108 protein-coding genes (2 of these 108 running past the window's edge) are annotated in these 109,759 nt (G+C 73.7%); 60 read left to right on the top strand and 48 right to left on the bottom strand.

The genetic code is table 11. The features are described 5' to 3' along the window. The 4 genes from ACFWJB_RS07245 to ACFWJB_RS07230 form a co-directional block, all read left to right on the top strand. Positions 1–1,724 carry the 3' portion of a BTAD domain-containing putative transcriptional regulator gene (locus ACFWJB_RS07245; RefSeq protein WP_386920778.1) on the top strand. It extends 289 nt beyond the left edge of the window, so the window shows 1,724 of its 2,013 coding nt (coding positions 290–2,013); its start codon lies beyond the left edge, outside the window; its stop codon occupies positions 1,722–1,724. Beyond that, positions 1,721–2,155, top strand: coding sequence for a PPC domain-containing DNA-binding protein (locus tag ACFWJB_RS07240; protein WP_385467829.1), 435 nt, complete (start codon positions 1,721–1,723; stop codon positions 2,153–2,155). The genes ACFWJB_RS07245 and ACFWJB_RS07240 overlap by 4 nt, the downstream gene beginning before the upstream one ends. An 87-nt stretch (positions 2,156–2,242) precedes the next feature. After that, a complete protein-coding gene (locus tag ACFWJB_RS07235; protein WP_386920776.1) occupies positions 2,243–2,668 on the top strand; it encodes a CBS domain-containing protein in 426 nt (141 codons plus the stop codon). Positions 2,669–2,774: 106 nt separating this feature from the next. Then, on the top strand, positions 2,775–3,794 hold the full coding sequence (locus ACFWJB_RS07230; protein ID WP_386920774.1) for an RNA polymerase sigma factor RpoD/SigA: 1,020 nt from the start codon (positions 2,775–2,777) through the stop codon (positions 3,792–3,794). A gap of 59 nt (positions 3,795–3,853) precedes the next feature. Here ACFWJB_RS07230 and ACFWJB_RS07225 read toward each other — a convergent pair whose 3' ends face one another. Both ACFWJB_RS07225 and ACFWJB_RS07220 read right to left on the bottom strand, forming a co-directional pair. Then, positions 3,854–5,044 carry a CaiB/BaiF CoA transferase family protein gene (locus ACFWJB_RS07225; protein WP_386920772.1) on the bottom strand — a complete coding sequence of 397 codons (1,191 nt, stop codon included), beginning with the start codon at positions 5,042–5,044 and terminating at the stop codon, positions 3,854–3,856. A gap of 154 nt (positions 5,045–5,198) precedes the next feature. Continuing rightward, positions 5,199–5,417, bottom strand: a complete 219-nt coding sequence (locus ACFWJB_RS07220; RefSeq protein WP_386920770.1) for a hypothetical protein — start codon at positions 5,415–5,417, stop codon at positions 5,199–5,201. A gap of 141 nt (positions 5,418–5,558) precedes the next feature. Here ACFWJB_RS07220 and ACFWJB_RS07215 point away from each other — a divergent pair, with 141 nt between their 5' ends. Next, positions 5,559–6,464, top strand: a complete 906-nt coding sequence (locus ACFWJB_RS07215) for a LysR family transcriptional regulator (protein WP_385467815.1) — start codon at positions 5,559–5,561, stop codon at positions 6,462–6,464. A gap of 70 nt (positions 6,465–6,534) precedes the next feature. On the opposite strand, the gene ACFWJB_RS07210 is transcribed toward ACFWJB_RS07215, so the two are convergent. Beyond that, a complete protein-coding gene (locus ACFWJB_RS07210; RefSeq protein ID WP_385467812.1) occupies positions 6,535–7,095 on the bottom strand; it encodes an NAD(P)H-dependent oxidoreductase in 561 nt (186 codons plus the stop codon). 141 nt (positions 7,096–7,236) lie between these two features. Between ACFWJB_RS07210 and ACFWJB_RS07205 the strand changes: the two genes are divergently transcribed. Then, complete coding sequence (locus tag ACFWJB_RS07205; protein ID WP_386920768.1) at positions 7,237–7,905, top strand: TetR/AcrR family transcriptional regulator; 669 nt, start codon at positions 7,237–7,239, stop codon at positions 7,903–7,905. 139 nt (positions 7,906–8,044) lie between these two features. Continuing rightward, positions 8,045–9,079: a LacI family DNA-binding transcriptional regulator gene (locus ACFWJB_RS07200; protein WP_385467807.1), complete on the top strand. Its 1,035-nt coding sequence runs from the start codon at positions 8,045–8,047 to the stop codon at positions 9,077–9,079. A 12-nt stretch (positions 9,080–9,091) separates the two neighbouring features. Here the strand turns inward: ACFWJB_RS07200 and trxA are convergent, their stop codons facing one another. Next, complete coding sequence (gene trxA / locus ACFWJB_RS07195) at positions 9,092–9,493, bottom strand: thioredoxin (RefSeq protein ID WP_385467804.1); 402 nt, start codon at positions 9,491–9,493, stop codon at positions 9,092–9,094. Between the two features lie 119 nt (positions 9,494–9,612). Here trxA and ACFWJB_RS07190 point away from each other — a divergent pair, with 119 nt between their 5' ends. Further along, positions 9,613–11,046: a dihydrolipoyl dehydrogenase family protein gene (locus ACFWJB_RS07190; protein WP_386920765.1), complete on the top strand. Its 1,434-nt coding sequence runs from the start codon at positions 9,613–9,615 to the stop codon at positions 11,044–11,046. 85 nt (positions 11,047–11,131) lie between these two features. Here ACFWJB_RS07190 and ACFWJB_RS07185 read toward each other — a convergent pair whose 3' ends face one another. After that, complete coding sequence (locus ACFWJB_RS07185) at positions 11,132–11,776, bottom strand: peptide deformylase (RefSeq protein WP_385467798.1); 645 nt, start codon at positions 11,774–11,776, stop codon at positions 11,132–11,134. 107 nt (positions 11,777–11,883) lie between these two features. Then, a complete protein-coding gene (locus ACFWJB_RS07180) occupies positions 11,884–12,234 on the bottom strand; it encodes a tetratricopeptide repeat protein (RefSeq protein WP_385467795.1) in 351 nt (116 codons plus the stop codon). A gap of 167 nt (positions 12,235–12,401) precedes the next feature. Between ACFWJB_RS07180 and ACFWJB_RS07175 the strand changes: the two genes are divergently transcribed. Together ACFWJB_RS07175 and ACFWJB_RS07170 are read left to right on the top strand one after the other, a co-directional pair. Next, a complete protein-coding gene (locus ACFWJB_RS07175; protein ID WP_385467793.1) occupies positions 12,402–13,367 on the top strand; it encodes a pirin family protein in 966 nt (321 codons plus the stop codon). A gap of 124 nt (positions 13,368–13,491) precedes the next feature. Beyond that, positions 13,492–14,376 (top strand): virginiamycin B lyase, encoded by an 885-nt coding sequence (locus ACFWJB_RS07170; protein WP_386920763.1) that lies wholly within the window; start codon positions 13,492–13,494, stop codon positions 14,374–14,376. Positions 14,377–14,421: 45 nt separating this feature from the next. On the opposite strand, the gene ACFWJB_RS07165 is transcribed toward ACFWJB_RS07170, so the two are convergent. Both ACFWJB_RS07165 and ACFWJB_RS07160 read right to left on the bottom strand, forming a co-directional pair. Continuing rightward, positions 14,422–16,737 carry an FdhF/YdeP family oxidoreductase gene (locus tag ACFWJB_RS07165; RefSeq protein ID WP_386920761.1) on the bottom strand — a complete coding sequence of 772 codons (2,316 nt, stop codon included), beginning with the start codon at positions 16,735–16,737 and terminating at the stop codon, positions 14,422–14,424. A 35-nt stretch (positions 16,738–16,772) separates the two neighbouring features. Further along, positions 16,773–17,291 (bottom strand): SRPBCC family protein, encoded by a 519-nt coding sequence (locus ACFWJB_RS07160; RefSeq protein WP_385467783.1) that lies wholly within the window; start codon positions 17,289–17,291, stop codon positions 16,773–16,775. A gap of 284 nt (positions 17,292–17,575) precedes the next feature. Here ACFWJB_RS07160 and ACFWJB_RS07155 point away from each other — a divergent pair, with 284 nt between their 5' ends. Further along, entirely contained in the window at positions 17,576–17,956 is a 381-nt protein-coding gene (locus tag ACFWJB_RS07155) for a DUF488 domain-containing protein (RefSeq protein ID WP_385467780.1), read from the top strand. On the opposite strand, the gene ACFWJB_RS07150 is transcribed toward ACFWJB_RS07155, so the two are convergent. The 3 genes from ACFWJB_RS07150 to ACFWJB_RS07140 form a co-directional block, all read right to left on the bottom strand. Next, positions 17,951–18,487 carry a DUF488 family protein gene (locus ACFWJB_RS07150; RefSeq protein ID WP_385467777.1) on the bottom strand — a complete coding sequence of 179 codons (537 nt, stop codon included), beginning with the start codon at positions 18,485–18,487 and terminating at the stop codon, positions 17,951–17,953. The genes ACFWJB_RS07155 and ACFWJB_RS07150 overlap by 6 nt on opposite strands. A gap of 154 nt (positions 18,488–18,641) precedes the next feature. Then, positions 18,642–19,949 (bottom strand): phosphatase PAP2 family protein, encoded by a 1,308-nt coding sequence (locus ACFWJB_RS07145; RefSeq protein ID WP_386920758.1) that lies wholly within the window; start codon positions 19,947–19,949, stop codon positions 18,642–18,644. Positions 19,950–20,159: 210 nt separating this feature from the next. Beyond that, positions 20,160–22,232, bottom strand: coding sequence for a SpoIIE family protein phosphatase (locus tag ACFWJB_RS07140; RefSeq protein WP_385467774.1), 2,073 nt, complete (start codon positions 22,230–22,232; stop codon positions 20,160–20,162). Between the two features lie 345 nt (positions 22,233–22,577). Between ACFWJB_RS07140 and ACFWJB_RS07135 the strand changes: the two genes are divergently transcribed. Further along, positions 22,578–23,570, top strand: coding sequence for a zinc-binding dehydrogenase (locus tag ACFWJB_RS07135; protein ID WP_386920910.1), 993 nt, complete (start codon positions 22,578–22,580; stop codon positions 23,568–23,570). 58 nt (positions 23,571–23,628) lie between these two features. On the opposite strand, the gene ACFWJB_RS07130 is transcribed toward ACFWJB_RS07135, so the two are convergent. The 3 genes from ACFWJB_RS07130 to ACFWJB_RS07120 form a co-directional block, all read right to left on the bottom strand. After that, positions 23,629–23,859, bottom strand: a complete 231-nt coding sequence (locus ACFWJB_RS07130; protein WP_385463723.1) for a DUF5133 domain-containing protein — start codon at positions 23,857–23,859, stop codon at positions 23,629–23,631. Positions 23,860–24,146: 287 nt separating this feature from the next. Then, positions 24,147–24,563: a VOC family protein gene (locus ACFWJB_RS07125; protein ID WP_385463726.1), complete on the bottom strand. Its 417-nt coding sequence runs from the start codon at positions 24,561–24,563 to the stop codon at positions 24,147–24,149. A 10-nt stretch (positions 24,564–24,573) separates the two neighbouring features. Next, entirely contained in the window at positions 24,574–25,002 is a 429-nt protein-coding gene (locus tag ACFWJB_RS07120) for a helix-turn-helix transcriptional regulator (protein WP_385463729.1), read from the bottom strand. A 124-nt stretch (positions 25,003–25,126) separates the two neighbouring features. On the opposite strand from ACFWJB_RS07120, the gene ACFWJB_RS07115 reads away from it, so the two are divergent. From ACFWJB_RS07115 to ACFWJB_RS07080, 8 genes are all read left to right on the top strand, one after another. Further along, a complete protein-coding gene (locus ACFWJB_RS07115; RefSeq protein ID WP_385463731.1) occupies positions 25,127–25,537 on the top strand; it encodes a VOC family protein in 411 nt (136 codons plus the stop codon). A 110-nt stretch (positions 25,538–25,647) separates the two neighbouring features. Next, complete coding sequence (locus ACFWJB_RS07110) at positions 25,648–28,038, top strand: ATP-binding cassette domain-containing protein (RefSeq protein ID WP_386920755.1); 2,391 nt, start codon at positions 25,648–25,650, stop codon at positions 28,036–28,038. Positions 28,039–28,133: 95 nt separating this feature from the next. Next, positions 28,134–29,411 (top strand): NAD(P)/FAD-dependent oxidoreductase, encoded by a 1,278-nt coding sequence (locus ACFWJB_RS07105; RefSeq protein ID WP_386920753.1) that lies wholly within the window; start codon positions 28,134–28,136, stop codon positions 29,409–29,411. Between the two features lie 52 nt (positions 29,412–29,463). Beyond that, complete coding sequence (locus ACFWJB_RS07100; RefSeq protein ID WP_385463739.1) at positions 29,464–29,691, top strand: DUF2945 domain-containing protein; 228 nt, start codon at positions 29,464–29,466, stop codon at positions 29,689–29,691. 6 nt (positions 29,692–29,697) lie between these two features. After that, complete coding sequence (locus ACFWJB_RS07095; protein WP_385463742.1) at positions 29,698–30,030, top strand: DUF3140 domain-containing protein; 333 nt, start codon at positions 29,698–29,700, stop codon at positions 30,028–30,030. Between the two features lie 30 nt (positions 30,031–30,060). Further along, the gene (locus ACFWJB_RS07090; protein ID WP_385463745.1) at positions 30,061–30,516 is read left to right on the top strand and encodes a hypothetical protein; all 456 of its coding nucleotides are present in this window, start codon (positions 30,061–30,063) and stop codon (positions 30,514–30,516) included. Between the two features lie 99 nt (positions 30,517–30,615). After that, the gene (locus ACFWJB_RS07085) at positions 30,616–31,119 is read left to right on the top strand and encodes a MarR family winged helix-turn-helix transcriptional regulator (protein WP_385463748.1); all 504 of its coding nucleotides are present in this window, start codon (positions 30,616–30,618) and stop codon (positions 31,117–31,119) included. A gap of 172 nt (positions 31,120–31,291) precedes the next feature. Then, entirely contained in the window at positions 31,292–33,388 is a 2,097-nt protein-coding gene (locus ACFWJB_RS07080) for an MMPL family transporter (protein WP_386920750.1), read from the top strand. A gap of 69 nt (positions 33,389–33,457) precedes the next feature. On the opposite strand, the gene ACFWJB_RS07075 is transcribed toward ACFWJB_RS07080, so the two are convergent. Then, positions 33,458–33,895, bottom strand: a complete 438-nt coding sequence (locus ACFWJB_RS07075) for a PPOX class F420-dependent oxidoreductase (protein ID WP_385463754.1) — start codon at positions 33,893–33,895, stop codon at positions 33,458–33,460. 211 nt (positions 33,896–34,106) lie between these two features. On the opposite strand from ACFWJB_RS07075, the gene ACFWJB_RS07070 reads away from it, so the two are divergent. Beyond that, positions 34,107–34,673, top strand: coding sequence for a DUF2243 domain-containing protein (locus tag ACFWJB_RS07070; RefSeq protein WP_385463757.1), 567 nt, complete (start codon positions 34,107–34,109; stop codon positions 34,671–34,673). Then, positions 34,673–35,539: a cytochrome c oxidase assembly protein gene (locus ACFWJB_RS07065; protein ID WP_386920747.1), complete on the top strand. Its 867-nt coding sequence runs from the start codon at positions 34,673–34,675 to the stop codon at positions 35,537–35,539. Before ACFWJB_RS07070 ends, ACFWJB_RS07065 begins: the two co-directional genes overlap by 1 nt. On the opposite strand, the gene ACFWJB_RS07060 is transcribed toward ACFWJB_RS07065, so the two are convergent. After that, the gene (locus tag ACFWJB_RS07060) at positions 35,516–35,728 is read right to left on the bottom strand and encodes a hypothetical protein (RefSeq protein ID WP_385463763.1); all 213 of its coding nucleotides are present in this window, start codon (positions 35,726–35,728) and stop codon (positions 35,516–35,518) included. The genes ACFWJB_RS07065 and ACFWJB_RS07060 overlap by 24 nt on opposite strands. A 228-nt stretch (positions 35,729–35,956) precedes the next feature. Here ACFWJB_RS07060 and ACFWJB_RS07055 point away from each other — a divergent pair, with 228 nt between their 5' ends. The 3 genes from ACFWJB_RS07055 (at position 35,957) to ACFWJB_RS07045 (ending at position 39,551) form a co-directional block, all read left to right on the top strand. Then, a complete protein-coding gene (locus tag ACFWJB_RS07055) occupies positions 35,957–36,955 on the top strand; it encodes a mechanosensitive ion channel family protein (protein WP_386920745.1) in 999 nt (332 codons plus the stop codon). Between the two features lie 150 nt (positions 36,956–37,105). Beyond that, positions 37,106–37,741, top strand: a complete 636-nt coding sequence (locus ACFWJB_RS07050; RefSeq protein ID WP_386920743.1) for a class I SAM-dependent methyltransferase — start codon at positions 37,106–37,108, stop codon at positions 37,739–37,741. A gap of 106 nt (positions 37,742–37,847) precedes the next feature. Continuing rightward, a complete protein-coding gene (locus ACFWJB_RS07045; RefSeq protein WP_386920741.1) occupies positions 37,848–39,551 on the top strand; it encodes a RecQ family ATP-dependent DNA helicase in 1,704 nt (567 codons plus the stop codon). Positions 39,552–39,597: 46 nt separating this feature from the next. Here the strand turns inward: ACFWJB_RS07045 and ACFWJB_RS07040 are convergent, their stop codons facing one another. Further along, positions 39,598–40,788, bottom strand: a complete 1,191-nt coding sequence (locus ACFWJB_RS07040) for an amidohydrolase (protein ID WP_386920739.1) — start codon at positions 40,786–40,788, stop codon at positions 39,598–39,600. Positions 40,789–40,959: 171 nt separating this feature from the next. Here ACFWJB_RS07040 and ACFWJB_RS07035 point away from each other — a divergent pair, with 171 nt between their 5' ends. From ACFWJB_RS07035 to ACFWJB_RS07010, 6 genes are all read left to right on the top strand, one after another. Beyond that, positions 40,960–42,426 (top strand): aminotransferase class I/II-fold pyridoxal phosphate-dependent enzyme, encoded by a 1,467-nt coding sequence (locus ACFWJB_RS07035; RefSeq protein ID WP_386920737.1) that lies wholly within the window; start codon positions 40,960–40,962, stop codon positions 42,424–42,426. A 115-nt stretch (positions 42,427–42,541) separates the two neighbouring features. Then, entirely contained in the window at positions 42,542–42,724 is a 183-nt protein-coding gene (locus ACFWJB_RS07030) for a hypothetical protein (protein WP_385463779.1), read from the top strand. A 21-nt stretch (positions 42,725–42,745) separates the two neighbouring features. After that, the gene (locus ACFWJB_RS07025; RefSeq protein ID WP_386920735.1) at positions 42,746–43,438 is read left to right on the top strand and encodes a hypothetical protein; all 693 of its coding nucleotides are present in this window, start codon (positions 42,746–42,748) and stop codon (positions 43,436–43,438) included. Between the two features lie 83 nt (positions 43,439–43,521). Beyond that, complete coding sequence (locus tag ACFWJB_RS07020; RefSeq protein WP_386920909.1) at positions 43,522–44,463, top strand: DUF6895 family protein; 942 nt, start codon at positions 43,522–43,524, stop codon at positions 44,461–44,463. After that, complete coding sequence (locus ACFWJB_RS07015) at positions 44,460–45,377, top strand: DUF6895 family protein (RefSeq protein WP_385463781.1); 918 nt, start codon at positions 44,460–44,462, stop codon at positions 45,375–45,377. Before ACFWJB_RS07020 ends, ACFWJB_RS07015 begins: the two co-directional genes overlap by 4 nt. Then, positions 45,374–46,450: a serine hydrolase domain-containing protein gene (locus tag ACFWJB_RS07010; RefSeq protein WP_386920733.1), complete on the top strand. Its 1,077-nt coding sequence runs from the start codon at positions 45,374–45,376 to the stop codon at positions 46,448–46,450. The genes ACFWJB_RS07015 and ACFWJB_RS07010 overlap by 4 nt, the downstream gene beginning before the upstream one ends. Before the next feature lie 69 nt (positions 46,451–46,519). On the opposite strand, the gene ACFWJB_RS07005 is transcribed toward ACFWJB_RS07010, so the two are convergent. Then, the gene (locus ACFWJB_RS07005; protein ID WP_386920731.1) at positions 46,520–47,896 is read right to left on the bottom strand and encodes a carbohydrate-binding protein; all 1,377 of its coding nucleotides are present in this window, start codon (positions 47,894–47,896) and stop codon (positions 46,520–46,522) included. Between the two features lie 192 nt (positions 47,897–48,088). After that, positions 48,089–49,750 (bottom strand): alkaline phosphatase D family protein, encoded by a 1,662-nt coding sequence (locus tag ACFWJB_RS07000; protein WP_386920729.1) that lies wholly within the window; start codon positions 49,748–49,750, stop codon positions 48,089–48,091. 257 nt (positions 49,751–50,007) lie between these two features. Here ACFWJB_RS07000 and ACFWJB_RS06995 point away from each other — a divergent pair, with 257 nt between their 5' ends. Together ACFWJB_RS06995 and ACFWJB_RS06990 are read left to right on the top strand one after the other, a co-directional pair. After that, positions 50,008–50,313, top strand: coding sequence for a hypothetical protein (locus tag ACFWJB_RS06995; protein ID WP_385463792.1), 306 nt, complete (start codon positions 50,008–50,010; stop codon positions 50,311–50,313). Between the two features lie 115 nt (positions 50,314–50,428). Next, the gene (locus tag ACFWJB_RS06990; protein ID WP_385463795.1) at positions 50,429–50,791 is read left to right on the top strand and encodes a cupin domain-containing protein; all 363 of its coding nucleotides are present in this window, start codon (positions 50,429–50,431) and stop codon (positions 50,789–50,791) included. On the opposite strand, the gene ACFWJB_RS06985 is transcribed toward ACFWJB_RS06990, so the two are convergent. The 7 genes from ACFWJB_RS06985 to ACFWJB_RS06955 all read right to left on the bottom strand — a co-directional run bounded on the left by ACFWJB_RS06985 (position 50,792) and on the right by ACFWJB_RS06955 (position 58,261). Then, the gene (locus ACFWJB_RS06985) at positions 50,792–52,147 is read right to left on the bottom strand and encodes a VWA domain-containing protein (protein ID WP_385463798.1); all 1,356 of its coding nucleotides are present in this window, start codon (positions 52,145–52,147) and stop codon (positions 50,792–50,794) included. After that, on the bottom strand, positions 52,144–53,001 hold the full coding sequence (locus ACFWJB_RS06980; protein WP_386920726.1) for an AAA family ATPase: 858 nt from the start codon (positions 52,999–53,001) through the stop codon (positions 52,144–52,146). The genes ACFWJB_RS06985 and ACFWJB_RS06980 overlap by 4 nt, the downstream gene beginning before the upstream one ends. A 128-nt stretch (positions 53,002–53,129) precedes the next feature. Beyond that, a complete protein-coding gene (locus ACFWJB_RS06975) occupies positions 53,130–54,440 on the bottom strand; it encodes an FtsX-like permease family protein (RefSeq protein WP_386920724.1) in 1,311 nt (436 codons plus the stop codon). 3 nt (positions 54,441–54,443) lie between these two features. Then, on the bottom strand, positions 54,444–55,229 hold the full coding sequence (locus ACFWJB_RS06970; protein WP_385463807.1) for an ABC transporter ATP-binding protein: 786 nt from the start codon (positions 55,227–55,229) through the stop codon (positions 54,444–54,446). Positions 55,230–55,392: 163 nt separating this feature from the next. Beyond that, entirely contained in the window at positions 55,393–56,037 is a 645-nt protein-coding gene (locus tag ACFWJB_RS06965) for a lactate utilization protein C (protein WP_386920722.1), read from the bottom strand. Next, the gene (locus ACFWJB_RS06960) at positions 56,034–57,512 is read right to left on the bottom strand and encodes a lactate utilization protein B (RefSeq protein WP_386920720.1); all 1,479 of its coding nucleotides are present in this window, start codon (positions 57,510–57,512) and stop codon (positions 56,034–56,036) included. The genes ACFWJB_RS06965 and ACFWJB_RS06960 overlap by 4 nt, the downstream gene beginning before the upstream one ends. Further along, positions 57,509–58,261, bottom strand: a complete 753-nt coding sequence (locus ACFWJB_RS06955) for a (Fe-S)-binding protein (RefSeq protein ID WP_385472736.1) — start codon at positions 58,259–58,261, stop codon at positions 57,509–57,511. Before ACFWJB_RS06955 ends, ACFWJB_RS06960 begins: the two co-directional genes overlap by 4 nt. A 212-nt stretch (positions 58,262–58,473) precedes the next feature. Between ACFWJB_RS06955 and ACFWJB_RS06950 the strand changes: the two genes are divergently transcribed. The 4 genes from ACFWJB_RS06950 (at position 58,474) to ACFWJB_RS06935 (ending at position 62,672) form a co-directional block, all read left to right on the top strand. After that, the gene (locus tag ACFWJB_RS06950; protein ID WP_386920718.1) at positions 58,474–59,502 is read left to right on the top strand and encodes a LacI family DNA-binding transcriptional regulator; all 1,029 of its coding nucleotides are present in this window, start codon (positions 58,474–58,476) and stop codon (positions 59,500–59,502) included. A gap of 115 nt (positions 59,503–59,617) precedes the next feature. After that, on the top strand, positions 59,618–60,919 hold the full coding sequence (locus ACFWJB_RS06945) for an alpha/beta fold hydrolase (protein WP_386920716.1): 1,302 nt from the start codon (positions 59,618–59,620) through the stop codon (positions 60,917–60,919). 94 nt (positions 60,920–61,013) lie between these two features. After that, positions 61,014–61,757, top strand: a complete 744-nt coding sequence (locus ACFWJB_RS06940; RefSeq protein WP_385472727.1) for a PIG-L deacetylase family protein — start codon at positions 61,014–61,016, stop codon at positions 61,755–61,757. 84 nt (positions 61,758–61,841) lie between these two features. Then, positions 61,842–62,672 (top strand): pentapeptide repeat-containing protein, encoded by an 831-nt coding sequence (locus ACFWJB_RS06935; RefSeq protein ID WP_385472724.1) that lies wholly within the window; start codon positions 61,842–61,844, stop codon positions 62,670–62,672. Here ACFWJB_RS06935 and ACFWJB_RS06930 read toward each other — a convergent pair. Continuing rightward, the gene (locus ACFWJB_RS06930; RefSeq protein ID WP_386920713.1) at positions 62,634–64,220 is read right to left on the bottom strand and encodes a cytochrome P450; all 1,587 of its coding nucleotides are present in this window, start codon (positions 64,218–64,220) and stop codon (positions 62,634–62,636) included. The genes ACFWJB_RS06935 and ACFWJB_RS06930 overlap by 39 nt on opposite strands. A 109-nt stretch (positions 64,221–64,329) precedes the next feature. On the opposite strand from ACFWJB_RS06930, the gene ACFWJB_RS06925 reads away from it, so the two are divergent. Beyond that, complete coding sequence (locus ACFWJB_RS06925) at positions 64,330–64,938, top strand: TetR/AcrR family transcriptional regulator (RefSeq protein ID WP_386920711.1); 609 nt, start codon at positions 64,330–64,332, stop codon at positions 64,936–64,938. Positions 64,939–65,050: 112 nt separating this feature from the next. Beyond that, the gene (locus ACFWJB_RS06920; protein WP_386920908.1) at positions 65,051–65,776 is read left to right on the top strand and encodes a DUF2470 domain-containing protein; all 726 of its coding nucleotides are present in this window, start codon (positions 65,051–65,053) and stop codon (positions 65,774–65,776) included. On the opposite strand, the gene ACFWJB_RS06915 is transcribed toward ACFWJB_RS06920, so the two are convergent. The 4 genes from ACFWJB_RS06915 to ACFWJB_RS06900 all read right to left on the bottom strand — a co-directional run bounded on the left by ACFWJB_RS06915 (position 65,744) and on the right by ACFWJB_RS06900 (position 69,058). Next, on the bottom strand, positions 65,744–66,025 hold the full coding sequence (locus ACFWJB_RS06915) for a hypothetical protein (protein WP_386920709.1): 282 nt from the start codon (positions 66,023–66,025) through the stop codon (positions 65,744–65,746). The two genes, ACFWJB_RS06920 and ACFWJB_RS06915, sit on opposite strands and share 33 nt — an antisense overlap. 41 nt (positions 66,026–66,066) lie before the next feature. Continuing rightward, positions 66,067–67,122: a hypothetical protein gene (locus ACFWJB_RS06910; RefSeq protein ID WP_385471405.1), complete on the bottom strand. Its 1,056-nt coding sequence runs from the start codon at positions 67,120–67,122 to the stop codon at positions 66,067–66,069. A gap of 48 nt (positions 67,123–67,170) precedes the next feature. Next, positions 67,171–68,442 carry an aromatic acid exporter family protein gene (locus ACFWJB_RS06905; protein ID WP_385471402.1) on the bottom strand — a complete coding sequence of 424 codons (1,272 nt, stop codon included), beginning with the start codon at positions 68,440–68,442 and terminating at the stop codon, positions 67,171–67,173. A 121-nt stretch (positions 68,443–68,563) separates the two neighbouring features. Further along, positions 68,564–69,058 (bottom strand): FBP domain-containing protein, encoded by a 495-nt coding sequence (locus ACFWJB_RS06900; protein ID WP_385471399.1) that lies wholly within the window; start codon positions 69,056–69,058, stop codon positions 68,564–68,566. A 225-nt stretch (positions 69,059–69,283) separates the two neighbouring features. Between ACFWJB_RS06900 and ACFWJB_RS06895 the strand changes: the two genes are divergently transcribed. Then, positions 69,284–70,573, top strand: a complete 1,290-nt coding sequence (locus tag ACFWJB_RS06895) for an ROK family protein (RefSeq protein WP_386920707.1) — start codon at positions 69,284–69,286, stop codon at positions 70,571–70,573. Between the two features lie 74 nt (positions 70,574–70,647). Then, the gene (locus ACFWJB_RS06890; protein WP_386920706.1) at positions 70,648–70,956 is read left to right on the top strand and encodes a hypothetical protein; all 309 of its coding nucleotides are present in this window, start codon (positions 70,648–70,650) and stop codon (positions 70,954–70,956) included. A 71-nt stretch (positions 70,957–71,027) separates the two neighbouring features. Here ACFWJB_RS06890 and ACFWJB_RS06885 read toward each other — a convergent pair whose 3' ends face one another. From ACFWJB_RS06885 to ACFWJB_RS06870, 4 genes are all read right to left on the bottom strand, one after another. Beyond that, positions 71,028–72,059 carry an SDR family oxidoreductase gene (locus ACFWJB_RS06885; RefSeq protein WP_386920704.1) on the bottom strand — a complete coding sequence of 344 codons (1,032 nt, stop codon included), beginning with the start codon at positions 72,057–72,059 and terminating at the stop codon, positions 71,028–71,030. 287 nt (positions 72,060–72,346) lie between these two features. After that, positions 72,347–73,657, bottom strand: coding sequence for an aromatic acid exporter family protein (locus ACFWJB_RS06880; RefSeq protein ID WP_386920702.1), 1,311 nt, complete (start codon positions 73,655–73,657; stop codon positions 72,347–72,349). Positions 73,658–73,697: 40 nt separating this feature from the next. Further along, positions 73,698–74,354, bottom strand: a complete 657-nt coding sequence (locus ACFWJB_RS06875; RefSeq protein WP_386920700.1) for an HAD family hydrolase — start codon at positions 74,352–74,354, stop codon at positions 73,698–73,700. A 45-nt stretch (positions 74,355–74,399) separates the two neighbouring features. Then, positions 74,400–75,437 carry a PHP domain-containing protein gene (locus ACFWJB_RS06870; RefSeq protein WP_386920698.1) on the bottom strand — a complete coding sequence of 346 codons (1,038 nt, stop codon included), beginning with the start codon at positions 75,435–75,437 and terminating at the stop codon, positions 74,400–74,402. Positions 75,438–75,573: 136 nt separating this feature from the next. On the opposite strand from ACFWJB_RS06870, the gene ACFWJB_RS06865 reads away from it, so the two are divergent. The 3 genes from ACFWJB_RS06865 (at position 75,574) to ACFWJB_RS06855 (ending at position 77,892) form a co-directional block, all read left to right on the top strand. Continuing rightward, positions 75,574–76,383, top strand: a complete 810-nt coding sequence (locus ACFWJB_RS06865) for an SDR family oxidoreductase (protein ID WP_386920696.1) — start codon at positions 75,574–75,576, stop codon at positions 76,381–76,383. 97 nt (positions 76,384–76,480) lie between these two features. Then, positions 76,481–76,717 (top strand): hypothetical protein, encoded by a 237-nt coding sequence (locus ACFWJB_RS06860; RefSeq protein ID WP_385459310.1) that lies wholly within the window; start codon positions 76,481–76,483, stop codon positions 76,715–76,717. 62 nt (positions 76,718–76,779) lie between these two features. Further along, entirely contained in the window at positions 76,780–77,892 is a 1,113-nt protein-coding gene (locus ACFWJB_RS06855; RefSeq protein ID WP_386920694.1) for an ABC transporter substrate-binding protein, read from the top strand. Between the two features lie 38 nt (positions 77,893–77,930). Here ACFWJB_RS06855 and ACFWJB_RS06850 read toward each other — a convergent pair whose 3' ends face one another. The 4 genes from ACFWJB_RS06850 to otr(A) all read right to left on the bottom strand — a co-directional run bounded on the left by ACFWJB_RS06850 (position 77,931) and on the right by otr(A) (position 82,641). Then, positions 77,931–79,178 (bottom strand): RICIN domain-containing protein, encoded by a 1,248-nt coding sequence (locus ACFWJB_RS06850; protein WP_385459314.1) that lies wholly within the window; start codon positions 79,176–79,178, stop codon positions 77,931–77,933. 151 nt (positions 79,179–79,329) lie between these two features. Further along, a complete protein-coding gene (locus tag ACFWJB_RS06845) occupies positions 79,330–79,869 on the bottom strand; it encodes a VanZ family protein (protein ID WP_385459316.1) in 540 nt (179 codons plus the stop codon). A 116-nt stretch (positions 79,870–79,985) separates the two neighbouring features. Continuing rightward, entirely contained in the window at positions 79,986–80,648 is a 663-nt protein-coding gene (locus ACFWJB_RS06840; RefSeq protein ID WP_386920692.1) for a DUF4230 domain-containing protein, read from the bottom strand. 109 nt (positions 80,649–80,757) lie between these two features. After that, positions 80,758–82,641 carry a tetracycline resistance ribosomal protection protein Otr(A) gene (gene otr(A) / locus ACFWJB_RS06835; RefSeq protein WP_386920690.1) on the bottom strand — a complete coding sequence of 628 codons (1,884 nt, stop codon included), beginning with the start codon at positions 82,639–82,641 and terminating at the stop codon, positions 80,758–80,760. 191 nt (positions 82,642–82,832) lie between these two features. On the opposite strand from otr(A), the gene ACFWJB_RS06830 reads away from it, so the two are divergent. Next, entirely contained in the window at positions 82,833–83,786 is a 954-nt protein-coding gene (locus ACFWJB_RS06830; protein WP_386920688.1) for a ribose-phosphate diphosphokinase, read from the top strand. Here the strand turns inward: ACFWJB_RS06830 and ACFWJB_RS06825 are convergent. Then, positions 83,752–84,138, bottom strand: coding sequence for an anti-sigma factor antagonist (locus tag ACFWJB_RS06825; protein ID WP_385459324.1), 387 nt, complete (start codon positions 84,136–84,138; stop codon positions 83,752–83,754). The genes ACFWJB_RS06830 and ACFWJB_RS06825 overlap by 35 nt on opposite strands. Positions 84,139–84,263: 125 nt before the next feature. Further along, the gene (locus ACFWJB_RS06820; RefSeq protein WP_386920685.1) at positions 84,264–85,214 is read right to left on the bottom strand and encodes an NADP-dependent oxidoreductase; all 951 of its coding nucleotides are present in this window, start codon (positions 85,212–85,214) and stop codon (positions 84,264–84,266) included. 71 nt (positions 85,215–85,285) lie between these two features. On the opposite strand from ACFWJB_RS06820, the gene ACFWJB_RS06815 reads away from it, so the two are divergent. After that, entirely contained in the window at positions 85,286–86,254 is a 969-nt protein-coding gene (locus ACFWJB_RS06815) for a GlxA family transcriptional regulator (protein WP_386920683.1), read from the top strand. A gap of 176 nt (positions 86,255–86,430) precedes the next feature. After that, the gene (locus ACFWJB_RS06810) at positions 86,431–86,826 is read left to right on the top strand and encodes a VOC family protein (protein ID WP_385459330.1); all 396 of its coding nucleotides are present in this window, start codon (positions 86,431–86,433) and stop codon (positions 86,824–86,826) included. Between the two features lie 63 nt (positions 86,827–86,889). On the opposite strand, the gene ACFWJB_RS06805 is transcribed toward ACFWJB_RS06810, so the two are convergent. Both ACFWJB_RS06805 and ACFWJB_RS06800 read right to left on the bottom strand, forming a co-directional pair. Continuing rightward, positions 86,890–87,192 carry a DUF4235 domain-containing protein gene (locus ACFWJB_RS06805; protein WP_385459332.1) on the bottom strand — a complete coding sequence of 101 codons (303 nt, stop codon included), beginning with the start codon at positions 87,190–87,192 and terminating at the stop codon, positions 86,890–86,892. A gap of 58 nt (positions 87,193–87,250) precedes the next feature. Continuing rightward, positions 87,251–88,276, bottom strand: coding sequence for a glutathione S-transferase family protein (locus ACFWJB_RS06800; RefSeq protein WP_386920681.1), 1,026 nt, complete (start codon positions 88,274–88,276; stop codon positions 87,251–87,253). Positions 88,277–88,503: 227 nt separating this feature from the next. On the opposite strand from ACFWJB_RS06800, the gene ACFWJB_RS06795 reads away from it, so the two are divergent. After that, positions 88,504–89,430, top strand: coding sequence for a cation diffusion facilitator family transporter (locus ACFWJB_RS06795; RefSeq protein ID WP_386920906.1), 927 nt, complete (start codon positions 88,504–88,506; stop codon positions 89,428–89,430). Between the two features lie 66 nt (positions 89,431–89,496). Here the strand turns inward: ACFWJB_RS06795 and ACFWJB_RS06790 are convergent, their stop codons facing one another. After that, entirely contained in the window at positions 89,497–89,946 is a 450-nt protein-coding gene (locus ACFWJB_RS06790) for a nitroreductase family deazaflavin-dependent oxidoreductase (protein WP_386920679.1), read from the bottom strand. A gap of 171 nt (positions 89,947–90,117) precedes the next feature. On the opposite strand from ACFWJB_RS06790, the gene ACFWJB_RS06785 reads away from it, so the two are divergent. Together ACFWJB_RS06785 and ACFWJB_RS06780 are read left to right on the top strand one after the other, a co-directional pair. Continuing rightward, a complete protein-coding gene (locus ACFWJB_RS06785; RefSeq protein ID WP_386920677.1) occupies positions 90,118–90,660 on the top strand; it encodes a flavoprotein in 543 nt (180 codons plus the stop codon). A 73-nt stretch (positions 90,661–90,733) separates the two neighbouring features. Next, on the top strand, positions 90,734–91,702 hold the full coding sequence (locus ACFWJB_RS06780; RefSeq protein WP_385459340.1) for an aldo/keto reductase: 969 nt from the start codon (positions 90,734–90,736) through the stop codon (positions 91,700–91,702). A 19-nt stretch (positions 91,703–91,721) separates the two neighbouring features. On the opposite strand, the gene ACFWJB_RS06775 is transcribed toward ACFWJB_RS06780, so the two are convergent. Continuing rightward, positions 91,722–92,384, bottom strand: coding sequence for a DUF4232 domain-containing protein (locus ACFWJB_RS06775; RefSeq protein WP_385459342.1), 663 nt, complete (start codon positions 92,382–92,384; stop codon positions 91,722–91,724). A gap of 105 nt (positions 92,385–92,489) precedes the next feature. Beyond that, a complete protein-coding gene (locus ACFWJB_RS06770) occupies positions 92,490–94,868 on the bottom strand; it encodes a SpoIIE family protein phosphatase (protein ID WP_386920674.1) in 2,379 nt (792 codons plus the stop codon). Positions 94,869–95,123: 255 nt separating this feature from the next. On the opposite strand from ACFWJB_RS06770, the gene ACFWJB_RS06765 reads away from it, so the two are divergent. The 5 genes from ACFWJB_RS06765 (at position 95,124) to ACFWJB_RS06745 (ending at position 103,290) form a co-directional block, all read left to right on the top strand. Next, positions 95,124–98,219 (top strand): glycoside hydrolase family 2 TIM barrel-domain containing protein, encoded by a 3,096-nt coding sequence (locus tag ACFWJB_RS06765; protein WP_386920672.1) that lies wholly within the window; start codon positions 95,124–95,126, stop codon positions 98,217–98,219. A 154-nt stretch (positions 98,220–98,373) separates the two neighbouring features. Beyond that, on the top strand, positions 98,374–100,617 hold the full coding sequence (locus ACFWJB_RS06760; protein WP_386920670.1) for a glycoside hydrolase family 9 protein: 2,244 nt from the start codon (positions 98,374–98,376) through the stop codon (positions 100,615–100,617). 97 nt (positions 100,618–100,714) lie between these two features. Next, a complete protein-coding gene (locus ACFWJB_RS06755; RefSeq protein ID WP_077797179.1) occupies positions 100,715–100,963 on the top strand; it encodes a hypothetical protein in 249 nt (82 codons plus the stop codon). A 3-nt stretch (positions 100,964–100,966) separates the two neighbouring features. Then, the gene (locus ACFWJB_RS06750; RefSeq protein ID WP_385459350.1) at positions 100,967–101,344 is read left to right on the top strand and encodes a toxin Doc; all 378 of its coding nucleotides are present in this window, start codon (positions 100,967–100,969) and stop codon (positions 101,342–101,344) included. Between the two features lie 377 nt (positions 101,345–101,721). Next, positions 101,722–103,290, top strand: a complete 1,569-nt coding sequence (locus ACFWJB_RS06745; RefSeq protein ID WP_386920667.1) for an RICIN domain-containing protein — start codon at positions 101,722–101,724, stop codon at positions 103,288–103,290. A gap of 92 nt (positions 103,291–103,382) precedes the next feature. Here ACFWJB_RS06745 and ACFWJB_RS06740 read toward each other — a convergent pair whose 3' ends face one another. After that, complete coding sequence (locus ACFWJB_RS06740; RefSeq protein ID WP_386920665.1) at positions 103,383–103,949, bottom strand: hypothetical protein; 567 nt, start codon at positions 103,947–103,949, stop codon at positions 103,383–103,385. A gap of 425 nt (positions 103,950–104,374) precedes the next feature. On the opposite strand from ACFWJB_RS06740, the gene ACFWJB_RS06735 reads away from it, so the two are divergent. Beyond that, positions 104,375–104,920 carry a hypothetical protein gene (locus tag ACFWJB_RS06735; protein WP_385459354.1) on the top strand — a complete coding sequence of 182 codons (546 nt, stop codon included), beginning with the start codon at positions 104,375–104,377 and terminating at the stop codon, positions 104,918–104,920. A 166-nt stretch (positions 104,921–105,086) separates the two neighbouring features. Beyond that, a complete protein-coding gene (locus ACFWJB_RS06730; RefSeq protein WP_385459356.1) occupies positions 105,087–105,626 on the top strand; it encodes a hypothetical protein in 540 nt (179 codons plus the stop codon). Between the two features lie 314 nt (positions 105,627–105,940). On the opposite strand, the gene ACFWJB_RS06725 is transcribed toward ACFWJB_RS06730, so the two are convergent. Beyond that, positions 105,941–107,287 (bottom strand): tol-pal system YbgF family protein, encoded by a 1,347-nt coding sequence (locus ACFWJB_RS06725; RefSeq protein ID WP_385459362.1) that lies wholly within the window; start codon positions 107,285–107,287, stop codon positions 105,941–105,943. Between the two features lie 414 nt (positions 107,288–107,701). Between ACFWJB_RS06725 and ACFWJB_RS06720 the strand changes: the two genes are divergently transcribed. The 3 genes from ACFWJB_RS06720 to ACFWJB_RS06710 all read left to right on the top strand — a co-directional run. Further along, entirely contained in the window at positions 107,702–108,415 is a 714-nt protein-coding gene (locus tag ACFWJB_RS06720) for a nitroreductase family protein (protein WP_383146733.1), read from the top strand. A 67-nt stretch (positions 108,416–108,482) separates the two neighbouring features. Continuing rightward, positions 108,483–109,100 (top strand): 6-phospho-3-hexuloisomerase, encoded by a 618-nt coding sequence (gene hxlB / locus ACFWJB_RS06715; RefSeq protein WP_386920662.1) that lies wholly within the window; start codon positions 108,483–108,485, stop codon positions 109,098–109,100. A gap of 11 nt (positions 109,101–109,111) precedes the next feature. Beyond that, positions 109,112–109,759, top strand: partial view of a triose-phosphate isomerase gene (locus ACFWJB_RS06710; protein ID WP_385459364.1) — the 5' portion only. 108 nt of this gene lie beyond the right edge of the window; 648 of the gene's 756 nt are visible here — the first part of the coding sequence; the start codon lies at positions 109,112–109,114; its stop codon lies beyond the right edge, outside the window.

The following is a 109,759-nucleotide window of genomic DNA, read 5'->3' as shown; positions in this document are numbered from 1 at the left end:
TGCGCGCGGCACCGGACGCGGTGGACGCCTGGCGTTTCGAGGAGGCCGTCGCCCTCGCCGGCCGGCTGCCGGCCGACCCGGCGTCCGCCCGGCTCGCCGCGGCCCTGGGGGAGTGGCGCGGGCCCGCCTACGCGGAGTTCGGCGGCGAGAGGTGGGCCCGGGGCGAACACGCCCGGCTGACCGAGCTCAGGCTGCACGCGGTCGAGCGGCGGGCGGACCTGCTCGTCGGCCTGGGCCGCGCGGGCGAGGCGGTCCCCGACCTGGAGGCGCACCTGGCCGGACACCCCCGGCGAGAGGAGGCCTGGCGACTGCTGGCCCTGGCCCTGTACCGGACCGGCCGCCAGGCGGACGCCCTCGCGGTACTGCGCCGGGCCCGCGCCCTGCTCACGGGGGAACTGGGCATCGACCCCGGGCCCCGGCTGCGCCGGCTGGAGGCCGGCATCCTCGCCCAGGACCCGTGGCTCGACCCGCCCGCCGAACCCGCGGACGCGGCGGCCCGCCTGTGGTCCCGCACGACCGAGGCGTACGACCGCGCGGTCGCCGCCGGAGCCCGTGTCCGGCTGGAGTCGGCCGTCGGCCTGCTGCGCGATCTCGCGGTCACCGGAGGCGGTGGTCTCGAGGCGGCACGCGAGCACCGCACCGCGGCGGTCGCCGCGGCCGAGGAGACCGGCGACGCGGAACTCGCGGCCCGGGTGATCGGCGCCTACGACGTCCCCGCCGTGTGGACCCGCAGCGACGACCCGGAGGCGGCCCGGCGGATCGTCACGGCGGCCGAACACACCCTCGCCGCCCTGCCCGACGACGCCGGGACCGCCCCGGCCCGCTGCCGCCTGCTCGCCACCGTCGCCGTCGAGTCCCGTGGCGTCCGCTCCGCACGCGGACCGGAGGCCGCCGCCGGGGCCGAGCGGATCGCCCGCGGCCTGGACGACCCCGCGCTGCTGGCGTTCGCCCTCAACGGCACCTTCATGCAGTCCTGCACCACCGCGGGGCTTGCCCCGCGCCGCGACGCCGTCGGCGCCGAACTCGTCGCCCTGGCCCGCCGGTACGGCCTGCACATCAACGAGGTGCTCGGTCGTCTGATCCGCGTCCAGGCGCGGTCCGCCCTCGGCGACTTCGCCGCCGCCGACGAGCACGCCGACGCCGTGGACCGCCTCGCCGCACGGCACGAACGACCCCTGGTGGCGGTGTTCACCTCCTGGTACCGGGCCCTGCGCCAAGCCGCCACCGGCAGCCCGTACGACCGTGCCGAGGCCGGCTACCGGGCCGCTGCCGCCCGGCTCGACGGCGCGGGGATGCCCGGCCTGGAGCGCGGACTGCTGCCCCTGGCGCTCCTCGGGCTGCGCCTGGCCCACGGACGGCCCGCCGCCGTGGATCCGCGGGCGGACTGGGGTCCGTACCGTCCGTGGGCCGCACCGTTCGCGCTGCTGGGCGAGGGCCGCGAGGCCGAGGCCCGGTCGGCACTGCGCGCCCTGACCGAGCCGCCGCCCGACCTCCTCCACGAGGCCCTGTGCTGCGCCGAGGCCGCCCTCGCCCTCGCACTCGGCGACCGGACGGCACTGCGGCGGACGTACGGCCGGCTGCTTCCCGCGGCCGGGCAACTCGCGGGCGCCGGCAGCGGGTTGCTCACCTTCGGCCCGGTCGACGACTGGCTCGCCGCGATCCGCCGCGCGCTCGGGCCGGACGGCGGTTGTGCCGGACCGCGCCGGGTACCCGGCCGCGCATGAAGTGGCAACAGGTGCAGGACGGCCCGTCGGCGGTGTACGTGGTGGTGCTGGACCCCGGCGAGGAGCCGGTCGCCGAGCTCACCGCCTTCGCCCGCGACCGTTCCCTCAAGGCCTCCCAGGTGACCGCCGTGGGCGCCTTCTCGGAGGCGGTCGTCGGCTGGTTCGACCGTGACTCCGGGGACTACCGGAACATCCCCGTCGGCGAGCAGTGCGAGGTGCTGTCGCTGATCGGCGACATCGCCGTCGCCGACGACGGACCCGCCCCGCACCTGCACGCCGTGCTGGGCCTGTCCGACGGTTCCACCCGCGGCGGCCACCTGCTCTCGGGCAGGGTCTGGCCGACGCTGGAGGTCGTCGTCCGCGACAGCCCCGCCGAGCTGGCCAGGACACACCGGCCGGAGATCGGTCTGGCCCTGATCGACCTCGGCTGAGCCGGCCGCCGGAAGGCGGTTTACCGGCCCGCGAGCGGGCTACGCGGCCCGCACGAAGCACGCACCGACACCCAGGGAGGCGCGACCATGACACAGCGCGTCCGCGACGTGATGTCACCCGCCACGGTGGCCGTCGAACCCATGACCTCGGTGACGCGGGCGGCCCGGCTCATGCGCGAGGAGAACGTCGGCGACGTCCTGGTGACCTACGACTGCGACCTGTTCGGCCTGCTCACCGACCGCGACATCGTGCTCCGGAGCGTCGCCGACGGCCGCGACCCGGACGACACCACGGTCGGCTCGGTGTGCACGCCCCCGCCCGTGGTGACCCTCGCACCGGAGGACTCCACCGAGCACGCGGTCGACCTGATGCGGCGCCACGCCGTCCGGCGCCTCCCGGTCGTCGAGCACGGCGGCGTCCCCGTCGGCGTGGTCAGCCTCGGCGACCTGGCCGGCACCGAGGACCCGCACTCCGCCCTGGCGGACATCAGCAGGGCCGACCCCGGCCACTGACCGGGACGCGGCACGGGCGTCCGGGACCACCACCGCGCCGGGCCCCCGCGGTGCCCGCCGCCGGGCGGCCGGCCCGACCATCCGAGGAGGGGACGGAGGAAGCGACATGACCCCCCTGGCACGAACCCCCGCGGCAGGCCCCCGGGAGGACCGCCGTGCCGCCGGCCGCACCGCGAGGCTGCGCAGCCGCATCCCCGAACCCGACGAGGAACCCGACCTCCTCGGTCAGTACCTGGCCCAGATCGGTGCCACCCCCCTGCTGACCGCCGAGGACGAGGTGCGGCTCGCCCGGCGCCTGCAGGCCGGCGTCCGCGCCGCCGACGAGCTGGCCGCCGCCGACGCCGGCGAACCCGCCCCGGCGCCCGGACGGCGCCGCGCGCTGGAGGAGACCGTCCGCGACGGGCAGGCGGCCAAGGACCACATGGTGCGTGCCAACCTGCGGCTCGTCGTGTCGATGGCCAAGCGGCACGCCCACCGGGGGCTGCCCCTGCTGGACGTCATCCAGGAGGGCAACCTCGGGCTGATCCGGGCCGTGGAGAAGTTCGACCACACCAAGGGCTTCAAGTTCTCGACGTACGCCACCTGGTGGATCCGCCAGGCCATCGAGCGGGGCCTCGCGACCCACGCGCGCACGGTGCGGCTGCCGGTGCACGTCGTGGAGCAGCTGCAGAAGGTCGCCAAGGTGGAGCGCGGGCTCCGCGGCGCACTCGACCGCGAGCCGACCGTCGAGGAGGTGTCCGCCGAGAGCGGCATCGACGCGGAGAGGATCGTGTGGCTGCGCCGCGTCGGACGGGACGCGGTCAGCCTGGACACACCGGTCGACGAGACGGGGGAGACCGTCGTCGGCGACCTCATCCCGGACACCGAGGTGCTGCGGGCCCCCGAGGTCGCGGAGTTCCGGGCCCTGGCGGAGGAACTGCGGGAGGCCGTCGGCACCCTGGCCCCGCGCGAGGCCCTCGTCCTCAGCCTGCGGTACGGCCTGCACGACGGCCGGCCCCGCACCCTGCAGCAGGTCGCGCAGCACGTGGGCCTGACCCGCGAGCGCGTCCGCCAGCTGGAGAAGGCGTCCCTCGCCCACCTGCGCGCCCCCGAGAACCGGGAACGCCTGCTGGACTGGGCGGGCTGAGACCCCGGGGCGCCCCGCCCCCGACGCGGTACGAGGCGTACCCCGCGGGCTTACGGCTCTCAGATCACGGCGTCCGCGCGCAGGGCCGCGATGTCGGCGGCGGAGCGGCCGAGCTCCGTGAGGATCGCCTCCGTGTGCTCGCCGACCGCCGGCACGGGGTCCATGCGGGCGGGCATGCCCACCAGGTCGGCCGGCGGCAGCAGCGCCCGTACCGTGGCGCCCCCCGGCACCGGCACCCGGCGCCAGCGGTCGCGGGCGTCCAGCACCGGGTGGTCCAGGAACGCGGCGATGTCGTTGACCCCGGCGCAGGCGACGCCGATGCCCCGCAGGTCCTCCAGGACGGCTTCGCTGTCCGAGCGGGCGATCCGGGCGGCGACGACGGCGTCCAGTTCCTCCCGGTGTGCGACGCGGTCGGAGCCGGTGGCGAACCTGGGGTCGCCGGTCAGCTCAGGCCGCCCGAGGAACCCGTCGCACAGGGCGGCCCACTCCCGCTCGTTCTGGACGGAGAACAGCACCTCCTTGCCGTCGGCGGCACGGTAGGCGCCGTAGGGCGCGATCGTGGCGTGCCGGGTGCCCAGGCGCGGGGGCTGGCTGCCGCCGTACTCGGTGTAGTAGGCGGGCTGCCCCATCCACTCCGCCAGGGCCTCGAACAGGGAGACCTCCACCGGGTGGGCCCGGCCGGTGGTGGCACGGGTGTACAGGGCGGTGAGGATGCCGCTGTACGCGTACATCCCGGCGGCGATGTCGGCGACGGAGATGCCGGTGCGCGCGGTCTCCTCGGCGGTCCCGGTGAGCGAGACCAGCCCGGTCTGGCACTGGACCAGCAGGTCGTAGGCCTTGCGGTCGGACCACGGGCCGCTGGTGCCGTAGCCGGAGACGGTGCACGGGATCAGCCGCGGGCAGCGCTCCGCGAGGGACGCCGCGTCCAGGCCCAGGCGGCCGGTGGCGCCCGGCGCGAGGTTCTGCACGAAGACGTCGGCGTCGTCGAGGAGCCGGAGCAGGATCTCGCGGCCCCTCGGGTCCTTGAGGTCGAGGGTGAGCGACTCCTTGGACCGGTTCAGCCACACGAAGTAGCTGGAGTGGCCGTGCACGGTCGTGTCGTAGCGGCGGGCGAAGTCGCCGTCGCCCGGCCGTTCCACCTTGATCACCCGGGCGCCGAGGTCGGCGAGCTGCCGGGTGGCGTAGGGCGCCGCCACGGCCTGCTCGAGGCTGACCACCGTGACCCCGGCCAGGGGAAGCTGCACGCTCATGTCTCCTGCCGCCGGACCGTACCGCCCGCGGGCGGTACTCCCGGGGGCCTTGTGCGCTGAGTTCTACGGTTCCCGGCCGGAGGATGTCAACGGCGGCCGGGAACCGGCACGGACGGTCCCCGTCCTGTGGCTTCGCCGGCCGGCCCGTGCCGCCTCAGCGGCCCGCCGGACCCGAGGGCGCCGGCGAGGGCCCGCCGCGGGAGACGACGCGCGTGCCGCGGTCGTCGACGACACGGGCCTGGAGCGAACCGCAGGCGCAGCGGGTCCACACCGTGCCGCCGGCCGCGGTGGTGTGCGTGGACACCACCTGGAAGGGCTCGGCACCGTCCGGCCAACCGCAGTGCGGGCAGCGGGCGCCGGTCGTGCTGGGCATGGCGACTCCTTCGTGCGTCGGTGGTACGCGGGGGAGGGCCGGTGCGGGTGCTGGTCACCGTGGCCCCACGGACAGGGTGCGGGCAGAACTCCGTTCACGTCCAGGTTGACTTTGCGGAACCCACCGTGAAGCGTTGCCTTCATGATTGACCTGCGCAGGCTGCACGTCCTCCGGGCGGTCGCCCACTACGGCACGGTCACCGCGGCGGCCCACGCGCTGCACTTCACCCCGTCCGCCGCGTCCCAGCAGATCCGGCAGCTCGCCCGGGAGCTGGACGTCGTCCTGCTGGAGCCGCAGGGCAGGGGCGTACGGCTGACCCCGGCCGCCGAGAGCCTGCTCGCGCACGCCGACGCGATCCAGGCCCGCTGGGACGAGGCGGAACTCGACCTGCGCGCGGGGGAGGGGGCGCCGGCCGGGCCGCTGAGGGTGACGGGATTCCCGGTGGCCGTCTCGGTGCTGCTGGCGCCGCTGGCCGCGCGTCTGCGGGAGCGGCACCCCCGGCTGTCGGTCCGGATCCGGGAGGCCGGCGTGACGGAGATCTTCGACCTGCTCTTCGAGGGGGAGAGCGACCTCGCGGTGGTGGAGTCGACGCCGCACAACCCGCCGTCGGCCGACGCGCGCTTCGATCAGCGGCCGCTGCTGGACGACCCGTTCGACCTGGTCGTGCCGGAGGGGCACCCGCTGGCCGGACGGAACCCGGTCGGCCTGGCGGAGGCGGCGCACGAGCCGTGGATCGCGCCCGTGCCCGAGAGTCCCTGCCGGCTGCACGTGATGTCGGCCTGCGGTGCCGCCGGGTTCACCCCCGACGTGGTGCACCACGCCCTCGACTGGAACGTCACCGCCCACCTCGTCGCGCACGGACTCGGCGTCGCGTTGATCCCCCGGCTCGCCCGGCCGGCCGCGGACCTGCCGATCGTCCGGGTGCCCTGTGCGGACCGGCCGCGCCGCAAGCTGCTCACCTGCACGCGCCGCGGCGGCCACCGGCGTCCCGCGGTCGCGGCGGCGCTGGAGGAACTGCGCGTCCTGGCATCGGGCGCCGTGGCCTGACGGACGTCCCGGCACACGCACAGGACCGGAACTCGGCGAGCTCCGGTCCTGTGCGTGTTCACGAGCCGGGTCAGGCGGCGGCGCCGTCCGCGTAGCCGTGCAGGCGGGCGACGACCTCGGTCAGCTGCGCGGCGACCTCGGTGTCGTCGGCCGGGTGGGTCTCCGCGAAGCGGGTGACGGAGCCCGGGATGGACAGCTTGATGTCCTCGATCACCTTGCCGCCGGCGATGCCCACGGACTTGCGGGCGTCGTCCTGCGCCCACACGCCGCCGTACTGGCCGAAGGCGGTGCCGATCACGGCGACGGGCTTGCCGTTGAACGCGCCGGCGCCGAACGGACGGGACAGCCAGTCGATGGCGTTCTTCAGCACGGCCGGCATGGTGCCGTTGTACTCGGGCGAGAAGAGCAGGAAGGCGTCGGCGGCCAGGGCGGCCTCACGCAGCTTGACCGCGGCGGCGGGGACGCTGCCCTCGACGTCGATGTCCTCGTTGTAGAACGGGACGTCGGCCAGTCCCTCGAAGAGCTCCACCTCGGCGCCCTCCGGGGCGAGGCGGACGGCCGCCTCGGCGAGCTGACGGTTGTGCGAACCGGCGCGAAGGCTGCCGACGAGGGCGAGGATGCGGACAGACATTGAGTACTCCCACTGCTGGTGCTGCTGTGAAACGGCCGGTGCCGAGACACCGCCGGAGCGATCCGGACCGAGGTCCGTTTAATTTCTAACATCTTAAGCGGACCGCGGTCCAGTTTCTTCCCGATGCTTTACGCTGTTTTCATGTCCGCCGCCCCGCCGCCCCTTCCCAGGCCCCAGGAGCCCGACGCTCCGCCCGAGTTGCTCCAGCTCGGTACGGGGGCCGACGAGGACGAACCCTGCCTGCGCGCCGACGCGGCCCGTAACCGGGCCCGGCTGCTGGAGGCCGCCGGGCGGCTGGTGGCCGAGCACGGCGCGGCCTGCCTCACCATGGAGGCGGTGGCCGCGGCGGCCTCGGTGGGCAAGGGCACGGTCTTCCGCCGCTTCGGCGACCGAACGGGCCTGCTGACGGCGCTGCTCGACCACTCCGAGAAGAAGTTCCAGGCCGCCCTCCTCGGCGGGCCGCCGCCCCTGGGACCCGGCGCGCCGGCCGTGGAGCGGCTGGGGGCCTTCGGCTGCGCCATGCTGCGGCGCAGCGTCGACGAACTGGCCCTGCAACTGGCCGCCGAGCCGAGCGCGGAACGCCGCTACACCGCCGCCCCGCGCCGCTTCCTGCGCGGCCACGTGGCCCTGCTGCTGCGCCAGGCCGTCCCGGACGCGGACAGCGAACTGCTCTCCCACACGCTGATGGCCTACCTGGACCCGGCCCTGATCCACCACCTCACCGAGCAGTGCGGGGTGCCGGTGTCCCGGCTGGAGGCGGGCTGGCTGGACCTGGTGGCGAGGGTGACCCGCACCGAGCCGCCGCGCTGAACTCCCGGCCCGGACCGGGGGCGTCCCGTCCGGCCGGCGTCGTGGCCCCGTCCGTCACGGCCCGAGGATTTCGTCCGGTCCGGACCATCGTCCCCCGCCCGCGGGCGGTACCCGGGGCTCTGCCAAGATGCCGTACGTCATGGTGCAGATACCGAAAACGCCCGCCCCCGCGTCCCTGGCACCGCGCTCAGTCCCCACGAGTGCCGATGTGGCCCGCCTGGCCGGCGTCTCGCGCGCGACCGTCTCCTACGTCCTCAACAACACCGGCGCCGTCCGGATCAGCGAAGCCACCCGCCGCCGCGTCCACGAGGCCGCCCGGGAACTCGGCTACGTCCCCCACGCGGCCGCCCGGTCCCTGCGCGCCGGACACAGCCGCATGGTCCTGATGCCCGCACCGTCCTTCCCCGTCGGCCCGCTCTACAGCCGGTTCCTCACCGAACTCCAGTGGGCGCTCGGCCGACTCGACTACACGGTCGTGCAGTACGGCACCGCCGGGCCGCACGACGACGATTCGGCCCGCGCCTGGGCCGAACTGCGCCCGGTCGCCGTCCTGGTGCCCGGCTCGGGACTGGGGCCGCGCGGTGTGGAACTGCTCAAGCGCTCCGGCGCCCGCGCCGTCGTCACCCTCGCGCCGCAGGCCGTCGAGGGAGCGCACGCCCTGATCATGGACCACGAGGCCGTCGGCCACCGCGCCGGACGCCACCTCCACGACCGGGGACGCCGCCGGATCGGCGTCGTCGTCCCCGCGGAGACCGGCCTGGACGTCTTCTCGGCACCGCGTCTGCGCGGGGTGCGCCGGGCGGTCGAGGGCACCGGCACCACCGTCACCGAACTGCCGCTCGCCTACGACGAGGGGGACGCCGCCCGCCTGGCCGCCCGCTGGCCCGCCCTCGGCCTCGACGCGGTGTTCGCGTACAACGACGAGTACGCGATGCTGCTGATGCGGGCGCTGCAGGACGCGGGCCTGGACATCCCCCGGGACGCGGCCGTGGTCGGCGCCGACGACCTCATGCTCGGCCGCCTGCTCCGGCCCCGGCTCAGCACCGTCCACCTCGAACTGCCGTCCGGCCGCGACCTGGCCGCGCTGGTCGACCGCGCGGTCCACGACCCCGGCGCCGCTCCCGAGCTGCACACGGTGCTCGGCGCGAGGGTGGTGCACCGCGGGTCGAGCTGAACCGCCCGCTCCCTACTGGCCGTCCTGCGCCGCCTGGCCGCCCTCCTGCTGGGCCTGCTGCTCGGCGACCGCCTTGCGGACCTCGTCCATGTCCAGGTTGCGGGCCTGCCCGATGACGTCCGTCAGCGCGGCCTCGGGCAGCGCACCCGGCTGAGCGAACACCGCCACCTGGTCCCGGACGATCATCAGCGTCGGGATGGACTGGATGCCGAAGGCCTGGGCCAGTTCGGGCTGCGCCTCGGTGTCCACCTTGCCGAACACCAGGTCCGGGTTCTCGTCGGCCGCCTTCTCGTAGACCGGGGCGAACTGCCGGCACGGCCCGCACCAGGACGCCCAGAAGTCGATCAGGACGAACTCGTTGTCCGTGACCATCTGGTCGAAGTTCTCCTTGGTGAGCTCCACGGTGCTGCTCATGACGTGATCCCTCTTCCTGGTGTCGGCGACAAGCCGTCCGCACAACGCGGCCGGTGGGGCGGCTATTCCGCGCACGTACCCATGTGGCCACGCCGCACACCACCCACCAGACTGGCCCCATGACGGAAACGGAATCCATCGTGTACGACGTCGTGGTGATCGGCGCGGGCCCCGTGGGGGAGAACGTCGCCGACCGCACGCGGGCGGCGGGACTGTCCACCGCGATCGTGGAGAGCGAACTGGTCGGCGGCGAGTGCTCCTACTGGGCGTGCATGCCCAGCAAGGCCCTGCTGCGCCCGGTCATCGCCCGTGCGGACGCCCGCCGCACCCCGGGACTGGACCGGGCGGCGCAGGCCCCCCTCGACGCCGCCGCGGTCCTCGCCCACCGCGACGACTACACCTCCCACTGGAAGGACGACGGCCAGGTCCGGTGGGTCGAGGGCATCGGCGCCGACCTGTACCGCGGACAGGGACGCCTCGCCGGACCCCGCACGGTGGAGGTGACCGGCCCGGACGGCACCCGCCGCACACTGACCGCCCGGCACGCCGTCGCCGTCTGCACCGGCACCCGCGCCGCCCTCCCGGACCTGCCGGGACTCGGCGACGTACGCCCCTGGACCAGCCGCGAGGCCACCAGCGCCCGCAGCGTGCCGGGACGGCTGATCGTGGTCGGCGGCGGAGTCGTCGCCGTCGAGATGGCCACGGCCTGGCAGGCCCTCGGCTCCCGGGTCACCCTCCTCGTCCGCGGCAAGGGCCTGCTGGCCCGCATGGAGCCGTTCGCCGGCGAACTGGTCGCCGAGGCGCTCGGCGAGGCCGGCGCCGACATCCGCACCGGCACCTCCGTCGAGTCCGTCACCCGCGAGAACGGAACCGTCGTCGCCGTCACGGGCACCGGCGACCGCATCGAGGCCGACGAGATCCTCTTCGCCACCGGCCGCGCCCCGCGCACCGACGACATCGGGCTGGAGACCGTCGGCCTCCGGCCCGGCTCCTGGCTCCCGGTCGACGACAGCCTCCGCGTCGAGGGCCACGACTGGCTGTACGCCGTCGGCGACGTCAACCACCGTGCGCTCCTCACCCACCAGGGCAAGTACCAGGCCCGGATCGCGGGTGCCGCGATCGCCGCCCGCGCCTCAGGCGTGGCGGTCCCGGAGTCCGACCCGTGGGGCGCGCACGCCGCGACCGCCGACCACGACGCGGTGCCCCAGGTGGTCTTCACCGACCCGGAGGCGGCGTCCGTCGGACTCTCCCTGGCCGAGGCGGAACAGGTCGGCCACCGCGTCCGCGCCGTGGACGTCGACCTGTCGACCGTGGCCGGCGCGAGCCTGTACCGCGACGGCTACACCGGCCGCGCCCGCATGGTCGTCGACCTGGAGGACGAGATCGTCCGCGGCGTCACCTTCGTCGGCCCCGGCGTCGGCGAGCTGCTCCACTCCGCGACGATCGCCGTCGCCGGGCAGGTGCCGGTCGGCCGGCTGTGGCACGCGGTACCGTCCTACCCGACGATCAGCGAGGTGTGGCTGCGCCTCCTGGAGGCCTACCGGGACAACTGACCGGTCCGGCAGCGGTGTTCGGGGCCGGCGGGACGCGTCCGCCCCGAACGCGCCCCGGCCGCCCGCCGGGACGCCCGACACGGCCTCAGGGCAGGTCGAACCCCAGGGCCGCCGCGGCCCGCTCCGGCGTCGGCTGGGCCCACAGCTCCGCCATCGCCGCGCCGGACGCCAGGGACCGCGGCTCGGCCCGGTCCAGGTACAGGGTGCCGTCGAGGTGGTCCGTCTCGTGCTGCACGATCCGCGCCGGCCAGCCCGTGAACACCTCGTCCACCGCCCGCCCGTGCTCGTCCCGCGCGACCAGCCGCACCTCGGCGTGCCGGGCCACCACCGCCTGCCAGCCCGGCACGCTCAGGCAGCCCTCGTAGAACGCGGCCCGGCCGGTGCCGACGGGCTCGTACCGCGGATTGACCAGCACCCGGAACGGCTGCGGCACCCGCCCGCGCGCCACGCGCACCTCGTCCGGGACCGGCGCCGGATCCTCGATCACCGCGATGCCGAGTCCCACCCCGACCTGCGGCGCCGCCAGGCCGACCCCGGGCGCCGCGTGCATGGTGACGCGCAGCGCCGCCACGAACCGCGCCAGCAGCGCGGGCTCCAGCTGCCCGTCGAAGGGCTCGGCGACCCGCCGCAGCACCGGATCACCGGCCGCCACGATCGGCAACGGACCGCCGGCGGCGAGCAGTTCCTCGACGCGTTCGGCGAGAGGCGCGTCCTGACTCGGGGCTCCCATCGCGCCAGCATGACACGGCGCCCGGAGCCCACGCACCGGTGCCCGGCTCCCCAGGGGGAACCGGGCACCGCGGGCACCCCGCACGGGGCACCGCTCAGGCACGCTCCTCAGACCTCCTGCGGGAAGTCCCCGGTGAAGGCGGAGGCGATCCGCAGGTGGGTGTCCGCCTCCTCCTGACGCCCCTGCCGTTCGAGCGTGCGGCCCAGCATCAGCCGCGCGTAGTGCTCCACCGGGTCGCGCTCGACGACGACCCGAAGCTCGGCCTCCGCGCGCCGCAGCTGGGCCGAGTGGTAGTAGGCGCGCGCCAGCAGCAGCCGCGGGCCCGTCTGCTCGGGCACCTCCTCGACCAGCCCGCCCAGCACGCGCGCGGCGGCGGCGTAGTCCTTGGCGTCGAAGAACATCCGCGCACGCTCCCAGCGCTCCGCCGGCGTTCCGTGGTCGTAGTACGTCATGTCCACTCCTGCCTCCTTCGGACCGTGCAACCACACCCGTTGGTTGAAAATTCCACCATCCTCTCCGTGAGGCGGAGGCATGCCGGGACCGGCGTGGAGCCCGTCCGTCCGGCGGGGTGACGGGGCCGTGGACGGACTGACGCGGCGGGCCGCGCGGGGCTAGGTTGGGCGGCATGAGCAATCTCGATCGCGAGGCGGTTCCCTCCGTGTGCGGCGGCCGCGGATTCGTGGTGGCGGAGCCCGTGCGAGAGCTCCTCAGTCCCCGCCGGGTGATGCTCGGCGAGTCCACCGAGGTGCGCAGGCTGCTGCCCAACCTGGGCCGCCGCATGATCGGGGCCTGGTGCTTCGTCGACCACTACGGCCCCGACGACATCGCCGACGAGCCCGGCATGCAGGTGCCGCCGCATCCGCACATGGGCCTGCAGACGGTGAGCTGGCTCCACGAGGGCGAGGTCCTGCACCGCGACTCCACCGGCAGCCTGCGGACCATCCGCCCGCGTCAGCTGGGTCTGATGACGTCCGGCCGCGCGATCAGCCACTCCGAGGAGAGCCCGCGCCCGCACGCCCGTCACCTGCACGGCGCCCAGCTGTGGGTGGCCCTCCCGGACGCCCACCGCCACATCGACCCGCACTTCGAGTTCCACGACGACCTGCCGCACGTCACGGCCCCCGGACTGACGGCCACGCTGCTCCTCGGCGAGCTCGACGGCGCGACCTCGCCCGGGACGACGTACACCCCCCTCGTCGGCGCCGACCTGAGCCTCGCCCGGGGCGCGGACGTACGCCTCCCGCTGGAGCCGGACTTCGAGTACGCCGTGCTCTCCATGTCCGGCGAGGCCCACGTCGACGGCGTGCCCCTGGTGCCGGGCTCGATGCTCTACCTCGGCTGCGGCCGCCGGGAACTGCCGCTGCGGGCCGAGTCGGACGCGGGCCTGATGCTCCTGGGCGGCGAGCCGTTCGAGGAGGAGCTGATCATGTTCTGGAACTGGATCGCACGGTCGCAGGACGAGATCGAGCAAGCGCGACGGGACTGGATGGAGGGGTCACGGTTCGGCGAGGTGAAGGGGTACGACGGGGCTCCGCTTCCGGCGCCGGAGCTGCCGGCGACGCCGCTCAAGGCCCGGGGGAGGGTCCGCTGAACCGCCGGGGCGGCTGACGGGGCGCGACGGGCCCGGCCGGGAAAATCGGGTGCCCTTCGGGGGGCCTCCGGTGAGATCATCGGGCTCGCGACCCATCAGCCGACGAGCACGGAGCGCAGGCCGGATGACCGACGTATCGATCGAGGAACACCCCGTGGACGGCGGCGGACCGTACGCGGTCACCACAGGCCCGGACGGCGCGCTGTGGTACACGCTCGTGCACAGCGGCCGGATCGGCCGGCTGGTGCCCGGCGGCCGGCCGGAGAGCCACCGGCTCGAACCGGACTGCGGGCCGACGATCATCACCAACGGCCCGGACGGTGCCCTGTGGTTCACCGAGTACCGGGCACACCGCGTCGGCCGCATCACCGTCGGCGGCGCCGTCTCGGAGTTCGCGTTGCCGACGCCCGGGAGCGGGCCCTTCGGTATCGCGGCCGGAGCCGACGGTGCCCTGTGGTTCACCGAGACAGCCGCCGACCGCATCGGCCGCATCACCACCGACGGCGAGGTCACCGAGTTCCCGCTCCCGGTCACCGGCGCGTTCCCGTCCGCGATCACCGCGGGAGCGGACGGCGCGATGTGGTTCACCATGAACCAGGCCGACGCCATCGGCCGGATCGACCACGACGGCGCGGTCTCCGTCCACCCGCTGCCCACCGCGGCCGCCGCACCGGTCGGCATCACGCTCGGCCCCGACGGCGCCGTCTGGTACGTCGCGATCGCCGCCGGCCTCGTCGGCCGCGTCACCACCGAGGGCGAGATCACGGAGTTTCCGCTGCCCGACCGGGCCGGCCGGCCCCACGCGATCACTCCGGGCGCCGACGGTGCCCTGTGGTTCACGGAGTGGGGCGGCAACCGCGTCGGCTCCGTCACCACCGAGGGCGTGATCGAGGTCCACGACCTGCCGGCACCCGGCTCGGAGCCGCACGGCGTCGCCCTCGGCCCCGACGGCGCCCTGTGGGTGGCGCTGGAGACCGGTGCCCTCGCCCGCGTGCGCCGGAGCCCGTGATCCGGCGGGTGCCCCGACCCCGGGGGCCGGGCCGGCGCCGGGCCGTCACCCCGGGACGGTGGCGCCCCGCCGGACGGCGACGGGCTCCAGGCGGACGACGATGCCCTTGGACGTCGGCTGGTTGCTGATGTCGGCCACGCTGTCCAGCGGCACGAGGACGTTGGTCTCCGGGTAGTACGCGGCGGCGGAACCGCGCGCGGTCGGGTAGGGGACGACCTCGAAGTCCTCGGCCCTGCGCTCGGCACCGTCGGTCCACACGCCGACCAGGTCGACGTGCTGTCCCTCCGTCAGGCCCAGCGCGCTCAGGTCCGCCGGAGCGACCAGAACCACGCGCCGGTTCCCGTGGATGCCCCGGTAGCGGTCGTTCGGCGTGTAGGGGACCGTGTTCCACTGGTCGTGCGAGCGCAGGGTCTGGAGCAGCAGGTGCCCCGGCGGAACGTCGGGCATCTCCCAGGCGTTGCGGGTGAACAGCGCCTTGCCCGGCGGAGTGGGGAAGACGCCCTCGTTGACCGGGTTCGGCAGCCGGATCCCGCCGGGGCGCACCACCCGCCGGTTGAAGTCGTGCAGCCCCGGCACGATCCTGGCGATCCGGTCGCGGATCGTCCCGTAGTCCGCCTCGAAGTCCCGCCAGGGGATGTCCGTCGTGTCGCCGAGGGTCCGGCGGGCGAGCCGGCACAGGATGGCGACCTCGCTGAGCAGCACCCTGGACGCCGGTTCCAGGCGGCCGCGCGAGGTGTGCACCTCGCTCATCGAGTTCTCCACGGTGACGAACTGATCGCCGCCCGCCTGGATGTCACGCTCGGTACGGCCGAGAGTGGGCAGGATCAGCGCGGTCTCGCCGCAGACCGTGTGGGACCGGTTCAGCTTGGTGGAGATGTGGGCGGTCAGACGGCAGCGCCGCATGGCCTCCTCGGTGACGGTGCTGTCCGGAGCGGCCCGCACGAAGTTCCCGGCCAGGGCGAGGAAGACCGCGACGCGGCCCTCCCGCATCGCCCTGATCGAGTTCACCGAGTCGAGTCCGTGGGCGCGCGGCGGATCGAAGCCGAACTCCCCTCGCAGCGCGTCCAGGAACGAGTCCGGCATCCGTTCCCAGATCCCCATGGTCCGGTCGCCCTGCACGTTGCTGTGCCCGCGCACCGGACAGGCGCCGGTCCCCGCCCTGCCGAGATTGCCGCGCAGCATCAGGAAGTTCACGATCTCCCGGACGGTGGGGACGCCGTGCTTGTGCTGGGTGATCCCCATGGCCCAGCAGACGACGACCCGTTCGCTGCGCAGGACGTCGTCGCGGACCTCTTCGATCTCCTCGCGGGTCAGGCCCGTGGCCGCGAGGACGTCGTGCCAGTCGACGGTGCGGGCGTGCTCGGCGAACTCCGCGAAGCCGCTCGTGCGGGACCGGATGAAGTCGTGGTGCAGCACCTCGCCCGGCCGTGCGTCCTCGGCCTCCAGCAGAAGCCGGTTCAGTCCCTGGAAGAGGGCCAGGTCGCCACCGGGCCGGATGTGCAGGAACCGGTCGGCGATCGGGACGCCGGAGCCGGCCACCCCGCGTACCTTCTGCGGGTTCTTGAACCTCAGCAGCCCGGCCTCGGGCAGCGGGTTGACGGCGACGATCCGGGCTCCGTTCAGCTTGGCCTGTTCCAGCGCCGAGAGCTGCCGCGGGTGGTTGGTACCGGGGTTCTGCCCGACCAGGAAGATCAGGTCGGCCTGGTGGAGGTCGTCCAGGCTCACGGTGCCCTTGCCGGTGCCGAGCGTCTCGTGCAGGGCGAAGCCGCTGGACTCGTGGCACATGTTGCTGCAGTCGGGCAGGTTGTTGGTGCCGTACGCCCGGGCGAACAGCTGGAGGAGGAACGCCGCCTCGTTGCTCGCCCTGCCGGAGGTGTAGAAGACGGCTTCGTCCGGGGAGGAGAGGGACGTCAGTTCCGCGGCGAGCAGTCCGAAGGCGTCGTTCCAGCTGATCGGCTCGTAGTGGTCGGACCCCGGCCGTTTCACCATCGGTTCGGTGAGCCGGCCCTGCTGGTTCAGCCACATGTCGGAACGCCGCCCCAGGTCGGAGACGGTGTGCCGGCGGAAGAAGTCAGGGGTGACGCGCCGCGTCGTCGCCTCGTCGTTGATGTGCTTGGCGCCGTTCTCGCAGTACTCGTTGCGGTGCCGGTGGCCCGGAGAGGGGTCCGCCCAGGCACACCCCGGGCAGTCGATGCCGTCCACCTGGTTCATGGTCAGCAGCGTCACCCCCGTGCGCGCCGGCGAGGTCTGCTCCAGGGAGTACTCGAGGGCGTGCACGACGGCGGGAACCCCGGCCGCCCACTTCCTGGGCGGGGTGACCGTGAGGTCGTCCTCCGGCTCTTCGCGCGGCGGCTTCTTCATGGGTGGGCTTCCTCCTGCTCCTGCCGCCGGGGCGATCAGCCGACGGGCCAGTGCGGCACCCGGCTCCTGGGCGGTTCCGGTTCCACGGGGCAGACGCGGCCTCCGCGGACGACTCCGCGCCAGGCCCCGCACTCCTCCCCCAGTCCTTCGATGAACTTCTTGAAGTGCCCGAGCTCGGCCCGCAGGACGCGGCCGCTCACCCCGGGGGCGCGGGCCGTCAGACCCGCGAGGCCGCGCGGCGCGAACTCCAGCCGCACGGTGACCGCGGCCCCGCCGGCGGCGGTGGGCCGGAAGGTCGCCCCGCCCCGGTGCGCGGGCCCTCGTCCGAGGCTCCGCCAGGTCAGATGGGAGTCGGGCACCTGCTCGAGGATCTCGGTCGCGAACTCGCGGCGCACCGGTCCGTATCCCACGGTCCACACGAGGACGGTGGGCCGGACCTGTTCGACCCCGCGCACCACGGTCATGAACCGGGGGAAGGTCCTGAACTGGGTCCACTGGTTGTACGCGGTGCGCACCGGTACCGAGACCTCGACCGTTTCCTCGATGCTGTGCATGGCCCACCCGTTCCGGATCCCGCGGCCCGCCCTCAGGACTGCGGCCGCCTTCCGTGGTTGGCGGCGTGCTTGCGGCGTGCCTTCTTCTTCCGACGTCGCTTCGAGGACATGGTCACCCTCCTCTCCGTGCAGGCAGGAGCGTCGCGCCTGCCGACGCTCCCACGGTTCCACACGGCCTACGGCGACGCGACTCGAGGCGACCGCACGGACGGGCCCGACTAGGATGTGACGCGGATCGTGCCCCGCCGGGTGCCGCCGGCGGGGGGACCGGCAGGGAGGACGCCGTGGCCGGACGGATAGCCATTCGCAGGGTGTACGAGGAGCCGTCGCCGCAGGACGGCGAGCGGGTACTGGTGGACCGCCTGTGGCCGCGTGGGGTGAGCAAGGAGGCGGCACACCTGGACAGGTGGCTGAAGGACGTCGCGCCCTCGACCGATCTGCGCCGCTGGTACCACCACGACCCCGAGCGCTTCGCCGAGTTCCGCCGCCGCTACGTCGCCGAGCTGGACGACCCGGAGCACGAGCAGGCCGTCCAGGAGCTCCGCGACCTCGCGGCCCACGGCGACGTCACGCTGCTGACGGCCGCCAAGGACGCCGGCCACAGCACGGCCGCTGTGCTGGCGCACTGGCTGGACGACGGCAGGTCAGCACGACGGGACTCATGACTCGTCCGTGCCGGGCGGGTAGACCAGGTGTCCGTCCCGGACGCGCGCGTGGGGGTTCAGGACGGCGGGCTTCGTCGTCGTGGCCGACATGATGTGCACGACCTCCACGCCCGCCACGATCAGGGCGTCGGTGATCAGCCTGCGATGGCAGCGCCAGGGCACCGCCTCGCTGCACATGATCGCGGGCCGCCCCCGCGCGGCAAGGCGGAGCAGTTCCTCCAGCCCTTCCTCGAACTGGTCGCTCGCCATGTAGTCGGCGTAGTCCCGGAACGCCTTGACCCGCCATGCGCCGTTCTCGCTGGGCACCCCCTTGGGCGTGTGCCGGCGCCCACCGAGTTGCGGAATCCGCCGGTACGCGATGTCGGGCGGGAGCGCGTCGACGATCGCGGACTCGTTCCACTGCGGGAACTTCCGCGACGAGGGGAAGGAGCGGACGTCGACGAGGTGCGTCACCTCGTTGTTCCTCAGCATGGTGAGCAGCTCGTCGAAGTCCCGGGTGGAGTGCCCCACCGTGCAGACCGGGTTCGTCATACGGATCCGAAGGGCGGCGTCGGCATGGGGCGGCTCCTGGTGCGTCGACGGGGGGCCTCCCCACCGAAACGCCTCGCCGGGGGCCCCGCAACCGGGAGCCGGCCCGGGCGGGAGCGCGGGCCGGCCGAGGCGGGGCCAGCTGGGGCGCCGGGCCTCACACGAGCTCGGGGCGCGGTTCGGTGGGCTGCGGTTCCGGTCGCGGCGCCGGAACGGGCTTCGGGGCCCACCCCCTGGTCGTCCGCACATAGGCGTGGACCACCGAGGCCGCCACCAGGAGGAGAAGCGGCCCGGACAGCCACGGATGTCCGGCCATCTGCCTCGGCAGGAAGCGGTACGACACCAGCAGCAGGGCGAAGACCGCCGTGCCGTGGGCGACCAGCAGGGTGGCCGACCGGTCCCAGCCGCGTGCCAGCGCGCGCATCGTCGCCTCGACCGTGAGCGCGAACACCACACCGGCGACGAGGTCCGCGCCGTAGTGGTAACCGAAACCCAGCGTGGCGACGAGGGTGGCGACCAGCCAGAACGCCCCCGCCCAGCGCATCGGCCGTGAGCCCTTGCGGGTGTGGACGAAGAGCGTGGTGGCCCACGCCGTGTGCAGGCTGGGCATGCAGTTGCGCGGGGTGACCGCGTCGAACGGCATCGAGTGCGGGACGCCGACCGGCGCCAGCGTCCCCGGCCACAGGTCGGCCGCCACCCACGAGCCGCCTTCGGCGCCGTAGGCGAAGACCGGTCCCACGACCGGGAAGATCATGTACACGGCCGGCCCCAGCAGGCCGATCGCGAGGAAGGTGCGCACCATGTGGTGACGTGGGAAACGGCCCTCGTCCGCCACATGGCGCAGCTGGTAGAGCCCGACCACGGCCGCCGCCAGCGGAAGCTGACCGTAGACCAGGTGCAGGGCGTGGCCGCTGATCGGCTGGGTGGCCTCGACGATCCGGCCGACCAGCCACGACGGGTTGCCCAGCGCGTGATCCGCGGTCGCCACGTACTGGTCGAGGACCGTCGGCCGGGTCTTCGAGGTGATGAGGAGCCAGGTGTCGCCCGTCTTGTGACCGGCCACCAGCAGCAGGCCAAGACCGACGCCCTTCAGCAGCAGCACGCGCTCCCGGCCGGAACGGCGCGTGACCGCGACGACCGCGCAGCCCAGAACCACCCACAGGGCACCGTTGCCGAACTCCATGTCGGCACCGGCCCTCCATCGCACCAGCGCGAAGACGACGTCGACGGCGACCGCGAGGGAGGCGGCGAGGAGCCGTTGCCGCCAGGTGAGTACCACCATCGTCAACGCCAGCCCGCCGTACAGCAGCGGCCCCGACGCCGGAGTGAAGAACACCTCGCGGGCCTGGTGGGTGATCGGCCCCGGCAGACCGTAGTGGCGCGCGGCGCACTCCAGCGCCACCAGGAAGCCCAGGGTCACCGCACCCGCCGTGGCCCACAGCACCGTCCGCGGCCGTCGCCGCACGGAGAGCAGAGAAGCGCGGTCGATCCGCCGGGGTATGTCTGCGGGAGTGTTTTTCACCGGTGTGGCTCGATTGTCGGATTCAGCAAGAACGAGTCAGGTATGGCGCTGTTTGGCATGTCTTTCCGGGTGAAGAGCGGGCGAACAGGAGATCGTCCTGGGCTCGCACATGCTAACGGCCCGGGCCGCCGGGGTGTCCCTCGCCGTCGGACGTCAGTCGCCGGGGCTGATGAGGAGCAGAGCGATGTCGTCGCCCGGGGTCGGCGCGTGCCGGATGAGGGTGTCGGCCATGGCGTCGAGGTCGGCCGGGTCCGCGTGCTCGAGCAGCCCGGCGAGGGCGGCGGTCGCGTCGTCGAGGTCCACCCCGGGGGCCTCGACGAGGCCGTCGGTGTAGAGGGCGAGCACGCACCCGTGCGGCAGCGGGATCTCCTGCGCCGGGTAGGCGGTGTCCGGCTCGATGCCCAGCAGCAGGCCGGGGGGAACCCGGAGGAGTTCGGTGCGTCCGCCGGGATGGCGCAGCAGCGGCGGCGGATGGCCGGCGGTGGCCAGGCAGGCGCGACGCCTGGCGAGGTCGAGGTGTACGTAGACGCAACTCGCGAACAGGCCGGGGTCGAGGTCGGTGAGCAGGCGGTTGGTGCGGGCCAGGACGTCGGCGGGGGACGCGCCCACGGTGGCGTGGGCGTGCACGGCGGTGCGGACCTGTCCCATGAGGGCCGCCGCGTCCACGTTGTGGCCCTGTACGTCGCCGATGGCGGCGCCGGCCGTGCGCGCGTCGAGGCGGATGAGGTCGTAGAAGTCGCCGCCGATGCCCAGGCCCCGGGCGGCCGGCAGATAGCGGGCGGCGACCCTCAGCCCGGGAACCCGGGGCAGGGTGTGCGGCAGCAGGGCGGACTGCAGCCGGTGGGCCAGGTGGTCCTTGGTGTCGTAGAGCAGGGCGCGGTCCAGGGCCTGCCCGACCAGGCCGGCCAGTGAGGTGAGCACGGCACGCTCGCCGGGCGGGAAGAGCCGGGGGCGGTCGTAGGCGAGGAGGATCGAGCCGATGGGGCGGCCGGAGGCGATCAGCGGCAGGAACGCCCAGGACGCCATGCCGTCCTCGTGGACGGTGGCCGGGTAGTCGCGCACGAGGTCGGCGAAGCTGGGGAAGAAGCCCGGGACGCCGGTGGTCAGGACCGCGCTGCCGGGGATGTCCGAGCTCAGGGGGATGGCGTCGAAACGCTCCACGATCTCGGCCGGATAGCCCCGGTGGCCGAGAATCCTGATGCGGCCGTCCTCGGACGTCATCAGCGTCATGGCCTGGGCGCCGAGAGCGGGCAGCAGCTGGTCCGCCGTCTGCTCGACGACGTCCTGGACGCCGACGGCCTCGGTGAGGGTGGCCGCCAGGTGCATCAGGTGGTAGAGCACGGTGGCGCGGCTGGGGCCGGCGGTCGGGACCGGCGAGGACGCGGGCGCCTCCTCGGCGGGATCGCTCCGTGTGATGCGGACGCTGACGCCGGAAGCGTCCGGATGCAGCTCGAACGACAGCCACACGTCCGGGGGGCGCAGCACCATGAAGGCCTGCGGCCGCCGGCTGACCAGCGCGGCCCGGTACCGGTCCTCGACCTGGGGGACGTCCATCCAGGGCAGCGACTCCCACGGCAGCGTGCCCAGCAGGTCGGCCGCGTCACGGCCGACGAGGTCGGCGGCGGCCGGGGTGATGAAGGTGATGCGGCCGTCCAGGTCCAGCGCGCAGGACCCCCCGGGCAGTCGGTCCACGAACGCCGAGACCGCCGTGGCCTCGTCGGGGGAGAGGCGGCGCCCGGCCGGCGGCGGCAGCATCCGCAGCCGCTCCGTGTCCACCCGGTCGCCGCGGTCCGCCGCTGCCTGCAACAGGCCCCCCAGGCGGCGGCAGCCGCTCTCCAGCGCGTCGCGCTCGCCCCGGCTCAGCCGGTCCGGCCGGCCGCCGGTCCACAGCAGCACCAGCCCGCCCCGGAGCGCGGTGTCCGACGAGACCGGGGCGGCGGCCAGCGCGAACTCGTACGGCAGGACGAGCGCCGGCCGCGGGTACCGGCGTGCCATCTGCTCCTGGCCGGCGATCCAGACCACGCGCCGTTCGCGCACGGCGTCCGCCACCGGCATGGGATCGGTGGGCGCGATCCGCCGCCACGGAGTGGCGATCTCCTGCGGCACCCCCGCCACCAGGACCAGCCACAACGCCTCGCCGTCCGGCGACAGCACGTACAGCATCCCGCCGAACGCCCCGCACTCCTGTACTACGGCGTCCATCGCCGCGTCGATCGCGGCGTCCATCAGCCGCCCGCCCCGACCCGCGGCCGGGCCGGGCCCGCGGCACCGGGCGCGGGCCGGTGCCTCCCGGCACCCGGTCCGCTCACCCCGGCCCGCCGACCGGACCGAACATCGCCCATACGCGGACACTACGCCCTGGCCGCCGCCCCGGCATCCGGTCGCCGGAGCGGGCCCGCACCCCCTTTGTCCGGACGCGCCCGCCGGGTCGTGCCCGGCGGTCCGGCGGTGCGCCGCGGCACCCGGAACTGCCGGCGTGCGGCATCGGGTTCATGATCGGGTGGTGGGGCGTCGCCGCCCCGACGCCCCGATTCAGGAGGAGCCATGTCCGTCAGCGCAGTCCCCGGCACGATGCGGGCCGCCTGCATCGACGCCGTCGGCCCGGCCGACGCCATCCGGTACGGGACGCTCCCCGTGCCGCCCGTCGGACCCACGGACGTACTCGTCCGTGTCGAGGCCGTCGCCGTCGACCCCGTGGACACCTTCGTGCGCTCCGGGGCCTACGCCACCGCGCTCCCGTTCCCCTTCGTCGTCGGACGCGATCTCGTCGGGGAGGTCGCCGGCACCGGGCCCGGCGCGGTGGGCTTCACGGCCGGGCAGCGGGTGTGGTGCAACAGCCTGGGACACGCGGGCCGGCAGGGAGCCTGCGCCGAGTACGCGACGGTCGCCGCCGAACGGCTCTACGCGGCGCCGCCCGGCATCACCGGGGAACACCTCGTCGCGGCCGCCCACCCGGCGGCGTCGGCCTGGCTCGCGCTGTTCCGGCACGGGCGGCTGCGGTCCGGCGAGACCGTGTACGTCGGGGGCGGGGCCGGCAACGTGGGCGGCGCCGCCGTCGCACTGGCCGCCCGGGCCGGTGCCAGGGTGATCGCGACGGCGCGGGCCGAGGACGCCGCGGCGGTCCACGCCCTGGGCGCCGCGGAGGTCCTCGACTACCGTGCGCCCGACCTGGGCGAGCGACTGCGCCGGGCCGCGCCCGACGGCTACGACGTGCACCTCGACACCTCCGGCCACGGCGTGCTGGCCGACTCCGTCGACCTGCTGGCGCACGGCGGGCGTCTGGTCGCCATGGTCGGACTGGGCGGCGGCCCCTCCGCCCTGCCGCTGGGCCGCCTCTACACCAAGGACGCGAGCATCGTCGGTTTCGCCATCAGCAACGCCACGACCGCAGACCTCGCCGCGGCGGCGGAAGGCGTCGTGGGCGTGCTGCGCGACACCCCGTGGCGCCCGCGCATCGCCGACCGCCTGCCGCTGTCGATGACCGCGGAGGCGCACCGGAGACTGGAGGCCGGCACGGTCGCCGGCCGGCTGGTCCTCGTACCGGACGGCCGGGAGGGCGCATGAGTCCGGCGGTCCGTCCCCGGAACCGGACACGACCCCGGCCGCCCGGCCGGGCGGACGCCTAGGCGGGGGCGACGACGGAGTCGTCCGCAGGACGGGCACCGGGCAGCTGGTGGCGGGCGGCCGTCAGGGCGGACTCGATGTCCCGGGTCCCGGTGGCGATGCACAGGGTGTAGGAGACGTCCTCCAGTCGCTGCCGGGCCTCGGGCGTGCCGCGCTCGGCGTGCAGGGCCTGCAGGGACGCGTACTGCCTGAGCAGGTCGGTCAGAACGGCGGGGTGGGCCATGAGCATGGGGAACTTCTTCCTTGACGAGGGTCGGGCGGAGCGGTGCGGACGCCGGGTGGAACCGGGAGTGCGGAGGCTCCTCCGCCGGCACGGCGGGGCCGTGCGCGGTTCCCGGGGCTCGTCGTCGTGCCTGCTTCCTCCCGCCCGGACTGGTTCGAACAGTCGCGGAAGGGGTCCGGGAGGCGCTTCGGGAGCGAACCGACGGCCGCTGCCGCGACGGGCCTGTCATCCCAAGCACCTGGCACGCCGAATGCCCCGCGATGCGCGGCTCAAACCGTCACCGCCCGAAGGTCCTACCTCCCGAGGGGCTGGGTGAAGCGCAGCAGATTGCCGGTGGGGTCGCGGAACGCGCAGTCGCGGACGCCGTAGGGCTGGTCCATCGGCTCCTGCAGCACCTCCCCGCCCGCGGCGCTGATGCGCTCGAAGGTGGCGTCGCAGTCGTCGGTCGCGAAGATGACGCCGCGCAGCAGGCCCTTGGCCATCAGCTCCGCCATGGCCCGCTTGTCCGCGGGCGAGACATTGGGGTCGGCGGCGGGCGGTTCCAGGACGATGTTCACGTCCGGCTGCGCGGGCGACCCGACGGTCACCCAGCGCATCCCCTCGAAGCCGACGTCGTCGCGCACCTCCAGGCCGAGCACGTCGCGGTAGAAGACGATCGCCTCGTCGTGGTCGTCGACGGCGATGAAGCACTGGGAAAGCCTGATGTCCATACCGCTCACGCTACGGCCGCGCGGCGGGACCCGCTTCTCTCTTCCTGACCGGCCTGGTGTGGATCTTGGCCATGCAGGCCGGGACGGCGGCACCGGGGCCGTGGTCCCGGGACCGGTACAGGCTCGGGCTCTCGCCGACCAGCTCCGTGAAACGCGAGCTGAAGGACCCCAGCGACGTACAGCCGACCTCGAAGCAGACCTCGGTCACCGTCAGGTCGCCGCGCCGCAGCAGCGCCTTGGCCCGCTCGATGCGGCGGGTCATCAGGTAGCTGTAGGGCGTCTCGCCGAACGCGGCGCGGAAGCTGCGGGAGAAGTGCCCCGGCGACATCAGGGCGTCCCGCGCGAGGGCCGGCACGTCCAGCGGCTCGGCGTAGTCGCGGTCCATCCGGTCGCGGGCCCGCCGCAGCCGGACGAGGTCGTCGAGTGCCGGGCGTCCCATGCGGCGAGTTTCCCACAGCCCCGACGAGCCGGGCCACCCGGTCATGCGGCACCCGCCGGCGGGGGACCGGACCGGTCAGGAACGGAGAAGCACCCGGTCCCGGCCCCTGCCTAGCCTGACCGGCATGGACATCAGCATTCACTGGACCTTCCTCCCGCACAACGATCCGGAGGCCTCCCTGGCCTTCTACCGCGACCTCCTCGGCTTCGAGGTCCGGGGCGACGTCGGGGACGGCGCCATGCGCTGGATCACGGTCGGCCCCGCCGGCCGGCCCGGGACGTCCGTCGTCCTGGAGCCGCCCGCCACCGCCCCGGGCATCACCGACGACGAGCGCCGCACCGTCGTCGAGATGATGGCCAAGGGCACCTACGCCCGCATCACCCTGGCCACCGACGACCTCGACGCCGCCTTCGAGCGGCTGCGGTCCGGCGGCGCCGAGATCGTCCAGGAGCCGGCCGAGCAGCCGTACGGCCTGCGCGACTGCGCCGTCCGCGACCCCGCCGGCAACCTGATCCGCGTCAACGAACGCCGCTGAGCCGTTCGGCACCGACGGTGCGGGACGAACAGACATACTGCTCGCAGACCGAGCCAGGGGATGCCGACGCCAGGCCCGTCGGCCGGCGCCGCCCGACAGATGGAGACACCATGAGCAAGGCCACGCGGACCGACACGCGCCCGCCTGCGCCGCACGCTGCCGACGGCCACGACCTGATCCGCGTGCACGGCGCGCGCGAGAACAACCTCAAGGACGTCAGCATCGAGATCCCGAAGCGTCGCCTGACGGTGTTCACCGGCGTCTCCGGATCGGGCAAGAGCTCACTGGTGTTCGACACGATCGCCGCCGAGTCGCAGCGGCTGATCAACGAGACCTACAGCGCCTTCGTCCAGGGCTTCATGCCGACCCTGTCCCGGCCCGAGGTCGACGTCCTCGACGGCCTGACGACCGCGATCAGCGTCGACCAGCAGCGCATGGGCGGCGACCCCCGCTCCACCGTCGGCACCGCCACCGACGCCAACGCGATGCTGCGCATCCTGTTCAGCCGGCTCGGTGAGCCGCACATCGGCCCGCCCAGCGCGTACTCCTTCAACACCGCCTCGGTCCGGGCGAGCGGCGCGATCACCGTCGAGCGCGGCGACAAGAAGGCCGTCAAGGCCACCTACGAGCGCACCGGCGGCATGTGCACCCGCTGCGAGGGCCGGGGCACGGTCTCCGACATCGATCTCACCCAGCTCTACGACGACTCCAAGTCGCTGAGCGAGGGCGCCTTCACCATCCCCGGCTGGAAGTCCGACAGCCAGTGGACCGTGCAGGTCTACGCCCAGTCCGGCTTCGTCGACCCGGACAAGCCGATCCGCGACTACACCGAGAAGGAGCTGCGGGACTTCCTCCACGGGGCGCCGGTCAAGGTGAAGGTCAACGGCGTCAACCTCACCTACGAGGGCCTGATCCCCAAGATCCAGAAGTCGTTCCTGTCCAAGGACAAGGAGGCGATGCAGCCGCACATCCGGGCCTTCGTGGAGCGCGCCGTCACCTTCACCACCTGCCCCGAGTGCGACGGCACCCGGCTCAGCGAGGGCGCCCGGAACTCGCGGATCGGGAAGGTCGGCATCGCCGACGCCTGCGCGATGGAGATCCGCGACCTGGCCGAATGGGTCCGCACCCTCGACGAGCCGTCGGTGGCACCCCTGCTCACCGCGCTGCGGGGCACGCTGGACTCGTTCGTGGAGATCGGGCTGGGCTACCTCTCCCTCGACCGGCCGGCCGGCACCCTGTCGGGCGGCGAGGCACAGCGCGTGAAGATGATCCGCCACCTCGGCTCCTCGCTCACCGACGTCACCTACGTCTTCGACGAACCCACCATCGGCCTGCACCCCCACGACATCCAGCGGATGAACGACCTGCTGCTGCGCCTGCGGGACAAGGGCAACACGGTGCTCGTCGTGGAGCACAAGCCGGAGACCATCGCGATCGCCGACCACGTCGTGGACCTCGGCCCCGGCGCCGGCACGGCCGGGGGCACCGTCTGCTTCGAGGGCACCGTCGCCGGGCTGCGGGCCAGTGACACGATCACCGGCCGCCACCTCGACGACCGGGCCGGCCTCAAGGAGAGCGTGCGCAAGCCGGCCGGCGCGCTGGAGATCCGCGGCGCGACCACGCACAACCTGCGGGGCGTCGACGTCGACGTCCCGCTCGGAGTGCTCTGCGTGATCACCGGTGTCGCCGGCTCCGGCAAGAGCTCGCTGATCCACGGATCGGTCCCCGCCGGGGCGGACGTCGTCGCCGTCGACCAGAGTCCCATCAAGGGCTCGCGGCGGAGCAACCCGGCGACCTACACCGGTCTGCTCGACCCGGTCCGCAAGGCGTTCGCCAAGGCCAACGGCGTCAAGCCGGCCCTGTTCAGCGCCAACTCCGAGGGCGCCTGCCCCACGTGCAACGGCGCCGGTGTCGTCTACACCGACCTGGCGATGATGGCCGGCGTCGCCACCCCCTGCGAGGACTGCGAGGGCAAGCGGTTCCAGGCGTCGGTGCTGGAGTACCGCCTCGGCGGCCGCGACATCAGCGAGGTGCTCGCCATGCCGGTGGCCGAGGCCGAGGAGTTCTTCGGCGCCGGCGAGGCCCGCACGCCCGCCGCGCACCGGATCCTCGGCCGGCTCGCCGACGTCGGCCTCGGCTACCTCACCCTCGGCCAGCCGCTCACCACCCTGTCCGGCGGCGAGCGGCAGCGGCTCAAGCTGGCCACCCGCATGGCCGACAAGGGCGGTGTCTACGTGCTCGACGAGCCGACCACCGGGCTCCACCTCGCCGACGTCGAGCAGTTGCTCGGCCTGCTGGACCGGCTCGTCGACTCCGGCAAGTCCGTCATCGTCGTCGAGCACCACCAGGCGGTCATGGCCCACGCCGACTGGATCATCGACCTCGGCCCGGGCGCCGGCCACGACGGGGGCCGGATCGTCTTCGAGGGCACCCCCGCCGACCTCGTCGCCGCCCGCTCCACCCTCACCGGCGAGCACCTCGCGGCCTACGTCGGCGCCTGACCGGGCCGTGCCCGGACGCCCTCCCGTCCGGGCACCCCCGAGTGGTGGTGCGGCGGTACGCGGTCCACGCTGGTCGGGGAGCGTGAGGAGCGCACATGGGCAACGGCCGGCACCGCCGGACACCGCGCGCCGTCGTCGTCGGCGGCGGGTTCGCCGGCCTGGCCTGCGCGTTCGACCTCGGCCGCGCCGGTGTGGAGGTCGAACTGCACGAGGCCTCGGACGCCGTCGGCGGCCGCGTGCGCACCGACCGCCGGGACGGCTTCCTGCTGGACCGGGGCTTCCAGGTCTTCAACACCGCCTATCCGCAGGTCCGCAGGCTGCTGCCGCTGCGCGCACTGCGGCTGCGGCCTTTCACCCCCGGCGTGCTGGCCCACACCCCGTCCGGCGTCCTCCGGCTCACCGACCCCACGAGGCGGCCCCGCGAGGCCGGTTCCCTCCTGCCGGGCCACGCCCTCGGGACGCGGGACCTCGCGGCGCTGGCCGGCCTCACCGCGCGGGACACGCTGGTGCCCGCCGCGCTGCTCCGACGCGGCCGGGACAGGACGACCCGGGCGGCACTGGCCCGCAGCGGACTGACCCGGGACGCGGTGGACCACGTGCTGCGGCCCTTCCTGGCCGGTGTCTTCCTGGAACCGGACCTGGAGACGTCGGCCCGCTTCTTCCACCTCGTGTGGCGCAGCATGGCCCGGGGCACGCTCTGCCTCCCGGCCGGCGGCATCGGCACCGCCCCTCGCCTGCTCGCCGCCCGCCTGCCCGAGGGCACCGTCCGGCTGGACTCGTCCGTCCGGTCGCTCACCGACTCCGGGATCCTGCTCCAGGACGGCACCGAACGCCCGGCGGACGCGGTGGTGGTGGCCACCGACGCCGTCACGGCGGCGCGGCTCCTGCCGGGCACGCCCGTACCGCCCGGCCGGACCGTCACCACCTACTACCACGCGGCCGGCACGTCGCCGCTGCCCGAACCGACCCTCGTGGTCGACAGCACGCTCACGGTCCTCAACACGTGTGTGCTCTCCGAGGTCAGCGGCACCTACGCGCCGCCGGGCACCTCGCTGGTGTCCACGTCCGTGCTGGGCGGCGACCTGCCGGGCGGGGAGGCGGCCGTCCGCCGGCGGGCGGCGGAGCTCTACGCGGCGGACACCGCCGGCTGGCAGCACGTCGCCACGTACACGGTCGAGAACGCGCTCCCGGCGATGCGGCCCCCGTGGCCACTGTCGCGCCGCACCCGCGTCACCGCGGGCCGCTACGTCTGCGGGGACCACCGGGCCACCGGATCGGTCCAGGGCGCCCTGGCCTCGGGCAGCCGCGCCGCCCGGGAGGTCCTCGCGGACCTGCGGGACGGCACACCGGCCCCGGACCACCCACCGGGCTGAACAGGAAGACACCGAGCGGAACACCGAGCCGAGCAGACAGGGAGTACCGGAGATGGCGAAGAACCGCGGCGGGAAGAAGACGCCGAAGAAGGGCGACAAGGTCGCCTGGAGCAGTCACGGCAGCGAGACCGAGGGCACGGTGGAGAAGGAGATCACCGAACGGACCGAGGCCGCCGGCCGCACCGTGGACGCCTCGCCCGACGACCCGCAGTACCAGGTCCGCAGCGACAAGTCCGGCAAGTCCGCGGTGCACAAGCCCTCCGCGCTCAGGAAGAAGTGAGCGGGCGTGGACGACGGAGAGCGCAAGGAGACCTGGGACGACTTCCGCGAGCTGGTGAACATGTCCCCGGCCGACCTGGAGAAGTGGCTCGCCACCGACGCCTCCCGCGACGCCGGGCAGCACAAGGACGGGGGAGAGTCCACCGGGCACGCCTCCGGCCGCCGCATCGTGGACATCCTGCGGGCGAAGAAGGGCGACCTCACGGACGACGACTACCGGCACATGCGCAAGGTCGTCGGCTACGTCCGCCGGCACCTGGCCCAGCGGCCCTCGGGCGACGTCGAGGACTCCCGCTGGCGGCACTCGCTCATGAACTGGGGCCACGATCCGCTGGCCTGACGGACCGTGCCACCGCACCGGAGGACACCCATGACGGACATGCACCGGCGTCCCGCAGGCGTCGGCGACGAGACGGTGGAGGCCCTCGGCTCCCTGTCCAAGGCGCTGGAGACCATCGAGCGCGCCCGCGGGCACCTGTACTCCTTCCACCAGCTCACCGGCACCGCCGACCTGGAGCTGGACCGTGCGGTGCGGCTGCTGCGCGAGGCCGGCCACCCGGAGTGGGCCCAGCGCGTCGAGACGGAGATCCTCGGGCGCAACGTCATCCCCGGCCACTGGACGTTCCAGATCGTCGAGGCCTACGACCAGACGTACTACCAGGCGTTCAAGGACCTGGAGACCGAGGCGGTGCGGCGGCTCGCCGAGGGCCGGAGCCACCTGTACGAGGCGGAGATGAAGGAGGCCCGCCGCACCCGGGACCACGCCGATCACACGGCCCGCCCCGACAGCCCCGGGACCCGCCCGCCGAACGCGCCCTTCGCCTGAGGGCCGGCACCCGTGGGGCGGTACCCGTGCCGGTCCGTTCCCGCCCGGACCGTCATGGGTGCGACATGGCCGGACGCGATCCTTCTATACGCTGATCGCGTGGCGACAGCGAACCAGCGCGGACGGCGCGCGCACGAGCCGGGGACGGGGCCCGAGGCGGACGACCTCCACGTCCTCGCCGCCGGACTGCGGCGGATGAACGGTGAGATCAACCGTCTCGTGCACGGCTTCGCCGCCGCACACGGGCTGCACGCCACCGACGTCCAGGCGCTCGCGGCGATCCTGGACGCCGAGGAGCCGATGACGCCGGGACGGCTGCGCGAGCACCTGGGACTGACCTCGGGCGCGGTCACGGCCTGTGTGGACCGCCTGGAACGCGCCGGGCACGTGCGCCGGGTCAGGGAGAGCGCCGACCGCCGGGTCGTGCACCTGCACTACGTGCCCGACGCCCGCGCGTCGGCCCGGACGTACTTCCGGCCCCTGGCACAGGCCGCGGGCGCGGCCCGGGACCGTTTCGACGCCCAGGAGCTGGCGGTCGTCGTGCGGTTCGTCGCCGCCATGAACGAGGAGCTGCGGGCCGTGCGCTCCGCCGACGACGGCTGAACCACCGTCCGCCCGCGGGACGACGGGTCGTCCGCATCAGGGAGCGGGTCGGGGGCACCAGTGGGGTACCGACATGGCACGGCGGTGATGTAACTCGATCATTGAGATTGTTTATGATCGAATCATCCCGTCGGCACCCCGCACAACAAAAGACCTGGAGCCCCGCAGACCGATGTCCTCCACCTCACGAGCCCGCTGGCTCGTCCCCGTAGTCCTCCTCCTGGTCTGGCTGGGCATCGGCGGGGCCCTCGGCCCCTACGCCGGGAAACTGGGGGAGGTCGCCACCAACGACCAGGCCTCCTTCCTGCCCCGCAGTGCCGAGTCCACCCGGGTCATCGACGCCCGGAAGGCCTTCCAGCAGGACGAGACCCTGCCGGTGATCGTCGTGTGGACCGCGGACGACGGCGGTGACGTCACCGGGCAGCGGGCGGGCGCCACCCGCTCGGTCGCGGGCCTCGACGGCGACCCGGGGATCGTCGGCCCCGCGACGCCCGCATTCCCCTCCGAGGACGGCGAGGCCCTCCAGGCCGTCGTCCAGGTCGAACCCGACCTGGGCGAGCGCCTGCCCGACGTCCTCGGGGACATCCGGGACGCCGCCGGGAAGGTGCCGGGAACCCGGGCGCAGCTGGCGGGTCCCGCGGCCTCCCAAGCCGACCTGTCCGACGCCTTCTCGGGCATCGACGGCCTGCTCCTCGGCGTCGCCCTGATCACGGTGCTGGTGATCCTGCTGCTCGTCTACCGGAGCGTCCTGCTGCCCCTGACGATCATCCTCGGCGCCGTCTTCGCCCTGGGGCTGGCCTGCGCGATCGTCTACGTGCTCGCCGACCACGACGTCGTGCGCGTCGACGGGCAGGTCCAGGGCATCCTCTCCATCCTCGTCATCGGCGCCGCGACCGACTACGCGCTGCTGCTCACCGCCCGTTTCCGCGAGGAACTTCCCCGGCACCCGGACCGCTTCGGCGCCGTGCGTGCCGCGCTGCGCGCGTCCTGGGGTGCCGTCGTCGCCAGCGCGGCGACCGTCGCCCTGGGCCTGCTGGCCCTGCTGCTCAGCGACCTGACCAACAACCGCGCGCTCGGGCCCGTCGGTGCCATCGGCATCGTCTGCGCCGTCCTGAGCACGCTCACGTTCCTGCCCGCCGTCCTGGTCCTGCTGGGCCGCGCCGCCTACTGGCCGGCCAAGCCCGTCCGGGCCGACGACCCGGAGGCCGGCCACCGCCTGTGGCACCGCATCGCCGGGCTGGTGGACCGGGCGCCGCGCCGCATCTGGGCGATCTGCCTCGCCGCGTTGCTCGCCTGCGCCGCCTTCGCCCCGACCCTCGAGTCCAAGGGCGTCCCGCTGGACGAGATCTTCGTCAACGACGCCCCGTCGGTCGCGGCGCAGGAGACGCTGGCCCGGCACTTCCCGGGCGGCTCCGGCAACCCGGCCGTGATCATCGCGGACGCGGACCGGGCCGGCCCCGTCCTCGCGGCGGCCCGCGACACCCGCGGCGTCGCCTCCGCCGCCGCGGTGACCGCCTCGGGCCGGCCCGGCGGCGGCCCCCCGAAGGTGGTCGACGGACGGGTGCGGATCGACGCCACGCTCCAGGACCCGGCGGACAGCGACGCGGCCAAGGAGGCGGTGGCCCGCCTGCGGAGCGCGGTGCACGGGGTGCCGGGCGCCGACGCCCTCGTCGGCGGTTACACCGCCCAGCAGTACGACACCCAGCGCACCGCCGAGCACGACCGCACGCTCATCGTGCCCGTGGTGCTCGCCATCATCCTGGTCATCCTGATCGGCCTGCTGCGCTCCCTGCTGATGCCGGTGCTGCTCGTCGTGACGGTGGCGCTCAACTTCCTGGCCACCCTGGGCGTCTCGTCCCTGGTCTTCCGGCACGTGTTCGGCTTCAGCGGCACGGACGCCTCCGTCCCGCTGTACGGGTTCGTCTTCCTCGTCGCCCTCGGCGTGGACTACAACATCTTCCTCATGTCCCGGGTGCGGCAGGAGTCGCTGCACCACGGGGTCCGGGAGGGCATCCTGCGCGGCCTGACCGCCACGGGCGGTGTGATCACCTCGGCCGGTGTCGTGCTCGCCGCCACCTTCGCCGCGCTCGGGGTGATCCCGCTGGCCTTCCTCGTGCAGATCGCCTTCATCGTCGCCTTCGGTGTCCTGCTGGACACGCTGGTGGTGCGCTCGCTGCTGGTCCCGGCCCTGGCCCGCGACATCGGCGCCGTCGCGTGGTGGCCGGGCCGCCTCGGCCGCAGGCCTTCCGGGAACCCGGCGCAGGGATGAGCCGGCCGCGTGTGTGCCGCGGTCCCGGTCCGGGGGCTCGCGGCACACGCGCCCGGCGCGCGCGTCCGGTCAGCTCGCCGCCGGCCCCGGTGCCTCCGGGCGCCGGGGCCGCACCGTGCCGAGCCAGCGCCGCACCTCGATCTCGACGACGACCCGCTCCGGGTTGGCCCGGGGCTGCCGGTAACGGGCCGCGTACCGCTCCTCCGCCTCCCGGACGGCATCGGCGTCGTCCCGTACGGTCGCGACACCCTCCAGAGTGGACCAGCGCCGGCCGTCCACCTGGCCCACGGCGACGGCCGCCCCGCCGGTCCGCTCGATGTTGCGCACCTTGGCGGTGCCGCGGCTCGTGATGACGCGTGCGGTGCGGGTCGCGTGGTCGTACGTCACACCGACCGGGACCAGATGCGGGCTGCCGTCGGCGCGCGGCGTCGACAGGAAGCACACCCGGCGCTCCTGCCAGAAGGCGATGAACTCCGCGTCGGCGTCGTCGTGCTGCACGGTGTCCATGGCGCTCCTCGGTGTCCGCTCGGCCGGCCCCGCTCCGCCACGGTCGACCGGCCCGTTCGCCTCACCCTACGACGCGCACCCGCACGTGAGCGCCCGTCACCCGAGTGACGGAAAACGGCGACGGGATCCCGCCGGACGGTGACATGAACCCGCGGGGCGGGGAAACCGTGTCCGGAAGCTCCGCGCACAGCCGACGGGACGGAGAACAGGCATGGCCACCACGACAGGTGAGACCCGGGCGGTCACGGAGGCGGCGAACAGCATCCGGCTGCCCGGCATCCTCCTCGGGGTCGGGCTCGGCGGCTTCGTCGACGGCATCCTGCTCCACCAGCTCCTGCAGTGGCACCACATGCTCACCAGCACCGACCACGACCGCATCGGGGTGAAGTACTACGACCCGAACACCGTCTCCGGCCTGGAGATGAACACCGTGTGGGACGGCGTCTTCCACACCGTGTGCTGGATCTCCGTCCTGCTGGGCCTGGCCCTGCTGTACTCCCGGGTCACCCACAACCGGCGCGCGGTGTGGGCGTCGAGGGTGCTGTGGGGCTGGATCCTGGCCGGATGGGGCCTGTTCAACGTGGTCGAAGGCCTTCTGGACCACCAGATTCTGGGCATTCATCACGTCCACGGCGGCCCCCACCAGGCGTGGTGGGACGCCGGGTTCCTGGTCCTCGGCGTCCTGCTCCTGACCGGCGGTCACCTGATCCGGCGCGGGGCCCGGCCCTTCGACCCCGGTGCCCCCCGGGGCGCGGGCCGGTCCGGAGGCCCCGCCTGATGGGCCCGGCGGACGGCGCACACGCCACGCACCACCACGGTCCGGACGGTGACGTCGTGCCGGGCGCCGCGACGACCCTCTTCGTCCCGCTGGTCCTGCTGGCGCTCCCGGCCGCGGCCTACCTGCTCGCCGTGCGCCGGGCCCGGCGCCCCAACCCCGCGCGGGGCTGGAGCGGCCGGCGGTCGGCGTCGTTCCTCGGCGGGGTGGCGCTGCTCGCCGTCGCGCTGCTGCCGCCGCTGGGGCCGGCCGCGCACACCGACTTCCGGGGCCACATGGCCCAGCACATGCTCGTCGGCATGTACGCGCCCCTGCTCCTGGTCCTTGCCGCGCCGGTCACCCTGCTGCTGCGCATCCTGCCGCCGGCGCACGCCCGCCGGGTGACCGGGCTGCTGCACAGCCGTCCCGCGCGCCTGGTCACCCACCCCGCCACGGCGCTCGCGCTGAGCACCGGCACCCTCGGCGCGCTGTACTTCACCCCGCTCCTCGGCACGGTCATGTCCCACCCCGCCGGGCACTGGCTGACGCTCGCCCACTTCCTGCTGTCCGGCTGCCTCTTCGCGTACGCCGTCGCCGGCCCCGATCCGGCGCCCGCGCGCCCCGGCGTGCCGGCCCGGCTCGTGTACCTCGGCATCGCGATCGCCGCCCACGCCCTCATCGCCCAGGCGATGTACGGCGGGTTCCTCGTCGACGTCCACGCGCCCGTCGACCAGGTCCGGCAGGGCGCCGAGATCATGTACTACGGCGGTGACATCGCCGAGCTGCTGCTCGCGGGCGCCCTGGTGTCCACCTGGCGGCCCGAGCGGCGCGCCGCCCGTGCGCGGGCCCTGCCGGCGGACCCGGGGTCAGGCGGCGTCCCGGTCCGCTGAGGCCGAGTGCCGCGCGGCCGGCGCGGTGCCCCGGTCCGCGCCGGCGCCGCCGCCCGGGATCAGCCGCAGATGCCGGCGCCGGGCGTGCCGGGCGGGCTCCGTGTCCCGGAAGATCCGGTCCTCCAGCCACGTCATGGTGAAGAGAAGCAGCCCGAGTGCGGGCAGCAGCAGGACGGCAACGACAACCACGACGCAGGTCCCCCTCCGCGGTGAACGACTTCCTGACGGGTGCCCGGAGCCGTACGGGTGATGGGCCCGCGTCCCGTGAAGATGACGCAACCGTCGGACAAAAGGCGCAGAAAGGGCGAAAAGGTGCGGGTGGGACGGGATGTGCCCCCGTGTCATGTTCGAGCCGCCGGTGGGTACGCGGGGCCGACGGCAGGGACGTACGCGCCGAGGAACGGAGCACTTGAGGCGATGACGGACGCAACCGCACCCACCGGTCCGGCCACGGCACCGCAGTCGGCGGCCTCGTGGTCGGACTGGGTGGGCGATCACACCACCGCGCTGGTCGGAGTGCCGCTGCGCATCGCGCTCATCGTGGTGGTGCTGCTGGTGGTGCGCGCGGTGGCGAAGCGGGCCATCACACGGATCGTGCAGCGCGTACTGGAGCCGTCCGCGGGTGAGCACGAACGCAGCCGTTCGCGCTGGTCGGCCCGGGGGCCCGCGGTACTGCACCGCGACCGGACCCGGGCGAGGCAGCGGCGCGAGCAACGGGCCCGCACCATCGGCTCGGTGCTCAGCAGTGCCGTGACCATCGTGCTGTTCATGGTCGGCGTCGCCATGGTGCTCGACCAGGTGGGCATCGCGCTCGGCCCGCTGCTGGCCAGTGCCGGAGTCGTCGGCCTGGCGATCGGCTTCGGCGCGCAGAGCCTGGTGGCCGACTACCTGTCCGGCCTGTTGATCATGATCGAGGACCAGTACGGCGTCGGCGACTCCGTCGACCTGGGGGAGGCCGTCGGCGAGGTGGAACAGGTCGGCCTGCGCCTGACCCACGTGCGCGACCTCAACGGCGGTCTGTGGCACATCCGCAACGGCGAGATCCTCCGGGTCCGCAACGACAGCCAGGAATGGGCCCGCGCCGTCCTCGACGTCGCCGTGACCTACGACGCGAACCTCGACACCGTCTACCGCGTCCTCGAGGAAGCCGGCCGCGGACTCCGCGAGGACCCCGCCTTCGCGGACCTCCTGCTGGAGGACGTGTCGGTGTGGGGCGTGCAGTCCCTCGACCCGGACGGGGTCGTGGTGCGCGTCGCCGTCCGGACCGCGCCGCTCCAGCAGTGGGGCGTCACCCGCGAACTGCGCCGCCGGGTGAAGGACGCCCTGGACGGTGCGGGCATCGACATCCCCTTCGCGCGCAACGTGTGGGTGCGCGGCGGCGACTCCTCCGAGCCCGGTTCCGCCGCCCTGCGCTGACCCGGCCCCGGGGGAGGAGCGGCGCACTTGCCGTTTCGGCAAAGCCGTTCGCCGTGGCGGCCGTGGCGGGTGCAGCCTGGCACGGAACGGGCGGCGCCCGAGGCGCGCCCGGCCGAGCAGACGACTGTGTCCGTTCCTCAGGAGGCACGCATGACCGACACCCCCGCCCCGGCCCCCGCCGCCGAGTTCTGGGAGGCCCGATACCGCGACGCCGACCGCGTCTGGAGCGGGCGTCCCAATCCACTGCTGGTCCGGGAGGCGGGCGACCTCACCCCCGGTACCGCGCTCGACCTGGGATGCGGCGAGGGAGCGGACGCCGTGTGGCTGGCCGGCCGCGGCTGGCGCGTCACCGGCGTGGACATCTCCGCCACGGCACTCGAACGCGCGGCCGTGCACGCCGCCGAGGCGGGGGTCGGCGACCGCACCGCCTGGGAGCGCCACGAGCTGGGACGGTCGTTCCCCGAGGGGACCTTCGACCTGGTGAGCGCCCAGTTCCTGCAGTCGCCGGTGCCCCTCGACCAGCAGGCGGTCCTGAGCCGTGCGGCGCGCGCCGTCGCGGACGGCGGCACGCTGCTGATCGTGATGCACGCGGGCTGGCCCACGTGGCAGACCGAACCGCCCTTCGACGCCGACTTCCCCACCCTGGACGGCGTCCTCGCCGAGCTCGCACTGCCGGCCGGTGAGTGGACGGTCGAGACCAGGGAGACCGTCCGCCGGCCGCACACCTCGCCCGAGGGCGTCGAGGGCCACCGCGACGACAACGTGTGGCGGCTGCGGCGGGTGTGACGGACCCCGCAGGGCCGGTGGGGCACTGGCGACGGCCCGGACGGGTACCCGGGCCGGGACGCCGGGCGAACCGCGCGGCGGCTCACCGATCGACGAGGGAGGGGCCATGGGCGGGAAACGGCCGTCGGACACGGCGGAGGGCACCGAACGCCTGCGGCGCACAGCCGAGGAGGTGTACGGCTGGGACACCCTCCTGCCCGCGCAGCTCGAGGCCATGGAAGCGGTCCTGGCCGGCCGGGACACCCTGGTCGTCATGCCCACCGGCTCCGGCAAGTCCGCCGTCTACCAGGTCCCCGGCGTGCTGCTGCCCGGCCCGGTCGTCGTCGTCTCGCCGCTGCTCGCCCTCCAGCGGGACCAGATCGCCGGTCTGCCCGACGGCACCCGAGCCCCGGGCGCGGTGGCGGTCAACTCCGACCTGACCTCCGCCCGGGCGGAGGCCGCCTGGGACGCGGTGCGGCGGGGCGAGGCCAGGTTCCTCTACCTGTCGCCGGAGCAGCTCGCCAAGGACGAGGTCGTGGAGCGGCTGGCCGAGCTGGGGCCCGCCCTGTTCGTGGTCGACGAGGCCCAGTGCGTGGCCTCCTGGGGCCACGACTTCCGGCCCGACTACCTCCGCCTGGAGCAGGCGGTACGGCGAGTGGGCCGGCCCCCGGTGCTCGCCCTCACCGCGACGGCGGCCCCGCCCGTGCGCCGGGAGATCGTCGAACGGCTCGGCATGGAGCGGCCGCGGGTGACGGTGACGAGCTTCGACCGGCCGAACATCCGGCTGGAGGTCCGCCGGTTCCTCGACGAGGACGAGCGGCGCCTGGCGATCGTCGAACGGGCCGCCGCCGAGCCGAAGCCGGGCATCGTCTACGCCGCGACCCGCAAGGACACCGAGCACTACGCCGGCGAACTGGCCCGGCTGGGACTGACGGCCGAGGCCTACCACGCCGGACTGCGCGCAGGGGAACGCGCCCGCATCCACGACGCCTTCCTCTCCGGCGCCGCCGACGTCGTGGTGGCGACCTCCGCCTTCGGCATGGGCATCGACAAGGAGGACGTGCGGTTCGTGCTCCACGCCTCGCTGCCGGGCTCGCCGGACGCCTACTACCAGGAGATCGGCCGCTGCGGACGGGACGGCGAGCCCGCCCTCGCCGTACTGCACTACCGGCCCGAGGACACCGGCATGCAGAGCTGGTTCGCCGCCCGCACCCCCGGCCGCGGCGCGCTGTCCGACGTCGCCGACGCCGTCCACGACCACCGGAGCGACCCCGCCGGCGTGGACCGGCTGCGCCGGGACACCGGGCTGTCGCGCAACCGCGTCACCGCGGCGGTCAACCTGCTCGAGGAGGCCGGCGCCGTAGACACCGGGGAGGACGGCGAGGTGCGGCCCGATCCGGGCACCCCGCCCGACGAGGCGGCCGACCTGGCCGGGGACGCGGCCGAGGCGCACCGGCGGACCGACCGCACCCGCGTGGACATGGCCCGCGCCTACGCCGAGACCACGAGTTGCAGACGGCGGTTCCTGCTCGGCTACTTCGGCGAGGAGTACGAGCCCCCGTGCGGCGCCTGCGACGTGTGCGACGCGCAGGACGCCGGGGCGGGGGACGGCGGGGCCGGGGAACCGGCCGCCCACCCCGAGGCCTCCGCCTATCCGGTCGGCGCCCAGGTACGGCACGGCGAGTGGGGCGAGGGCACGGTGCTGAGCGAGGACGGCGACCGCATCACCGTCCTGTTCGACCGGGCCGGCTACCGCACGCTGTCCCTGGAGGCCCTGTCCGGCCGCGACGACCTGCTCACGGTGGTTCCGGCGGAGGACGACGAGGCGTGACCAGGACTCCCTGCGGACCCGGCGAGCACGCCTGCCGGAGGGCGGTTCAGCCCTCACCCGCCTCCGCCGCGCGGTGCCGCGCCCAGGCCGCTTCCCGCAGGTCCGGGCGCAGCAGTACGTCGGCGGCCGTGCACGCCAGCGCCCCGGCAGCGGCGGTCAGGACCTCACGGGCCCGGCCGGAGGCGGCGGCCGCGGCGAACTCGGGAGTGTGGTCGGAGCCGTCCTCGCCCATGATCGCGACGAACGGATGGATGGCGGGCACGCGCGTGCTCACGTTGCCGACGTCCGACGAGCCCAGGTAGACACCGGGCACCGGAGGCGTCAGCGCGATCCCCGCCGCGGACAGATGCGCCGCGAACCGGTCGGACAGCACCCCGTTGTCCCGGAAGTGGTCGTAACGGACCGTGGCGCGTTCGACCTCGGCCCGCGTACTGGTCGCCCGGGCGACGCCCTCCGCGCACTCGCGCAGCTGCCCGATCAGCCCGTCCAGTGCGCGCGAGGTGGCCGCCCGCAGCCCGAACAGCCCCTCGGCGAACTCGGGCACGATGTTCGTGGCGGTCCCTCCGTGCGTCACGATGCCCTGCACGTGGGAAGCCTCCGGCAGTCGCCGGCCGACCACGGCCAGGACGTTGAACAGCTCCACGAGGGCCGCGAGCGCGTCGACGCCCTCGGTCGGGTTGCCCGTCGGGTGGGCGGCCCGCCCGTGGAAGGCCACCCGGTACTGCACCTGCGCGGTCAGCGGCGCCCGTCGCCAGTCGTACACCCCCGGGTGGAACATCAGCGCCGCGTCCACCCCGTCGAACACCCCGGCCTCCACCTCCACGGCCTTCCCGCCCCCGCCCTCCTCCGCGGGCGTGCCCACGGCCGTCACGCAGCCCCCCGAGCCGCCCAGGACGGCGTGCACCGCGAGGGCGGCGCCCAGACCCGCCGCCGCGATCAGGTTGTGGCCGCAGGCGTGACCGAGGCCGGGCAGTGCGTCGTACTCCAGCAGCAGCGCCACGGCGGGGCGGCCCTCGCCCGAGCGGGCGACGAACGCGGTCGGCATCCCCGCGGTGCCGCGCTCGACCGTGAAACCGGCTCCCTCCAGCTCCCCCGTGAGCAGGGCGGCCGCCCGGTGCTCGGCGAACGCGTACTCGGGGTCGGCGTGCAGCCGCAGCGCCACGTCCCACAGCGCCCCGGCCCGGCCGGCCACCTGCTGGCGGATGTCCTCGTGGACGTCGTCGAGCGTGCGGGCCACGCCGCCTCCTCGCGTCGGGTGCTCCGGCTTCCTGCGATGTGCGGGTGCCACCATCCGGGTGCCGTGACACGCACCGGGTTTCGGCGGCCGGGCGGGTGCAATACGTTCCCATGCGCCGCGGGGCCGTGAACCGCGGACGGACGGCGCCCCCGAACCGACGTGGGAGGAACGATGGATCACTCGCGGGTGCCCGTTCTGGAGGCGCTGGAGGACTTCCGGCGGCGGGGAGACATCGCCTACGGCCCACCGGGACACAAGCAGGGCCGCGGGGTCGATCCGCGGGTGGCGGAGATCGTCGGGATCGACGTGTTCCGCTCGGACGTCCTCTCCCTCAACGGGCTCGACGACCGCCGTCAGTCCCAGGGGGTGCTCAACGCCGCGCAGGAGCTGATGGCGGACGCCGTCGGCGCCGAGCATGCCTTCTTCTCCACCTGCGGCAGCTCCCTGTCGGTCAAGACCGCCATGCTGTCCGTCGCCGGCCCGGGGGAGAAGCTGCTGCTGTCGCGCAACGCGCACAAGGCGGTGGTCGCGGCGGTCGTCGTCAACGGCGTCGAACCGGTCTGGGTCCACCCGCGGTTCGACGCCGAACGGCACCTCGCCCACCCGCCGGAGCCGGACGACGTCCGCCGCGCACTCCGGGAACACCCGGACGCCAAGGGCATGTTGCTGATCACGCCCACGGACTGGGGCACCTGCGCGGACATCGCGGGCGTGGCCCGGGTGTGCCACGAGTACGACGTGCCCCTCATCGTGGACGAGGCATGGGGCGCCCATCTGCCCTTCCATCCCGCCCTCCCCCCCTGGGGAATGGACGCCGAGGCCGACCTGGTGGTGACCAGCGTCCACAAGATGGGCGGCGCGATCGAGCAGAGCTCCGTCTTCCACCTCCAGTACGACCGGGTGTCGCCCGAGGTGCTGGCGCAGCGCGAGGACCTGCTGGGCACGACGAGCGCCTCGTCGCTGGTGTACGCCACGCTCGACGGCTGGCGGCGGCAGATGGTCGAGCAGGGCCACGACCTGCTGGACGCCGCCCTGCGCCGTGCGGAGCGGATCCGGGCGGCGGCCGCGGACATGCCGGGTCTGCGGCCCATGGGCCGGGAAGTCGTCGACGCGGGGCTCGCCGCCTCCTTCGACCCGCTCAAGATCGTGATCGACGTGCGGGAACTGGGCGTCAGCGGCATGCAGGCGACCGAGTGGGTGCGGGACCACTGCCATGTGGACCTCGGCGGCTCCGACACCTGCCGCATCAGCGCATCGGTGACCCACGCCGACGACGTCCACACGGAGGAGGTCCTGCTGGGTGCCCTGCGCGCCCTCGTCGAGGGGGCCGGGTCCATCGAGCGCCGGCCGTCCGTCCGCCTGCCCGAACCCCCGGTACTGGAGCTGGAGCAGGCCATGTCGCCGCGCGCCGCGTTCTTCGCCGAGGTGGAGCACGTGCCGGCCGAACGGGCCGCGGGGCGTGTCTGCGCGGAGACGATCAGCCCCTATCCGCCGGGCGTGCCGGTGATCGCCCCCGGCGAGGTCATCACCGACGAGGTCCTCGACTACCTGCGCAGCGGCGCCGAGCACGGCGTCCTGATCCCGGACGCCGCCGACTCGTCGCTGCGGACGCTGCGCGTGGTCCGCACGGTGTCCTGACTGTCCGAATTGTTGAAGAAGTTATCTTCTGTGAATTTTGAGAAGATAGGCATGCTTTGTGGCGTGTCGGACACCTGTGGTGCGAAGGCCATTGGCTACCAGAGGAGATGGTGAGATGCCTTCCAACGACAGGATGCTCGCGGAAGTCACCGAGGACATCGACATCGAAGCGGCACTCGACCCCGCCGAGCCCGACGGAGTCTTCCGGGACAGCCGCGAGTGCGCCGGTCTCGCCCTGCAGCACGGCGGCGGGAATCTGCTGCTCTCGCCCCCGACCCCGCGCCCGAAGAAGGGCTGACGGACCGACGGGAGCAGTGAGATGGAGCAGTCGAGCACATCGGCCCTTCTCCAGGGCACGGTGCTGGACCTCGCTTCGGACGTGGTCTCCGCTCTTCGGAGCGGAGACCACGCGCGAGCGGGCGGCACCCCGACGACGGACGGCGCGGGCATCGCACGTGCCGCGATACGCATCCTGGGCGCCGACACACTGCTGCCCACCGAACTCAAGGGCGTTCCGCCCGACCCCGGCCTGCTCGCCGTGTTCGAGGACGCCGTGGCGGCCCACCCGCCGCGGTCCGACGCGGCCCCCACCGTCGTGTGGAGCCACTGGGCGATGGCCCGCGCCCTGCGACGCCTCGAAGGACCTGTGGCCGGACCCGACGGGGGCGCCGAGCCCGACGCCGGCTGGCTCGACGACGCCGGCTGGCAGCAGCTGACCCATCAGCTCGCCGTGCTCGCCCCGCTCGCCCTCCCCGGCGAGGACAGCGCGGTGGCCCGCGCGGCCCGGCGCCGCCCGGTGGACGTCGCCCGGGGCTTCGTACGGGCGGTGCGCCGCCGGGACTGGCAGCAGGCGGCCGGAGCCGGACGCTGGCTCACCCTCCTGGACGGCGTGCCGGACACCCTCGGTCTCGAGGCGGGCCTCGACTTCGTCCGGCTCATGGGCGGCGGCGACCCGCGCGTGGCCCTCCAGCTGGAGGCGGCGCGGCTGATGCCGGCCGGAGTCCTGCTGTGACCGCGGCACCCGCGACGCACACGGCCGGTGCCACGAACACGGCGCACGACGGCGGCGCGTGGGACGAGCGGGACACACGGCACGTGCGCCGGGTCGAGGAGACCGCGCTCGCCTGGGTGCACGCCCACCGCGACCGCTTCGCGCTCGGCGAGGACGCCCTGGCCGCCGACGGCCAGGTGAACCGCACCTGGAAACCGCTCGGCGAACTCGCCCGGGTCTGCGCGTCCGTGTCGCTGTGCACCCCGCCGTCGGACCCGCTGCACGCACGCGTCTCCGGCCTGCTGGATTTCGCCTGGCAACAGACCCGCGGCGGCGAGCTGTTCCTGCTGATGCAGTCACTGGAGCCCTTCGCCACCTATCCGCTGGAGGTCTACGCGGCCTTCGCCTCGGCCGGCCACCGGCACCCCGGCTACGAGGCGTCCGCCGCGCTCGTCGCCCGGACCCGCGGCTGGCGGCTCACCGAGCAGTACCCCACCCGGCGGCTCGGCGTCATCGAGGCCGAGCGGCACAGCGGCATCCCCCCGCACGGCCGGGTGCCGCAGACGCTCGACCGCACCTGGCTGGGCGGCCTGCCCGAGCCCTGGACCTTCGAGCGCGCGGCCGGCTACGCCCTCACGCACGTCGTCTTCCACCTCACCGACTGGGGACGCACCGCCCGGGGCGTGCCGCCGGAACTGGTGACGTATCTGGACCACTGGCTGCCGCCGTGGCTCGACACCTGCCTCGATGCCCGGATGTGGGACCTGAGCTGCGAGCTGCTGGCGGTGGCGGCCAGTGTGCCGTGCCCGCCCGCACCGGCGGTGCTGCGGGACGCCTGGCACCGTGTGGCGTCGGCCCAGCACCCCTCGGGCGCGATCCCGGAGGAGGGTGCCCTGCAGGACGCCGCCCGCCCCGGCCCCGAGGACCCCTACGACTTCACCGACTGCTACCACTCCACCCTGATGGCGGTGTTCGCGGCGGCCCTGACGAGGGCACGGACGAACGGCACCGGACAAGGGCACAGCGGACGAGGAGCGCCGGCATGACGGACACCCGGCTGATCCACAACGTCGGAGCCGGCGCCCTGGAGTGGCTCTGGGCCCACCGCGACGGATTCCGGCTGGAGCCGGACGCCGACCCCGAGGTGGGCTTCCTGGAACGCTTCAAACCGGTCGGCGAACTCGCCCTGATCTGCGCGGTGCTGTTCCGCGAGGGTGTGGCCGGCACGCGGCAGGCGCAACTGGCCCGCCAACTGCTCGACCACGCCTGGCGGGAGACCCTGGACGGCGGTCGCATGCTGGCGCGCGGGCAGCGCGTCGAGCCGTTCTCGCCCATACCGTTCGAGGTGTACCTGCCGTTCAGGGAGCTGGGCTACAGCCAGCCCGAGGTGGAAGCCGCCACCGTGCTGAATCACCGCCTCGACAGCTGGGCGAGGTTCCCCGTGACGCCCACCCGCCGGCTGGGTCTGTCCGCCTTCCAGCGCCGCTTCGGCCTGACGGCCCGGCCGCCCGAGGCCGGCCTCGTCGGCACCACCTGGCTGGCCGCCACCCCCGAACCCTGGACGGTCGAGGGCCACACCGCCTACGACATCACCCACACCGTCTTCCACCTCACCGACTGGGGCGAGAACCCCGGCGGCCTGCCACCCGGCGTCGCCGAGTACCTCACCACCTGGCTGCCCGTCTGGCTCGACGACTGGCTGGACCTGAGGCGCTGGGACCTGCTCGGCGAACTCCTCGTCGTCGACGCCTGCCTGCCCCGCCCGACCCTCGACCGGGCGGCCTGGGAGGGCTTCGCCGCGGCGCAGCAGCCCGACGGCGCCATGCCCGCGATCCGCACGATGCCCGAGGGCGACCCCGAAGAGGTGTTCGACATCGTCTACCACCCGACGCTCGTCGCCGCCTTCGCGTCCCTGCTGGCCACCTCCCGCGCCCTCACCGAGCTGGCGCACGCCTCATGACGGCCCCCCACCCCTGGCCGGGCGACCCCGCCGCCGACGAGGACCTCGTGCCGGAGCCCGTCGCCCCCGCCGACGACGCCCTGCGCGAGCGGCTGGCCGCCGCCGTCGACGCCTGCGACGCACCCGACGTCGTCTTCGCCGTGTCCCACCACGGCCGGCGCACCCTCCACGGCGGCGGCACCGGTACGCCCCCCGACACCCCCCGCGAGGACCTGCGGTACGAGATCGGCTCCGCCTCCAAAACCTTCACCGGACTGCTGCTGGCCCGGCTCATCCGGTGCGGGGCCCTGACCGGCGGCGAGCCGGCCGCGGCCTGCCTGGACCCCGGCCGGCCCGCCGGACCCGACCCCGTGACCCTGGCCCACCTCGTCACCCACACCGCGGGACTGCCCGCGCTGCCGCGCGACTTCCTCCCGCGCACCCTGCCCGCCCGGCGCACCAACCCCTACGCCCGCTACCCGGCCGCCCGTATCGTCGACGCCTTCCTGCGCCACCGCCCGAGGCACCGGCCCGGCACGCGCTGGCACTACTCCAACTTCGGCGTCTCCGTCCTCGGCCACGCCGTCGCGGCCGCCACCGGCACGGCCTGGCCGGACCTGCTCACCGAGCACGTCCTGCGCCCCTTCGGCCTGAGCGGTACGGCGCTGTCGGCCGAGGACCCCAAGACCGACGCCGCCGGGCACGGCAAGGACGGCCGCACCCCGGTACCGCCGTTCGACGCGGGCGGCTTCCAGGCCGCCGGGGCCGTCCGCTCCACCCCGCACGACCTGCTCGCCTTCCTCGAGGCCCACCTCGCCCCGGCCGGCTCCCCGGCGGCCGGCGCCCTGGGCGCGGTGCGGGTGCCGGTGCTCCGGCGGGGCCCCGGGCACCGTCACGTGCACACCGTGGCCTGGTTCCGGCACCCCACCGACGGCGGGCCGATGTACTTCCACGGCGGGGCCACCCTCGGCCAGCAGGCGTTCCTCGGCTTCCGGCCCGACACCGGCACGGCCCTGGCCGCGGTCTGCACCCGCCGCTTCCGCGCCCGCGACCCGTTCGTCGCCACCGCCTACGCGTTCCTCGCCGAGGGATGACGGACACGCCTCCGGCGCGGGGCGGTCACCCCGCGCCGAAGGCGCGTCCCCCGAGCCCGTGGCGGGCCGTCACACGGGCTGCCACAGGGCCGGCGTGCCCTCCGGCGACCAGGCGCCCTGCGCCTGGTGGTTCTGCAGGCACCGGTACCGCACACCCGCGTAGGTCACCGTGGCCCCGACCTGGTAGACCCGGCCGGCGGCCCACGCGTCCGCGGCCGCGTCGTCCTGCGGCGCGGGCGTCTGGGACTGGGCGGCCGTGGTCCTCAGGGTGAGACCGAAGTCGCTGAGCAGCGGATTGACCGGCTGGTAGAAGGTGGTGCCGCCGTTGGTGCAGTCGCCGGAACCGCCCGACGTGGTGCCCTGCGCCTGGGCGCCCGCGACGAAGGGGCCGCCGGAGTCGCCCGGCTCGGCGCACACCGAGGTCTCGGTCAGACCGTCGACGGTGCCCTCGGCGTAGCTGACGCTCGTGTCGTGCCGGCGGACGGTGCCGCAGTGCCAGCCGGTGGTGGACCCGGAGCGGCACACCGACGCCCCGACCAGTGCCTCCACCGAGCCGGCGACCTGCACCTTCTGCCCGTCCTGCGCCTTGACGTCGGGCGTGGCCGTCCAGTCGGAGTTGACGGCCACCCAGGCCATGTCCTTGCCGGGGAAGGTGGAGTTCTGGAACGTGCCCTGGTCGCTCTGGTCGTACCCGGTGGTCCTCGCGCCGGGCCTGCCGCAGTGGCCGGCCGTGGCGAAGCCCTGCTGCTGTCCCTTGGTGACGGAGAAGCCGATGGAGCAGCGGGCCCGGGCGTCGATGTAGTAGGCGTCGCCCCCGACGAGGTCCTTCAGCAGCCGGGGCCGGTTCGGGGACACCTCGACGCCCACGTTCTCGGCCTCGACGCCGGCGCTCCTGACGAAGGCCGTCGCGGCCGCCTCGCTGCGCGCCTGGACCATGACCCGGTTGGTGCGCACGTCGACGTACCAGACCGGCGTCTCGGCGGTCCGCGTCCGCACGGCGGCGGCGTCCAGCTTCTCCTTGACCGCCGTGAGCCGGGCCAGGGGCTTCTCGACGACCGCCGCCGTGGCGCCCTCGGCCCGGATCGCGCCGGTGTCGGCGGCGTCGGTGGTGGCGACGGTCAGTTCGGCCGAGGTCGCGCCGCTCACCCAGGCGCCGGCGAAGCGGTCGCCCAGCGTGTTGCGCAGCCGGCCCGCACGGGTGCCGGCCTCCGCCTCGTTGACCAGCCGGGCCGTCGCCTGATCCGGCGTCAGCCGCAGGTCGCGCTCCATCGCGTGCAGCACCTGCGTCGACGGTGTGTCGGCGCCGAGTGTCCGGGCGGCGGTGGGCGACGGCCCCGGTGCGGGTGGCGGCGCGGCCGACGCGGCCTGGGGGAGCGCGGTCAGGGCGAGCGCGCCGAGTGCGGTCAGGGCGGCGCGGCGGGTGCGCGCGGCATGTCTGCCGACCATGCGATGTGCCTCCTTCGAGTGCTGTGCGAGACAGCGGAGAACAGTGGGTGACGGTGGGTCACGCTGCGACTGGGGCGGATCACAGGCCTTGCCCGAAATCCCCGCGGCGACGCCGGACGCGGGCGTCTTTCGCGCGATGGGGGACGCGGTGGGGTGCAAGTGCAGTACACGCGCGTGCGCACCGCGTCCGGGTCAGGCCGGCTTCAGCCCCGGGGACCCCGCCTCGGTGACGAAGGACGCGGCCGTGGTGACGGCGGCGCCGGGCGTGGTGACGGCGGAGACCGTCCGGAAGTCCATGCGGGCCGCCTGGCGGTCGAGCCGGATCCGGACGTAGCCGCGCCTGCCGTCGTAGAACCTCAGGTGCGGGTTGGCCCGCATGTACGTGTCCCAGTTGGCGGGCCGCTCCACGCCGTCCCGGCCGCTGGAGACGGAGGTGCAGGTGACCTCCGTGCCGAGGGTCGCGGACGCGGGGTCGTCGAAGTCGTCCTTGACGTCGAAGGCGTAGGCCACGTGCACGTCGCCGGTGAGGATCAGCCAGTTGTCCACCCCGGCCGACTTCGCCCCGGCGACGACCCGGCCGCGGGAGGCCCGGTAGCCGTCCCAGGCGTCCATGGAGAGCGCGGCGTCGGCGGTCACGTCGAACTTGCGCTGGGAGAAGCAGACCTGCTGCGGCATGACGTTCCACAGCGCCGTCGAGTCACGCCAGCCGTCGATCAGCCACTTCTCCTGCGCGGCACCGGTGAGGGTGCGCGCCGGGTCGTCCGACTCGGCGCCGGGGGCGTGCGGACGGTCGTCGTAGGCCTGGTCGGAGCGGTACTGACGGGTGTCCAGGAGGTCGAACTGGGCCAGCGTGCCCCAGTGCAGCCGGCGGTACAGCTGCGCGTCGGGGCCCTGGGGCAGCTGTGCGGCGCGCAACGGCTGGTTCTCCCAGTACGCGCGGTAGGCGGCGGCGCGGCGCAGCAGGAACTCGGCCGGCGGCACGGCGTTCTCCGGGACGCTCCCGGCGTAGTTGTTCTCCGTCTCGTGGTCGTCCCAGGTGACGACGAAGGGGTGGGCGGCGTGCGCGGCCCGGAGGTCCTGGTCGCTCTTGTAGAGCGAGTAGCGCAGCCGGTAGTCGGCGAGGGTCATGGTCTCGCGGTTGAACACGTCGGGCAGCGTGAGGTCCGTGTAGCGGCGCTCGCCCCCCGCCGGGTTCACCGCGTACTCGTAGAGGTAGTCGCCGAGGTGGAGGACCATGTCGACGTCGTCCTCGGCGAGGTGCCGGTGCACCGTGTAGTAGCCGTCCTGGTAGGCCTGGCAGGCGACGGCGGCCAGTCTCAGGCCGGACGTGGCGCTGCCCGGCGCGGGGGCGGTGCGGGTGCGGCCGGTCGGGCTGATCCAGGACCCGGTCCGGAAGCGGTAGTAGTACTCGGTGCCCGGCGTCAGACCCGTGACGTCGACGTGCACGCTGTGGGTGTACTCGGCGTGGGCGTCGGCGGTGCCGCGGAACAGGACGCCCGCGAAGCGGTCGTCGAGGGCCACCTCCCACTCGACCGCGACCCGTTCCGTGCCCATGCCGCCGTCCTCCAGGAACGGCTCGGGCGCCAGCCGCGTCCAGAGCAGCACCGAGTCCGGCAGGGGGTCGCCGGAGGCGACGCCGAGGGTGAAGGGGTCCTTGGTGATGCGGGCGGTGCGCTCACGGGCGGCGACCGCGCCCCGGGCCGGCAGATCGACGGAGAAGGCGAGCGCGGCGGCGGCCGCGGTGACGGTGAGGAAGCGCCGGCGGCCGAGGTGCCGGGCGGCGGCGCCCCATACGGCGTCGTGCGGGGAGGAGGCCGGCTCGGCCGGTGCGCTGTGACGGCCCGTGGGCGCCATCTGGTGTCCTCTCGTACGGGGCGGGCGGTCCGTGGGCGGGCGTGCGGGAAGCCGGGTGGGCCCCGGGCGGCCGCCCCGCGCACGCCGACCCGCGGTACGCGGACCCCGCATGCTATGCAGACGAAATGGACGAAACGGGCAGGGCGTGCGGAGTGATCACACAGGAGGCGGTACGCGCGTGTGCCCGGCGTCGGCCCGGGGCACTCGCGGCGGCGAAGCAGCACGTACGAGGCGGAGGAAGGCGGCGGGCCGGGACGATGGCCAGGACACGGCGCTACGAGGTGGCGGCCTCCGGTCGCTGGTGGGACGCGGAGGACAACCGCTGGCTGCCGGCCGGCGAGGTGCACGCCTGGGAGCAGGGCATGAACCAGACCGTGTGCGGGCTGTCCCTCCACCGGTCGCAGCTGTCCCGTTTCCCGTCCGTGGGCTGGGGCGACGTGCTGCCCGAGTCCGGGGGCGCGGCCGACGCGGTGCGCCGGGTCTGCCCCCGCTGCGCCGCCGCGGCCGGGCGCCGCGGTACGGACGCCCGGCCCGCGTGGCGGCGTACCAACCCACGGCCGTAGGACCTGACGGCTCGCCCGCTCCGTGCCGTACCGCCCGGTGGCCGGGCTCCCCCGAATGGCGGCCCCGACTTGACAGGCGGACGATGGAGGGGTGGTGCAGGGAAGGAGGAGCGTCATGTTCGAGGCCAAGACGCTCGACAAGCCGGACGAGCGGCGTGATTTCCCCCGGGGACACCTCGAGGCCGTCCACATGGAAGGGCTCGACTTCGCCGTGGCCACCTTCGAACCGGGCTGGCGCTGGTCGGAGTCGGTGGGACCCATCGCGGGCACCGACAGCTGCATGATCCACCACAACTGCTACGTGGTGCAGGGCCGCATGTGCGTCCGCATGGACGACGACGGCACCGAGAGCGAGGTGGGCCCCGGCGATGTCTTCGTCTGCACGCCCGGGCACGAGGCCTGGGTGGTGGGCGACGAGCAGTGCGTGGTGTACGACTTCGCCGGAGCCATGGCGAAGGAGTACGCCAAGGCCGACTAGTCAGACCGGCAGCAGTCGCGTCACCAGTGCGCCGAGCTGGCGGGCGTTGCGGCACTCGTGCATCTCCACCAGCCCGGCGTACTCCGGCGCCGCGGAGTCGCCGGTGCCCCACCGTGAGCGCTGCTCGGGGTTGAGCCAGTACACCCGGCGGGCCCGCGCGGCGATGTCCCGGACCGCGGCGAGGTTCGGGTCGCCCATGTTCGTCCGGGCGTCCCCCAGCACGAACACGGTCGTACGCGGGCCCACCGCGGCACCGTAGCGCTCCGCGAACTCGCCGAGGGCGACCCCGTAGTCGCTGCTGCCGTGCCAGCCGGTGAGCGTCGCCCGCTCCGCGATGCGGACGCCGAGCCCCTCCGGGTCGGCGGCGCCGTGCACGAGCAGTCCGGTCACCTCGTCGACACGATTGACGAACGCGAAGACACGCACGCGGCCGAACTGGTCGTGCAGCGCCTGCACCAGCAGCATCGTGAAGTCCGAGAAGCCCGCCACCGAGCCCGACACGTCGCACAGCAGCACCAGTTCGGGCCGCACCGGACGGCGCCTGCGCAGCACCGGCCGCATCGGGACCCCACCCGTCGACAGCGAACCGCGCAGGGTGCGCCGCAGATCGATGCTGCCCCGGGAGGCCCGCCGCCGGCGGGCCGCGAGCCGGGTGGCCAGCTTCCGTGCGAGCGGCTGCACGGTCCGGCGCAGCTCGGCCAGCCGGTCCCGGCTCAGGAGCAGGAAGTCGACGCGGTCGGGTGTCGTGGCCACCGCCCGCCGGGCGATCTCGTCCCGGCCCCGGCGCTCCGCGACCCGGCGCCGCGCCTCGGACGCCACCATGCCCCGGAAGTCCTCGATACGGCGCCGGATCTCGTCCTCCAGCAGCCTGCCGGCGAAGCCCGTGCCGCCACCGCGTGCCCGGACGTCGTCGCGGACCCGGGCGAGCAGGGTCTGCGGTCGCAGCCGGTCGAGCGTCTGATGCGACGACCAGCCGTCCGAGCCGGCCGGGCCGTAGCCGCCGAAGCCCTCGACCGCCTCCGCGGCGAGCCGCTCCAGCAGCGTCCGGTCGTCGGCCGCGAGCGCGGCGGCGATCCGGTCCCGCAGCTCGTCCCGTCCGACCGGTCCGGACCCGGGGCCGCCGGACCGGCGCGGGAAGTACAGGTCGAAGACCGGGTCGAACACCTGGCGCTGGCCGGGCGTGTGCAGCAGGGTGGCCGCCAGGCCCTCGCGCAGCAGTTCACGGTCCGCGAGACCGAGCGCCTCGACCGCCCGCGCAGCGTCCACGCTCTCGCCGGTGCCGATCCGGACGCCGTGCGCGCGCAGCGCGGTGACCAGGGAGGTCAGCCGCTCGGTGACGCCCGCGCCGGTGGTCACAGCGTGTCCAGGTCGAGCTTGGCGGCCGCCTTCTGCACGTCGTCGTGGTGCTTGAGGACGACCCCCAGGGTGTCCCGTACGATCCCCTCGTCGAGCGTGCCGGCACCGAGCGCCAGCAGGGTGCGGGCCCAGTCGATCGTCTCGGCGACCGAGGGGAGCTTCCGCAGGTCCATGGCGCGCAGGGCGCCCACCACCCGCACCAGGGACGCCGCCAGTGCCTCGTCGAGCCCCGGCACCTTCAGCCGGACGATGCGCCGCTCCAGCTCCTCCTCGGGGAAGCCGATGTGGAGGAACAGGCAGCGCCGGCGCAGCGCCTCGGACAGTTCCCGGCTGGCGTTCGAGGTGAGGACGACGAAGGGCCTGCGGGTCGCGGTGATCGTGCCCAGCTCCGGGACGGTGACCTGGAAGTCGCTGAGGACCTCCAGGAGCAGGCCCTCCACCTCGACGTCCGCCTTGTCGGTCTCGTCGATCAGCAGCACCTTGGGCTCGTCGCCGCGGATCGCGGTCAGCAGCGGGCGGGTGAGCAGGAACTCCTCGCCGAAGATGTCGGTGCGGGTCTCGTCCCAGGTCTCGTCGCGGCCCGCGCTGATGCGCAGCAGCTGCTTGGCGTGGTTCCACTCGTACAGCGCCCGGGACTCGTCCACGCCCTCGTAGCACTGCAGCCGCACCAGCCGGGCGTCGGTGACCGCGGCGACGGCCTTGGCCAGCTCGGTCTTGCCGACCCCGGCCGGACCCTCCACGAGCAGCGGCTTGCCGAGGCGGTCGGCGAGGAACACGGTGGTGGCGACCGCGGGCGAGGCCAGGTAACCGGTCGCGGCGAGGCGGGCGGAGACATCGTCGACGGAAGTGAACACCGGGGGCCTCCAGCGGGGAACGGTTTCTGCGGCCTCCTATCTAAGCGCTTGTTCAGCGCCGCTGTCACGCACGGGGACGGTGCGAGGGAATGCCCGATGACGGACACCCCCCCCGCACCGCCCGGGGTTCACGCGGCCGGCGCGACCGCCCCTACCGCCGGGACCCGCAGCACCCGTCGGGCCGTCACCAGGCTCGTGCCCAGCGTCACCGCCGTGCTCACCGCCGCCATCGCGAGCCAGGTGCCGAGGAACGGGTCCGGCAGCACCGTGTCGGTGCGCACCACCGTGAACGGCACGATCCCCGCCAGCGCGGCCGCCGTGCCGAACAGCACCCCCGTGACCGTCAGGATCACGGCCTCGGTGCCGACCGTGCCCAGCACCTGCCCGGGCGTCGCCCCCGCCAGCCGCTGCTGCCCGAACTCGCGCGAGCGGAAGGCCGTCGCCGCGTACAGGGAGTTGACCAGCATGACGCAGACGAAGACCGCGATGATGCCGACGACCGTGAGGTTGAGCGTCTCCAGGTTCTTGGCGTCGACCGACTTGACCAGTCCGGAGGCCCGCACGGCGTCGCTCTCCACGGACTGCAGGGTGAGGGTCGCCGTGGACACGGCGGTGAACAGGATCAGCGGCACCAGGATCCCGGCGAGGTGAGCGGCCCGTACGCGCAGGTTGCGCACCGCCAGCCAGCCGCTGGCGCCGGCGAGCGGCAGCCGGTCGAGCACGCCCGTCAGCAGGGCGGGCGACAGCAGCGCGAACCCGACGGACAGCAGGATCGCCCCGTAGGCCGGTGCCGCCATCAGTGCCTCGTCGGTCGCCGAGAACAGGAAGGTGGAGGCCGCGCCCGCCGCCCCGGTGACCAGCGCGGCGCAGGCCAGGAACCGCCGTGCGCCCGGCCGTTCCCGGCCGCCCCGGGTGACCCGGCGCACCGCCAGGAACGCGGCGCCGGCCGACGCGAGGAGGGTGATGGCGACACCGCTGCCGAGCGCGACCGGGCCGAAGGCCGCGTCGACCGAGTCCGCCACCTGCCCGCTGTCCTGGAACATGCCCAGCAGCGCCCGGCCGCCCAGCACGGCCGGCCCGACCGCCAGGGCCGTGCCCGCCAGGGCCACGGCCACCGCCTCGCCCACGACCATCCGCCCGATCTGCGCCGGAGTCGCTCCCGAGCACCGCAGCAGCTCCAACTCGGCGATGCGCCGGCGCACGTTGACGGTCAGTGTGGAGGCCACCGCGAAGAACACCAGCAGCGTCCCGTACCCGCCGACGACGCCCGCCGTCAGACCGAGCGTGTCCGCGCTCACCGGGTCGACGCCGGCCCCCGCCGCCGTGTCGTGCATCGAGTTGAACGTCATGACGACCGCCGCGCCCAGGAAGGTGGACAACAGCGTCGCGATGAACTGTCCGGGGCGTCGCCGGACCGACCGCAGGGACAGTGCGAACATCGCTCACACCCCCGCCGGCACGTCGTCGCCCAGGTGCGCGAGCCGCTCAGCGACCGCGTCCGGGGTCGGGGCGTCCATCCGGCCGGCCGGACGCCCGTCGGCGAGGAAGACGACGGAGTCCGCGTAGGAGGCGGCGACCGGGTCGTGCGTCACCATCACCACGGTCCGCCCGTGCACCCGCACCGCTTCCCGCAACAGCAGCAGCACCTGTCGGGCGCTGCGCGTGTCCAGTGCGCCCGTCGGCTCGTCCGCGAAGATCACCCGGGGCTCGGTCACCAGCGCGCGGGCGATCGCCACCCGCTGCCGCTGACCGCCGGAGAGCTGGTCGGGGCGGTGCCCCAGCCGGTCGCCGAGTCCGACCGCGACCAGGATCTCCCGGGCCCGCCCGCGGTCGACCCGCCGCCCGGCGAGCTTCAGCGGCAGCACCGTGTTCTGCGCGACGGTCAGCGTCTCCAGCAGGTTGTACTGCTGGAACACGAACCCGACCCGCCCCCGCCGGAACTTCGTCAGCTCCGTCTCGCTGCCGCCCGTCAGCTCCTCGCCGTCCACGCTCACGATCCCGCTGTCGGGCCGGTCCAGGCCCGCCGCGCACTGGAGCAGCGTGGACTTGCCCGAGCCCGACGGTCCCATCACCGCGGTGAACGTGCCCCGCCCCAGGCTCAGCGTCACCCCGTCCAGCGCGGTCACGGTGTTCCCGGCGGTGCCGTAGGTCTTGGTGACCTTGACCAGCCGCAGCGCCTCGGGGGACGGTCCGGGGTCGTGCCGGCCTCGTGCTCGGTTGCGGAACATCGTGATCACCCTCCGTGCGGCACGCCCGGTGCGCTGCCTCGCCCACGACGCTACGGAGCGCACGGCCCGGCCACACGGGGCGCAGAGCCCGTATCGGGGGGTGTACCCAGCGACACCCCCGGTCCGCGACGATCCGCCGCACGGCCCGCGACGCACCGCGCCGTCAGCCGGTCGCCAGCACCACCTCCAGGGTGCGCGGGCCGTGCACCCCCTCGACCCGGTCGAGCTCGATGTCGCTGGTCGCCGAGGGGCCGGAGATCCACGTCGACGGGCGGGCCGGGTCCAGGCGTCCGAGGGCCTGGGGGACGGAGGCGACCACCTGGCCGGGGACCCGGACGACGCAGATGTGGTGGTCCGGGACGAGCGTGATCCGGCGGCGGCCCTGGTCGGGGGAGCCGTCCAGGACGATCGTGCCGGTCTCGGCGATCGCGACCGCGCACCCCGTGATCACACTGTCGACGCGGTCCAGTTCCCCCGGCGTGCTCTCCGGCCGGTCCCGGACCCGCTCCGGACCGCCGTCCGCGAGCCAGTCCGGGTCCAGGCCCGGTGGCACGAGCACCGTCCTCGTCCCGCGGGCGGCGAGCAGCCCGGTGACCGTCGCCGCCACCTCACCGGCCGTGCAGCGGTGCACGATGGCCCGGTACTCCGCCAGGTTCGCGGCGAGCAGCTCCACCGTCTCCGCGACGGTCCGGTGCCCGTGTTCGCGCAGGTAGTCCCGGGCGACCGCGTCCTCGTAGGGGGTGTCGTCGTGCGGCACGTCCGCGAGGGCGCGCCGCACGCGCCCCAGGATGCGTTCCCGGCTGCTCACTTCGCTCCGTCCTTCCCGCCGCGTGTGCGCTGCCACCAGTCCCGGAACGGCTCGGCGGGCACCGCCGGCAGATCCCGGGTGCCGCTCCACGCCCGGCCCGGCCCCGGAAGCGTGCGCGGATGCAGGCGGCGGGTGCGCGACGCCAGCCGCTGCCCGGCCCGCAGCGCGCCCGGGTGCGTGAACACCCACTGCGCCGCGCGCATCGCCGCCCGCTCGGCGGCATGTCCCTTCGCCGGCTTCAGCACGACCCGGTTGCCCTCCCGGACGGCCGGCCCGCCCTGCACGACCCGTTCCCGCAGGTGCACCAGGACCTCGGGGATGTCGATGGCGACCGGGCACACCTCGTAGCAGGCACCGCACAGCGAGGACGCGTACGGCAGGGAGGCGTCGATCTCGCTGCCCGTGCCCCGCAGTTGGGGGCTCAGGATGGCGCCGATCGGGCCCGGGTACACCGAGCCGTAGGCGTGGCCGCCCGCCCGCTCGTAGACCGGGCAGACGTTCAGGCAGGCCGAGCAGCGGATGCAGCGCAGTGCCTGGCGGCCGACCTCGTCGGCGAGGGTGTCGGTGCGGCCGTTGTCGAGCAGGACCAGGTGGAAGTTCCGCGGGCCGTCGCCGTCGGTCGTCCCCGTCCACATCGACGTGTACGGGTTCATGCGCTCGGCGGTGGAGGAGCGGGGCAGGGTCTGCAGGAAGACCTCCAGGTCCCGCCAGGTCGGCACGACCTTCTCGATGCCGACCACGGAGATCAGTGTCTCGGGCAGGGTCAGGCACATGCGGCCGTTGCCCTCGGACTCCACGACGACCAGCGTGCCGGTCTCGGCGACCACGAAGTTGGCGCCGGAGATGCCGACCTTGGCGCGCAGGAACTTCTCCCGCAGATGCAGCCGGGCCGCCTCGGCGAGCTCGGCCGGAGTGTCCGTCAGGCCCTCGGGCGCCGGGCGGCCCCACCCGCCCATCTCTGAACGGAAGATGTCGCGGATCTCGCCGCGGTTGCGGTGGATCGCCGGCACCAGGATGTGCGAGGGCCGATCCCTGCCCAACTGCACGATGAGCTCGGCGAGATCGGTCTCGTAGGCCCGGATGCCCCGTGCCTCGAGCGCCTCGTTGAGGCCGATCTCCTGCGTCGCCATCGACTTGACCTTGACGACCTCGGACTCGCCGGTCTCCGCCACCAGCCGGGCCACGATCTCGTTGGCCTCGGCCGCGTCGGCGGCCCAGTGGACGGTGCCGCCCGCCGCCGTGACCGCCTCCTCGACCCGCACCAGGTAGCGGTCGAGGTGGCGCAGCGTGTGGTCCTTGATCCGCTTGCCGGCCTCGCGCAGCAGCGCCCAGTCGTCCAGCTCCGCCACCGCCCGCGCCCGCTTGTCGCGGATGGTGTGCGTCGCGTGCCGCAGATTCCCGCGCAGCGTCGTGTCGCGCACGGCCGCACGCGCCGCCTCGGGAAAGGCCGGCATCCCCACGAACGTCCCGCTCATGCGGCCGCCTCCTCCGTGCTCGCCAGGATCTCCGCGATGTGCACCGGCCGCATGCCCGTCCGCAGCCGCGCCATGGTCCCGCCGATGTGCATGAGACAGGAGTTGTCGGCCGCGCACAGCACCTCGGCGCCCGTCGCCTCGGCGTTGCGCACCTTGTCCGTGCCCATCGCGACGGACACGTCGGCGTTCTTCACCGCGAAGGTGCCGCCGAAGCCGCAGCACTCCTCGGCGCCCGGCAGCTCCACCAGCTCCAGCCCCCGCACCGCCCGCAACAGCCTGAGCGGCCGGTCCCCGAGGCCGAGGGCGCGCAGCCCGTGGCAGGTCGGGTGGTACGTCACCGTGTGCGGGTAGTAGGCCCCCACGTCCGTCACCCCCAGCACGTCCACGAGGAACTCGGTCAGCTCGTACGTCTTCGGCACCACCGGTGCCAGGGTGGCGGCCAGGGCGTCCCCGCGGCCCTCGGCCCGCGCCCGCTCGCCCAGGCGCGGATACAGCTCCCGCACCATCGCGCCGCACGACCCCGACGGCGTCACGATCGCGTCGTAGTCCGTGAAGACCTCGGCGAAGCGCCGGGCCAGCGGCTCCGTCTCGTGCCGGTAGCCCGTGTTGTAGTGGGCCTGGCCGCAACAGGTCTGGCCCGCCGGGAAGTCGACCTCGACGCCCAGCCGGGTCAGCAGTCTCACCACGGCACGGCCGGTGTCCGGATAGAGCGTGTCGTTGACGCAGGTCAGGAACAGGGCGACACGCATCGCGGCTCCTCGGGCGATCGTTGCGATCATCGGACGAAAGCAGGGTAGTCGTCGCGTCCGCTCCCGCGGCAGGGTGCGGTCGTCCGGTGGCGCGTCGTTCCGCGTCCCGTCACCACCGGCGCCCGGCCGGGCGGAGGCCGCCCCGCGACGGCGCGGGTAATGTGAAGGTTTTCCCGCCCCCTCCCCAGACCGACCCTGGAGGTCCCTGCCCGATGGCCCATTCGGTGGGTATCAAGGACGTCGCCCGCGCCGCCGGAGTATCCGTGGGCACGGTCTCCAACGTCATCAACCGCCCGGACAGCGTCGCGGCCGAGACCCGCGCACGGGTGCTGTCCGCGATCGACCGGCTCGGCTACGTCCGCAGCGAGTCCGCGCGCCAGTTGCGCGCGGGCCGCAGCCGCATCATGGGGCTGCTCGTCCTCGACATGGGCAACCCCTTCTTCGTGGACGTCGCGCGCGGCGCCGAGCGGGCCGCCCGCGAGGCGGGGCTCGGCGTGATGGTCTGCAACAGCGCCCAGAGCCCCGGCGAGGAGGCCGAGTACCTCTCGCTCTTCGCCGAACAGCGGGTGCGGGGCGTGCTCCTGACCCCGGCCGACGCCACCGGCCGCAACATCGAGGGCTTCCGGCGCCACAACATCCCCTTCGTACTGGTCGACCGAGTCGCCGAGGGCACCACCGAGTGCTCGGTCTCCGTCGACGACGTCGCCGGCGGCGCCCTGGCGGTGCGCCACCTCGTCGACGCCGGACACCGCTCCCTCGCCTACGTCAGCGGCCCGCCCGGCCTCAACCAGGTCCGCGACCGCCGCACCGGCGCCCTGAACGCGCTCGCCGAGGCGGGACTCGCCGCCGAGACCCTGCGTGAACTGCCCACCGAACGCCTCGACGTCGCCGCGGGCCGCGACGCCGGCGCCCGCCTGCTCGGCCTGGCCGACCGGCCCACCGCCGTCTTCTGCGCCAACGACCTGCTCGCCCTGGGGGTCCTCCAGGCCATGTACGCCGCGGGGGTCGGCGTCCCCGACGACCTCGCCATCGTCGGCTACGACGACATCGAGTTCGCCGCGGCCGCCGCGGTCCCGCTCACCTCGGTGCGCCAGCCCGCCGTCACCATGGGCGCCATGGCCGCCGAACTGCTCCTGGAGGAGACCGAACGCCACGGCGACGACGAGCGGACCCACGTCCACCGGCGGGTCGTGCTCCAGCCCGAACTGGTGGTGCGCCGCTCGAGCCTGTCCGTCCGCTGACCGGCCGTTCAGCACATTGTCCCGGTCCCGGGGGGCGGCGGCCGCAGGACCATGTGCTGAACTGGGACACGGCCGAAAGATCCGACCGTACGACCCATCCGCCCCGGGAGCCCCGTTGAGCGCCAGTTACCGCCAGCCCGGCGTCGTCCTCACCGACCGCCGATTCACCGTGCCCCTCGACCACGCCGACCCCGCGGGGGAGACGATCGAGCTGTACGCCCGCGAGGTCGTCGCGAGCGACAAGGCGCAGGACGACCTGCCGTGGCTGGTGTACCTCCAGGGCGGCCCCGGCTTCGGGGCGCACCGCTTCGTCGGCCGCCCCTCCTGGCTCGGCCGCGCCCTGGAGGAGTACCGCGTCCTGCTCCTCGACCAGCGCGGCACCGGTGCCTCCACGCCGGCCAACCGCCAGACGCTGCCGCTGCGCGGCGGCCCCGCCGAGCAGGCCGACTACCTCACGCACTTCCGCACCGACTCCATCGTCCGCGACTGCGAGATCGTCCGCGCCCAGGTCACCGGCGGCGCCCCCTGGACCGTGCTGGGCCAGAGCTTCGGCGGCTTCTGCACCGTCGCCTACCTCTCCCTGGCGCCCGAGGGCCTGCACACCGCCCTGATCACGGGCGGCCTGCCGTCCCTCGACGCCCACGTCGACGACGTCTACCGGGCCGCCTACCCCCGCATCGAGCGCAAGGTCGAGGCGCACTACGCGCGCTACCCGCAGGACGTGGAACGCGCCCGCCGCATCGCCGACCACCTGCTCACCCACGACGTCGTCCTGCCGAACGGCTACCGCCTCACCGTCGAGGCCTTCCAGTCGCTCGGTATCGTCCTCGGCGGCAGCGAGGGCAGCCACCGTCTGCACTTCCTGCTGGAGGACGCCTTCGTGCGCACTCCGCGGGGCGTGGAGCTGTCCGACGCCTTCCAGGAGGAGGTCCAGGGCCTGCTGTCGTTCGCCGGCCACCCGTTGTACGCCCTCGTCCACGAGGCGATCTACGGGCAGGACGCGCGCCCGACGAACTGGTCCGCCGAGCGGGTCCGCGCCGAGTTCCCGCGCTTCGACGCCGCCAAGACTCTCGCGGGCGACGAACCGCTGCTGTTCACCGGCGAGACGATCCACCCCTGGACGTTCGACTGCGACCCGGCGCTGCGCCCGCTGCGCGAGACCGCCGACCTGCTCGCCGCCCGCACCGACTGGACGCCCCTCTACGACCCCGCGCGGCTCGCCGCCAACGAGGTGCCGGCCGCCGCGGCCGTCTACCACGACGACATGTACGTCGACACCGCCCACGCGCTCACCACCGCCCGGAACATCCGGGGCCTGCGCACCTGGGTCACCGACGAGTTCGAGCACGACGGCGTGCGGGCCGGCGGCCCCCGCGTCCTGGACCGCCTGCTGGCGCTGGCCCGCGACGAGGCCTGACCGGCGGTCCCGCGCCACGGCCCCGCGGGCGGCGCGCGCGTCCCGCCCGTGCCGTCGCCGTGGGCGAGGCCGTGCCGCGGGCTAGGGTGCGGGCATGACGGAGCCGACGATCACGCAACTGGAGCCCATGCCCGGCGACTGGCGGCGCGCCCTCGCCGTCGTCGCCCACCCGGACGACCTGGAGTACGGCTGCGCGGCGGCGGTCGCCGCCTGGACCGACGAGGGCCGCGAGGTCGCCTACGTCCTCGCGACCCGCGGCGAGGCGGGCATCGACACCCTGCCGCCCGCCGAGTGCGGTCCGCTGCGGGAGCGGGAGCAGCGGGCGAGCGCGGCCGTGGCCGGGGTGAGCGAGGTGGAGTTCCTCGACCACCGGGACGGCGTCGTCGAGTACGGCGTCGCCCTGCGCCGGGACATCGCCGCCGCGATCCGCCGGCACCGGCCCGAGCTGGTCATCACCCTCAACCACCGCGACACCTGGGGCCAAGTGGCCTGGAACACCCCGGACCACGTGGCCGTCGGCCGGGCCACGCTCGACGCGGCGGGCGACGCCGGCAACCGGTGGATCTTCCCGGAGCTGACCGAGCGGGGCCTCGAGCCCTGGGACGGCGTCCGCTGGGTCGCCGTCGCGGGCTCCGCCACGCCCACGCACGCCGTGGACGCGACGGCCGGGCTGGAGCGGGCCGTCCGCTCGCTGCTCGAACACCGCACCTACATCGAGGCGTTGACCGACGAGGAACCGGAGGCGTACGCGCGCGGGTTCCTGACCCGCACCGCGGAGCAGACGGGCCGGCGCTTCGGGAACCGGCCCGCGGTCGCCTTCGAGGTGTTCGCACGGTGACGGACCCGGCCGACGGCTCTTTCGGCCCCGCCGGGGGGCCCGCCACCGCCGGGGACCCGGCCCGCGTTCCGTAAGCTGAACGCCATGCGAGAACGAGAGACCGGCCGGGCCGAGCTGCGCGGGGACTGCGAACGGTGCTTCGGGCTGTGCTGCGTGGCGCTGCCGTTCACGCGCTCGGCCGACTTCGCGGTGGACAAGGACGCCGGCACCCCCTGCGGCAACCTGCGCGAGGACAGCCGGTGCGGGATCCACGCGCGGCTGCGGCCGGAGGGCTTCACCGGCTGCACGGTCTACGACTGCTTCGGCGCCGGGCAGCAGGTCTCCCAGGTCACCTTCGGCGGACAGGACTGGCGCACCGGCCCGCCCGGGCACGCCCGCGGCATGTTCGAGGTGTTCCCGGTGGTCCGCCACCTGCACGAGCTGCTCTGGTACCTGACCGAGGCACTGACCCTGCCCGCCGCCCGGCCCGTCCACGCCGACGTGCGCCGCATGCTGGCCGAGACGGAACGGCTCACCGCCTCGGCCCCCGCGGAACTGGCCGCGCTGGACGTGGCGGCGCACCGGCAGCGGGTCAACGTGCTCCTGCTGCGCACCAGCGAACTGATGCGGGCCGGGACGCGCGGCAAGAAGAAGAACCGCCGCAACGCCGACCTGATGGGCGCCCGTCTGAAGGGTGCCGACCTGAGTGGGGCCGACCTGCGCGGCGCCTACCTCATCGCCGCCGACCTCACCGGCGCCGACCTGCGGGGCGCGGACCTGATCGGCGCCGACCTGCGCGACGCCGACCTGACGGACGCGGATCTCACGGGCGCCTTCTTCCTCACCCAGCCGCAGCTCACCGCGGCCCGGGGCAGCGCCGGCACGAAGCTGCCGGAGTCACTGGCCCGGCCGGCGCACTGGACAGCGGGCCGCTGAACCGTCCGGCTCCGTGCCGGCCCGCTCCGTGCCGCCCTGCTCCGCGCCCGCCTGCCGCGCGGCGGCGTCGGTCCTCTCGCCGCCGGGCTCCGGCAGCGCCCCGCGGCGGTCCAGCCGCAGCCGCAGCCCCTCCGGCATCAGCGTCAGCCGCTCCGTCACCCGCAGCCGGTAGTCCGGCTCGGGCCGCAGCTCGTAGCGGCGCAGCAGCAGCCCGAGCACCAGCGTGGCCTCGTGCAGCGCGAACTGCCGCCCGATGCACGCCCGCGCGCCCGTACCGAACGGCTTGAACGTGTGCGGGGCACGCGCCCGGACGGCCTTCGCCTCGAAGCGGTCGGGGTCGAACCGCTCGGCGTCCGGCCCCCACACGTCGGGATCGCGGTGCAGCATCCCGGTGAGGACGAGCGCCCACGCGCCCCGCCGCATGGGATACGCGCCGTCCAGCACCGTGTCCCGGCGCGCCTCCCGCGAGAAGGCGGGCGCGGTCGGCCACAGCCGCAGCGTCTCGTCCAGCACCCGGCGCACGTACCGCAGCCTGGCCACCTGCTCGTAGCCGGGCGTCTCGACGGCGCCCCAGACCCGGTCCACCTCGGCGCGGGCCCGGGCCGCGACCTCCGGGTGCCGGGCGAGGTAGTGCAGGGCGAAGGAGAGCGCGCCCGAGGTGGTCTCGTGGCCCGCCACCAGGAAGGTGATGACCTGCCGCCGGACGTTCTCCGCCGACAGGCGCTCACCGGTGTCCGGGTGGACCGTCTCCAGCATCCGGTCGAGCAGGTCGCCGTCGCCGCCGTCCGAGGAACGGCGGGCCCGGACCAGGTCGTCGACCGTGCGGTTCAGGTAGGCGATGTCGGCCGCGTTGCGGCGGCTCGCACCGCGCAGCAGCCGGCGCGCGAGCGGCACGGGCACGGTGTTCAGGCGCTGCGCGTAGCCGAGGGTGCCCACCATCGCGGTCACGAACGGGTGGAGCCGGGGGCGTTCGAACGACCCGAAGTCGTGCCCGAACCCGGTGCGCGCGATCGTCTCCAGGGTCAGCTTCGTCATGTCGCCGGGAACGTCCACGGTGTGTCCGGCGGCCTCGGCACGGTCCCACTGGGCCGTCAGCCGTCCGGCCACGTCCAGCATCGTGAGGTGGTAGCCGGCCATGGCCTCCCGGCTGAAACCGGGCGCCAGGACGTCGTGCGCGAGCTGCCAGTTGGGTTCGTGGTTGTACGCCGTGAACAGCCCGTCCCCGGCGACCGGACGCAGGTTGGCCACGCCGAGCCCCACGTGCTTGGCGAAGCGGGACTCGTCCGCCAGGTCGGCGGCGAGCCGGGCGCCCCACACGAACACGAACTCCTTGCCGAAGACCCGCCGCCGGAAGATCGGTCCCAACTGCCGTGCGTAGCGCAGCGAGTCCTGCATCGGCGTGCTCCGGCTCGCCCCGAGCACGTCCCCGACCAGCGGGAGGCGGTGCGGCGGGTGCGGGATGCGGTCCAGTTCGGGCCAGCCCAGCTCGGCGCTGCGCAGTCCCTTGGGCAGCCCGTCCGCGGCCGCTTCCGTCCTCGTCTGAGCCATGACCCGATCTCCCTCGACGCGGCGCCGTGTCCCGAGTGTGTTGTACGTCGATTCAATAGCGGCCCCAGTGTCGTCCCGTTGCTGAACCGACGTCAAGTAAAGTGCGGGCATGGCCGCGAACCAGGGCGGGCGCACGCGCCGCCGGCTCAGCACCGAGGAGCGCCGGGAGCAACTGCTGTCGGTGGGCGCGCGGTTGTTCTCCGAGAGCCCCTACGACGAGGTGTGGATCGAGCGGGTCGCCGAGATCGCCGGAGTTTCGCGGGGCCTGCTGTACCACTACTTCCCGGGCAAGCGGGACTTCTTCGCGGCGGTCGTGGAGCGCGAGAGCGAGCGCATGCTGCGGATGACGGCGGCCGTGCCCGGCGTCCCGGTGCGCGAGCAGCTCGCCGCGGGTCTCGACGCGTATCTGGAGTACGTCCGGGAACACGCGCACGGCTACCGCGCCTTCCACCGCGCCGACGCGACGGGGGACCAGGTCGTGCGCCGGGTCTACCGACGGGCGCTGGCCGCGCAGGAACGGCAGATCCTCGCCGCCCTGGCCGCCGACCCGGAGTTCGGCCCCGCCGTCGAGGAGCGGGCCGACGCGCGGCTCGCGGTGCGCGGCTGGCTGGCGTTCACCACCGCGGTCTGCCTCGAGTGGCTGCGGGACCCGCGGCCGGCCCGGGAGCAGGTGCGCGACCTGTGCGCGCGGGCCCTGCTGGGTGCGATCGCGCCGTAGGCACCCGTCCCGCGCCGGGAGGGCCACACGTGGATCACGTGTGCCGGTTGGCGCGCGCCCCGATCTCCGATAGGTTAGGCAAGGCTTACCTAATGAGATGTCGGAGGTTGGGATGGGTCACCACCACACCTGGACGGCCGCGCCCGCCGCGGCGGAGCAGGCCCGTTCCGTGCTCGCCGCCGCATGGTCCTGCGCGGTGACCGCGGAGGGCGGCCGCGAGGAGTTCGCCGGCGCGCACACCGTCGCCGAGGACGGCCGGGTGCTGCTGCGCGTGCCCGACGACAGCGTCCTGGCCGCGGCGGCGGTCTGCGCGCCCCGCGGCGAACCGTCCGCCGTCCTGGAGTTCGCCGACGTGGCGCCCGTCCCGCTGCGCAGCCGGATCCGCGCCCGGCTCTGGCTCGCGGGCCGGTTCGCCGCGGAGGACGGCCGCCTGGCGTTCCGGCCGGCGCGCGTGGTGCTGCGGCAGTCGTCCGGTGCCGTGGTGGTGGGCCTTGAAAAGTTCGCCGCCGCCGCGCCCGACCCGCTGGCCGGCGCCGAGGCCCGGCTGCTGACCCATCTCGCCGACTGCCACGCCGACGCGGTGGAACGCCTCACCCGGCTCGTCGACGCCGGCAGCCTGTACGGCGCGGTCCGGGTCCGCCCCCTCGCCGTCGACCGGCACGGACTGACGCTGCGCATCGAGCGCGCCCGAACCCACGGCGACGTACGGCTGCCGTTCCACGCCCCCGCGGACGACGTCACGCAGCTCACCGAACGCGTGCACGTGCTGCTCGCGCAGGCGAGCGCGGCCTCCTGCCCCCGCGCGCTACAGCGGCAGCGCGCAGACGGCGACGGGTGAGGAGAACGGCTCCCCGATGCCCCGGCCGCCGCCCTCGGCCGAGGTGAACGTCCCCAGGTGGAGCGGGCGCGGACCCGGCGGGGCGTGCTCCCGGCCCGGCGCGCCGCCGCCCGCCGAGGAGGCCGCGGGGGTGGCCGCCGACCCGGGCCTCGGCGCGTCGCCGCAGGCCGTGGCCGCCGGGAGCGCCGCGGCGGCCGTCCGGGCGAGGGCGGCGGTGAACCGGCGCCTGCTCCAGCCACCGTCCCTCATGCGCGCTCCCGTCCGCCGGCCCGTCAGGTCCGCCCCCGTGTCTACCAGTCGCCGTCCTGCACGGGCGCCCCGGGGGCGTCCTTGAGGGGCTGGATCTGCTGTGGGCCGGGCTGCTGCCAGCTCTCGTGGTCGTCGCCGATCCAGTCGCCGACCGGCTTGACCTCCTGGAGCGGCTCGGCCGGCGACAGGTCGTGCGCGTCCTCGTCGTAGTAGTCGAACCAGGGCAGACCCGCCCTGGTGTAGGCCGCCCGGTCCACGGGGGACGGCGGCGGGGCCTCGCCGGTGATGCGCTGCCACTCCGGAGGCGTCACCAGGTGCACGAAGACCCGGCCCGCCGGCCGCTCCGCCCAGTCCGTCAGGGGCCGTTCGTCCCGGTAGACCTCCTGCCGCATGGAACCGCCGACGCCCAGCCCCATGGCGGGGGCGGACCGCGCCCGTGCCCCGCCCGCGGGTGCCGGGGCCGCGCCGGGGGCGGCCGGCGCCGACATCGGCAGCGCGGTCCCGAAGGCGCTGCGCCGGCGGGTGCCCCGGTCACGCAGCGCCTCGGCCCGGCGTCGCTCCTCCTCGCGCCAGCGGGCCAGCTCCCGGTCGTTGAGGGCGAACGCCTGCAACTGCACGCCGCCCCACACCTCCTCGCCGGTCACCTGGCCCTCGACGGTCGCGCCCATGCCCAGCGGAACCGCCACGAACTGGCGGACCGTGCCCGTCCCGGAGTTGATGCCGTCCAGCCAGGGCTGCCGGGGAAGCACCACGTAGTTCTGCGGATCGCGGGAGAGCCGGTCGCTCCACGGCCGGCCCGACACCGCGCACACCTTGCCCACGCCGACCTGCAGGGCCGCCGGCTCCCTGGTGCCGGCGAAACTCAGCCACATGGCCTCGCGCAGGTACACCGGCAGCATCACGCCACCGCGCGCCCGCCACGCCTCGGGCACGGTGTCGGCGTAGTCGGCGATCCGCCGGACCGGGAACTCACCGAGCCCCGGCGGCAGCGGATGCGTGCCCGTCTCGGGCAGCCGCAGCGTGCGGATGAACCGCACCGCCGCACCGCCCGGCAGCCGCAGCGTGTTCCCGTCGATCCGCACCCCGGTTCCGGTCATCCGATCGCCCCACTTCCCGCCGGGCCCTCGCCCGGCCGCCCGTGTCTGTCATGAAGAACGATGCCCGGCGGCGCCCCGGTTCCGCCGCAGCCGCGTCACCTTGCGCGCACGGTCCCACATCCTGGTCAGCCGCGGGCGGCGCTCGCGCTGCTCACGCGTGTGGCGGTCCAGCTCCTCCAGCAGCCTGCGCGAGCGGTGCTCGGTGTCCATCTCGTCGATGATGCGGTTGACCTCGGTCAGCACCGCCCCCTGCAGCTGCCAGTGGCGGGCGCCGCCCTGGACCTCGGCCAGCAGCAGCTGGTCCAGCTTGTCCCGGGTGACCGCCGCCTGCCGCAGCTCGGCGGTCAGGCGTTCCTCCGCCGACTCGGCGTTCTCGCTGACGCTGGTGGTGACCAGGACCGAGAAGCTGACCACGGCGTCGGCGATCTCGGACAGCAGCTGCTGGATGGTCGCGCCCGTCTCCGGCGGGAACAGGGGCTCGGGCTCGCGTTCCTTGGCGAGATCGGTGAGGGTGCGCGCCAGGACCCGCAGCACCACCGTGCAGATCTCCAGGGTGTCCAGGCCGGTGCGCAACACCACCCGGTGCAGCAGTCCTTCCCGGACGCGCGGATTGAGCCGCAGGCTGTCCTCGGCCTGTCGCAGGTCCTCGTCCACCTCGGCGATGTCGTGGTCGAGGCGGCGGGCCTCGTGCAGCCGGGCCGCCGCCTCGTGGAACGGCGTGGTGCCCGCGGCCTCCTCGCCCATCCGCAGCATCAGCTGCCGCACCCGCCGGGCCAGGCCCTCGATCGACTCCCCGGCCTGCTCCACCCACACCGGAGGGGCGAAGAGCAGGTTGAAGGCCAGTCCGACGACCGCCCCGATCAGCGTCTCCACCACCCGGGCCCAGGCCAGGGAGCCGTGCGCGGTCACCCCGAGCACCAGCATCGCGCTGATCGCCACCTCGGCCACGAACTCGTCCGCCCGCACCAGATGCCCGATGCCGAGCGCCGCCACGATCACCAGCGCGAGGCTCCACCAGCTCAGTCCCACCACCGCGCTGAAGACGATGGCGACCAGGACACCGGCCACCACCGCGTTCACCCGTCGGACGCTCATCTTCAGCGTGGCGTAGAGGGTGACCTGGACGACCAGCAGCGCGGTCAGGGGCGCGGTGAGCGGCGCCGCCGACTTGTCGGGGCTCAGCCGCACCGCGATGACATAGGCGATCGACGCCGCCGCGGCGGAGCGCAGCGCCTGAACCACCACCGGGTCCCGGTGCCACTTGGCCAGGCGCTTCACCTCACGCGCGGCGGACGCCAAGGTCTCACGAACATCAGGCATCCTCGGGCTGTTCCCCTTCCCCCGGCGCAACGAACGTATCCGGACAGACGGTAACCGGACGCACGCGGTCAAAACGGTTTCCACGCGCCTGGTTCCGCTCGATGGGCCGGGGGTCGGGGGATCAGTCGGTGATCTTCGCCAGAAAGGCCGACAGATTGCCCGTGGTGCGGGCGATCTGCTCCTCCAGGGTGAGGCTCTCCTCGAAACGGGCGCCGGTCTCCGGCGTCTTCTTCCCGCGCAGGTACAGCGAACAGGCGAGGTCGGTGCACATGTACAGGCCGACCGAGTTGCCCTCGCGGCCGGCCGGGCCCGCCTTGCGCGCGGTCATCAGCGACACGCCCCCGCGGGGATGGGTGGTCAGGCAGAGCGAGCACATGCTGCGGTGGAAGAAGCCCGGCCGGACCGGCTGGAAGCGCAGGGCGACACCGACCAGGCGCCCGCCGTGCTCGGTGACCAGATAGCTGCGGTCGGGCGCTCCGGGGTCCCGCCAGCCGAGGAAGTCGAGGTCCTCCCACGGGCGCTCGTCGAGATCGCGCGGGACGGCCAGGCGCTTCGCCTCGCCCTTCGAGCAATTGATGAAACAGGCGCGGATGTCCCGCTCGGTGAGTGTTCTCATGGGAGGTCCCGGAGTGCGATCGTCGGTCGGGGAAGAGAACCTAGGGGGCCTAGGTTTCCGCCTAGGGTAAATAGCCGGGCGGCGAAGGAGCCAACGGATTTACCGGGAGCGGCGGCCGCACCAGCCGCCGAACGGCAGTTCAGAGCCTGAATTAAGGGGAGAGGAAAGTCGCGGGCGGCGGGTCGGCGGAGGTATGTTGCAGGTCGGGACGGCGGGAGGAGCCACATGGCGGGGCGGAACGGGCGCACGGTGCGCGACCTCAGGCGGGCCAACCGTACGGCCGTACTGCAGCGGCTCTACTTCGACGGGCCGCTCAGCCGCTTCGAGCTGGGCCCCGCGACCGGGCTGAGCTCCGGCTCGGTCAGCAACGTCGTCGCGGACCTGGTCGGCGACGGCCTGGTGGAGGAGGCCGGCAGCGTCGACTCCGACGGCGGCAGGCCCCGCACACTGCTGCGGGTGGCCCCCGCGAGCGGTCACATGATCGGCGTGGACGTCGGCGAGACCAGAGTGCGCGTCGAGCTCTTCGACCTGACCCTCACCGAGCTCGCCCGCGCGGAACGCCCGCTGACCCAGCAGCGCTACGAGGTCGAGGTGATCGTCGACCACATCCGCGAGGGCATCGCCGAGGTGCTGACCGCCGCCCGCCTCGCGCCCGAGCGGCTGCTCGGCGTGGGCATCGGCGTCCCCGGCATCGTCGAGCACACCCCGGACCGCGGCGCCGTCGTCCACGGCCAGACCATCGGCTGGGACGCCGTGCCGCTGGAGTCCCTGCTCCGCGCCGGTTCCCCGCTGCCCGACACCGTCCCGTACTTCATCGACAACGGCGCCAAGACCCTCGGCCAGGCCGAGATGTGGTTCGGCGCCGGACGCGGTGCCCGCAACGCGATCGTGGTGCTCTTCGGCTCCGGCGTCGGCGCCTGCCTCGTCACCCCCGAGGTGGAACACGGCCGCGCCGTCGAATGGGGACACCTGACGGTCCGGGTCAGGGGGCGCCGCTGCCGCTGCGGCGCGCTCGGCTGCCTGGAGGCCTACGCGGGCGCCGAGTCCCTGCTGGCCCGCTGGCGCGAGGAGGGCGGCCGGGTGCCCGAGGGCACCGACGAGGAGACGGCCCTGACCTCGATGCTGGCCGCCGCCCATCCACCCGGCGGCGCCGCCGCCGACCCGGTCGCGCTCGCCGTCCTGGAGGAGACCGCCGAGTACCTGGGCGCCGGCCTGTCCGACCTGATCAACCTCTTCCAGCCCGAGCGCATCCTGATCGGCGGCTGGGCCGGCCTCCAGCTCGGCACCCGCTTCCTGCCCGCCGTACGGCGCCACGCGGTGTCCTACGCGCTGCGCCATCCCGCGCAGCAGGTGACGGTCGACCTGGGACGGCTCGGCCCCGACGCGGTCACCGTCGGCGCCGCGATCCTGCCGCTGGCCGACTTCTTCGCCCGTGGCGGCAGGCGCCCCGAGCCGGCGCCCGAGAACCCCCTCCCAGCCTGGCGTACGGCCCTGGAGGAACGGGCGCCGCACTGAGGTTTCGCCGGCCGCCACGGGGGCACCCGACGTCGGCCGTACGACCCGGTGGAGCCACCGGAAGGGAGAGCGCCGTGACCGACCACCGCCTCGAGGGACCGGGCGAGAACGGTGTCCCCGTGCCGCGGGACCTGCCGGACCAGCAGGCCGGCACCGGGGAGGACCCCTGGGAGGCCGCGCCCTCCCGGAAGACGCGGGAGAACCCGGAGAAGCCGGAGGACCCCGAGGACACGGACGACGCCGGGGAAGGCGGCGACGGGTCCGCGGAGTCCGGCGACACGGACGTCCCCGACACGGACGAGGCCGGGACCGGCCGCCAGGGCGCGCCGCACTCGGGCAACGTGCACCCCGAGCACCCCGTACCCGACGAGTCCTCCGGCTGACGGCACCCCGGCGACAGACGGCCGGCCGGGACGGATCCGATCCGCCCGGCCGGCCTTTCCGCGCCCTGCCGTCAGCCGGCCCTACGCCCCCGCAACGGCTCCGTAGCCGCCCCCGCGCCCTGCTGGAAGCCACGCAGGAACTCCTCCAGGACCTCTGTCGCGGTGCGCACGGGGCGCCAGCCGAGTTCCGCCCGCGCCCGCGTGCAGTCCATGAGCGGGAGCCGCAGCACCGCGTCGAACAGGTGCGGGGACGCCGGCAGCAGACGCAGCCCCCACGCGGTGGCGATCGCCGTGCGGGCGGCCGTGCGGGGCAGCCGCACCGGTCGGGCGCCGGTCATCCCGCCCAGCAGTTCCGCGTCGACCGGCGGGTCGGCGGCCAGGTTGTACGGGCCCCGGGCGTCCTGTGTGAACACCGCCAGCCGGTAGGCGCCCGCCGCGTCGTCGGTGTGCAGTGCCTGCATCCGCAGTCCCGGGACGTCCGGCAGGAACGGCAGCAGCTCCGGACGGGCCAGCGGACCCGGCAGGTACTTGCCGCCGAAGATCCGGCGCTGCTCGCTCGCCGACTCCCGCTTGAAGAGGAAGGCCGGCCGCATCCGTACCACCCGGATGCCCGGGTGGTCGCGTTCGAAGGTGTCCAGGACCCGCTCCAGGTAGGCCTTCTCCCGGCAGTACGCCGCGTCCGGCCAGCCGTGTGTCGGCCACGACTCGTCCACGGCGTGCTCCTTCGGCCCCGGCGAGTACGCGCCGACCGACGAGGCGTGCACCAGCGTCGGCACTCCGGCCGCGGCCACCGCCTCGAAGACCCGCAGGGAGCCGAGGACGTTCGTGCGCCAGGTCGTCGCGGGATCGTGCGTCGGCTGGAACGCCCACGCCAGATGGATCACGGCGTCGGCGCCGGCGAGGAGACCGGCCGCGTCGGCCCGCTCGGAGGCCAGGTCGACGGCGGCCCACTCCGTCTTCGGCGGCGACCACTCGGGGATCCGCCGGGCCAGTCCCAGGACTGACCCGACCCGTGGGTCCTCCGAGAGGAGTCCCACCACGCTGGTGCCCACGTTGCCGGTGGCGCCCGTGACCACGATCCTGCTGCCCGTCGTACTGCTCACCTTCCGCTCCTCCCGTCCGCCTGCGAGGTCGGGGGCCACGGGTACCCCGCCCTGCCGCGGGCAAAGAAGAGCCCCGACCGGACGGGGGGATCACGGTCGGGGCGGTATGTGGGGCACGGACGGCGGTCGCCTCTCGGCGAGGGGCTCCACAGGGCTTCAGCCGAACAATCGTCCCTGTGGGCTGTAGGTGAGGCCCGGGGACACTGTCCCATCCGTACCCACGCACTGTTCAACGGCGCACACCCTCCCGGTGTTCCACCGTCTGTCGTGTTTTGGGGTGATCCGCGTCACTGGTCCACGGGCTCGGGATCGATCTCGGCCCACAGGTTCTCGGCCTGGAGCAGCAGCGCGCCCAGCACCGACGCCTGCGCGGCGCCCTGGCCGGCGTGCTCCCGCAGTCCGTCCTGCAACTGCCGGTGCAGCTCCTCCATCGTCTCCTCCGTCTCCTCGGTCGCCTCCCCGGCGTCCGTCGCGTCCGGCGTGTCCCGCCCGCCCCGTGCGTCCCCCGGGCGATGGCCCGTGAGACCGGCCAGCCGGTCGGCCTCCACGTGGCAGGAGTCGCCGATCAGCTTCAGCAGGCGCGCGTACAGGCCGAGGACCGGGCCCTCGGGCGGGGCGGGGGTGCGGTTCTCGTCGGCCGCCACGGCCAGCGTCCGGGTGAGCGACGTGATGTTGCCGGTGACCCGGGTCCACCGCTGGTCCTCCTCCTCGGGCGGCGCCGGGGGCGGTGCCCGGTGCAGCACCCGCAGCGGGCCGTGGGTCAGCCGCAGGCTCTCCTGACTCCAGGACCGGGCCGACGCGAGCGCCTGCACACGCCGCTGCAGCCGGGCGGCCTCGCCGGTCCAGCCGGCCGCGGTCTGCGCGTCCCACTCGTTCTCCCGCAGATCGGCCGCGACGGTGTGCAGGACGTCGCCCGCCTCCCGGGCCAGCGCCGCGAGGTTCTCGCGGACGTCCCGCAGATGGATCGGCGGCAGCACGAACGCGTTCACCGCGATGCCCACGATCGCGCCGAGCGCCGCCTGCCCCACCCGGTGCCCGACCGCCGACGCGGAGACCGGGGTTCCCGCGGCCAGGACGAACACCGCCGTGGTGGCCGCGTAGACGCCCTGCTGACCGAAGCGCGGCCAGTTCCCGAGCAGCATCAGCAACGGCAGGGACAGCGCCAGCGCCCCCGTGTTGTCATCGGTGACCGCCTGGGCCACGGAGGCCACCAGCGACCCGAGGCAGATCGCCCCGAACTGCTGCCCGGCCTGGCGTACGGAGCTGTAGACGGTGGCCTGGACGAGCACCACCGCCACCCAGGGGGCCATCAGCGCCATCGGGTCGTCGAGCCAGACGCCCGCCACGGCCCAGGCGAGCAGGCCCGCTCCCGCCGCCTTCAGCGACTGGACCACCAGGTCGCGTTCCCGGCCGGGGCCCCGCCCGGCGGCCAGGACGGCCTGCCCGACCGCAGCGGCCTCGCGCCGTACCCGGTCCACCGGCCGCGCTCCGCGGAGCGCCTGCGCCAGGGCGGTCCGCCACTGTCCCCGGCGTCCCGTGCCGCCCTTTCCGTCGTCGTCCCCGGTCGTTCGCCGGGTGTCGCGTTCCACGTCCGTCATACGCGTCGTACGGTGCCGTGCGTCCTCATGACCGGGCGGCTCATGCCAGCGGGCTGTTCGCGAGCGAGGACAGCAGGTGGGCCGGGTCCGCGTACACCGCTCCCGCGCCCGCCTCCTCCAGGTCGGCGCGCGGCAGCCCGCCGCACAGCACGCCCACGCACCGCACTCCGGCGCGGCTGCCCGCGCGCATGTCCCACACCGTGTCGCCGACGAACACCGCCCGCTCGGCCGGCACCCCGGCGAGCTCCAGGGCGTGCTCCACGGGTTCGGGCGCCGGCTTGCCCGCGTCGACGTCGTCTGCGCTCGCCGTGGCGGTGATCGCGTCGTCCGCGTCGATGGCCCGCCGCAGCGCGCCCAGCTCCGCGCCGCCCGCCGAGGTGGCGAGGACGACCGTCCAGCCGTCGCCCGCCAGCCGTCGCAGCAGTTCCCCCGCCCCCGGCAGCGCCGGCAGCCGGTCGAAGTACTGCCCGTACAGCGCCTTGTGGGCGGCGCTCAGCTCCGCGTCCCGGTCCTTGTCCCGGTCGTCGCCCAGCAGGTGGCCGATGAGGTCGGTGGAGGCCAGGCCCACCGCCCGGTGGACGGCGTGCATCGGCACCCGGTGGCCCGCCTGCCGAAAGGCCTCCCACCAGGTGACCACGTGCAGATGGTTGGTGTCGACGAGGGTTCCGTCGACGTCGAACACGGCCGCCCGTTCCATGCACCGTTCCCTTCTTCTCGCTGCGTGCGCCCGGCGGGTACCACGTCAGCCGCCCGCCACTCCGGCCGGTACCCTGCCCTCCCGCGTCCAGGCCAGCAGCTCGTCCAGCGACCAGGTCGTCACCACCCGCTCGGCGGGCACCCCGCACTCCTCGGCCCGCGCGCATCCGTGGACCTGCCAGTCCAGCTGTCCGGGCGCGTGCGCGTCGGTGTCGACCGAGAACAGCACGCCCGCCTCCACCGCCCGGCGCAGCAGCCGCCGCGGCGGATCGAGCCGCTCCGGCCTGCTGTTGATCTCCACGGCGGTGCCGGACTCCGCACAGGCGGCGAACACGGCGTCCGCGTCGAACTGCGACTCCGGCCGCCCCCGCCCGGTCACCAGCCGCCCGGTGCAGTGCCCGAGGACGTCCGCGTGCGGGTCGCGGACGGCGGCCACCATGCGGCGGGTCATCGCGCGGGCGTCCATCCGCAGCTTGGAGTGCACGGACACCACCACGACGTCCAGCCGCTCCAGCAGCTCCGGTTCCTGGTCCAGCGAGCCGTCGTCGAGGATGTCGCACTCGATGCCGGTCAGCAGCCGGAACGGCGCCCACGTCCCGTTCAGCTCCGCCACCACGTCGAGCTGCTCGCGCAGCCGCTCCGGGGACAGGCCGCGGGCCACCGTCAGCCGGGGCGAGTGGTCGGTCAGCGCCGCCCACTCGTGTCCGAGTGCCGCCGCGGCCCGCCCCATCTCCTCGATCGGGCTGCCGCCGTCCGACCAGTCGGAGTGCAGATGGCAGTCGCCGCGCAGCCGGGCCAGCAGCTCCTCGCCCCCTTCCGCGAGCGGGGACCGCGCCTCGCCCTCCAGCTTCTCCAGGTAGCCGGGCACCTGCCCGGCCAGCGCCTCCCGCGCCACCTGCGCCGTCTTCGGCCCGACCCCCTTGAGGGACTCCAGCGAACCGGCCTCCGCCCGCTCGCGCAGCTCGGCGGCGGGCAGCCCGCCGAGCACCCGGGCCGCGGTGCGGAAGGCCCGGACGCGGTAGGTCGGCTCCTGCGACCGCTCCAGCAGGAAGGCGATCCGGTCCAGCGCCTCGACGGGGTCCATCGGCACCTCCTCCTCGGGTACCTCCAGGGTTCCCCGGCGGGCCGGGGACCGCACGGCGGCTCCGGCGGTTTGCCCGCACGGCCCCCGGGTACTGCGATGCCCCGGTACACCGTCCGCACCGACGAGGAGGCCCGTCGTGCCCCGTCCCACGCCGACCGACACCAGGGTGGCCGTCGTCACCGGTTCCGACTCGGGGATCGGCCGCGCCACCGCCGTACGCCTGGCCGAGGCGGGCATGGACATCGGCATCACCTGGCACACCGACGAGAAGGGCGCCGAGCGGACGGCCGAGGAGGTCCGGGCGCTGGGCCGCCGCGCCGAGGTCGCCCACGTGGACCTGACCCGGCTGCCCGGGGCCGCGGACACGGTGGACGCGCTGTGCGAACGGCTCGGCCGGATCGACGTCCTGGTCAACAACGCCGGTACGGGCACCGCCACGCCCTTCCTCGACCTGGGACTCGACGACCTGCGCCACGTCCTCGACGTCGACCTGGCCGGGCCCTTCCTGTGCGGGCAGAACGCGGCCCGGCGCATGATCCGTCAGGGCGACGGCGGCCGGATCGTCAACGTGACGTCCGTGCACGAGCACCAGCCGCGGGTGGGCGCGGCACCGTACTGCGCGGCCAAGGGCGGCCTCGGCCTGCTCACCCAGGTCATGGCGATCGAGCTCGCCGAACACGGCATCACCGTGAACGCGGTGGCCCCGGGCGAGATCGCCACCCCGATGACCGGCCAGGAGGACACCGATCCGCGGGCCGAACGCCGCCCCGGCGTGCCGCTCGGCCGGCCCGGAGACGCCCGCGAGGTCGCCGCCGTCATCGCCTTCCTCGCCGGACCCGAGGCCTCGTACGTCACCGGCGCGTCCTGGAGCGTGGACGGCGGCATGCTCCGCATGGGCCCGATGGCCGGATCGCACCTGACGGGCGACGACTGGCGCCGCCCCTGAACGGGAGGTGACGGCCGCGGGCGGTCCCCGCCGGCACGGGCCCTCGCGGACGGGGTCACGAGGCGCCGCTTCCCGGGTTGCGGCCTACCCTCGATGCATGACCGAAATCGCGAGCCCGCACATCGGCAGTCCGCGGATCCTCGTGCTCGGGGTGCAGCCGGGCACGCCGCCGTTCCGGATCGTGGAGATCGACGGACAGGTGGTCGGAGAGGCGACGACCGTCATCGACGTCCTGGAGGCCGCCGCCGCCTTCGGCATCAGGGTCCACGACCTCGACGACCCCGACGTGGTCCGCTGGGTGGGCGGGGACAAGTTCACCTGGACGCCGCGGTAGCCCGCGCCGGACCGGACGGCGGACGGATAATCGGTTGCCCGCCGGTGACACCGGCGGATGCAATGTGCCGCATGGTCACCCAGGCGCGCCCGTCGCGGCGGCTCCAGGAGAACGTACGGATCGGGGCTCTCGTCCCGCTCACTCCGCCCGGCTGGACCGAGGCGGGCCGGCACCTGCTCGCCGGACTCGAACTGGCCGTGGGCGAGGTCAACGAGGCCGGCGGGATCCTCGGACGACCGCTCGAGCTGCTCGTCCGGGACACCGCGGCCGATCCGGACAGGGCCGCGGCGGCCGTGGAGGAACTGGCGGAGCTGGGCGTGGCCGCCCTGGCGGGGGAGTACCACAGCGTCGCCGCCCGTGCCGCGGCCGGCAGGGCCGACGCCCTCGGTGTGCCGTTCCTGTGCTCGTCGGCGGTCCTCGACGCGCTCACCGACCGGCCGACGGACCGGGTCGCGCGCCTCGCCCCGGCACAGTCCCGCGGCTGGCGGCTCTACGCGGACTTCCTCCGCGGGGCGGGGCACGACCGCATCGCCGTCGCGGCCCAGCCGAGCGTCTACTGGGCGTCGGGGACCCGCATCCTGCGGGACCACCTCGCCCCGAGCGGCGGCACGGTCGTCGAACTCGACCTGAGCGCGCTGGACCCCGCGGACGTGTGCGACGAGATCGCCGCACACCGCGCGACGGCTCTCCTGCTGCTGGCCGGTCACCCGGAGCCCGCGGTGTCGGTCGTCCGGGCCGTCCGTCGCGACCGGCGCCTCGCCGGGGTCCTCGTCGGAGCTCCCGCCGGGCAGCCGGAGTTCGCCGAGTGGACGGCGTCGCTGGGCCAGGACGGCGCCGCGGTCCCGTTCCTGCGCTACCTGCCCGAGCGCCTCGGCCCGCTCGGGGCACGCGTCGAGTCGGCGCTGCGCGAACGGCTGGCCGAGGCACCCTCGTTCGTCGCCCTGGAGGGGTACGACGCGGTCGTCGTCCTCGCCGAAGCGCTGCGCGCCCACGGCGCGGACCGGGCGGGCACGGCGGCGGCCTGGCCGCGGGTCGCGGTCGAGGGCACCCGAGGGCCGATCCGGTTCTCCCGCACGCCGGGCATCGGCGTCTGGCAGTGGACGTGGCCGCCCGTCCAGGTCGTCGACCGGGATCCGGAGGAACCCGGCCGCTTCAGGATCCTCCACGCCGGCTGAGAGCGCCGGGGACCCGCGTGCGGGCCCCCGGCTCCGGGTCAGCCGACCGTCCACTTCTGGTTGGCGCCGCCCGTGCAGGTCCAGATCTGCAGCCGGGTGCCGTTGGCCGAGCTGTTGCCGGTGACGTCGAGGCACTTGTCGGCCTGCGGGTTGACGATGTCGCGCGCGCCGGTGACGACCCACCGCTGGGCGGCGCTGCCGTTGCAGTCCCACAGCTGGACGACCGTGCCGTCCGCGGTGCCGCCGCCGTTGACGTCCAGGCACTTGCCGAGCGCCCGGACCGTGCCGTCGGATCCCACCGTCCACCGCTGGGCGGCGGTGCCGTTGCAGTCGTAGAGCTGCACCGGGGTGCCGTTGGCGGTGTTCGCGGCGGCGACGTCCACGCACTTGCCGGCCAGGCCGCGGATCGCGCCGCCGTTCGCCGAGTCGCTCGTGGTCACCGACACGTGGTCCACCACGAGGGTCTGCGGGAAGGCCGTGGAGCCGTCCGGGTCGCCGGGCCAGTAACCGCCGACCGCCAGGTTGAGGATCAGGAAGAAGGGCTTGTTGAACACCCACTGCCTGCCGCCGAGATCGGCCGGCGTGCGCCGCTGGTAGACGTTGCCGTCCACGGACCAGGTGATCGAGTCGGGGGCCCAGTCGACGGCGAAGGTGTGGAAGCCGTCCGCGAAGGCCTGGCCGCCCGGCAGGGTGTAGCCGGCGCCGATACCGCCCGAACCGGAGTAGCCGGGGCCGTGGATGGTGCCGTGCACGGTGGAGGGCTCGAAGCCGACGTTCTCCATGATGTCGATCTCGCCCGAATCGGGCCAGTTGACCGGTGTGCCGAGCATCCAGAAGGCCGGCCACATGCCCTGCCCGCGCGGCACCTTCATCCGCGCCTCGACGTGCCCGTACTGCGCGGTGAACTTCCCGGAGGTGTTCAGCCGGGCCGAGGTGTACTGGCAGGTGCCGTACCAGCACTGGTAGTTGGCCGGGTTCTCCTTGCGGGCCGTGATGACCAGGTGCCCCTGGCCGTCCAGGGCCGCGTTCCTGGTGCCGGAGGTGTAGTACTGCCGTTCGTGGTTGTTGACGTTGTCGCCGGTCTCGGTCTGCCACTTGGAGGAGTCGACGGCCGCACCGGCCGGGCCGTCGAAGGTGTCGGAGAAGGTCACGGCGGCGGCCGCGCTGCCGGCGGCCGCGGGCCTGTCGGGCCGGGCCTCGGCGGAGCCGGTGACGAGCGAGGCGGCCAGTCCGGCGGACAGGGCTGCGGCGAGGAGACATCTGCGGAGCAGGGGTGGGCGGGCCACGGCTCTCCCTTTCGTGCGGCGCCCCGTCACGGGGGGCGCCGGCAGAGGTGGGGGGTAAGGGTGTCGCCTCTTGATTTAAGGATTGAGGTAAGGGTCCGTCAATACTTTGGTACGGACCACCTGAACCCGTTCCGGGAGAAGCCCGCCCCGCTCAGTCACGGGGCCGGCGCGCGTGCACGGCGCGGCTGGTCCGCCGCCCCAGCAGCAGATAACCGATCAGCGCGCCCGTGCTGTTGAGGATCACGTCGTCGATGTCGAAGGCCCGCCCGGTGATCAGGGCACCCTGCGCGAACTCCACCAGCAGCATCACGAAGGCGGTCAGCAGCAGCACTCGCAGCACCCCGCGTGTGCGCGGGGCGATCACCGGAACCAGGACGCCGAAGGGCACGCCCAGCAGCAGGTTGCCGCCGATCTGCTTGACGGCGTCGCGCAGCGCGGGCTGGTCGAGGTAGGCCCGCAGGGAGCGCCCCGGATGCATGTTGGTGTGGGTCAGCGCCTCCGAGGCGGGGGAGGGGTTCAGGGTCAGCCGGGCCAGTACGGCCGCGAACGCCACCATGAACAGGAACGCCAGCGTCATCGCCAGCAGGCGCAGCGGGAGGGCGAGCGGGCGCCGTTCGCTCCGGTCGGTGTCCCGCGCCTTGGCGGTGCGGGGGCGTGTCAGGAAACTCGGTCGTGATACGGCGCGAGCCATGAGGTCCTCCAGTAGTCAACGTCCCCGCGTGATGGGGCGGTTACCCGCGATGTCGCCGTGGATGCCGGGGCGTTTTCCGGCCCGGCCGGGGGCCGCCCCGGCCCCGCCGGAAGCGTTCAGGAGCCGTAGGTCACCCGTACCTCCTCGAAGCCGAGGGAACGCAGCAGGCCCTGGAGCATCGCCGTGGTGTTGCCCTCGGCGCGCGCGGTCAGCTCGCTGTCCTTCGCGGCCTCGCCGATGTGCCGGGCGGCGAGCTTCTGCACCGTCTGCTCACCGTTCGGGTTGTCCGAGAACAGGTCGCCGAGACGGTCGAGGAGGCCGCGCTGCTTGGAGACGGCGTACGAGTGCTCGGGGTCGAGGGCCGGCTTGCCGAGCGCGGCGTGCGGCAGCCGCAGCGTGGCCGACGTGCGCTCGTCGTTCACCGTCACGTCGTTCTCGCCCACCTGGCCGAGGTCGACGTAGGCGTCGACGGTGCCGGCCCCGACGTACAGGGTGCGGCTGCCGCGGATCGCGTCGGGCAGGAACCTGGTGTCCTTCTCCAGGTCCACGACGACCTGGAAGGAACCGGAGGCGGCCTCGTAACGGCTGATGTCCTGGATGGACTTCAGCAGCGCGGGTCCCGAACGGTCGTGGGTCTCGGAACCGAACAGGTCCTTGAGGCCCGGCACGATGCTCAGCCGCAGTCCCGCGAACAGCACGACGAGCACCAGCACGATCGCGCTCAGTGCCTTGGCCCAGCCGGGCATCCGCCCGGGGAGGTGCCTGATGGGAGTCGTCATGGTGAAGGCCCTCCTTCCTACTGTCCGCCTGCCCCTCATCTCCCGTGCCAGACGGGGCAGTTGGAGATGAGACGGCGGCGTGCGGGCGGACGGGAGACGCGGCCGGCGGTCAGCGCGGTGGTTTCAGCGGCCGGTCCTGCGAGGGGCGGGAGGACCACACCGCCTCCCCGCGCGTGAGCCCCGGCAGGCGCAGTTCGGCCTCCCGCACCCGCCGGGCCGGCAGTTCGCCGGAGATCAGCCAGGCGGTGTCGCCCCCCGTCGTCCCGGTGAAGTCCGCCCCCAGCGCGGCGAGCTGCGCGGTCACGGGCGCCAGCGCGTCCGGCGGCACCTCGGCCTCGAACGCGTGGTACGGCTCGTAGAGGCGCGTTCCCGCCTGCCGCAGGGCCCTCCGCAGGACGATCGGGGTCAGTCCGCGGAAGTCGGCGGCCGTGCTGAGCGGGGAGCTGAAACCGGAGCGGATCAGCGTCACCCGGTAGTCGGTCACCGCCACGCCGGCCGGTCCGGTCAGCAGCGTGGCGTGGACCGTCTCCTCCACGGCCTGGTGGAAGGCGCGGGGGAGGGCGCCGAGTTCCGTCTCGTACCCGAAGACCCCGCCCGAGCCGCGCGGCCCCGGCTCGACGCGCAGCCCGATCGTCGCCCAGTAGCGGGTGTGGTCGTGCCACGGCATCTCGTCGACGGCCTCACCGGTGCCGGCCGGGCGCTCCAGGAACCGGACGCGCCCCGGTGAGAACTCCGCCTCGATGCCGAACTCCCCGGCCAGGGTCGCCGCGAGGACCTCCATCTGCACCTCGCCGTACAGCAGCAGAGCGGTGGCTCCGGACTCCGCCGGGCGGGCATGCAGCAGCGGGTCCTGGTCGGCGAGGGCGAGCAGCGCCGACCGCAGCCGCGCCGCCTGCTCGGGACGCCGGGCCCGGACGAGGGTCTCCAGGGTCGGCGGCGCGAACTGCGGCGCACGGCCGGTGACGGGGCCGAGCCGGTCGCCGACGCGCAGGGCGGCCGGACCCGACAGGGCGGCGATGTTCCCGGCGGTGAGCGTCCCGGACCCGCCGATCACCTCCAGGCGCGTCACCCGGCCGTGGACCTCGCCGGTCCGGCCGTCGGACTCGCGCCGCAGGAAGGTCAGCCGCTGGCGCGGGCGCACCTCGCCGTCGTACAGCCGCAGATACGCCGTCCGCTCGCCGCCCGGTCCGGGGCGGACGGCGAACACCGTGCCGCGCGGTGGCACCGGGCCGGCCGCCGGTGAACGGGCGGGGACCAGCCGGACCAGGCCCTCGGCCAGCTCCGCGACGCCCTGGCCGCCGAGCGCCGAGCCGAAGTACAGCGGATGGCACGAGCCGTCGGCGGTCCGGGCGGCGAGCGCGGCGCGCACCTCGCCGGCGGTCGGCTCCGGGCCGTCCACGAAGGCCGCCAGCATGCCGGGGTCCACCTCGGCGAGCACCTCGGCGGCACGGGCGCGCACCGGCGGGTCCGTCAGGCGGCAGGGCCGGACGCGGGCACCGGCACCGCCGAGCCCGGCGGCCACCTCCGTCAGGGGCACGACGTGCGGAGTCAGCCGGTGCCGGATGCCGTCGAGCAGCTCCTCGGCGCGGGCACCGGACCGGTCGATCTTGTTGACGAAGAGGAGCGTGGGCAGCCGCAGCCGCCGCAGGGTGCGCATCAGCACCCGCGTCCGCGCCTGGACGCCCTCCACGGCGGACAGCAGCAGCACCGCGCCGTCGAGGACCTCCAGGGCGCGCTCGACCTCGGCCACGAAGTCGGAGTGGCCGGGGGTGTCGATCAGGTTGACCTGGGTGTCGCCGACGGTGAACGCGGCGACCGCGGAGCGGATGGTGATGCCGCGCCGGCGCTCGATCTCGCCGTCGTCCGTACGGGTGTCGCCGGCGTCGACGCTGCCGAGCCGGTCGACGGCCCCGTGGTCGAAGAGCAGCCGTTCGGTGAGGCTGGTCTTACCGGCGTCGACGTGGGCCAGAATTCCGATGTTCAAAGTGCGCATGCGGGGATGAGTCCTCGAGAACCGTGGGCCGGAAGGGGCGCTGGGCGATGTCGAGGAGTCGGCGCATGCGAGGGATCCTGACCTGAGGGAACACGGACGGGCGTCATCATGACGCCCGCCCCCGGGTACGCCGCAACCGGATTTCCGTAAGCTGAGGTTCCGGCCGGACAGGATCACGCGAGGAGCGGTCCGTGCGAGACGTCGCCGTGTTCAGCGGTAGTGCCCACCCCGAGCTGGCCGAGGAGGTCTGCGCGCATCTGGGTGTGCCCCTCAGCCCCGTCCGGGTCAGCCGGTTCGCCAACGACTGCCTGGAGGTGCAGCTGCGGGCCAACTGCCGGGAGCGGGACGTCTTCCTGGTCCAGCCGCTGGTCAAGCCGGTGCAGGAGCACCTGGTCGAGCTGCTGCTGATGTGCGACGCGGCCCGCGGGGCGTCGGCCGGGCGCATCACCGTCGTCCTGCCGCACTACTCCTACGCCCGCTCCGACAAGAAGGACGCGCCGCGCATCTCGCTCGGCGGACGCCTGGTCGCCGACCTGCTGGTGGCGGCGGGCGCCGGCCGGGTCCTCACCATGACCCTGCACGCGCCCCAGGTGCACGGCTTCTTCACGGTCCCGGTCGACCATCTGCACGCGCTGCGCGAACTGGCCGCGCACTTCCGCCGGTACGACCTGACCCGCACGACGGTGGTCTCGCCTGACCTCGGCAACGCCAAGGAGGCCGCCGCGTTCGCGCGCATGCTCGGTGCCCGGGTCGCGGCGGGCGCCAAGCAGCGGCACGCCGACGACCGGGTCACCGTCAGCACCGTGATCGGGGACGTCACCGGGCGCGACGTCATCGTGCTCGACGACGAGATCGCGGGCGGGAGCACCGTGCTCGAGCTCCTCGGCCGGCTGCGGGAGCAGGGGCCGCGCACGATCCGCCTCGCCTGCACGCACGGGCTGTTCGCGGCCGGTGCGCTCGGCCGGCTCAGTGAGCAGCCCGACGTGCTGGAGATCGTGTGCACCAACACGGTGCCGGTGCCGGCCGGCGACCGCACGGAGAAGCTGCGGATCCTGTCCATCGCCCCGGCGCTGGCCGAGGCCGTGCGCCGCATCCACAACGGCGAGTCGGTCAGCGCCCTGTTCGACGCCCCGGCATCGGACTGACGCCGAGCACCTCCGCCAGGGTCGGCCGCGGGGGCAGCAACCGGGCGAGTCCGGTGATCCGCAGCATGCGCAGCGTCAGGGGATGGGCGCACACCAGGTGCACCTGGCCGTCCCGGTCGAGCACCCGGTGCCTGGCCCGGTACAGCAGCCGCAGCCCCGAGCAGTCGAAGAACTCGACCCCGCCGAGATCGAGCACGATCCGGGCGCCCGGGCGCCCCGTCTCCCGGTCCAGGTGCGGGAGGATCTCGGCGGCCGACGCGATGTCGATCTCGCCGAGGAACTCCAGCACCGTGTGCCCCCGGTCGCGGCGGACGCGCAGATGCCTGGTGAGCGACGCGGAATCCTGTCGCACGACGACAACGCCTCCAGCCTGCTCCGGGGGCCCAACTGCCCAAGCTCAATCGAAAGTTACCCCGAACGAGCGAGTTTGAGCATGTTCAATTGACATATGTCAGCGAACTCTCACAGCGCGGCCCGTCAGTCGACCACGAGGACCAGCTTGCCCGTCGTACGGCCCGTCTCACCGAGCTCGTGGGCCCGAGCCGCGTCGGCCAGCGGGAACGTCCGCTCGACCGAGGCCCGCAGTGCGCCCGACTCGACCAGCCCGGCGATCTCCCGCATGTCGGCCCGGTCCGCGTCGACGAGCATCCGCACCGCCCGCACACCGAGCCGCTCGGCCTCCTGGTGGAACTCGTCCGAACCGACCGGCAGGATCGACACCACGATCCCGCCCGGCCGCAGCACGCGCAGGGACCGCAGCGAGGTCTCGCCGCCGATCGTGTCCAGCACGACGTCGACGTCCTTCACGGCCTCGGTGATGTCCGTCTCCCGGTAGTCCACCGTCTCGTCCGCGCCCAGGGAACGCAGGAACTCGTGCTTGCCCGCGCTCGCCGTGCCGATCACGTACGCGCCCCGGGCCTTGGCGATCTGCACCGCCACGTGGCCCACGCCGCCGGCCGCCGCGTGGATCAGCACCCGCTGCCCCTGCCGCAGGCCGGCCCGCTCCACCAGGGCCTGCCACGCCGTCAGCGACACCAGGGGCAGGGCGCCGGCCTGGACGTGGTCGATCCCTGCGGGCTTGTGGGTGAAGGTACGGGCCGGGGCGGTGACGTACTCGGCGTGGGAGCCGTGGCCGAACGGGTACGACAGCATGCCGAAGACCTCGTCGCCGGGCCGGAACGCGGCGACGCCGATCCCCACCGCCTCCACCACGCCCGAGACGTCCCAGCCCAGGACGAACGGGGGCTCGCCGAGGAAGCCGCCGTTCGCCCGGTGCTTCCAGTCGGTCGGATTCACTCCGGCGGCCCGCACCCGCACCAGCACCTCGTTGGGGCGCGGTTCGGGACGTTCCAGCCGTACCTCGCGCAGCACGTCGGGACCGCCGAGGGTGTCCTGGCTGATGGCTCGCATCGTTTTCACATCGCTCATGGTGACCCAGCCTGCCGCTCGCCGCCCTCCAGGGAAATGGCATGATTGCCACGCTCCGATAGAATCGTGCCATGAGGCAGAGGAACCGCCCGGCCGGGCGGACGGAACGGGTCGTGGTGCTGGCCCTCGACGGCGCGTACCCCTTCGAGCTGGGCATCCCCAGCAGGATCCTCGGCGCCGCCGACGGCCGCTACGAGGTGCTCACCTGCACCGTGGACGGCCGTCCGGTGCGCACCGACGCGGACTTCACCGTCACCGCCGACCACGGACCCGAGATCCTGGACTCGGCCGACACGGTGGTCGTCCCCGCCGTCTCGCCCTCCCTGGTCACCGCTGAACCGGCCCTCGAGGTCACCGCCGCCCTCGCGCGCATCCGCCCCGACGCCCGCATCGTCTCCATCTGCACCGGGGCCTTCGTGCTGGCCGCCGCCGGGCTCCTGGACGGTCGGCGGGCGACCACCCACTGGCAGCTCGCCGACCGGTTCCGGCACCTGTTCCCGCACATCCCCCTCGACCCGGACGTCCTCTTCGTGGCCGACGGACGCGTCATCACCTCGGCGGGCGCGGCCTCCGGCGTCGACGTCTGCCTCCACCTCGTGCGCGAGGACCACGGCAGCGAACTGGCCAACGCGGTCGCCCGCCGCTGTGTGGTCCCGCCCTTCCGGGACGGCGGACAGGCGCAGTACATCGAACAGCCGGTACCCGAGCAGGGCGCCGCGAGCACGGCGGCGACCCGGGCCTGGGCCCTGGACCACCTCGGCGAGCCCCTGACGCTGGCCCGCCTGGCCGCGCACGCCCGGATGAGCCTGCGCACCTTCGCCCGGCGCTTCCACGACGAGGTGGGCGTGAGCCCCGGCCGCTGGCTGACCCAGCAGCGCGTCGCCCGGGCCCGGCATCTGCTCGAGTCCAGCGACCTTCCGGTGGACCGGATCGCCGGCCAGGTCGGCTTCGCCACGGGAGCCTCGCTGCGTCAGCACCTGCACGCGGCGATCGGGGTCTCGCCCCAGGTGTACCGCCGGACGTTCCAGTCCACGCGCTGAGCGGACGAGGTCTCTGCCGGGTGGGGCGGCGGAAGGCGCGCGTTGTGACGCTTCGTCAGAAGACGGCCGCGGCACCGGCGTTGCCCGCGGCCGACTGATTCCGCCGGGCCGGGATATGCGCAAGGAAGAGGGCCGCGGGACACGGCGTCCCGTGCCCGGGATCCTTCGGAGGAGACATGGCACTGGTCAACGCGGGCGTCGTGGTGCTCGACTGCGCGGAACCCGAGAAGCTCGCCGAGTTCTACAAGGGGCTGCTGGGCGCGGAGGAGACCGACGTGTCCGCCAACCGCATCGACATCGAGGCACCCGGCGGCTTCCGCATGGGCTTCCGGCGGGACGTCAACGCGACCCCGCCGAGCTGGCCCCGCCCCGAGAACTCCCTCCAGGCCCACCTGGACTTCGTGGTGGAGGACCTGGACGAGGCCGAGCGCGGGGTCGTGGGGCTCGGCGGGCGTCCGCTGGAGGCGAAGGACGCGGCGGGCCCGCACGAGGAACGCGGCTTCTCCGACCCGGCGGGCCACTCCTTCACCCTGCGCCGCAGTACGCAGCCGACGGCACCCAAGCAGGGCTGAGGCCCCACGGCCCGGGTGCCGTCGGCGCGGCGGGTGCGGCGCGGCGGCCGGACTCCCGTCCGGTCAGTCCCGTCCGCCCTTGTCGCCCACGGGCCAGACACCCGTCGAGCGCTCGATCGCCTTGGCGCCCGTCCGGTCCACGGCACTGCGCACCACGGCGAAGATGGCGCCCTGGACCGCCGCGGCCAGGAGGATCTCACCCCAGCCCCGGTCCGGGTCCAGGGCGTCGGGCGCGTCGTCCTCGTGCCGGATCACCTTCCACGTCTTCTGGAAGGCCATGCCGGCCAGCGCGCCGCCCGCCCAGCCCAGCACGAAGCCGACGGGCTTGTACGCGAGGGGAAGCTTCTGCTTCTTCTTCTTGCCCACGTGGGTCTCCTTCTCGTTTCGCTTGTGACATAGGGACGTGACGAGCACGGCCCGCGGGTCAGGGCCTGCCGCGCGCCGGTACCTCCTCGCCGGCGGGCACCGGCCCGGGCGGCGTGCCGTCGCCGAACGGGCGGCCGCCCAGCTCCTGCCGGTGGTGCGGCGTGAGCCAGCCGGACAGGTCCGGGCCCAGCGGCACGATCCCGGTCGGATTGATGCCGGTGTGGACCTGGTAGTAGTGGCGCTTGATGTGGTCGAAGTCCACGGTGTCGCCGAAGCCGGGCGTCTGGAACAGGTCGCGGACGTAGGCCCACAGCACCGGGCTCTCCGTCAGCTTCCAGCGGTTGCACTTGAAGTGGCCGTGATAGACGGCGTCGAAACGTACCAGCGTGGTGAACAGCCGGATGTCCGCCTCCGTGATCGTTTCCCCGACCAGGTAGCGCTGCCGCTCCAGCCGGGGGACCAACTGCTCCAGCCGGCGGAACACGCCCGAGCACGCGGCCTCGTACTCGTCCTGGCCGGTGGCGAAGCCCGCCCGGTACACGCCGTTGTTGACGTCCTGGTAGACGCCGGCCATCACCTCGTCGATCTCGTCGCGCAGCGCGTGCGGATACAGGTCGGGCGCACCCGGCCGGTGCAGGGACGTCCACTCGGTGGCGAAGTCCAGGGTGATCTGCTGGTAGTCGTTGGTCACCAGCCTCCCGCTGGGCACGTCGACGACCGCCGGCACACTCACCCCGCCCGGATAGCCGGTCTCCCGCCTGTCGTACGCCTCGCTGAGGAAGCGGATGCCGAGGACCGGATCACGGCCGTCCGGGTCCAGGGTGAACCGCCAGCTGCGGTCGTCCTGGACCGGATCGGCGACCGCCAGGGACAGGGCGTCCTCCAGACCGAGCAGCCGCCGGGACACCAGGGCCCGGCTCGCCCACGGACAGGCGCGGCTGACCACCAGCCGGTACCGGCCGGCCTCCACCGGCCAGCCGTCCCGGCCGTCCGCCGTGATCCGGTCGGCGAAATGGCTCCTGGACCGCTTGAACGCCTTCCTGCCGTAACCGCTGTTGCCGGGCGTCCCGTCGTCGCCGCTCATGGGACGTACCTCCCTGTCGTCGGTGGACCCTGGTAACGCGTTCCCCGTTTTCCGCCGTCGGCACTGGTGAGCCACCCACTAGGCGGGTGTGAGCCGGGCCGGCAGGGGGCAGTCGGCGAAACGTGAGCCGGACAACCTCGAACACGACAGCGAACGGGCGGACCGACGGAGAGGCGGACGACGGGACCGGAGGCAAGGCCGCCGGCAAGGAGGACCGCAGGACGCGGATCACCGTGCTGGTGGCCCTGGCGGCCAACCTGGTGATCGCGGTGGCCAAGGCGGTCGGCGGATTCCTCGCGGGGTCCCCCGCGCTGCTGTCGGAGGCGGCGCATTCGGTGGCGGACAGCCTGAACGAGGTCTTCCTCCTCGCCGCACTGCGCCGCAGCCGCCGTCCCGCCGACAGCCGCCACCCCTTCGGGTACGGCAAGGAACGCTTCTTCTGGTCCCTGCTGGCCGCCGTGGGCATCTTCGTCATGGGCGGCTGCTTCTCGTTCTTCCAGGGCGTCGAGGCCCTCCGGACGGGCGCGGAGGAGACGCTCAGCGGCTACGTGGCCGGGCTGATCGTGCTCGGCGTGGCCCTGCTCGCCGAGGGCGCCTCGCTGCTGCGGGCACTGCACCAGGTACGCGCGCAGGGCGGGGCCGCCGCCGGGCTGCGCGACCCGGCCCTGCGCACGGTCGTCGCCGAGGACGGCACCGCCGTGCTCGGCGTCACCCTCGCCATGATCGGCATGGCCCTGCACATGGTCACCGGACAGGTCGTGTGGGAGGCCTGCGCCTCGCTCGCCATCGGTGCGCTGCTCGTCTTCGTGGCCTACCGGCTGGGCCGCGAGGCCCGCGACCAGCTGATCGGCGAGGCCGCGGATCCGGAGGCGAGCGGCCGCATCCGCGCACTGCTCCGGGCACAGCCGGAGATCGACAGTGTCGAGGCGCTGTTCACGATGAAGACGGGCCTCGACTCCGCGCTGGTGGCCGCCCGCATCGACCTGGTGCCCGGCCTGGACAGCGAGCGGGTGGAGGAGGTGTCCATGCGCATCAAGAGGTCCATCGCGCGGACCGTCCCCGAGGCCCGCCAGATCTTCCTCGACGTCACCGACCGGCCCGCGCGGGAGGCAGCGGAAGGCCCCGCCGCGACGGGGGAGCGCGGCGGGGCCTGACCCTCGTGTGCCCGGCCGCGGCCGGGCCATGCCCACGGACCCGGGACTTCTTCGCCCGGCCCGCGATCAGTTGCCGCCGGCCGGTTCCAGGACGAAGACCGGGATCTCCCGGTCCGTCTTCTCCTGGTAGTCGGCGTACGTCGGGAACGCCGCGACGGCCCGCTCCCACCACTCGGCCTTCTCCGCGCCGGTGACCTCACGGGCCGTCATGTCCTGCTTCACGGGGCCGTCCTGGAGCTCCACGCGGGGATCGGCCTTGACGTTGTGGTACCAGACCGGGTGCTGGGGCGCCCCGCCCAGGGACGCGACCACCGCGTAGCGGCCGTCGTGCTCGACGCGCATCAGCGGCGTCTTGCGGATCTTGCCGCTGCGGGCGCCCCGCGTGGTCAGCACGATCACGGGCAGGCCCGTGTCCAGCAGGGTCGTCCCCTGCGTTCCGCCGGAGCTCTCGTACAGCTCCACCTGCTCACGAACCCACTGCGTCGGGCTGGGTTCGTACTCGCCCTCAAGAGGCATGGTTTCCGTCCCATCGTCGCGTCGTACGGCTGACCGGCACCGGCCGGTGCACGGTCCATCCTTACCGCATCCCGGCCGCGGACCGCCGACGGCCGCGCGACACGGTCCCGGCGGAGCGGGACGGCCCGTCCCCCCGGGCCCGGTGGCGCCGGCGTTGAGTAGGGTTCCGGCGTGACCCGACCGGCCCCGAGCACCGAGAAGCCCTTCCTCTACGTCGTCGTCTGCGCCGCCGGCGTGGCCGCCGGCGTCGGCGAGCTGATCACCGCCGCACAGGAACGCGACTGGGAGGTCGGCGTCCTCGCGACCCCGGCCGCCATGGGCGGCTTCTTCGACGCCGCCGCCGTCGAGGCGCAGACCGGCCGCCCGATCCGGTCGGACTGGCGGCGGCCGGGCGACGCGCGTCCCTTCCCGGCACCCGACGCCGTCGTGGCCGCGCCCGCCACCTTCAACACCGTCAACAAGTGGGCCGCCGGCCTCGCCGACACCCTCGCCGTGGCCACCCTGTGCGAGGCCTGCGGCCTCGGCGTTCCCGTCGCCGTCCTGCCCTGCGTGGCCGACGCGCTCGCCGCTCATCCCGCCTACCGGGAGAGCCTTGAACGGTTGCGCGGCATGGGAGTGCGCTTCGGCGACCCGTACACGGGCGAGGAGGAGGCGGACGGCGGGCGCCCCGACTTCGGCTGGGACCGGGCCCTCGACCTGATCGAGGGGAGCTGACCGGAGCGGGGCGCGGCCCCGGACGAGGACGTACGCTCGCCGGGTACCGATCCGGAAGGCAGGAGCAGCAACGATGCAGTACGTGAAGCTCGGTTCGACGGGCCTGGACGTGTCCCGCGTCTGTCTGGGGTGCATGACCTACGGCGTACCCGACCGCGGCACGCACGAGTGGACCCTCGACGAGGAGGCCTCGCGTCCGTTGATCCGGCAGGCGCTGGAGGCCGGCGTCACCTTCTTCGACACGGCCAACGTCTACTCCGACGGCACCAGCGAGGAGATCGTCGGCAAGGCGCTCGCGGACTTCGCCCGCCGGGACGAGATCGTGCTCGCGACCAAGGTGCACGGCCGGATGCGGCCCGGACCCAACGGCGCCGGACTGTCCCGGAAAGCGATCATGACCGAGATCGACCACAGCCTGCGGCGCCTGGGCACCGACTACGTCGACCTGTACCAGATCCACCGCTTCGACCCGCACACACCGGTCGAGGAGACGATGGAGGCGCTGCACGACCTGGTGAAGGCGGGCAAGGTGCGCTACATCGGGGCCAGTTCGATGTACGCCTGGCAGTTCTCCAAGATGCAGTACACCGCCGAGCGGCACGGCTGGACGAGGTTCGTCTCCATGCAGAACCACTACAACCTCCTCTACCGCGAGGAGGAGCGCGAGATGCTGCCGCTCTGCGCGGACCAGGGCGTCGGTGTGCTGCCCTGGAGCCCGCTGGCCCGCGGCCGCCTCACCCGCGACTGGGGTGCCGCCACCGGGCGCAGCGCCACCGACGCCTTCGGCAGCACGCTCTACCAGGAGGGCGACCGGGCCGTCGTCGAGGCCGTCACCCGCATCGCGGCGGAGCGCGGCGTACCGCGTGCCCAGGTGGCCCTCGCCTGGCTGCTGCACCAGGACACGGTGACCGCGCCGATCGTCGGCGCCGCCAGGCCGGGACACCTCGAGGACGCGGTGGCGGCCGTCGAACTCACCCTCGGCGACAAGGAGATCGAGGAGCTGGAGCGGCCGTACGCGCCGCACCCGGTCGCCGGTCACTGACAGCGAGGCCGCCGGGTGCTCAGGGGCCCGTGCCGGGGGCCAGGGCGGTGACGGACACCGACGACTCGTTGCCGCCCACCGGGACCTCACCGGCCTGCCAGGTCACCTTGACCGGCTCCCGCTCGTCCGGCGGGGTGACGAGCAGCGCCGCCGGGGTCGCCGTGCGGGCACCGCTGATCTCCGGGCTGGAGAACGACAGCCCGGCCCACGCGCTGCCGCCCGGCGCCAGCGTGACCTTCCGCGGAGACTCGGGGGCGCGCTCGGGGTCGGGGCCGAGCTGCCTGCCGGACGCGTCCACGAACGCCGCGCCCGGGTAGCCGTACAGGCTGCAGGTGTGGGCGGAGGTGTTGGTCAGCACGACCGGGAAGTTGCGCTGTCCGGCTCCCGGGTCGACGCGGCCGATCGAGGCCCGCAGCCCGGAGGTGTGACAACGGCCGTCGGTGCGGGCGGACGCGGACGCGGAACCGGCCGTGTCGCTCGGCACGGTGCCGGCCGTCGGCCCGCCGTCGGTGGCGCGGTCCGCCGGTGTGCCGCTGCTGGCGCCTGCCGACTGCTCGGCGCGGCCGGTCTGCGTCGTGCTCGGCGTGCCGCTGTCGGTGCCGCAGGCGGTCAGCATGCCGAGCACCGCGACCGCGCTCGCCAGCAGGGCCGTCCGGCCGAGGGGCTGGGACGTCTTCGCCATCGCTTCTCCACACTCCCGTGAGGTTCGTCGCGCGCGGCCCGGCGCGGGTGCCGGACGGCACGTCCTGCGTTCGAGTGTCCCGCGGGGCGGTGCGGAAACCGCGGGTCACTCCTCCTCGAGCAGGGCCAGCTCCGCCCAGATCGTCTTGCCCTCGGTGGTGTGGCGGCTGCCCCAGCGCTGGGTGAGCTGGGCCACCAGCAGCAGACCGCGCCCGCCCTCGTCCCAGGTCTTGGCCCGGCGCAGATGCGGCGCGGTGTGGCTGGTGTCGGAGACCTCGCAGATCAGCGTGGTGGCGTCGTGGATCAACCGCAGCCGGATGGGCGGTGAGCCGTACCGGATGGCGTTGGTGACCAGCTCGCTCACCACCAGTTCGGCGGTGAAGGTGGCCTCCAGCAACGCCCAGGCGGACAACTGCTCGACGACCTGTTTGCGGATGGGGGCGACCAGCGACGGGTCCGCGGGGATGTCCCAGGTGGCGACCTGGCCGGCGGGCAACCCCCGGGTGCGGGCCAGCAGCAGCGCCACGTCGTCGGTGGCGCCGCCGTCCGGCAGCAGGGCGTGCAGCACGCGGTCGCAGGCGGCGTCCAGCGAGCCGGCGGTGGCGTCCAGGGCCTCCCGCAGCAGCACCTGACCGTCGTCGGGGCTCCGGTCGCGGCCCGCGACCAGGCCGTCGGTGTAGAACGCGAGCACGCTCCCCTCGCGCAGTTCCAGCTCGGTGGACTCGAACGGCAGGCCGCCCACGCCGAGCGGCGGACCGGAGGGCAGGTCGAGCTGCCGGGGCGAGCCGTCCGGCGGGATCACCACCGGCGGCGGATGCCCGGCCCGGGCCAGGGCGCACTGCCGGGACACCGGGTCGTACACCGCGTACAGGCAGGTGGCACCGACCTCGCCCGCGCCGTCGCCGCCGGACTCCTCCGACAGCCGGACGACCAGGTCGTCCAGGTGGGTGAGCAGTTCCTCGGGGGTCAGGTCGATGTCGGCGAGGGTGCGCACGGCGGTGCGCAGCCGGCCCATGGTGGCCGAGGCCTGGATGCCGTGCCCGACGACGTCCCCGACGACCAGCGCGACCCGCATCCCGGACAGGGGGATGATGTCGAACCAGTCGCCGCCCACTCCGGAACGGGCCGCCGGGAGGTACCGGGAGGCGGCCTCCAGCGCGGCGGTGGGCGGCAGCCACCGGGGGAGCAGGCTGCGCTGCAGCATGAGGGTGGTCTCGCGCTCGCGGGAGTAGCGGCGGGCGTTGTCGATGCAGACGGCGGCCCGGGCGCTGACCTCCTCGGCCAGCAGCACGTCGTCGTGCGTGAACGCGTAGGGGGTGCGGAATCGGGTGAAGACCGCGATCCCCAGGGTGGTCCCGCGTGCCTGCAAGGGGACGGACATCGTGGAGTGGATGCCGTACTCCTCGACCCGCCCGACGCGGACCGGGTCCCACTCACGCCACTGCTCGATGTCGCCGGGGGGCACCGCGGCGACGATCGCGTGCCCCGCGACCAGGCACCGGGCCTGCGGTGAGGCCGCCGGATAGACGTCGAGGCGGCCCGGTTCGGCCACCGCCTCGGGGCATCCCGGGTTGACCGACTGGTGGGCGGCCCGGCGCAGGGCGACCGGCGGCGTCGGCGGGCCGACGGGATCGCCGCCGTGCTCCGGCGGGTCCAGCAGGTCGACGCTGACGAAGTCGGCGAGCGCCGGGACGGACACGTCGGCCAGTTCCTGCGCGGTGCGGGTCACGTCGAGGGTGGTGCCGATGCGCACGCTGGCCTCGTTGACCAGCTGGAGCCGCTCCCGGGCGAGGTGCTGCTCGGTGAAGTCGTGGGCGGTCACGCAGACGCCCCGCACCTCGCCGTCCGGAGCGGTGAGCGGGGCGATCCGGGCCAGCCAGGCGTGGGCGCGGCTCTCGCCGGGGGCCTTGAGGTAGGTGTGCATGTCGTGGCCCTGGCCGGTGGCGAGCGCGTGCCGCATGTGCTCCTCGAGTTCCGCGGCCTGCGGACGGCCTCCGAGGTCGGTGGCCCGCAGGCCGCGCAGGCGGTCCGGGGGGAGTTCGAAGAGGCGCGCCATGGCGTCGTTGAGGCCGCGGATCCGGAGCAGGTCGTCGAAGATCATCATGGCGCACGGGGACTGCGTCAGTGCGGCTCTGACCAGTGGGTCGTCCGGCTGTTCGGGCCCGTCGACCAGCGGTGTGACGGCCAGCCACGTGCCCGGACCGTCGTCCTCGGACGGTCTGTGGCGGGCGAGCACCCACACCGTCACCGTGTGCCCGTCGCGGTGCCGCAGGGCCAGCGTCCCGTTCCAGCGTTCGGCGCCGGGCTCGAGCGCCGGGCCGTCGGTCCCGTCGGCCAGCAGTTCGGCGGCGGGGCGCCCCACGACGTCCGCGGCGGGGTGCCCCAGCAGCAGGCGCGCGCCCTCGCTCCACTCCCGCAACGTGCCGGAGTCGTCGACGACGACGCGGGCCGCGGCGGCATCGTCGTGCGGGTTGACCGGACTCATCCTCGCCACTCCATTGCGCACACCCACAGTGAACAGCGCGTCACCTGGGTCCCAGCGTAGTGCGTCCGGGCCACGCGCGGACCCGAACCGTCCGGCTCGCGGAGCCGCCCCGGCGCACGGGACACGGGACCGCCGGGGCACTCAAGACAGAAAGAGCTTTCCGTGCCCTTGACGACGGCGTATGGACCGACGTCAGAATCTGTTTGTTCACGATCACTTGTGAGTACTTCTGATTCCTGATGAGGGAGATCCGGCATGACGGTCACGCGCAGATCGGTCCTGATCGCCTCGGCGGCGACGCCCGCGGCGGGTGCGCTGCTGGGCGCCCCGCCGGCGTGGGCCGCGGACGCGGCGGGGGAGGGCGCGGGCCGCCGTACGGTCGCCCTGCGCGACGGCTGGCGCTTCGCCCTGGTCGATCCGGACGGGAGCGCCGACCCGGCCGGGGAGTACGCCGGAGCCGCCGAACCGGACTTCGACGACTCGGCGTGGCGCGAGGTGGCGATCCCGCACGACTGGAGCATCGAGCAGACGCCCACCACCGAGCACGGCACCACCAGCGGCACCGGCTTCCTGCCGGGCGGCCTCGGCTGGTACCGCCTCGCCTTCACCCTGCCGTCCACCGCGGCCGGGAAGCGGATCTCGGTCGAGTTCGACGGCGTCTACATGGACTCCCACGTCTACTGCAACGGCCGGGAGGCCGGCCACCACCCCTACGGTTACACCGGCTTCGCCCTCGACCTCACCGGCCTGGTGCACACGGACGGCCGCACGGAGAACGTCCTCGCGGTCGAGGTGCGCAACCAACTGCCCAGCAGCCGCTGGTACTCGGGCAGCGGCATCTACCGGGAGGCCCGGCTGGTCGTCACCGAACCGGTGCACGTGCGGCGCTGGGGCACGTACGTCACCACGCCCGAGGTGAGCGGCGAGCGTGCCCTCGTCCGGGTCGAGACCTCCGTCGTCAACGCCACGGGCACCGCGCGCGAGGTCGAGATCAGGTCGGCGGTCCAGGACGCCGAGGGGCGCACGGTGGCGCGGGCCGCGTCGACGGTCACCGTGGCGGACGACACGAGCGAGACCCACGAACTGGTGCTTCCCCGCCCCCGGTTGTGGGACTTCGCGGACCCGTACCGCTACACCCTGCACACCGAACTCCGGGTCGGCGGACGCACGGTCGACACCTACCGCACCCCCTTCGGCGTCCGCACGTTCCGCATCGACCCCGACGAGGGCTTCCACCTCAACGGAGCCCACGCCAAGATCAGGGGCGTCGACCTGCACCACGACCTCGGCGCGCTGGGCGCGGCCGTCAGCGTCGACGCGGTCCGCCGCCAGATGACCCTCATGAAGTCGATGGGCGCCAACGCCTTCCGCACCTCCCACAACCCGCCCTCGCCCGAGATGATCGAGATCTGCGAGGAACTGGGCATCGTGATGCTGGTGGAGGCCTTCGACTGCTGGCGCACCGGCAAGAACCGGTACGACTACGGCCGGTTCTTCGACGAGTGGTGCGAGCGGGACGCCACCGAGATGGTGCTCGCGGCCCGCAACTCGCCCGCCGTCGTCATGTGGTCGATCGGCAACGAGATCCCCGACTCCACCTCCACCGCCGGCCTCGCGATGGCCGACCGGATCATCGCCGCGATCCGGGCCGCCGACGCCACCCGGCCGCTCGTCATCGGCTCCGACAAGTACCGCCGGCTCCCCGCCAAGGGTTCGGCGGCCGACCTGATGCTGGCCAAGCTCGACGGACTGGGGCTCAACTACAACACCGCCAAGTCCGTGGACGCCCTGCACGCCGCCTATCCCCACCTGTTCCTGTTCGAGTCCGAGTCGTCCTCCGAGACCTCCACACGCGGCACCTACCAGGAGCCCGAGCACCTCAACACCGGTGAGAACCACACGCCCGGCGCGCGGGCCACCTCCTCGTACGACAACAACCTCGCCTCCTGGACCATGAGCGGCGAGTACGGGCTCAAGAAGGACCGGGACCGCAGGTGGTTCGCCGGGCAGTTCCTGTGGTCGGGCATCGACTACATCGGGGAGCCCACGCCCTACGACGTCTTCCCCGTGAAGGCGTCCTTCTTCGGCGCGGTCGACACCGCCGGCTTCCCGAAGGACATGTACCACCTGTTCCGCAGCCAGTGGACGGACGCCCCGATGGTCCACCTGCTGCCGATGACCTGGAACCACCGCGCGGGCGACACCGTCGAGGTCTGGGCGTACTCCAACGCCGACACCGTCGAGCTGTTCCTGAACGGGAAATCCCTGGGCGTCCGCTCGTTCGACACCAAGAGGACGGCGGACGGCCGGGTCTACCTGGAGACCACCGAGGCCACCGGCGACGACAAGACCTTCACCGACGGCCCCTACCCGGGCAGTTACACCAGCCCCACCGGCAGCGCGGGCAAGCTCCACCTGACCTGGCGGGTCCCCTTCGCGCCCGGCGAGCTGAAGGCCGTCGCCCGGCGCGGCGGCAGGACCGTCGCCACCGACGTCCTGCGCACCGCCGGGGCACCGCACGCCGTACGTCTCACCCCGGACCGGGAGGCCGTCGCCGCCGACGGCCGTTCCCTGGCCTTCGTGACCGCCGAGGTGGTGGACCGCGACGGAACGGTGGTGCCCGGCGCCGAGCACCTGATCTCCTTCGAGGTCGCGGGCGGCTCCCTCGCCGGAGTGGACAACGGCCGCCAGGAGAGCGCCGAGCGCTACCAGGCCAGTACCCGCACCGCCTTCCACGGCAAGGCCCTGGCCATCGTGCGGTCCGGCACCCGCCCGGGGACGGTGCGGGTGACCGCCCGCGCGGACGGGCTGCGGGCGGGCACGGCGGTCGTGCGCGCCCGGCGGGCCGCGTCCGCCGCGACCACGCCGGCCCCGCGGTTCGCGCCCGGGCAGCCGGAACCCGTGGTCCATCCGCACGCGGACGCGAGCTACTCCGGACGCCCCGACACGCTGCCCGCCGCGGTGCTCGACGGCGACCCGGCCACGGGCTGGTCCAACGGCTTCCGCAAGGAGGCCACCGCCCTGCTGCCCGCCTTCGACGGGGCCCGCGCCGCGGACTGGATCTCGGTCGACCACGGTCGGACCCGCCGTTTCGGCCGGGTCGAGGTCTCCTTCACCGTGGACGCCGCGCACAGCCTGCCCGCAGCGGTGGAGGTCGCCGTCTGGGACGGCCGCGCGTGGCGGACGGCCGAGGGCGCGCGCACCGAGTGGGCGACCGCGTCCGACGCTCCCACGGTGATCACCTTCGACCCGGTGCGCGGGTCCCGCGTCCGGCTCACGCTCACGAGCCGTCACCCGGGCGAGGCGAGGGGAGCGGTCCGCGTCAGCCGGCTGGAGGCGCCCGCCGTCTGACCGGCAGCGCCCCGGTCCGGACGGGAACCGCTCCCGTCCGGACCGTTGACGCGCTGTCATGTCTGCCACAACCATGGCCCTCGACCACCATTGGGAGCGCTCCCACAAGTTCTTCGGTTGCGCTGCCCGTCCCCCACCCCCGAGGAGCCCGGACGTGAAAAGACGCAGAACCGCGCTCGTCTCCCTGACGGCCCTGCTCGCGGCGGCCGTCACCGCGCTGCCCGCCGCCCCGGCCGGCGCGGACGAGACCGAGCAGGTCAGGAACGGCACCTTCGACACCGGCACCGACTCATGGTGGGCGAGCAGCGGCGTCACCGCGGCCGTGTCCGACGGCCGGCTGTGCGCCGACGTCCCCGGCGGCACCGCCAACCGCTGGGACGCCACCGTCGGCCAGAACGACATCACCCTGGTCGCGGGGGAGTCGTACAGGTTCTCCTTCACCGCGACCGGCGCTCCCGCCGGCCACGTGGTCCGGGCGATCGTGGGCCTGTCGGTGTCCCCGTACGACACCTACTACGAGGTCAGTCCGCAGCTGAGCGTCTCCGGCGACACCTACTCGTACACCTTCACCTCGCCCGTCGACACCACCCAGGGCCAGGTCGGCTTCCAGCTCGGCGGGACCCCCGACGCCTGGCGGTTCTGCGTGGACGACGTGTCCCTGCTGGGCGGCGTGGCACCGGAGCCGTACGTCCCCGACACCGGACCGAGGGTGCGGGTCAACCAGGTCGGCTACCTGCCGTCCGGACCGAAGAACGCGACGCTGGTCACCGACGCGACCGCGCGCCTGCCCTGGCAGCTCAAGGACGCCGGCGGCCGGGTCGTGGCCCACGGCTGGAGCGTGCCGCGCGGCGTCGACGCCTCCTCCGGGCAGAACGTCCACTCGATCGACTTCGGCCGCCACACGCGGCGCGGCGACGGCTACACCCTGGTCGCCGACGGGGAGACCAGCCGCCCGTTCGACATCGGCACCGCCGCCTACGAGCGGCTGCGCGTCGACTCCGCGAAGTACTACTACACCCAGCGCAGCGGCATCGCCATCAGCGACCGGCTGCGCCCCGGCTACGCCCGCCCCGCCGGACACGTGGGCGTGGCACCCAACCAGGGCGACACCGAGGTGCCCTGCCGGCCCGGCGAGTGCGACTACACCCTCGACGTCTCCGGCGGCTGGTACGACGCGGGCGACCACGGCAAGTACGTGGTCAACGGCGGCATCTCCGCCTGGGAGCTGCTGAGCACCTACGAGCGTTCGCTGCACGCCCGGACCGGGAAGCCGTCGGGCCTCGGTGACGGCACGCTCGCGATCCCGGAGAGCGGCAACAAGGTGCCGGACATCCTCGACGAGGCCCGCTGGGAACTGGAGTTCCTGCTGAGGATGCAGGTCCCGGCCGGGCAGCCGCTGGCCGGAATGGCCCATCACAAGATCCACGACGCCCAGTGGACCGGGCTGCCGCTGCTGCCGAGCGACGACCCGCAGAAACGCGAACTGCACGCCCCGACCACCGCGGCCACCCTCAACCTGGCGGCGACGGCCGCTCAGGCGGCCCGCCTCTACCTGCCCTACGACCGCGCCTTCGCGGCGAAGGCGCTCGACGCCGCACGCACGGCCTGGGCCGCGGCCCTCGCCCACCCGGACGTGCTGGCCGACGAGAGCGACGGAGTCGGCGGCGGCGCCTACCCCGACAGCCGGGTGGACGACGAGTTCTACTGGGCGGCCGCCGAGCTGTACCTGACCACGGGGGAGCGGACGTTCGAGAAGTACCTGCTGGCGTCCCCCGTCCACACCGCGGACATCTTCGTCCCGCTCGGCTTCGACTGGGCGCGCACCGCGGCGGCCGGCCGCCTCGACCTGGCCCTCGTGCCGAACCGGCTTCCCGGGCGGGACGCCGTGCGCCGCTCCGTGGTGAAGGGCGCCGACCGCTATCTCGCCACGCTGAAGGCGCACCCCTACGGGATGCCGTACGCCCCCGACGGCAACGTCTACGACTGGGGATCCAGCGCCCAGGTCCTCAACAACGCGGTCGTCCTCGCCTCCGCCTACGACATCACCGGCGGCTCCGCCTACCGTGACGGCGCCCTCCAGACCATGGACTACATCCTGGGCCGCAACGCGCTGAACATCTCCTACGTCACCGGCTACGGCGAGGCCAACGCCCACCACCAGCACAGCCGCTGGTACGCCCACCAGCTCGACCCCGCCCTGCCCGACCCGCCGGCCGGCACCCTCTCCGGCGGACCCAACTCGGCCATCCAGGACCCCTACGCGCAGAGCAAGCTCCAGGGCTGCGTCGGACAGTTCTGCTACATCGACGACATCCAGTCCTGGTCGACCAACGAGCACACCGTCAACTGGAACGCGGCACTGGCCCGCATGGCGTCCTTCGTGGCGGACCAGGGCTGAGGGTCCGCTCACCCGTTCGCTTCCCGCGGTACCGTCGTACTCCTGCTCTGACCTGGGGGTATTTACGGGCCAGTACCCACGCGGTACCGTGGGAGGCATGCCAGCCCTGAACGTGGAGTTCAGCGACCGCGAGCTCGAGGACCTGAGGCAGATCGCCAAGGAACGCGGTACGTCGATGAAGGCGCTCGTGCGGGAGGCCGCCGCCGCCGACATAGCCCGGCACCGGGCGCTGCAGGAGGGCGCGGAGGCGTTCCGCCGGTTCTTCACCGCCCACGCCGACGAGTTCGCGGCCGCGTTCCCCGACGACGAACCACCGCCCGCCCGGGGCGAGGGGCGGGCCGCCTGACCCATGGCACCCGTTCTCCACATCGACGTGCCCTGGCTGCTCCAGCGTCACGAGGAGGTGCTGCCGGAGCAGCCCACGATCAACGACTTCTCCGCGCTGGTCGCCGCCGTCGCCCGGCACCGTGTCGATCCGCCCCGCCTCGGGGTGGACTCCGACCCCGCCTGGCGGGCCGCCGCCCTGCTGCACACCCTCGCAGTGCTCAGGCCCCTGCCGTCGGCCAACGCCCGCTTCGCCTGCGCGACGGCCGTGGCGTACATGTTCGCCAGCGGTGTCGGCATCGACCCGCCCTACGGTGCCCTGGTCGACCTCGCGCGCGACCTGCTCACCGGTGACGCCGATGTCTTCGGCGCGGCCGACCGGCTGCGTTCCTGGCAGATCTGACCCTCGCCCGGCCGCCCTCCCCGGGGCGCCGGCCGGGGGAGGGCGGAACGGACCCGGAGGCCCTCGCCGGCCGTTCCCGCGGGACACGCCGGAAAATCCGAAAACCCGTGTAGGGCACATCGGTTGACGCGGATTCCGGGTGTCTTTCGTGGAGGTCCGGCATTGTCCGGGCGCGCCTTGTTGACCATCAGTGCTTTGTGCGAGAGTGAAGCACTCGTGCGGGGGGTGAAGGCCGGGTCTCGCACGCATCGTGGGAAACCGGGCCCGATTTCGCCGTGGCGCATTCACGCCCCCACGCCGCGCCCAAGAGGTATACACCAATTCCCTTTCGGTGACCGGAACTGCGCGTCACCCGCGCGTGGGAAGGAAACAGCTCAGTGCCCACCCCCCACCCCCCTCGTCCCGTCCACCCGTCCTCCGGCGGGGGTCCCGGGGAGTCCGACGAGTGGCTGGCCGCCCGCCTCCGGGACGGCCCGGAGAGCGAGGCGGCCCGGGCCGTCGCGCTGCTGACGGCCCGGCACTGGCAACCGGCCCACGACTACGCGGCCATCTGCCTCGCCACGTCGGGGCGGACCAGCGCCATGGTCACCGCCGCGGCCCAGCACCGGGTCCTGGACCGTCTCGCCCAGGGCGAACCGGCCACGGCCCTGCGCCCGCGGCTGCTGGTGGCCGTGCGCGACACCGTCCGCCAGTGGGCCGCCGACGACGCGATCAACGGCGTTCTGCCGCAGTTGCTCAAACCCGCCGGCGGGCGCGGTATGCGGGCGGCGAAGTCCCTGATCCCGGAAAACCGCACACTGGCCGCGCGCGCATTCGCCTCCCTTCCCGGACCGGCCCGCTGTTTGCTGTGGCACACGGAGGTCGAGGGGGAACCGATTGATGTGCCGGCCGGTCTCCTCGGTATGGACACCGACACCGCGTCGGTCACGTACGGACAGGCGCGTGAGCAATTCCGTGAGGGATGCCTGCACGCGCACCGGCAGCTCGCGCCGACCCAGGACTGCCGTTTCCACAACCGGCTCCTCGACGTCCCGATCCGCCGGGGCGGGGACCTGCTGCCGGAGGTGCGCAAGCACCTGGGGGAGTGCCGGCACTGCCGGCACGCTGCCGAACAACTCGCCTGCTTCGAACGGGAACTGGGGCCGCTGATCGCGGAGGCGGTGCTCGGCTGGGGTGCCCGGCGCTATCTCGACTCCCGTCCCGACCGCGCGGACCGGGGCACCCCGGCCAGGTCCGCCGCCCGGCACCGCGGCGGACGCTCCAACCTGCTCGCCCGGATCCCCGTGTCCGTACGCCGGCTCCCGGGCCGGCCCCGCTCCGTCCGTTCGGCGCTCAGAGGAGTCGGCGCCGCTTCGGCGGGAGTACTGGCGGTCGTCCTCGTGACGAACGTGTGGTCGTACGACGGCGGCGGCGCCGATCCGGCCGCGTCCACCAGCGCCGCCGACGGCCGGGGTACGGCGTCGGCGACCTCCCGCCCGAAACCACCCGGCGCCGCCGGTCTGCCCACGGCCGCGGATTCCGCCCGCCTGCGCAACGTCGCGGCCGGCCTCTGCCTCGACGTCCGGGGCGAGCCCAGGGCCGGCGCGGGGGCCCGGCTGGCGGCGTGTTCCGAGGCGTGGACGCAGCAGTGGACGCTGGAGGAGGACGGGCTGCTGCGCAGTGTCGCGGACCCCGGGCTGTGCCTGGACTCGCAGGCGGACGCCGGAGTCGTCATTCTCGGTGTCTGCGCCGACGAGGGCACCGAGCGGGGCGACGCCGTGCGCTACGACCGCACCGCACAGGGCGCGCTGCTGCCGCGCTGGCAGAACCAGCTCGCCCTCGCCGCCACCACCGGCGCCCCGGACGCCGACGTCGTCGTCAAGGTGCACGACGGCTCCACCGATCAGCGCTGGCGGATCGAGAAGGCGCCGGCGGCGGACGGGGCCCTGTCGGTCGCCGGCACCTAGGAGTGCCTCGTTACGGTGGCGATCCCGGCCGGTGGTGGGGACGATCGGCCTTTCGACCGTTCGGTATCAAGCCGTCGCGCTGATCGAGAACGTCAGAGGATCTCGAGAGTGAGGGCCCCCGAGGAGGTGGTGATTCCCTTTTCGGTGAGGCACTCCAGGGGCTGGGTCGGACCGGGAGCCAGAACGAACTCGACCACGACCGTGGACCCCGAGAAGTCACCGGAAACGACCTCACCGGTCATCACGATGACGGACACCCCGCCGGGGCGGACACTGAGGGCGGTGGTGAAAGCGAAGACGCTGGAACTGTTCTGGGGGTTCGTCCAGTCGATGCGACCGCTGCCCTGCGCGTCCTCCAGGACACAGGACAGGAGGCCCTGGCCGGTGAAGCTGACGGTGCCGGACGTGTGGTCGAGCGGGAGTCCGACACAGGGGCCCACCGCTCCCGAGGCGGACAGGGCGGTCTGGCGTGGAAGGAGGGTCAGACCGGGTTGATAGGTGCTGGTCTCGTAACCGGGGCACGTCAGGAGGGCTGGCGTCTGGCGTGCCGCCGCCCGGACGGTCGGCTCCGGTGCGGACGCTGCGGCCGCCGGCTGCGCGAAGAGACCCAGCAATGACAGCGTCAGCGCTGAGCCCAACAACGAAAGGCGAAGGGACATGGGAACTCCTGGTCGGAGAAGCTGAGAAGGCAGGAGCCCGCTGATGTCACGGCAGTGACGGAGAGCTCAGCAAGGCGAAGCACTACCTGCCGTGTAGCGCCTTACCGTGCCACTCCCTCACCCCAGTGACCATAGTCACTTCGGGGGGGGCGACGGGTGTCGTCGAGGAACGCCCTGTGCACCGGCACGACCAGGTGCCGCGACGCCCGGGGCGGCAGCGTTTTCGCCACTATGAGGCCCCGACGTGCATGCCGGTCCCTTCTCGTCGTGGCCGGCTGCTTCGGCCACCGCGAGATCCCCGGATACTTCTGTCGCTAGTCATTCCTGCCTATGGCCAAGGGAGGCGCGGCCCTGGTCTGATGTTTGTGGTAGGCCGGAAGCCGCCTCGTAAGCAGGCGACGAGTGCACCTGCCTCGGAGGCCGTCATGAGACCACTGGCCAGCCACCGCACGGTGCTTGGCGTGTTACCAGTTCTCGCCGTCGCTGTTCTCGGAACGGCTTCCCATGCCGGCGCCACGGAGCAGTCAGCCGTTGGCGTCGTGTGCGCCGCAGGCAGCCACACCGGCGCCTACAACCCTCCAGTGATCAATACGCCGCGAACGACCACTGTGACGAGCACGGAGAACTTCTCGTGCACCTCGGTACTGACGGGAGTGTCGAGCGGCAGCGGTACGTCCGCCTCGACGCTCTCACTGAACTGTCTTCTCACGGTGTCGTCGCCGTTCTCTGCCACCTGGACCTATGAGTGGAACACCGGCGAGACGTCCACCATCACGTTCGGTCTGAGTGAAGCGGTGAAGGCGGCGGACGGTACCACCGTCGTCACCAGCACCGGCAGTGTCACGGCGGGGCTCGGGCAGGGCAGCCTCGCCGTGAAGGTCACCGTGATGCCGCAACTCAGCCTGACGGCCTGCGCCACCACCGGGGTATCGGCCGTCACCGGCCCGGCCACCCTCACCATTCTGCCTTGACGGCCGGCATGACGATCCGCGCCACCGCCGTGATCTGCGAAGCCGCCCGCGCTGTGCTGTCGCCGGTCCGCACCTCGTCCGGTGCGCCGCGGCACGTCCCGTACGCCTCGCGAGGCGGCCGACATCACCTCGGGTCCGCGAGGCCCGGTCACTGAAGGACGGACCGATGCGCAGAACTCTCGCTTCAATCCTGACCGCTTGTGCCCTCGGCGCTGCGGCTCTTCTCCCCGCGACGCCCGCGACGGCGGATGCGAACGACATCAGTGTCGTGAGCTGTCCCCTGGGCGTGCAGAACACCTCGTACTCTCCCGGCCTGACCCTGTCCACGCCGGCTCCGGAGGTCGAGGTGACATCAAGCGGGACGCTGGGGCCCTGTGTCTCCACCGACCTCCGCCACTCTGCAGGCACCTATTCCTTCGACGGCAGCGGTACGCTCAACTGCCTCGGCGGCAGCAGCGCCGGTACGGGCAGCATCGTATGGGCTGATCCGGGCACGCATCCGTCCCGGTTCACCTTCACCAGTTCTCTGGCGCTGCGGCCCGACGGCACGACGGTGCTCGTCGCGACCGGCCCCATCACCCAGGGCGACCTGGCGGGACACACGATCGTCAACACCGTGGTCATCACCAGTCTCGACCTCCTGGCATGTGCGACGCCCGGCGGACTCACCTCCACATCCGGTCCCTTCCTCGTCACCATTCTGTGAGGCCGTAGTTCCCTTCCGCCGCGGCGAGACGGACGGAGTTCAGCCGACTGCCGCCCTGGGCCGTCGTGAACCCATCGGCGCAGCCGTGCGGGAGGCCGTTCACCCGGACGGCAGTCCAGATATCGCCTTGGAACGTGCCCGACTCGACGATGAGCCCATGAACGATCCCTTCTTCGACCACATCGCCGCTCTCACCCGTCGCTCGCCCGGGGTGCCGGAACGTGATCACTATGCCCACCGCCGTGCGGTTCCGGGGGTCGAGGGCTGTCCTTCGCGCACCCTCGCGTGTGAGAGGGCAGGGCTTCGGAAAGCGGCTACGCTGGCCCCTTCGGGAGAGTGATCGCCGAGATCCGGCCCAACAGCGCGGCTGCCTCAGGAACCCGCCGGAACTGGGTCAGACGTGCTCGCAGCTCGCGCGCTACGAGCAAGGACCGGCGAGAACGCAGGAGGGGATACACCTCGGCGAAGAGCTGACCGTACGTGCACGCTTCCTCCACCATGCCCTGTTCCAGTAGCACCAGTGCCACTCGTGCCTGGCTCAGAGCCCTCAGACGGTGTTCGTGCGCGGGGCGTTCGGCCGCCGCGTACCGCAGGGCGTCCAGGGCCGATCGTGCGTCCCCGAGCAGGTGGAGCGTCTGTCCCTTGCGATAGGCGAAGCCGGCTCTCGGGTAACGGGAGAAGACGTCCTGACGGAGGGCGGTCTCGTCCAGCGACCCCTCGGCAGCCTCGAGATCCTGGTGGGCGCGTCGGTGTTCGCCCACCAGGGCCAGGGCGTTGGCCCGCTGCGCGAGGACGAACGCCCGCAGAGCCCCATCGCCTGACTCACCCGCCGACGTGACCGCGGCGTCAGCGAGGTCGGCCGCATACCGGAACGCGTTCATCCGCACCGCCTGAACACTTGTCGCCCGCAACGTGATGGTCCGCGTTCGGAGGTCCCCTGCTTCGGCGGCGGCGCCAAGGGCAAGGAAGTAATACCGCTGCGAGAGGCCCTGGTGGCCCGCGTCCGACGACATGTCGCCCAACAGGTGCGTGAGTTGAGCTGTCGCTGACAGAAGATCCGCTCGCACGTCGGGTCGTGCCGCGAGCACCAGCAACCGTCCGACGTCATCTCCGAGATAGGAGGCGAGCGCGGTCCGGGCGTGCCCGCCTCCGTATCGAAACCAGCCTGCGGCGAACTGGGACACCATGAACCGCACTCTTCCCACATCGGCGCCGGTGAGCCCGCCGTGGCGCCGGGTCGGGCTCACGGGCTGAGGTGTGTGCACGGCCTCGGCGGCCGGAACTCCCCTCTGGCGGAATACGGACTGCAGCAACTGCGCATGGCCTGCCGGGTGGGCGTCCCTTCTGGCCAGGACGACGAGATCTCGGCTCACATCTGCTTCGCCGCCACGGGTTTCGTCGGATCTTTCGGTCAGTCCCGTCTCCGTCGCATCGATGGGACGGCCGATCCGGCGAGTGAGCGCCTCGGCCACAAGCTGGGGAACCAGGCCCCTGGGCCGGGAACCCGTGAGCCAGTGGGCCACCGTGGTGCGGTCGTACCGAAGGGAAACGCCTTCGGCTGCGGCCAGGCGGTTGACGTCTCGAGCGAGGTCCGCCGCGCTCATGTCCGCTTCGGTCAGTAATCCGGCGAGCATGGCGTTGCGACCGTGACGGCGTGACACGGGCTCCTCCGACGACGTCGACATCCGGCGCGATGCCTGGGTGAGCGAGGATCCGCGCCGAAAGACCGCCCACGAGCATGGATTACCTATTTACCCCACTATCATATTTTTGAAAGGGCTCTTTCTTGCCACTTCACAGTGAATCCGCATTTCTGTCATGAAGGATCCCTTTGCGGTTCCTGATGCGGGCGCCCGTAAGGCGGCGTTCGGTCTCTCGCCGTACCGCGTGGACTGTGCAGTTCAACGCGTTCACGCACCACCGTTGGCGTCGAGGTGTCGGGTGCACCGGTGCGGTAAGCCGAGTAACGGTGCCCCCCCGACGGGTGCCGAGCACCGGAACACTCAGTGAGCGGACGCGCTGAACACGTCTTCCTGAGTCTGATCGGTCGGTTGTACTGAGAAGGGGTGACGTGCATGCAGGACAGGACGGAACCTGTGGACCGAGGACATCGAGCGGCACCGGCGACAGGGCCGCTGACCGGGGAGGAGTTGCTGACGACGACACGGTCCGTCCGCAGGCGTCTGGATCTGGAACGGCCCGTGGACGTTCGTCTGGTGCATGAGGCGTTGACGATGGCGCTGCAGGCGCCGAACGGTTCCAACGACCAGCCGTGGCAGTGGATCGTGGTGACGGATCCGGCTCAGAGGTTCAGGTTGGCCGAGTGCTACCGCAAGGCGGCCGGTCCCTATCTGGAGGCCATGGCGGCGCAGGCGGCCGAGGAGCCGGAGCGTAGGGGTGTATGGCAGGCGTCCGCGCATCTGGCGGAGCACCTGCACCGTGTTCCCGTACTGGTCGTGCCCTGTCTGAGCGCCTCGCCGGACGATTTCGAGGCGCGGTTCGCCGAGTTGGGCCTCCCTCCTCCCGCAGGACATGTCGCGCACTCCGTCTACTACGGCTCGGTCTGGCCCGCGATGTGGAGCTTGATGCTCGCTCTGCGGCTGCGTGGTCTGGCCGCCGCGGTGACCGCCCTCCACCTGGCATACGCCGGGGAAGCCGCGGAAGTGCTCCGGCTCCCGGACGGCGTCACCCAGGCCGGCCTCCTGGCAGTGGGGCACCCCAAGGGCAGCTCCTTCAGGCCGGCACCCCGCAGAGCCATCGGTGAGGTCCTGCACCGAGACGTCTGGTGACGCGATCATCACATTCCCCGAAAGCCCTCACGCACCGCATCGTCAGCCGAACAGGAGTGCCACGACGGTGGTCGACCAGAACAAGTCCCGAGAAAGCCAGGTCGTTTCGCCCGACACACCCGTGGGTGTCGACGGGCCCTACGCCTCTGCCCGACGCGTCGTCCTGCGGGAACTTGACGCATTGCTCCGCCATGTCGAGGAGGACGTCTGCGCCGACCTGATGGCCGCGCTCCGGGACGCCGACCGCGTCTTCGTCGCAGGAGCCGGCCGTTCCAAACTCTCCGCCGAGGGTTTCGCCATGCGATTGATGCACATGGGACTGTCCGTGCATGTGGCGGGTGACTCCACGACTCCCGCCATCGGCCCGGGTGACGTGCTGCTGGCATGCAGTGGGTCGGGCGAGACCCCCACCGTCCTGGTCATGGCGGAGAGCGCCGCCCGCTCGGGCGCCCGGATCGCCGCAGTGACGGCGGACGTCGACTCGCGCCTGGCTCAACGGGCCGACCTGCTGGTGCATCTCGGCGAATACAGCCAGGACCACGAGCCCGGCCGGTCCGGCCAGTTCGTCGGCACCCTCTTCGAACAGGGAGCCCTGCTGTTCTTCGACTCCCTGATCCTCGCAAGCGAGCAACTGTGGGAGACCGAACCACAGGCGATGCTCGCCCGGCACACCAACCTCGAATAGGGGAGGGGATCATGCCGGTCTCACTGACCAGCACAAAGATGAACCTCGGTCTGAGGCAGACCGAGGAATGGATCAACGAAGCCCTTCTTCCCCGAGCTGACGCCCTCGCCCGGCTGCTCTTCTGCGCCTGCCTGCCCCACCCGCTCCTGCCCCTGGGAGCCGAGCTCCTCGAAGGCACCGGCATGAGCGTCGGTGCGCAGAACGTCTGGTACGAGGAGGGTCCGTTCACCGGAGAAGTCTCCGCCGGCCTGCTGGCCGAGGTCGGCTGTACGCACGTCATGGTCGGGCATGCGGAGCGACGTCACCTGTTCGCGGAGGACGACCGGCTCGTCGGCCGCAAGGCACGGGCCGCGGTACATGCCGGCCTCGTCCCGGTGATATGCGTCGGGGAGGACGAACACCTCGGTCGGGCCGAAACAGTCGCTCACGTACGGCGGCAGGCGTCAGCGGTCCTGGACGTCCTTGCGCCCGACGCGACCGCGATCCTTCTCTACGAGCCGGTCTGGGCCATCGGCTCGGCACAGGGCGCCGATCCCCATCAGGCCGCCGCGGTGCTGGAGGCCCTGCGTCGGGCGGCGAGCGCACATGACGCCGTCGGCATGATCTACGGCGGTGCCGTCGTCCCGGGTGTCTACACCTCCCTGCGTCGCCTGGCGCCC

It is taken from the genome of Streptomyces sp. NPDC127100 (genome assembly GCF_042724095.1).
Taxonomy (GTDB): domain Bacteria; phylum Actinomycetota; class Actinomycetes; order Streptomycetales; family Streptomycetaceae; genus Streptomyces.
This window is presented reverse-complemented; position numbering and strand designations above follow the sequence as displayed.

Excerpts from the sequence above, each read along its gene's own strand:
- ACFWJB_RS07240 (WP_385467829.1), top strand. The coding sequence starts at position 1,721 with ATGAAGTGGCAACAGGTGCAGGACGGCCCGTCGGCGGTGTACGTGGTG.
- ACFWJB_RS07235 (WP_386920776.1), top strand. The coding sequence starts at position 2,243 with ATGACACAGCGCGTCCGCGACGTGATGTCACCCGCCACGGTGGCCGTC.
- ACFWJB_RS07230 (WP_386920774.1), top strand. The coding sequence starts at position 2,775 with ATGACCCCCCTGGCACGAACCCCCGCGGCAGGCCCCCGGGAGGACCGC.
- ACFWJB_RS07225 (WP_386920772.1), bottom strand. The coding sequence starts at position 5,044 with ATGAGCGTGCAGCTTCCCCTGGCCGGGGTCACGGTGGTCAGCCTCGAG.
- ACFWJB_RS07220 (WP_386920770.1), bottom strand. The coding sequence starts at position 5,417 with ATGCCCAGCACGACCGGCGCCCGCTGCCCGCACTGCGGTTGGCCGGAC.
- ACFWJB_RS07215 (WP_385467815.1), top strand. The coding sequence starts at position 5,559 with ATGATTGACCTGCGCAGGCTGCACGTCCTCCGGGCGGTCGCCCACTAC.
- ACFWJB_RS07210 (WP_385467812.1), bottom strand. The coding sequence starts at position 7,095 with ATGTCTGTCCGCATCCTCGCCCTCGTCGGCAGCCTTCGCGCCGGTTCG.
- ACFWJB_RS07205 (WP_386920768.1), top strand. The coding sequence starts at position 7,237 with ATGTCCGCCGCCCCGCCGCCCCTTCCCAGGCCCCAGGAGCCCGACGCT.
- ACFWJB_RS07200 (WP_385467807.1), top strand. The coding sequence starts at position 8,045 with ATGGTGCAGATACCGAAAACGCCCGCCCCCGCGTCCCTGGCACCGCGC.
- trxA (WP_385467804.1), bottom strand. The coding sequence starts at position 9,493 with ATGAGCAGCACCGTGGAGCTCACCAAGGAGAACTTCGACCAGATGGTC.
- ACFWJB_RS07190 (WP_386920765.1), top strand. The coding sequence starts at position 9,613 with ATGACGGAAACGGAATCCATCGTGTACGACGTCGTGGTGATCGGCGCG.
- ACFWJB_RS07185 (WP_385467798.1), bottom strand. The coding sequence starts at position 11,776 with ATGGGAGCCCCGAGTCAGGACGCGCCTCTCGCCGAACGCGTCGAGGAA.
- ACFWJB_RS07175 (WP_385467793.1), top strand. The coding sequence starts at position 12,402 with ATGAGCAATCTCGATCGCGAGGCGGTTCCCTCCGTGTGCGGCGGCCGC.
- ACFWJB_RS07170 (WP_386920763.1), top strand. The coding sequence starts at position 13,492 with ATGACCGACGTATCGATCGAGGAACACCCCGTGGACGGCGGCGGACCG.
- ACFWJB_RS07165 (WP_386920761.1), bottom strand. The coding sequence starts at position 16,737 with ATGAAGAAGCCGCCGCGCGAAGAGCCGGAGGACGACCTCACGGTCACC.
- ACFWJB_RS07160 (WP_385467783.1), bottom strand. The coding sequence starts at position 17,291 with ATGCACAGCATCGAGGAAACGGTCGAGGTCTCGGTACCGGTGCGCACC.
- ACFWJB_RS07150 (WP_385467777.1), bottom strand. The coding sequence starts at position 18,487 with ATGACGAACCCGGTCTGCACGGTGGGGCACTCCACCCGGGACTTCGAC.
- ACFWJB_RS07140 (WP_385467774.1), bottom strand. The coding sequence starts at position 22,232 with ATGGACGCCGCGATCGACGCGGCGATGGACGCCGTAGTACAGGAGTGC.
- ACFWJB_RS07135 (WP_386920910.1), top strand. The coding sequence starts at position 22,578 with ATGCGGGCCGCCTGCATCGACGCCGTCGGCCCGGCCGACGCCATCCGG.
- ACFWJB_RS07130 (WP_385463723.1), bottom strand. The coding sequence starts at position 23,859 with ATGCTCATGGCCCACCCCGCCGTTCTGACCGACCTGCTCAGGCAGTAC.
- ACFWJB_RS07125 (WP_385463726.1), bottom strand. The coding sequence starts at position 24,563 with ATGGACATCAGGCTTTCCCAGTGCTTCATCGCCGTCGACGACCACGAC.
- ACFWJB_RS07120 (WP_385463729.1), bottom strand. The coding sequence starts at position 25,002 with ATGGGACGCCCGGCACTCGACGACCTCGTCCGGCTGCGGCGGGCCCGC.
- ACFWJB_RS07115 (WP_385463731.1), top strand. The coding sequence starts at position 25,127 with ATGGACATCAGCATTCACTGGACCTTCCTCCCGCACAACGATCCGGAG.
- ACFWJB_RS07110 (WP_386920755.1), top strand. The coding sequence starts at position 25,648 with ATGAGCAAGGCCACGCGGACCGACACGCGCCCGCCTGCGCCGCACGCT.
- ACFWJB_RS07105 (WP_386920753.1), top strand. The coding sequence starts at position 28,134 with ATGGGCAACGGCCGGCACCGCCGGACACCGCGCGCCGTCGTCGTCGGC.
- ACFWJB_RS07100 (WP_385463739.1), top strand. The coding sequence starts at position 29,464 with ATGGCGAAGAACCGCGGCGGGAAGAAGACGCCGAAGAAGGGCGACAAG.
- ACFWJB_RS07090 (WP_385463745.1), top strand. The coding sequence starts at position 30,061 with ATGACGGACATGCACCGGCGTCCCGCAGGCGTCGGCGACGAGACGGTG.
- ACFWJB_RS07080 (WP_386920750.1), top strand. The coding sequence starts at position 31,292 with ATGTCCTCCACCTCACGAGCCCGCTGGCTCGTCCCCGTAGTCCTCCTC.
- ACFWJB_RS07075 (WP_385463754.1), bottom strand. The coding sequence starts at position 33,895 with ATGGACACCGTGCAGCACGACGACGCCGACGCGGAGTTCATCGCCTTC.
- ACFWJB_RS07070 (WP_385463757.1), top strand. The coding sequence starts at position 34,107 with ATGGCCACCACGACAGGTGAGACCCGGGCGGTCACGGAGGCGGCGAAC.
- ACFWJB_RS07065 (WP_386920747.1), top strand. The coding sequence starts at position 34,673 with ATGGGCCCGGCGGACGGCGCACACGCCACGCACCACCACGGTCCGGAC.
- ACFWJB_RS07055 (WP_386920745.1), top strand. The coding sequence starts at position 35,957 with ATGACGGACGCAACCGCACCCACCGGTCCGGCCACGGCACCGCAGTCG.
- ACFWJB_RS07050 (WP_386920743.1), top strand. The coding sequence starts at position 37,106 with ATGACCGACACCCCCGCCCCGGCCCCCGCCGCCGAGTTCTGGGAGGCC.
- ACFWJB_RS07045 (WP_386920741.1), top strand. The coding sequence starts at position 37,848 with ATGGGCGGGAAACGGCCGTCGGACACGGCGGAGGGCACCGAACGCCTG.
- ACFWJB_RS07035 (WP_386920737.1), top strand. The coding sequence starts at position 40,960 with ATGGATCACTCGCGGGTGCCCGTTCTGGAGGCGCTGGAGGACTTCCGG.
- ACFWJB_RS07030 (WP_385463779.1), top strand. The coding sequence starts at position 42,542 with ATGCCTTCCAACGACAGGATGCTCGCGGAAGTCACCGAGGACATCGAC.
- ACFWJB_RS07025 (WP_386920735.1), top strand. The coding sequence starts at position 42,746 with ATGGAGCAGTCGAGCACATCGGCCCTTCTCCAGGGCACGGTGCTGGAC.
- ACFWJB_RS07015 (WP_385463781.1), top strand. The coding sequence starts at position 44,460 with ATGACGGACACCCGGCTGATCCACAACGTCGGAGCCGGCGCCCTGGAG.
- ACFWJB_RS07010 (WP_386920733.1), top strand. The coding sequence starts at position 45,374 with ATGACGGCCCCCCACCCCTGGCCGGGCGACCCCGCCGCCGACGAGGAC.
- ACFWJB_RS07005 (WP_386920731.1), bottom strand. The coding sequence starts at position 47,896 with ATGGTCGGCAGACATGCCGCGCGCACCCGCCGCGCCGCCCTGACCGCA.
- ACFWJB_RS07000 (WP_386920729.1), bottom strand. The coding sequence starts at position 49,750 with ATGGCGCCCACGGGCCGTCACAGCGCACCGGCCGAGCCGGCCTCCTCC.
- ACFWJB_RS06995 (WP_385463792.1), top strand. The coding sequence starts at position 50,008 with ATGGCCAGGACACGGCGCTACGAGGTGGCGGCCTCCGGTCGCTGGTGG.
- ACFWJB_RS06990 (WP_385463795.1), top strand. The coding sequence starts at position 50,429 with ATGTTCGAGGCCAAGACGCTCGACAAGCCGGACGAGCGGCGTGATTTC.
- ACFWJB_RS06975 (WP_386920724.1), bottom strand. The coding sequence starts at position 54,440 with ATGTTCGCACTGTCCCTGCGGTCGGTCCGGCGACGCCCCGGACAGTTC.
- ACFWJB_RS06970 (WP_385463807.1), bottom strand. The coding sequence starts at position 55,229 with ATGTTCCGCAACCGAGCACGAGGCCGGCACGACCCCGGACCGTCCCCC.
- ACFWJB_RS06960 (WP_386920720.1), bottom strand. The coding sequence starts at position 57,512 with ATGAGCGGGACGTTCGTGGGGATGCCGGCCTTTCCCGAGGCGGCGCGT.
- ACFWJB_RS06955 (WP_385472736.1), bottom strand. The coding sequence starts at position 58,261 with ATGCGTGTCGCCCTGTTCCTGACCTGCGTCAACGACACGCTCTATCCG.
- ACFWJB_RS06950 (WP_386920718.1), top strand. The coding sequence starts at position 58,474 with ATGGCCCATTCGGTGGGTATCAAGGACGTCGCCCGCGCCGCCGGAGTA.
- ACFWJB_RS06940 (WP_385472727.1), top strand. The coding sequence starts at position 61,014 with ATGACGGAGCCGACGATCACGCAACTGGAGCCCATGCCCGGCGACTGG.
- ACFWJB_RS06935 (WP_385472724.1), top strand. The coding sequence starts at position 61,842 with ATGCGAGAACGAGAGACCGGCCGGGCCGAGCTGCGCGGGGACTGCGAA.
- ACFWJB_RS06930 (WP_386920713.1), bottom strand. The coding sequence starts at position 64,220 with ATGGCTCAGACGAGGACGGAAGCGGCCGCGGACGGGCTGCCCAAGGGA.
- ACFWJB_RS06925 (WP_386920711.1), top strand. The coding sequence starts at position 64,330 with ATGGCCGCGAACCAGGGCGGGCGCACGCGCCGCCGGCTCAGCACCGAG.
- ACFWJB_RS06920 (WP_386920908.1), top strand. The coding sequence starts at position 65,051 with ATGGGTCACCACCACACCTGGACGGCCGCGCCCGCCGCGGCGGAGCAG.
- ACFWJB_RS06915 (WP_386920709.1), bottom strand. The coding sequence starts at position 66,025 with ATGAGGGACGGTGGCTGGAGCAGGCGCCGGTTCACCGCCGCCCTCGCC.
- ACFWJB_RS06910 (WP_385471405.1), bottom strand. The coding sequence starts at position 67,122 with ATGACCGGAACCGGGGTGCGGATCGACGGGAACACGCTGCGGCTGCCG.
- ACFWJB_RS06905 (WP_385471402.1), bottom strand. The coding sequence starts at position 68,442 with ATGCCTGATGTTCGTGAGACCTTGGCGTCCGCCGCGCGTGAGGTGAAG.
- ACFWJB_RS06900 (WP_385471399.1), bottom strand. The coding sequence starts at position 69,058 with ATGAGAACACTCACCGAGCGGGACATCCGCGCCTGTTTCATCAATTGC.
- ACFWJB_RS06895 (WP_386920707.1), top strand. The coding sequence starts at position 69,284 with ATGGCGGGGCGGAACGGGCGCACGGTGCGCGACCTCAGGCGGGCCAAC.
- ACFWJB_RS06880 (WP_386920702.1), bottom strand. The coding sequence starts at position 73,657 with ATGACGGACGTGGAACGCGACACCCGGCGAACGACCGGGGACGACGAC.
- ACFWJB_RS06875 (WP_386920700.1), bottom strand. The coding sequence starts at position 74,354 with ATGGAACGGGCGGCCGTGTTCGACGTCGACGGAACCCTCGTCGACACC.
- ACFWJB_RS06870 (WP_386920698.1), bottom strand. The coding sequence starts at position 75,437 with ATGGACCCCGTCGAGGCGCTGGACCGGATCGCCTTCCTGCTGGAGCGG.
- ACFWJB_RS06860 (WP_385459310.1), top strand. The coding sequence starts at position 76,481 with ATGACCGAAATCGCGAGCCCGCACATCGGCAGTCCGCGGATCCTCGTG.
- ACFWJB_RS06855 (WP_386920694.1), top strand. The coding sequence starts at position 76,780 with ATGTGCCGCATGGTCACCCAGGCGCGCCCGTCGCGGCGGCTCCAGGAG.
- ACFWJB_RS06845 (WP_385459316.1), bottom strand. The coding sequence starts at position 79,869 with ATGGCTCGCGCCGTATCACGACCGAGTTTCCTGACACGCCCCCGCACC.
- ACFWJB_RS06840 (WP_386920692.1), bottom strand. The coding sequence starts at position 80,648 with ATGACGACTCCCATCAGGCACCTCCCCGGGCGGATGCCCGGCTGGGCC.
- ACFWJB_RS06820 (WP_386920685.1), bottom strand. The coding sequence starts at position 85,214 with ATGAGCGATGTGAAAACGATGCGAGCCATCAGCCAGGACACCCTCGGC.
- ACFWJB_RS06815 (WP_386920683.1), top strand. The coding sequence starts at position 85,286 with ATGAGGCAGAGGAACCGCCCGGCCGGGCGGACGGAACGGGTCGTGGTG.
- ACFWJB_RS06810 (WP_385459330.1), top strand. The coding sequence starts at position 86,431 with ATGGCACTGGTCAACGCGGGCGTCGTGGTGCTCGACTGCGCGGAACCC.
- ACFWJB_RS06800 (WP_386920681.1), bottom strand. The coding sequence starts at position 88,276 with ATGAGCGGCGACGACGGGACGCCCGGCAACAGCGGTTACGGCAGGAAG.
- ACFWJB_RS06790 (WP_386920679.1), bottom strand. The coding sequence starts at position 89,946 with ATGCCTCTTGAGGGCGAGTACGAACCCAGCCCGACGCAGTGGGTTCGT.
- ACFWJB_RS06780 (WP_385459340.1), top strand. The coding sequence starts at position 90,734 with ATGCAGTACGTGAAGCTCGGTTCGACGGGCCTGGACGTGTCCCGCGTC.
- ACFWJB_RS06775 (WP_385459342.1), bottom strand. The coding sequence starts at position 92,384 with ATGGCGAAGACGTCCCAGCCCCTCGGCCGGACGGCCCTGCTGGCGAGC.
- ACFWJB_RS06770 (WP_386920674.1), bottom strand. The coding sequence starts at position 94,868 with ATGAGTCCGGTCAACCCGCACGACGATGCCGCCGCGGCCCGCGTCGTC.
- ACFWJB_RS06765 (WP_386920672.1), top strand. The coding sequence starts at position 95,124 with ATGACGGTCACGCGCAGATCGGTCCTGATCGCCTCGGCGGCGACGCCC.
- ACFWJB_RS06755 (WP_077797179.1), top strand. The coding sequence starts at position 100,715 with ATGCCAGCCCTGAACGTGGAGTTCAGCGACCGCGAGCTCGAGGACCTG.
- ACFWJB_RS06750 (WP_385459350.1), top strand. The coding sequence starts at position 100,967 with ATGGCACCCGTTCTCCACATCGACGTGCCCTGGCTGCTCCAGCGTCAC.
- ACFWJB_RS06740 (WP_386920665.1), bottom strand. The coding sequence starts at position 103,949 with ATGTCCCTTCGCCTTTCGTTGTTGGGCTCAGCGCTGACGCTGTCATTG.
- ACFWJB_RS06735 (WP_385459354.1), top strand. The coding sequence starts at position 104,375 with ATGAGACCACTGGCCAGCCACCGCACGGTGCTTGGCGTGTTACCAGTT.
- ACFWJB_RS06730 (WP_385459356.1), top strand. The coding sequence starts at position 105,087 with ATGCGCAGAACTCTCGCTTCAATCCTGACCGCTTGTGCCCTCGGCGCT.
- ACFWJB_RS06720 (WP_383146733.1), top strand. The coding sequence starts at position 107,702 with ATGCAGGACAGGACGGAACCTGTGGACCGAGGACATCGAGCGGCACCG.